Annotated in this window: 105 protein-coding genes and 1 tRNA gene (1 of these 106 running past the window's edge); 73 read left to right on the plus strand and 33 right to left on the minus strand. The window is 63.4% G+C overall.

Annotated elements, in window-relative coordinates; translation table 11 throughout:
- Nucleotides 1-89 precede the first annotated feature (89 nt).
- From AB4Y31_RS04730 to AB4Y31_RS04765, 8 genes are all read left to right on the plus strand, one after another.
- Complete coding sequence (locus AB4Y31_RS04730; RefSeq protein ID WP_368672909.1) at nt 90-425, plus strand: ArsR/SmtB family transcription factor; 336 nt, start codon at nt 90-92, stop codon at nt 423-425.
- On the plus strand, nt 422-901 hold the full coding sequence (locus AB4Y31_RS04735; RefSeq protein ID WP_368672910.1) for an ArsI/CadI family heavy metal resistance metalloenzyme: 480 nt from the start codon (nt 422-424) through the stop codon (nt 899-901). The genes AB4Y31_RS04730 and AB4Y31_RS04735 overlap by 4 nt, the downstream gene beginning before the upstream one ends.
- Before the next feature lie 20 nt (nt 902-921).
- Complete coding sequence (locus AB4Y31_RS04740) at nt 922-1,416, plus strand: arsenate reductase ArsC (RefSeq protein ID WP_368672911.1); 495 nt, start codon at nt 922-924, stop codon at nt 1,414-1,416.
- 67 nt (nt 1,417-1,483) lie between these two features.
- The gene (arsB, locus tag AB4Y31_RS04745; protein ID WP_368672912.1) at nt 1,484-2,554 is read left to right on the plus strand and encodes an ACR3 family arsenite efflux transporter; all 1,071 of its coding nucleotides are present in this window, start codon (nt 1,484-1,486) and stop codon (nt 2,552-2,554) included.
- A gap of 461 nt (nt 2,555-3,015) precedes the next feature.
- Nucleotides 3,016-3,198: a hypothetical protein gene (locus AB4Y31_RS04750; RefSeq protein WP_368672913.1), complete on the plus strand. Its 183-nt coding sequence runs from the start codon at nt 3,016-3,018 to the stop codon at nt 3,196-3,198.
- Between the two features lie 828 nt (nt 3,199-4,026).
- Nucleotides 4,027-4,575 (plus strand): DUF4142 domain-containing protein, encoded by a 549-nt coding sequence (locus tag AB4Y31_RS04755; RefSeq protein WP_368672914.1) that lies wholly within the window; start codon nt 4,027-4,029, stop codon nt 4,573-4,575.
- 4 nt (nt 4,576-4,579) lie between these two features.
- On the plus strand, nt 4,580-4,921 hold the full coding sequence (locus AB4Y31_RS04760; protein WP_368673449.1) for a cupredoxin family copper-binding protein: 342 nt from the start codon (nt 4,580-4,582) through the stop codon (nt 4,919-4,921).
- Nucleotides 4,918-5,622 (plus strand): RNA polymerase sigma factor, encoded by a 705-nt coding sequence (locus AB4Y31_RS04765; RefSeq protein WP_368672915.1) that lies wholly within the window; start codon nt 4,918-4,920, stop codon nt 5,620-5,622. Before AB4Y31_RS04760 ends, AB4Y31_RS04765 begins: the two co-directional genes overlap by 4 nt.
- A gap of 75 nt (nt 5,623-5,697) precedes the next feature.
- Here the strand turns inward: AB4Y31_RS04765 and AB4Y31_RS04770 are convergent, their stop codons facing one another.
- The 6 genes from AB4Y31_RS04770 to AB4Y31_RS04795 all read right to left on the minus strand — a co-directional run bounded on the left by AB4Y31_RS04770 (nt 5,698) and on the right by AB4Y31_RS04795 (nt 12,722).
- Entirely contained in the window at nt 5,698-6,378 is a 681-nt protein-coding gene (locus tag AB4Y31_RS04770) for a cytochrome c (RefSeq protein WP_368672916.1), read from the minus strand.
- A 137-nt stretch (nt 6,379-6,515) separates the two neighbouring features.
- Nucleotides 6,516-7,901, minus strand: coding sequence for a cytochrome C (locus tag AB4Y31_RS04775; protein WP_368672917.1), 1,386 nt, complete (start codon nt 7,899-7,901; stop codon nt 6,516-6,518).
- Between the two features lie 283 nt (nt 7,902-8,184).
- Complete coding sequence (locus tag AB4Y31_RS04780) at nt 8,185-9,225, minus strand: YncE family protein (protein WP_368672918.1); 1,041 nt, start codon at nt 9,223-9,225, stop codon at nt 8,185-8,187.
- 11 nt (nt 9,226-9,236) lie between these two features.
- Nucleotides 9,237-10,496, minus strand: a complete 1,260-nt coding sequence (locus AB4Y31_RS04785; RefSeq protein WP_368672919.1) for an MFS transporter — start codon at nt 10,494-10,496, stop codon at nt 9,237-9,239.
- A 64-nt stretch (nt 10,497-10,560) separates the two neighbouring features.
- Nucleotides 10,561-11,742: a chromate transporter gene (locus AB4Y31_RS04790; protein ID WP_368672920.1), complete on the minus strand. Its 1,182-nt coding sequence runs from the start codon at nt 11,740-11,742 to the stop codon at nt 10,561-10,563.
- A 2-nt stretch (nt 11,743-11,744) separates the two neighbouring features.
- Nucleotides 11,745-12,722 (minus strand): chromate resistance protein ChrB domain-containing protein, encoded by a 978-nt coding sequence (locus tag AB4Y31_RS04795; RefSeq protein WP_368672921.1) that lies wholly within the window; start codon nt 12,720-12,722, stop codon nt 11,745-11,747.
- A 357-nt stretch (nt 12,723-13,079) separates the two neighbouring features.
- Between AB4Y31_RS04795 and AB4Y31_RS04800 the strand changes: the two genes are divergently transcribed.
- Nucleotides 13,080-14,582, plus strand: a complete 1,503-nt coding sequence (locus AB4Y31_RS04800; protein WP_368672922.1) for a DHA2 family efflux MFS transporter permease subunit — start codon at nt 13,080-13,082, stop codon at nt 14,580-14,582.
- 100 nt (nt 14,583-14,682) lie between these two features.
- On the opposite strand, the gene AB4Y31_RS04805 is transcribed toward AB4Y31_RS04800, so the two are convergent.
- Complete coding sequence (locus AB4Y31_RS04805) at nt 14,683-15,504, minus strand: FkbM family methyltransferase (protein ID WP_368672923.1); 822 nt, start codon at nt 15,502-15,504, stop codon at nt 14,683-14,685.
- Between the two features lie 125 nt (nt 15,505-15,629).
- On the opposite strand from AB4Y31_RS04805, the gene AB4Y31_RS04810 reads away from it, so the two are divergent.
- Complete coding sequence (locus tag AB4Y31_RS04810) at nt 15,630-15,830, plus strand: DUF2905 domain-containing protein (protein ID WP_368672924.1); 201 nt, start codon at nt 15,630-15,632, stop codon at nt 15,828-15,830.
- 44 nt (nt 15,831-15,874) lie between these two features.
- Here AB4Y31_RS04810 and AB4Y31_RS04815 read toward each other — a convergent pair whose 3' ends face one another.
- Both AB4Y31_RS04815 and AB4Y31_RS04820 read right to left on the minus strand, forming a co-directional pair.
- Nucleotides 15,875-16,249, minus strand: coding sequence for an SgcJ/EcaC family oxidoreductase (locus AB4Y31_RS04815; RefSeq protein ID WP_368672925.1), 375 nt, complete (start codon nt 16,247-16,249; stop codon nt 15,875-15,877).
- 89 nt (nt 16,250-16,338) lie between these two features.
- Nucleotides 16,339-17,250 (minus strand): LysR family transcriptional regulator, encoded by a 912-nt coding sequence (locus AB4Y31_RS04820; RefSeq protein ID WP_368672926.1) that lies wholly within the window; start codon nt 17,248-17,250, stop codon nt 16,339-16,341.
- Nucleotides 17,251-17,368: 118 nt separating this feature from the next.
- Between AB4Y31_RS04820 and AB4Y31_RS04825 the strand changes: the two genes are divergently transcribed.
- The 6 genes from AB4Y31_RS04825 (at nt 17,369) to AB4Y31_RS04850 (ending at nt 22,786) form a co-directional block, all read left to right on the plus strand.
- Nucleotides 17,369-18,574, plus strand: coding sequence for a M20 aminoacylase family protein (locus tag AB4Y31_RS04825; RefSeq protein ID WP_368672927.1), 1,206 nt, complete (start codon nt 17,369-17,371; stop codon nt 18,572-18,574).
- Nucleotides 18,575-18,624: 50 nt separating this feature from the next.
- Nucleotides 18,625-19,962 carry an MFS transporter gene (locus tag AB4Y31_RS04830; protein WP_368672928.1) on the plus strand — a complete coding sequence of 446 codons (1,338 nt, stop codon included), beginning with the start codon at nt 18,625-18,627 and terminating at the stop codon, nt 19,960-19,962.
- Nucleotides 19,963-20,129: 167 nt separating this feature from the next.
- A complete protein-coding gene (locus AB4Y31_RS04835) occupies nt 20,130-20,570 on the plus strand; it encodes a DUF2946 domain-containing protein (RefSeq protein WP_368672929.1) in 441 nt (146 codons plus the stop codon).
- Between the two features lie 107 nt (nt 20,571-20,677).
- Nucleotides 20,678-21,568, plus strand: a complete 891-nt coding sequence (locus tag AB4Y31_RS04840; protein ID WP_368672930.1) for a hypothetical protein — start codon at nt 20,678-20,680, stop codon at nt 21,566-21,568.
- 19 nt (nt 21,569-21,587) lie between these two features.
- Complete coding sequence (locus AB4Y31_RS04845) at nt 21,588-21,971, plus strand: copper resistance protein CopC (RefSeq protein WP_368672931.1); 384 nt, start codon at nt 21,588-21,590, stop codon at nt 21,969-21,971.
- A gap of 110 nt (nt 21,972-22,081) precedes the next feature.
- Complete coding sequence (locus AB4Y31_RS04850) at nt 22,082-22,786, plus strand: glutathione S-transferase N-terminal domain-containing protein (RefSeq protein WP_368672932.1); 705 nt, start codon at nt 22,082-22,084, stop codon at nt 22,784-22,786.
- A 30-nt stretch (nt 22,787-22,816) separates the two neighbouring features.
- Here AB4Y31_RS04850 and AB4Y31_RS04855 read toward each other — a convergent pair whose 3' ends face one another.
- Nucleotides 22,817-23,998: a fumarylacetoacetate hydrolase family protein gene (locus tag AB4Y31_RS04855; protein WP_368672933.1), complete on the minus strand. Its 1,182-nt coding sequence runs from the start codon at nt 23,996-23,998 to the stop codon at nt 22,817-22,819.
- A 127-nt stretch (nt 23,999-24,125) separates the two neighbouring features.
- Here AB4Y31_RS04855 and AB4Y31_RS04860 point away from each other — a divergent pair, with 127 nt between their 5' ends.
- Nucleotides 24,126-24,881 (plus strand): IclR family transcriptional regulator, encoded by a 756-nt coding sequence (locus AB4Y31_RS04860; RefSeq protein WP_368672934.1) that lies wholly within the window; start codon nt 24,126-24,128, stop codon nt 24,879-24,881.
- A gap of 41 nt (nt 24,882-24,922) precedes the next feature.
- Here the strand turns inward: AB4Y31_RS04860 and AB4Y31_RS04865 are convergent, their stop codons facing one another.
- The 4 genes from AB4Y31_RS04865 to AB4Y31_RS04880 all read right to left on the minus strand — a co-directional run bounded on the left by AB4Y31_RS04865 (nt 24,923) and on the right by AB4Y31_RS04880 (nt 29,055).
- Nucleotides 24,923-25,885, minus strand: a complete 963-nt coding sequence (locus tag AB4Y31_RS04865) for an ABC transporter substrate-binding protein (RefSeq protein WP_368672935.1) — start codon at nt 25,883-25,885, stop codon at nt 24,923-24,925.
- 34 nt (nt 25,886-25,919) lie between these two features.
- Nucleotides 25,920-26,927 carry an ABC transporter permease gene (locus tag AB4Y31_RS04870; RefSeq protein ID WP_223258717.1) on the minus strand — a complete coding sequence of 336 codons (1,008 nt, stop codon included), beginning with the start codon at nt 26,925-26,927 and terminating at the stop codon, nt 25,920-25,922.
- Nucleotides 26,928-26,985: 58 nt separating this feature from the next.
- The gene (locus AB4Y31_RS04875; RefSeq protein WP_368672936.1) at nt 26,986-28,545 is read right to left on the minus strand and encodes a sugar ABC transporter ATP-binding protein; all 1,560 of its coding nucleotides are present in this window, start codon (nt 28,543-28,545) and stop codon (nt 26,986-26,988) included.
- Between the two features lie 201 nt (nt 28,546-28,746).
- Nucleotides 28,747-29,055 carry a hypothetical protein gene (locus tag AB4Y31_RS04880; RefSeq protein ID WP_368673480.1) on the minus strand — a complete coding sequence of 103 codons (309 nt, stop codon included), beginning with the start codon at nt 29,053-29,055 and terminating at the stop codon, nt 28,747-28,749.
- Nucleotides 29,056-29,343: 288 nt separating this feature from the next.
- Here AB4Y31_RS04880 and AB4Y31_RS04885 point away from each other — a divergent pair, with 288 nt between their 5' ends.
- From AB4Y31_RS04885 to AB4Y31_RS04920, 8 genes are all read left to right on the plus strand, one after another.
- On the plus strand, nt 29,344-30,357 hold the full coding sequence (locus AB4Y31_RS04885) for an ABC transporter substrate-binding protein (protein ID WP_368672937.1): 1,014 nt from the start codon (nt 29,344-29,346) through the stop codon (nt 30,355-30,357).
- Between the two features lie 85 nt (nt 30,358-30,442).
- Complete coding sequence (locus tag AB4Y31_RS04890; protein WP_018440280.1) at nt 30,443-31,237, plus strand: ABC transporter ATP-binding protein; 795 nt, start codon at nt 30,443-30,445, stop codon at nt 31,235-31,237.
- A gap of 29 nt (nt 31,238-31,266) precedes the next feature.
- On the plus strand, nt 31,267-32,124 hold the full coding sequence (locus tag AB4Y31_RS04895) for an ABC transporter permease (RefSeq protein WP_368672938.1): 858 nt from the start codon (nt 31,267-31,269) through the stop codon (nt 32,122-32,124).
- A 106-nt stretch (nt 32,125-32,230) separates the two neighbouring features.
- Complete coding sequence (locus AB4Y31_RS04900) at nt 32,231-33,631, plus strand: sensor histidine kinase N-terminal domain-containing protein (protein ID WP_368672939.1); 1,401 nt, start codon at nt 32,231-32,233, stop codon at nt 33,629-33,631.
- Nucleotides 33,628-34,302 (plus strand): response regulator, encoded by a 675-nt coding sequence (locus AB4Y31_RS04905; protein ID WP_026229600.1) that lies wholly within the window; start codon nt 33,628-33,630, stop codon nt 34,300-34,302. The genes AB4Y31_RS04900 and AB4Y31_RS04905 overlap by 4 nt, the downstream gene beginning before the upstream one ends.
- Before the next feature lie 171 nt (nt 34,303-34,473).
- Nucleotides 34,474-35,628 carry a porin gene (locus AB4Y31_RS04910; protein ID WP_368672940.1) on the plus strand — a complete coding sequence of 385 codons (1,155 nt, stop codon included), beginning with the start codon at nt 34,474-34,476 and terminating at the stop codon, nt 35,626-35,628.
- 94 nt (nt 35,629-35,722) lie between these two features.
- A complete protein-coding gene (locus AB4Y31_RS04915) occupies nt 35,723-37,348 on the plus strand; it encodes a methyl-accepting chemotaxis protein (RefSeq protein WP_368672941.1) in 1,626 nt (541 codons plus the stop codon).
- A 2-nt stretch (nt 37,349-37,350) separates the two neighbouring features.
- Nucleotides 37,351-37,743: a DUF3579 domain-containing protein gene (locus AB4Y31_RS04920; protein ID WP_368673450.1), complete on the plus strand. Its 393-nt coding sequence runs from the start codon at nt 37,351-37,353 to the stop codon at nt 37,741-37,743.
- Here the strand turns inward: AB4Y31_RS04920 and AB4Y31_RS04925 are convergent.
- Nucleotides 37,707-38,069: a hypothetical protein gene (locus AB4Y31_RS04925; RefSeq protein ID WP_368672942.1), complete on the minus strand. Its 363-nt coding sequence runs from the start codon at nt 38,067-38,069 to the stop codon at nt 37,707-37,709. The two genes, AB4Y31_RS04920 and AB4Y31_RS04925, sit on opposite strands and share 37 nt — an antisense overlap.
- Before the next feature lie 192 nt (nt 38,070-38,261).
- Between AB4Y31_RS04925 and AB4Y31_RS04930 the strand changes: the two genes are divergently transcribed.
- Together AB4Y31_RS04930 and AB4Y31_RS04935 are read left to right on the plus strand one after the other, a co-directional pair.
- Nucleotides 38,262-38,882 (plus strand): glutathione S-transferase family protein, encoded by a 621-nt coding sequence (locus tag AB4Y31_RS04930; RefSeq protein WP_368672943.1) that lies wholly within the window; start codon nt 38,262-38,264, stop codon nt 38,880-38,882.
- Between the two features lie 62 nt (nt 38,883-38,944).
- The gene (locus AB4Y31_RS04935; protein WP_368672944.1) at nt 38,945-39,424 is read left to right on the plus strand and encodes a metallophosphoesterase family protein; all 480 of its coding nucleotides are present in this window, start codon (nt 38,945-38,947) and stop codon (nt 39,422-39,424) included.
- Nucleotides 39,425-39,508: 84 nt separating this feature from the next.
- Here the strand turns inward: AB4Y31_RS04935 and AB4Y31_RS04940 are convergent, their stop codons facing one another.
- Entirely contained in the window at nt 39,509-39,784 is a 276-nt protein-coding gene (locus AB4Y31_RS04940; RefSeq protein ID WP_026229597.1) for an oxidative damage protection protein, read from the minus strand.
- Nucleotides 39,785-39,834: 50 nt separating this feature from the next.
- Nucleotides 39,835-41,226 (minus strand): amino-acid N-acetyltransferase, encoded by a 1,392-nt coding sequence (argA, locus tag AB4Y31_RS04945; RefSeq protein ID WP_026229596.1) that lies wholly within the window; start codon nt 41,224-41,226, stop codon nt 39,835-39,837.
- Nucleotides 41,227-41,248: 22 nt separating this feature from the next.
- Here argA and hrpA point away from each other — a divergent pair, with 22 nt between their 5' ends.
- The 5 genes from hrpA to AB4Y31_RS04970 all read left to right on the plus strand — a co-directional run bounded on the left by hrpA (nt 41,249) and on the right by AB4Y31_RS04970 (nt 49,401).
- The gene (hrpA, locus tag AB4Y31_RS04950; protein WP_368672945.1) at nt 41,249-45,373 is read left to right on the plus strand and encodes an ATP-dependent RNA helicase HrpA; all 4,125 of its coding nucleotides are present in this window, start codon (nt 41,249-41,251) and stop codon (nt 45,371-45,373) included.
- 135 nt (nt 45,374-45,508) lie between these two features.
- Nucleotides 45,509-46,534: a beta-propeller fold lactonase family protein gene (locus tag AB4Y31_RS04955; RefSeq protein ID WP_368672946.1), complete on the plus strand. Its 1,026-nt coding sequence runs from the start codon at nt 45,509-45,511 to the stop codon at nt 46,532-46,534.
- An 88-nt stretch (nt 46,535-46,622) separates the two neighbouring features.
- Nucleotides 46,623-47,612, plus strand: coding sequence for a sterol desaturase family protein (locus tag AB4Y31_RS04960; RefSeq protein ID WP_368672947.1), 990 nt, complete (start codon nt 46,623-46,625; stop codon nt 47,610-47,612).
- A gap of 78 nt (nt 47,613-47,690) precedes the next feature.
- Entirely contained in the window at nt 47,691-48,566 is an 876-nt protein-coding gene (locus AB4Y31_RS04965) for an EI24 domain-containing protein (RefSeq protein WP_368672948.1), read from the plus strand.
- A gap of 10 nt (nt 48,567-48,576) precedes the next feature.
- Complete coding sequence (locus AB4Y31_RS04970; RefSeq protein ID WP_368672949.1) at nt 48,577-49,401, plus strand: competence/damage-inducible protein A; 825 nt, start codon at nt 48,577-48,579, stop codon at nt 49,399-49,401.
- Nucleotides 49,402-49,421: 20 nt separating this feature from the next.
- On the opposite strand, the gene AB4Y31_RS04975 is transcribed toward AB4Y31_RS04970, so the two are convergent.
- Entirely contained in the window at nt 49,422-49,886 is a 465-nt protein-coding gene (locus AB4Y31_RS04975) for a rhodanese-like domain-containing protein (RefSeq protein WP_018440263.1), read from the minus strand.
- A 422-nt stretch (nt 49,887-50,308) separates the two neighbouring features.
- Here AB4Y31_RS04975 and glnA point away from each other — a divergent pair, with 422 nt between their 5' ends.
- The 3 genes from glnA to ntrC all read left to right on the plus strand — a co-directional run bounded on the left by glnA (nt 50,309) and on the right by ntrC (nt 54,562).
- Nucleotides 50,309-51,724 carry a type I glutamate--ammonia ligase gene (gene glnA / locus AB4Y31_RS04980; RefSeq protein WP_018440261.1) on the plus strand — a complete coding sequence of 472 codons (1,416 nt, stop codon included), beginning with the start codon at nt 50,309-50,311 and terminating at the stop codon, nt 51,722-51,724.
- Nucleotides 51,725-51,875: 151 nt separating this feature from the next.
- Complete coding sequence (gene glnL / locus AB4Y31_RS04985) at nt 51,876-53,018, plus strand: nitrogen regulation protein NR(II) (protein WP_107151489.1); 1,143 nt, start codon at nt 51,876-51,878, stop codon at nt 53,016-53,018.
- A 14-nt stretch (nt 53,019-53,032) separates the two neighbouring features.
- On the plus strand, nt 53,033-54,562 hold the full coding sequence (gene ntrC / locus AB4Y31_RS04990; protein WP_368672950.1) for a nitrogen regulation protein NR(I): 1,530 nt from the start codon (nt 53,033-53,035) through the stop codon (nt 54,560-54,562).
- Nucleotides 54,563-54,640: 78 nt separating this feature from the next.
- Here the strand turns inward: ntrC and xth are convergent, their stop codons facing one another.
- Nucleotides 54,641-55,417, minus strand: coding sequence for an exodeoxyribonuclease III (gene xth, locus AB4Y31_RS04995; RefSeq protein ID WP_368672951.1), 777 nt, complete (start codon nt 55,415-55,417; stop codon nt 54,641-54,643).
- Nucleotides 55,418-55,703: 286 nt separating this feature from the next.
- On the opposite strand from xth, the gene AB4Y31_RS05000 reads away from it, so the two are divergent.
- The 9 genes from AB4Y31_RS05000 to AB4Y31_RS05040 all read left to right on the plus strand — a co-directional run bounded on the left by AB4Y31_RS05000 (nt 55,704) and on the right by AB4Y31_RS05040 (nt 63,092).
- A complete protein-coding gene (locus tag AB4Y31_RS05000) occupies nt 55,704-56,234 on the plus strand; it encodes an SUF system Fe-S cluster assembly regulator (protein ID WP_368672952.1) in 531 nt (176 codons plus the stop codon).
- 17 nt (nt 56,235-56,251) lie between these two features.
- A complete protein-coding gene (gene sufB, locus AB4Y31_RS05005) occupies nt 56,252-57,712 on the plus strand; it encodes a Fe-S cluster assembly protein SufB (RefSeq protein ID WP_368672953.1) in 1,461 nt (486 codons plus the stop codon).
- A gap of 29 nt (nt 57,713-57,741) precedes the next feature.
- Nucleotides 57,742-58,497, plus strand: coding sequence for a Fe-S cluster assembly ATPase SufC (gene sufC, locus AB4Y31_RS05010; RefSeq protein ID WP_368673451.1), 756 nt, complete (start codon nt 57,742-57,744; stop codon nt 58,495-58,497).
- The gene (gene sufD, locus AB4Y31_RS05015; protein WP_368672954.1) at nt 58,494-59,819 is read left to right on the plus strand and encodes a Fe-S cluster assembly protein SufD; all 1,326 of its coding nucleotides are present in this window, start codon (nt 58,494-58,496) and stop codon (nt 59,817-59,819) included. The genes sufC and sufD overlap by 4 nt, the downstream gene beginning before the upstream one ends.
- The gene (locus AB4Y31_RS05020) at nt 59,816-61,072 is read left to right on the plus strand and encodes a SufS family cysteine desulfurase (RefSeq protein ID WP_368672955.1); all 1,257 of its coding nucleotides are present in this window, start codon (nt 59,816-59,818) and stop codon (nt 61,070-61,072) included. Before sufD ends, AB4Y31_RS05020 begins: the two co-directional genes overlap by 4 nt.
- Entirely contained in the window at nt 61,069-61,524 is a 456-nt protein-coding gene (gene sufU / locus AB4Y31_RS05025; protein ID WP_368672956.1) for a Fe-S cluster assembly sulfur transfer protein SufU, read from the plus strand. The genes AB4Y31_RS05020 and sufU overlap by 4 nt, the downstream gene beginning before the upstream one ends.
- A 12-nt stretch (nt 61,525-61,536) precedes the next feature.
- A complete protein-coding gene (locus AB4Y31_RS05030; protein WP_368672957.1) occupies nt 61,537-61,896 on the plus strand; it encodes an SUF system Fe-S cluster assembly protein in 360 nt (119 codons plus the stop codon).
- Nucleotides 61,897-61,906: 10 nt separating this feature from the next.
- On the plus strand, nt 61,907-62,227 hold the full coding sequence (locus AB4Y31_RS05035; RefSeq protein WP_368672958.1) for a non-heme iron oxygenase ferredoxin subunit: 321 nt from the start codon (nt 61,907-61,909) through the stop codon (nt 62,225-62,227).
- A gap of 139 nt (nt 62,228-62,366) precedes the next feature.
- Entirely contained in the window at nt 62,367-63,092 is a 726-nt protein-coding gene (locus AB4Y31_RS05040) for a ferredoxin--NADP reductase (RefSeq protein WP_368672959.1), read from the plus strand.
- Between the two features lie 12 nt (nt 63,093-63,104).
- On the opposite strand, the gene AB4Y31_RS05045 is transcribed toward AB4Y31_RS05040, so the two are convergent.
- Both AB4Y31_RS05045 and AB4Y31_RS05050 read right to left on the minus strand, forming a co-directional pair.
- Nucleotides 63,105-64,187, minus strand: coding sequence for an aldose epimerase family protein (locus AB4Y31_RS05045; RefSeq protein WP_368672960.1), 1,083 nt, complete (start codon nt 64,185-64,187; stop codon nt 63,105-63,107).
- Nucleotides 64,188-64,250: 63 nt separating this feature from the next.
- Nucleotides 64,251-65,471: a XylR family transcriptional regulator gene (locus AB4Y31_RS05050; RefSeq protein ID WP_368672961.1), complete on the minus strand. Its 1,221-nt coding sequence runs from the start codon at nt 65,469-65,471 to the stop codon at nt 64,251-64,253.
- 371 nt (nt 65,472-65,842) lie between these two features.
- Between AB4Y31_RS05050 and xylF the strand changes: the two genes are divergently transcribed.
- The 6 genes from xylF (at nt 65,843) to AB4Y31_RS05080 (ending at nt 72,769) form a co-directional block, all read left to right on the plus strand.
- Nucleotides 65,843-66,871, plus strand: a complete 1,029-nt coding sequence (xylF, locus tag AB4Y31_RS05055; protein WP_018440246.1) for a D-xylose ABC transporter substrate-binding protein — start codon at nt 65,843-65,845, stop codon at nt 66,869-66,871.
- A gap of 107 nt (nt 66,872-66,978) precedes the next feature.
- Nucleotides 66,979-68,535, plus strand: a complete 1,557-nt coding sequence (gene xylG, locus AB4Y31_RS05060) for a D-xylose ABC transporter ATP-binding protein (RefSeq protein ID WP_368672962.1) — start codon at nt 66,979-66,981, stop codon at nt 68,533-68,535.
- Nucleotides 68,532-69,731, plus strand: coding sequence for a sugar ABC transporter permease (locus AB4Y31_RS05065; RefSeq protein WP_368672963.1), 1,200 nt, complete (start codon nt 68,532-68,534; stop codon nt 69,729-69,731). The genes xylG and AB4Y31_RS05065 overlap by 4 nt, the downstream gene beginning before the upstream one ends.
- A 132-nt stretch (nt 69,732-69,863) precedes the next feature.
- On the plus strand, nt 69,864-70,634 hold the full coding sequence (locus AB4Y31_RS05070; protein WP_368672964.1) for an SDR family NAD(P)-dependent oxidoreductase: 771 nt from the start codon (nt 69,864-69,866) through the stop codon (nt 70,632-70,634).
- 117 nt (nt 70,635-70,751) lie between these two features.
- On the plus strand, nt 70,752-72,536 hold the full coding sequence (locus AB4Y31_RS05075) for an IlvD/Edd family dehydratase (RefSeq protein ID WP_368672965.1): 1,785 nt from the start codon (nt 70,752-70,754) through the stop codon (nt 72,534-72,536).
- A 156-nt stretch (nt 72,537-72,692) separates the two neighbouring features.
- Nucleotides 72,693-72,769, plus strand: a tRNA-Met gene (locus AB4Y31_RS05080).
- Nucleotides 72,770-72,857: 88 nt separating this feature from the next.
- On the opposite strand, the gene AB4Y31_RS05085 is transcribed toward AB4Y31_RS05080, so the two are convergent.
- Complete coding sequence (locus AB4Y31_RS05085) at nt 72,858-73,439, minus strand: GNAT family N-acetyltransferase (RefSeq protein ID WP_368672966.1); 582 nt, start codon at nt 73,437-73,439, stop codon at nt 72,858-72,860.
- Nucleotides 73,440-73,740: 301 nt separating this feature from the next.
- On the opposite strand from AB4Y31_RS05085, the gene AB4Y31_RS05090 reads away from it, so the two are divergent.
- The 3 genes from AB4Y31_RS05090 to AB4Y31_RS05100 all read left to right on the plus strand — a co-directional run bounded on the left by AB4Y31_RS05090 (nt 73,741) and on the right by AB4Y31_RS05100 (nt 76,911).
- Nucleotides 73,741-74,346, plus strand: a complete 606-nt coding sequence (locus AB4Y31_RS05090; protein WP_368672967.1) for a hypothetical protein — start codon at nt 73,741-73,743, stop codon at nt 74,344-74,346.
- A 30-nt stretch (nt 74,347-74,376) separates the two neighbouring features.
- Nucleotides 74,377-75,555 (plus strand): DNA polymerase IV, encoded by a 1,179-nt coding sequence (gene dinB / locus AB4Y31_RS05095; RefSeq protein WP_368672968.1) that lies wholly within the window; start codon nt 74,377-74,379, stop codon nt 75,553-75,555.
- Nucleotides 75,556-75,624: 69 nt separating this feature from the next.
- Nucleotides 75,625-76,911 carry an amidohydrolase family protein gene (locus AB4Y31_RS05100; RefSeq protein WP_368673452.1) on the plus strand — a complete coding sequence of 429 codons (1,287 nt, stop codon included), beginning with the start codon at nt 75,625-75,627 and terminating at the stop codon, nt 76,909-76,911.
- Nucleotides 76,912-76,990: 79 nt separating this feature from the next.
- Here the strand turns inward: AB4Y31_RS05100 and AB4Y31_RS05105 are convergent, their stop codons facing one another.
- The 4 genes from AB4Y31_RS05105 to fixL all read right to left on the minus strand — a co-directional run bounded on the left by AB4Y31_RS05105 (nt 76,991) and on the right by fixL (nt 83,426).
- Nucleotides 76,991-79,153 (minus strand): M3 family metallopeptidase, encoded by a 2,163-nt coding sequence (locus tag AB4Y31_RS05105; protein ID WP_368672969.1) that lies wholly within the window; start codon nt 79,151-79,153, stop codon nt 76,991-76,993.
- A 109-nt stretch (nt 79,154-79,262) separates the two neighbouring features.
- Nucleotides 79,263-80,135: a bifunctional methylenetetrahydrofolate dehydrogenase/methenyltetrahydrofolate cyclohydrolase FolD gene (gene folD, locus AB4Y31_RS05110; protein WP_368672970.1), complete on the minus strand. Its 873-nt coding sequence runs from the start codon at nt 80,133-80,135 to the stop codon at nt 79,263-79,265.
- Nucleotides 80,136-80,271: 136 nt separating this feature from the next.
- Complete coding sequence (gene fixJ / locus AB4Y31_RS05115) at nt 80,272-80,913, minus strand: oxygen response regulator transcription factor FixJ (RefSeq protein WP_368672971.1); 642 nt, start codon at nt 80,911-80,913, stop codon at nt 80,272-80,274.
- Nucleotides 80,910-83,426, minus strand: a complete 2,517-nt coding sequence (gene fixL, locus AB4Y31_RS05120) for an oxygen sensor histidine kinase FixL (RefSeq protein WP_018440236.1) — start codon at nt 83,424-83,426, stop codon at nt 80,910-80,912. The genes fixJ and fixL overlap by 4 nt, the downstream gene beginning before the upstream one ends.
- A gap of 294 nt (nt 83,427-83,720) precedes the next feature.
- Between fixL and aceE the strand changes: the two genes are divergently transcribed.
- From aceE to lpdA, 3 genes are all read left to right on the plus strand, one after another.
- Entirely contained in the window at nt 83,721-86,420 is a 2,700-nt protein-coding gene (gene aceE, locus AB4Y31_RS05125; RefSeq protein ID WP_368672972.1) for a pyruvate dehydrogenase (acetyl-transferring), homodimeric type, read from the plus strand.
- 83 nt (nt 86,421-86,503) lie between these two features.
- Nucleotides 86,504-88,177 carry a dihydrolipoyllysine-residue acetyltransferase gene (gene aceF, locus AB4Y31_RS05130; RefSeq protein WP_368672973.1) on the plus strand — a complete coding sequence of 558 codons (1,674 nt, stop codon included), beginning with the start codon at nt 86,504-86,506 and terminating at the stop codon, nt 88,175-88,177.
- A 29-nt stretch (nt 88,178-88,206) separates the two neighbouring features.
- On the plus strand, nt 88,207-89,991 hold the full coding sequence (gene lpdA, locus AB4Y31_RS05135; protein ID WP_368672974.1) for a dihydrolipoyl dehydrogenase: 1,785 nt from the start codon (nt 88,207-88,209) through the stop codon (nt 89,989-89,991).
- A 186-nt stretch (nt 89,992-90,177) separates the two neighbouring features.
- On the opposite strand, the gene AB4Y31_RS05140 is transcribed toward lpdA, so the two are convergent.
- Nucleotides 90,178-90,753, minus strand: a complete 576-nt coding sequence (locus tag AB4Y31_RS05140; RefSeq protein WP_018440232.1) for a phasin family protein — start codon at nt 90,751-90,753, stop codon at nt 90,178-90,180.
- A gap of 684 nt (nt 90,754-91,437) precedes the next feature.
- On the opposite strand from AB4Y31_RS05140, the gene pbpG reads away from it, so the two are divergent.
- Nucleotides 91,438-92,595: a D-alanyl-D-alanine endopeptidase gene (pbpG, locus tag AB4Y31_RS05145; RefSeq protein WP_368672975.1), complete on the plus strand. Its 1,158-nt coding sequence runs from the start codon at nt 91,438-91,440 to the stop codon at nt 92,593-92,595.
- Nucleotides 92,596-92,683: 88 nt separating this feature from the next.
- Here the strand turns inward: pbpG and AB4Y31_RS05150 are convergent, their stop codons facing one another.
- A complete protein-coding gene (locus AB4Y31_RS05150) occupies nt 92,684-93,511 on the minus strand; it encodes an IclR family transcriptional regulator (protein ID WP_018440229.1) in 828 nt (275 codons plus the stop codon).
- 159 nt (nt 93,512-93,670) lie between these two features.
- Between AB4Y31_RS05150 and AB4Y31_RS05155 the strand changes: the two genes are divergently transcribed.
- The 12 genes from AB4Y31_RS05155 to iscX all read left to right on the plus strand — a co-directional run bounded on the left by AB4Y31_RS05155 (nt 93,671) and on the right by iscX (nt 102,803).
- Nucleotides 93,671-94,393, plus strand: a complete 723-nt coding sequence (locus tag AB4Y31_RS05155; RefSeq protein WP_368672976.1) for a (Fe-S)-binding protein — start codon at nt 93,671-93,673, stop codon at nt 94,391-94,393.
- Between the two features lie 38 nt (nt 94,394-94,431).
- Complete coding sequence (locus AB4Y31_RS05160) at nt 94,432-95,871, plus strand: lactate utilization protein B (RefSeq protein ID WP_368672977.1); 1,440 nt, start codon at nt 94,432-94,434, stop codon at nt 95,869-95,871.
- Nucleotides 95,872-96,000: 129 nt separating this feature from the next.
- Nucleotides 96,001-96,234 (plus strand): hypothetical protein, encoded by a 234-nt coding sequence (locus AB4Y31_RS05165; RefSeq protein WP_368672978.1) that lies wholly within the window; start codon nt 96,001-96,003, stop codon nt 96,232-96,234.
- A gap of 42 nt (nt 96,235-96,276) precedes the next feature.
- Complete coding sequence (locus tag AB4Y31_RS05170) at nt 96,277-96,765, plus strand: low molecular weight protein-tyrosine-phosphatase (protein ID WP_368673453.1); 489 nt, start codon at nt 96,277-96,279, stop codon at nt 96,763-96,765.
- Nucleotides 96,766-96,858: 93 nt separating this feature from the next.
- Nucleotides 96,859-97,389 carry a Fe-S cluster assembly transcriptional regulator IscR gene (gene iscR, locus AB4Y31_RS05175; protein ID WP_018440224.1) on the plus strand — a complete coding sequence of 177 codons (531 nt, stop codon included), beginning with the start codon at nt 96,859-96,861 and terminating at the stop codon, nt 97,387-97,389.
- A 110-nt stretch (nt 97,390-97,499) separates the two neighbouring features.
- Entirely contained in the window at nt 97,500-98,723 is a 1,224-nt protein-coding gene (locus AB4Y31_RS05180) for an IscS subfamily cysteine desulfurase (protein ID WP_368672979.1), read from the plus strand.
- Nucleotides 98,724-98,778: 55 nt separating this feature from the next.
- Nucleotides 98,779-99,216: a Fe-S cluster assembly scaffold IscU gene (gene iscU / locus AB4Y31_RS05185; RefSeq protein ID WP_368672980.1), complete on the plus strand. Its 438-nt coding sequence runs from the start codon at nt 98,779-98,781 to the stop codon at nt 99,214-99,216.
- Nucleotides 99,217-99,223: 7 nt separating this feature from the next.
- Nucleotides 99,224-99,547, plus strand: coding sequence for an iron-sulfur cluster assembly protein IscA (iscA, locus tag AB4Y31_RS05190; RefSeq protein ID WP_368672981.1), 324 nt, complete (start codon nt 99,224-99,226; stop codon nt 99,545-99,547).
- A gap of 187 nt (nt 99,548-99,734) precedes the next feature.
- Nucleotides 99,735-100,262, plus strand: a complete 528-nt coding sequence (hscB, locus tag AB4Y31_RS05195) for a Fe-S protein assembly co-chaperone HscB (protein WP_368672982.1) — start codon at nt 99,735-99,737, stop codon at nt 100,260-100,262.
- A 78-nt stretch (nt 100,263-100,340) separates the two neighbouring features.
- Nucleotides 100,341-102,206, plus strand: a complete 1,866-nt coding sequence (gene hscA, locus AB4Y31_RS05200; RefSeq protein ID WP_368672983.1) for a Fe-S protein assembly chaperone HscA — start codon at nt 100,341-100,343, stop codon at nt 102,204-102,206.
- A 38-nt stretch (nt 102,207-102,244) separates the two neighbouring features.
- Complete coding sequence (gene fdx / locus AB4Y31_RS05205; RefSeq protein ID WP_368672984.1) at nt 102,245-102,586, plus strand: ISC system 2Fe-2S type ferredoxin; 342 nt, start codon at nt 102,245-102,247, stop codon at nt 102,584-102,586.
- Between the two features lie 19 nt (nt 102,587-102,605).
- Entirely contained in the window at nt 102,606-102,803 is a 198-nt protein-coding gene (gene iscX, locus AB4Y31_RS05210) for a Fe-S cluster assembly protein IscX (RefSeq protein ID WP_018440217.1), read from the plus strand.
- A 139-nt stretch (nt 102,804-102,942) separates the two neighbouring features.
- Here the strand turns inward: iscX and AB4Y31_RS05215 are convergent, their stop codons facing one another.
- The 5 genes from AB4Y31_RS05215 to AB4Y31_RS05235 all read right to left on the minus strand — a co-directional run bounded on the left by AB4Y31_RS05215 (nt 102,943) and on the right by AB4Y31_RS05235 (nt 109,622).
- Complete coding sequence (locus AB4Y31_RS05215) at nt 102,943-103,722, minus strand: glycine zipper 2TM domain-containing protein (RefSeq protein ID WP_368672985.1); 780 nt, start codon at nt 103,720-103,722, stop codon at nt 102,943-102,945.
- A gap of 370 nt (nt 103,723-104,092) precedes the next feature.
- The gene (gene lysS / locus AB4Y31_RS05220; RefSeq protein ID WP_368672986.1) at nt 104,093-105,625 is read right to left on the minus strand and encodes a lysine--tRNA ligase; all 1,533 of its coding nucleotides are present in this window, start codon (nt 105,623-105,625) and stop codon (nt 104,093-104,095) included.
- 9 nt (nt 105,626-105,634) lie between these two features.
- A protein-coding gene (gene prfB / locus AB4Y31_RS05225) for a peptide chain release factor 2 (RefSeq protein ID WP_368672987.1) occupies nt 105,635-106,739 on the minus strand; the annotation gives its coding sequence in 2 pieces (ribosomal slippage) (nt 105,635-106,657 and nt 106,659-106,739; 1,104 coding nt in all).
- 65 nt (nt 106,740-106,804) lie between these two features.
- Nucleotides 106,805-108,523, minus strand: a complete 1,719-nt coding sequence (gene recJ, locus AB4Y31_RS05230) for a single-stranded-DNA-specific exonuclease RecJ (protein WP_368672988.1) — start codon at nt 108,521-108,523, stop codon at nt 106,805-106,807.
- Between the two features lie 16 nt (nt 108,524-108,539).
- Complete coding sequence (locus AB4Y31_RS05235; RefSeq protein ID WP_368672989.1) at nt 108,540-109,622, minus strand: regulator; 1,083 nt, start codon at nt 109,620-109,622, stop codon at nt 108,540-108,542.
- Between the two features lie 96 nt (nt 109,623-109,718).
- Here AB4Y31_RS05235 and AB4Y31_RS05240 point away from each other — a divergent pair, with 96 nt between their 5' ends.
- The 4 genes from AB4Y31_RS05240 to AB4Y31_RS05255 form a co-directional block, all read left to right on the plus strand.
- Entirely contained in the window at nt 109,719-110,972 is a 1,254-nt protein-coding gene (locus tag AB4Y31_RS05240; protein WP_368672990.1) for a lipoprotein-releasing ABC transporter permease subunit, read from the plus strand.
- A gap of 4 nt (nt 110,973-110,976) precedes the next feature.
- A complete protein-coding gene (locus AB4Y31_RS05245) occupies nt 110,977-111,717 on the plus strand; it encodes an ABC transporter ATP-binding protein (protein ID WP_368673454.1) in 741 nt (246 codons plus the stop codon).
- A gap of 35 nt (nt 111,718-111,752) precedes the next feature.
- Nucleotides 111,753-112,541 carry a TatD family hydrolase gene (locus AB4Y31_RS05250; protein WP_018440209.1) on the plus strand — a complete coding sequence of 263 codons (789 nt, stop codon included), beginning with the start codon at nt 111,753-111,755 and terminating at the stop codon, nt 112,539-112,541.
- A gap of 69 nt (nt 112,542-112,610) precedes the next feature.
- Nucleotides 112,611-113,378, plus strand: partial view of a DNA internalization-related competence protein ComEC/Rec2 gene (locus AB4Y31_RS05255; protein ID WP_368672991.1) — the 5' portion only. Its footprint extends 1,830 nt past the window's final position; the window shows 768 of its 2,598 coding nt (coding positions 1-768); its start codon is at nt 112,611-112,613; its stop codon lies off the right edge, out of view.

Below are 113,378 nucleotides of genomic sequence, written 5' to 3' on the forward strand. Positions count from 1 at the left end.
TCTCGGCATTGCGCGTTGCGAAACGTTGCGCGTTTTCGCTGCGCAAGATGTTAGCTTGCTTTATTTGATACTTCGACTATTATGGAAACATGGAAGCGAACCAAACCGTTGTCGCACTTGCGGCACTCGCCCACGAATCCCGGCTCGCCGTTTTCCGCGCTTTGGTGCAGGCGGGACCGCAGGGCTTGCCTGCCGGCCAGATCGCCGCGCTGCTGGACGTGCCCCCGTCGTCACTCTCGTTCCATTTGAAGGAGCTGGCCCACGCGCAGCTAGTGACCAGTCGCCAGGAAGGCCGTTTCATCTTTTACTGCGCAAACTTCCCAACGATGAACGGCCTGCTCGCTTACCTCACGGAGAACTGCTGTGGTGGCAACCCCTGCTCGCCGACAGCTTCCTGTTCAACGTCCAAGGAGCGTCGATCATGAAACGCTTTCACGTTCACGTTAGCGTCGCCAATCTGTCGGACAGCATTCGCTTTTATTCGGCGTTGTTTGCCGCCGAGCCGAACGTAGTCAAGGCCGACTACGCTAAGTGGATGCTCGAGGACCCGCGCATCAATTTCGCGATCTCGCAGCGCGGCGCGAGCCCAGGGCTCGATCATCTCGGCGTGCAGGTCGAGAGTGAAACAGAGCTTGCGGAGATGCATGAGCGCCTGAATGTCGCTGCCTTGCCCGTCGATGCACAAGTCGGAACGGCGTGCTGCTATGCGCGCTCCGACAAATACTGGACGATCGATCCGCAAGGCATTGCTTGGGAGACGTATCAAACGCTGGGCGAGATCCCGACCTTCGGGGAATCCCGTGATGCGGCCCCGATCGAGCGGAATGCCGAGGTTTCTGCTTCCTGTGCGCCCACGTGCGGCAAAGCGATTGGCGTGCCGGTGAAATCCACCTGTTGCTGACGCAAACCTGGGGCATCCGCATGAGCACTAACGTATTGATCCTCTGCACCCACAACTCGGCGCGTAGCGTGCTGGTGGAAGGAATGCTCAATCATTGGGCCGCAAAGCTCGGCAAGGACGTGCGCGCGTACAGCGCCGGTAGCGCGCCGAGCGGCCGGCTCAATCCTTTCGCGCTGGAAGCGTTGATGGGTGCGGGCGTGGATGTCAGCGGGTATCGCAGCAAAAGCTGGGACGAGTTCGTCGGCGACGACGCGCCGGAAATGCGGATCGTCATCACCGTCTGCGATAGCGCGGCGTCGGAGGCATGCCCGCACTGGCCTGGCAGTCCGGTGAAAGTTCATTGGGGCTACGCCGATCCGTCGAACGCATTGGGCGGCGAGGACGGCAAGCGACTCGCGTTCGAACTCACGCGCCAGGCGATCGGCTATCGGATGCTTCAATTGCTGGCGCTTCCGCTTGGTAGCTACGACAACGCTGAGCTTCAGAGGGCGCTGACAGAGATCTCTCGCAGCTGATCGTACGATCGAAGCCTCCCTCGGGAATTCAGGCGCCGTCAACGTCGACAACACCAATACCGCTCCAATGAACACGTCCAACTTTGCCCCACCGCGAAAAGTCGTCGCGAAGCCTGCCATCAGCTTTTTCGAGCGCTACTTGAGCGTCTGGGTGGCGTTATGCATCGTCGCGGGCATTGCATTCGGGCAGGCGCTGCCCCTAGTGTTCGAACAGATCGCCCGGATCGAATACGCAAAGGTCAATCTCCCCGTCGGGCTCTTGATCTGGGTGATGATCATCCCGATGCTCGTCAAGGTCGACTTCGGTGCGTTGCACGAAGTCCGTCAGCATGTGAAAGGCATCGGCGTCACGCTCTTCGTCAACTGGCTCGTCAAGCCATTCTCGATGGCATTTCTTGGCTGGCTGTTCATCAAGCACGCGTTCGCGCCGATGCTGCCCGCTGCACAGCTCGACAGCTACATCGCCGGCCTCATCCTGTTGGCCGCTGCGCCATGCACAGCGATGGTATTCGTATGGAGCCGCCTAACGGGCGGCGATCCACTGTTCACGCTTTCGCAGGTCGCGCTCAACGACAGCATCATGGTGGTCGCATTCGCGCCGCTGGTCGGACTGCTACTTGGCATTTCCGCGATCACGGTGCCGTGGGCGACGCTGCTTACGTCGGTGGTGCTCTACATCGTCATCCCTGTCATCCTCGCGCAGATATGGCGCAAGCGGCTGCTGTCGAAGGGGCAGGTGGCGTTCGACGTTGCAATGGCGAAGATCGGCCCGTGGTCCATCGCCGCACTGTTGGCGACGCTCGTGCTGCTGTTTGCCTTCCAGGGTGAAGCGATCCTCAAGCAACCGGTGGTGATCGCATTGCTCGCGGTGCCGATCTTAATTCAGGTGTTCTTCAACTCGGCGCTCGCTTACTGGCTTAATCGCGCGGTCGGCGAAAAGCACAACGTCGCATGTCCGTCGGCACTCATCGGCGCATCGAACTTCTTCGAACTGGCGGTTGCAGCGGCAATCAGCCTGTTTGGCTTCGATTCTGGCGCGGCGTTGGCAACCGTCGTGGGCGTGCTGATTGAAGTGCCGGTCATGCTGCTGGTTGTACGCATCGTCAAGCAGTCGAAAGACTGGTACGAGCGAGCCTGAGCATAGGCGCTTTCACGCGTTTCTGATTTGGATCGATGCCCTTATGCAGGCCGCATGGATCAGTGCCCGTGCATGGCACCGCCAACGCCTCTTCCCATGGAGTGACCGCCTGCCCCACCCGAGACATGTCCGCCTTCGCCGACCCCGCCAAATCCGCCGGTCCCCATATGCCCCGCTTGCGCGGGAACAGTCGGCCGCATCACTGCCATACGCGGCGCTTGAACAGGGACGCTCGGCCGCATCACTGCCATGTGCGGCGCTTGAACGGGGGGACTTGGCCGGACCACGGCCATATGCGGCGTTTGAATAGGGGCGCTCGGACGCATCACTGCCACGTGCGGCGCTTGAGCGCGGACGCTTGGCGGCACCACCACCACGTGCCGCGCTTCAGCGGCGGCAGGCGGCACGGCTACGTTATGCGCCCGCCGAGGAGGCGGCACGCTGGACGGCATGGCTGCGATGTGATTGCGACGGTGGTCGAATCGATCACGGTCAAAGGCGTGGTCGAATTGGGGGCCGAACCGATCACGGTCGAAGTCATGGTCGAAATGGTGGCCGAAGCGATCGTGATCGAAGTCGTGGTCGAAGTCGTGATCGAAACGATGGTGATGGTGGTGGCGGTGAAAATCGAAGAAGACGACTGATCCACCGAACAACACCGGCGGCCCAAAGTACCAGGGCCCGTAATAGTCCGGCCCATAATGGTACGCGTAGTCGGCGGACGCGTAGTCCGGCATCAGCCAAGACTGGCCGTCGCTGTTCACGAATACCCAGGTGCCGTCAGGCTGCTGGCAAGCTCGCCCGGTGTACGGCTGCATGACGCCGTCTATTTCCGCCTGGCCTGACACGTCGCGGCACATGAAAGTGTCGATCGGCTGTCCTTCATAAGTCTGAGCGATCACGGTGGCGGCGCACACGAGGCCGGTAAGTAGCGCAGAGCCGAGTCGAACTGTGTTGCACATAATGTCACCTGCAGGAGCATGCGCCGGGCGCGGTATAACCGCTTCAGCGGGACGCTCCAGTGTTGTCCTGCTCTCTTATGCGCTCTACTACAGAGAAACGCGTGGAATGTCGCGTTTATTCCGCCCAACCGGCCGCGCGACCGCGCGCTGACTCTCTGATACCAATTTCGTAATAGATAACGTTCCGCCCCAAGATAATCCATTCGCCGGTGGACGAATCGCTGATGGGAACTGCCCGGGGCTGCGCGCCGCACTGAGCACGTCCAGGCCAACGCTCTTGCACAACGCATGCCCACTAGTCAATGAACGCGCCGCTAATGACATAGCGGTGATCCCGGCAGGTCGGCGTGTGGTCCGGCTTCCATCGGTGCGCGCACCCGCATGCTTCGAAAAAACGGTTCTCGGGGTCGTCGCGGCGGAACGCCGCGATCGGTCGTGACATCTATCGCCTCAGATCCGCCCATCGTCAACTGACGAGTGCGGCCGTTGAACTCGAACAGGAGAAAACTTATGTCCTTGTTAAACAGACTGGGGCTGGTGGCATTGCTTTCGACGTTGCCGCTAGTGGCGTACGCCCAGGACGCGCAGGTGACCGATCCGCAGATTGCCGCGATCGTCGTCACGGCGAATCAGGTCGACATCGATGCCGGGAAGCTCGCACAAAGCAAGGCTCACGCGAAGCAGGTCAAAGAGTTCGCACAACTGATGATTACGGACCATACGAATCTCAACAAGTCAGCCGCCGCTCTCGCGAACAAGCTGAATCTCAAGCCTGAGGAAAACCCAACGAGCGAGGCGTTGAGGAAGGGCGGTGACGACAACTTGGCCACGCTCAAGACGCTCAAAGGCCGTGACTTTGACAAGGCCTACGTTGAGCACGAGGTTGCCTATCACCAGCAGGTGCTGGATGCGATCGACAAGACGCTGATTCCTTCGGCAAAGAACGAGGAATTGAAGGGATTGCTCGTCAAGGCGCGCCCGGTCATCGTTGCACACCTCGAACACGCTCGTGGACTCGAGTCGAAACTGGGTGCTGATCGTGGCAAGAAAGCCGATTGATCCAATGCGATCATCCTCATGGCGGCGCATGGCGTGCCGGACCGTCTTTGTTGCCGCGGTCGCCGGAATGGGCTGCGCCGCTGCCGCCACAACGACGCACACCGTCATCATCGAGGGGATGCGCTTCAACCCGGATAGCTTGACGGTGGAGCGGGGCGATAAGATTGTCTGGGTGAACAAGGATCTGGTGGCGCACACGGCTACGGCTACGCATGCGTTCGATTCGCACGAGATCGCGCCACAGGCGTCGTGGACGTACGTCGCGCGTAAGCCCGGCCGCTATACCTACGTCTGCACGCTTCACCCAACCATGGAAGCGACACTCATTGTCAAAGGGAAGCGATGATGCAGGCAACGACTGACCGGCGATCGACCGACGTCAACCTGTCGGACGTTGGGGATGTTGCACTTGCCAAGCTCATCGCGGCGGGGGATCGTGCGGCGTTCGAGCATCTGATGCGTCGCTACAATCGGCGTCTGTACCGGCTTGCGCGAGCCACGTTGCGTGACGACGCCGAAGCGGAGGATGCGCTCCAAGATGCCTACGTCGCGGCGTTCCGTGCCATTGCGCAATTTCGTGGCGAGGCATCGCTCGCGACTTGGCTCTCGCGTCTCGTGCTCAATGAATGTTTCGCGCGTCAGCGTCGGGGCGCTCGGCGTCACAACATCGCCCCGATGGTTAGTACGTCCGTCATGACTGATTTCGAGCGGGATACCATGGACGCAGCTAAGAGCCCATCGCCGGATCAGGCGCTCATGCGCACTGAGCTGCGCGCGTTGCTCGAGCGCAAGCTCGATGCGTTACCGGAGGCGTTCCGGGTCGTCTTCGTCTTGCGGTGTGTCGAGGAGTTGAGCGTGGAGGAGACGGCACAGTGTTTGGGCATACCAGAGGCTACCGTGCGCTCGCGTCATTTCCGAGCAAGGAGCATTTTGCGCGAATTGCTAGCGCAGGAAATCGATCTCGCCGAGCGCGACGTATTCTCGTTCGGTGGCGAGCATTGCAATCGCATCGTCGCGGAAGTGCTGGCGAGGCTTGATAACGGTTGAGCTTCTGCTCGCACACCAGCAGCAGGCGCGCAGTTGCTGAGAAGCCGGGGGCAGCTCAGAGATGGCTGCGCGGGTTCAGGGGGATAGACGCGCGGTGCTGTGGCCGTCGGTCGACGCACTGGGGGCTGGGAGAGCCTGCAAGAAGGCGGCGACCGAGCGCATATCCTCCGCAGACATGTTATCGGACACCGGCTTCATGGGATCGCCGCGGGGCCTTTGACCGCTGTGACGAAAGACCATGAGCTGCTTCACGATGTAGTCCGCATGTTGGCCGGCGAGTCGTGGCGTCTCGCCCAATCCCTCGCCGTTTGCGCCATGACAGGCACTGCAAGCCGCGACGCTTCTGTTCGGTATGCCCGTCATATAAATGGCGCGGCCGACGTCGACGACCGGAGAATTGCCCAACGTAGCGCGGGGAGGAGGACGGCTCGAAAAATACGTGGCGAGCTGCTCGATTTGCGCCTCGCTCAGGTGCCTGAAGCCCCACATGAATTTTTGTGCATTCGGATCAGCGCGTCGATGAGCCCTGAAGTCCGTCAGTTGCGCGACCAGGTACTCCCGTGGCTGGGCTGCCAGCTTCGGAAACATAGGCGAGACCGAGACTCCATTGACGCCATGGCAGTTCGAACAGACCTGCAGCGCGATCGTTCTTCCGGCAACAGCCGGATCGTCGACCGATCGGGATCGTTCGAGATTGTGGCAACCAGTCTCGCCCAGCAGCGTGACAATAACGATCAATCGCGGCGTTTGCTTCATTTCACGGGTCTCCATGCGGCGTGTTTGATGACGCGGAGGAAAAGATTGGCTTCCCTCCACGACGTTTCCGGTAATCGCCGGTGACTGAAAGAAGCGGAGAGATGCGGCCTTACGCTCGAGGAATCAGTAAGTGGCCTTCACCAATATGCTGCCCAGACGTAAAGAAGTAGCGTGTCGTTGTCGCTGGCGTTGCGTCCCTGACCGTCGTAGTTGGTACGTGCACCCAGGTATTTGGTGAAGTGCGTGTATTGCAAGCCGATCCGGATGTTTTGCACCGGAACCCAGAATATCTCCGGCGTCCACCCTTGCGTCGCGGGCGAAAAGCTCGCGCTACCCGAATACGCGGTGCTGTCGCGACTGCCGGTAACATTGAAGAATGAAAAGCTCACCCCGTATTTCGCCTGGTAGATGTAGGAAAGCTTCACCCTGAGGGAATTCAGATTGGCTGACTTGCTATCTCCAAAGACCAAATTATTTGGGTCGCTGATGTTCTCGCGGATGTAGCGGATCTGCGCGGTGACGGTATTGGGCTCGAGCAGGTACTGATACTGTGCGTCAAAGCCGATATCGCGATAGCGCGTCACGCCTTGTGTGAATATCGGAAAAGCGCTGGCGCTGTTGGGATAGATATTGACGCTCATCCCGAACGTTCCCACCATGACGTTATGCGGCCCCCACTCATGAGTCAGAGCGAGGCGCCAGTAGGGGTTCTGCCCACGCAGGTAGATCTGCGGATGCTCGAGGTCTCCGGGTTTGTCGCCCTTGCTCATGAACGACCAGATGCCGTCGGCCGTGCTATAGAGCGAAAGTTCGGCATAAATTGTCCGGTTCCAATAGACGTAGCCACCCGCGCCGACAACCTGTTGGCCCAAAGCTCCTTCGATGATCGGCAGGAATTGGGGCATACCCACCTTGCTCGTCGGCGAAGAGACATACGGATAGCCCCATGCCGGCGTGCTATTCCAGGGGTCTTGTACAGTCGGATTGTTGTTCAGTGTCGCCCCAAGAATCAGGTCGTTGGTGTCCCCGATGATTCTGTCGACATAGCGGAAATCCATGTTGTCCGAGTGCCAGTGGCCTACCCACCGGCCATTGCTGTCTTGATGATCGTAGTTCGTATAGGTGAATTGAGTGAACGCACCAATCTTGTCGGTTATCTTCCCGGCAAAAAAGATGCTGGCCGCATCGAATATCGGCAGGCTGTCCTTCGGCGAAATGACATTGCCGTTGGCATCGTGATTGCGCCTGGTGCTACTCAGGTCGAGCGTTCCCATGACAGCGATCGGCACGGTCCGTTCGCCGAGTGTGTAGCCGTTGAGTTTGAACATCCGCCCGTAGGGGGTGAGCTCCGGAAACTGTCCGCCTGCATGGCATGCCACGCAGCTCTGTCCCGTTTGCCGCGCGAACACAGGAAGAGCCCACGCCGTGGACGACTGAACGAGGCACAGCGTTGCGATCGCCAGTATCCAGCCATAGCGAAGAAGATGTCGATGCGACCGAGGAATCATCGCAGCTCTTGACATGCTCTTGCTCCTGCCACATGTCTCGCATCCATGTTTCTTGTTGCATGCAAGAGCACGTGCGCACCCCTCCCGCCACCATCTGCTGCGCGATTACCTCTGCGCTGTTGCGGGATCGCATCAATCACATGCGAACCTAAACGAAGGCGATGCGAGCTTTATTCCGCGGCTACAAGGTTGTGGCTGCCGGGGCTGCAGTGACGAAGCGCTTCTTCAACGACACGCTTTATGTTGGGTCGAAAGCACTTCCATGAGGTTGTGATGGCCTGCACCGACGAGTCATCGCTCAGCGTGCCTCCATGACGCGCAATACCGGTTGCCCGCCGACGTTCCTGAGGGGGAAATAAGATCGGTGCGTGCGCGCATCCACCGCGACGATATGTGCATTCGGTCCGATGCGGCCTTCACCAATTTTTCGGGCATCGCCACTTTTCATGCTGAACATCGAAACGATGCCGGCTTCTCCCGCCACATATAGCGTCTTTGATGCGGTATCGAACGCCAGCACGTCCGGGCCGCTCCCCAGTCCGAACGATCGGACGACGCGCTTCGAGCCCATATCGAGCACCAGCAATTTGTCATTTCCCTCGCAAGCGATAAACGCGACATGATCGTCCGGATCGATCAGTAGCCCGTGATTGTGCCTTGCGCCCGGCAAGGCAAAACGGCCAACGACGCGATCGAGCGCGGGATCGATTTCGACGAGCTCGTTGCGCGTCTGCACGTTGACGAAGACGTGGCGCGATAGAGGGTCGTACTGCGTATTGCCGACTTCGCCGCCGAGTGCAATGGTTGCTATTCGCTGATTGCTCCGCACGTCAATGACCGTCTCCGTCTCTCCCGTTTCGTCCGAAACGTATAGCTTATGCGACTCGGGAGCGTAGGCCATGCCGTCCGGGTAGCGGCCGCCCGGCATGCGCGCGACGATCTTGAGCGTCGTTTCGTCGATTGCCACGACCTCGTCCGTTCCGGTGGCGGAAGCGTAGACGCGAGACAGTTCGGGAACGGCGAGCACGCCGTGTACCGATGAGACGCCGGCGATGCGGCCAACGATACTCGATGAACCGGTGTCGAAGACGATCACTTCGCTATCGCCGAGGTGCGCGACAAAAAGCAAGTGGCGATCGGGGTCATAGCTTTCGTAATCGAGGCGAGTGGTGCGGCCGGGTAGTGGCACGTCCGCTACGTGCGTGAGTGGCAGATCGCCCAATGAGAGGGCATCCGCGCCGACCGAGATGTTCGTAATGAACAGACCGGCGCCGCTCAGTATTACGCATAGGGCAAGGAACAACGGCAGAAGCACGCGCCGGTTTCGAAGGTGATTCATGATAGTTCGACTCAGCTTTCCAGTTTGACGTGCCGGAAGGCGAGAAGCAGAGAAAGATCGTAGGCAATCTTGAGCGCGCCGCAGGCCACGAGCGGCGCACCGAGCCAGCCCATCGCGATAAGACCGCCTGCCAGCGACGGTCCGAGCGATGCCGCGAGGCTACGCGGCACCGAGGTGAAGCTCGCGGCAGCGGGCCGCTCCGGCGGCGTCACGACCGCCATGACGTACGCGGTACGTGTGGGCACATCCATCTGCGACAAAGCGCTACGCATGAGTAGCAGTGCCAAAGTCACCGGCAGCGAAGACGTGAAAGCGGCAGCGATCAGGCACAGGCTCGACGGGATGTGCGTGAACACCATTGTATTGAGCAGTCCGATCCTGCTGGCGAGGGGCGCGGCCACGAGTTGAGACGCCGCGCTGAGGAGCCCGGCCCAGAAGAAGAACTGACCGGCCCCGCCGACGGACACGCCGAACCGTTGCATCAGCCAGAGCGTGAGCAGTGAATTGACGAGCAACCCGCCGGCAAACGCGTCGACGCTGAACAGCAGCGCAAGGCGTGTAACGACACGCCGGGATTCGAGGAGCGGCGCGCGCCTGCGCTCGGTTTGCGCAGCAGTCGGGGGCGGCAAGCGACGATAGATGTGCCAGATGACAACGCCCGTCACCGCGTACAGCAGAAACATGATGCGCATGGCCGGCAATTCCGAGACTTGGGTATGTGCCGTTACCCATGCGGGCACGCCTGCTGCGAGCGAGCCGATTGCCGCCGACACGGCACCGATCAAGCTGTAGCGGGCAAACACGGCTGTTCGCTGATTGCCGGTCGCCGCTTCGGCGAGACGTGATTGTTCGAGCGGCAGGAAGAGGCTGACATCCCCCGAGCTTGGATTGAGCGTGCCGATGAACGCTACGACGAGGAGCGGCCAGAGCGACGTCAATCCGCCAAATCCGAGGCCGGTCGCAACCATCAATGCGGCCGCGAAGATGAACATCCGGCGCGCCGAAAGACGATGAGCGAGCGCACCGACCGCGATCGTCGCTACCGCCGAGCCAACCAGCGTCGTCGTGCCGATCAGCCCGACGTCCATTTTCCCGAGCCCAAGCGCGAGCAGATAGGCCGGTAGCAAGACGGCCACGAAGCCGTCGCAGAATCCGCGCAGGCCGCGGCTGATCAGGAGCAGTCGTGCCGTCCTGTCGACGCCTGGCGGTAACGCCCAGCGCCAAAGTCGCTTGGCCAACGAGCCGGCGCCCACTGACTCACGCGTGTTCATCACTCATCGAAGTTGCGCAAAAGGCCGATCGATCTGTTTCGTTTCGGGGTTCATGAATACTTCCTCAGATCGTGTGCGAATGGACAAGCGGATAAACCACCAAGCCCAGGAGCGCGGCCGCGGTGACGATGACCGGTTCCTGAAGTTTCTTGAAGCGCCAGAGCAGGGCGATCGTCACGAGGCCGATGACCAGGGTCGGCACATCGATGATCGAACGCTTGGCGATCACGATCACCGAACCGGTAATCGCGCCAACTGCGGCAGCGGTAATGCCATCGACGAACGCCTTGACGCCCGGCAGGCGACCGTACTTCTTGAAGTAAGGTGCGGGAATCACGGTAAAGAGGTAGCACGGCAGGAAAGTGCCGAGCGCCGCGACGAGCGCCCCCGGAAAACCCGCTACGAGGTAGCCGATGAAGCCGACCGTGATGACGACCGGTCCGGGCGTGATCATCGCAACAGCGACCGCATCGACGAACTGCTTGTCGTTGAGCCAGTGGTGCTCGGTCACGACGCCGCCGTATAGGAACGGCACGATTGCAAGCCCGGATCCGAACACGAACGCGCCGGCCTTCATGAAAAAGGCCCCGATCTGCGTGAGCAGCGGCCAATCGATACCTGAAACGATCCCGCTCGCCGCCGGCAGATTCGCGGCGGCAATGGCGTTGATGCCCCCCTTACGCAGCCATTTCGGCGGCGCGCGCCACAGCCATCCAATCAGGCCGCCGGCGATGAACAGCCAAGCAATCTCGGATTCCGTTACGAACGTGACTACTGCAAGCGTCAGATAGATCGCCCATAGCAGCTTGTCTGTGCGGACCGTTTTGATCGTGAGCTTGTACGCGCTCATGGCGATGATGCCGACCACCGCCGCGCCGACACCGTAGAAGACTGCCTGCATCCATGAAAGACCGCCGAAGTGCGCATAGGCCCAGCCAAGCGCGACCACCATCAGAAACGAGGGGAGGACAAAGGCGAAACCCACGAGGGTGGCGCCGACAATCCGATAATGAACATAGCCCAGGTATATAGCCAGTTGCGCCGCGAGCGGGCCCGGTGCGAGTTGCGCGAGTGCGAGCCCTTCCTTGTAGTCCGACTCGGAAATCCATCCTCGCTGTTCGACGAGATCACGCTGCATGTAACCGGCGAGCGCGACCGGCCCGCCAAAGCCGAATGTGCCAAGACGCAACATGTACCGGACGAGTTGACTCAATGAGTAAGAAGCGTGTGCTGCTGAGGTCACCATGCTCAAGAGCGTCTCCCCGTCTCTTCCGTTGCACTTGCGGCGAAATGCGTATAGAGCGCGTCCAATACCGGACTCATCTGCGCCAGCAATTCATCATCGTTATCGACGCGCCGTCGCGTGCCGGCCATCACGGCTTCGAAGCCGACCGCCTCGGGCGCGGCCGGCCCGCCCACGTCGAGCGCATGCACGATCTCGCCAAGCCGCAGCAGTGCCAGATCGCTATCGAGGCCAAAGCTTGCGAGCAGCACCTCGAAGGTCACCCGCTCATCCACATGGGTAAAAGCGGCGCCGTCGAAGTCGAAACCCAGTGCATCGGCCGGGCATGCATCGGGCGACGCCAGCCACAGGAATTGCGCATCGGAATCGATGAAACGCCGGATGAGCCAAGCGCTGGCCACGCGATCGACCCACATTCGTTGGCGGGTGGCCCACTTGCGGCCCTGATACTCGTCGCGCGATAGCAGACGGATGGTGCGTTCGGCAGGATGCGGCTCGCCGGGCGAGAGCACCGTATCGACGAGCGCGATGAAGTCCTGCCAAGCCACCTCTGCGCGCGTGGCGGCATCGTCCGGGAAGTAATCGATTGCCTGGATGGCCTCGTAATCCTTGCGCAGGCGCTTCAGCAGCCGGGTCAATTCGGCGGCCGACTGCCCGGCGATCGTCTTGCGGGCCTCGGCCAGTGAGCGAATGAAAGCGTCATAGTCACTTTCCCGATCGAACAGCGTTCGGAATTCGTCTTCCTGCGACGCATCGAGGCTCGGCGCGCGCAGGAGGTGCGCGGTACCGCCGCTTTCGGCAATGGCACCGGCGAGTTCCCGCAGCATGTGCTCGTGCGCCTCGCTGTACGGCAACAGATAGATGCCGTCGCGCAAGACCGCGCAGCCTTTTGCTTTGAGGGCCCGATAAAAACGCATGCGGGCTGTCGCGTTCTCGGTTGGAAGCGTCAAGACCAGCAAGGACCATGTCGACAGTGCTTTCATGTAGAGTATCCTACATTCGTGTCGCGATTGATACAAGTCAACGTTCGGATTCGTGTGCGGTGCGGAACTTGCGTTTGAGCGGGGGCTCGGGGCGTCCGCTGAGCGCGTAATTTGCTGCGCTGATCGCCCAAATCGGCTACTACCCAGAACCAGCGATTGCCTCAGCTCGCTTTGCCGATGTGAGCGCACAATCAGCCTGTCGCTAGTGAGCCTACGTTTGCAGGTTGCTCGCGCCGCTGCATGCCGAAGGCATTACCATCATCGGGTTGCCGACTGAGGAGTTCCGATTTTCCGCCGGGCGGCAGGCACGTCGGCGCGTTCCTGCGCCCGTTTGAGGAAGACTCATTGAGGACCGCCATGACTCATGCCATCCACGGCAACAAACGCTGGCTCGCGCTGATGGTGCTGTGCCTTGGCGTACTAATGATCGTTCTCGACACGACGATCGTGAACGTGGCATTGCCGTCGATCGCCGCGGACCTTGGCTTTACGGAAACCTCGCTGGTGTGGGTGGTCAACGCCTACATGCTTACGTTCGGCGGCTGCCTGCTGCTTGGCGGGCGTCTGGGCGACCTTTACGGACACCGCAAACTGTTCCTCGGCGGCATCACGCTGTTCACACTGGCGTCGCTCGCGTGCGGCATGGCGAATTCACAAATCGTTCTCGTATGCGCGCGTGCCGTACAGGGTCTGGGTGGCGCAGTCGTGTCCGCTGTTTCGCTGTCGCTGATCATGAACCTGTTCACCGAGGCCGGCGAGCGAGCCAAAGCGATGGGCGTCTACGGCTTCGTTTGCGCGGGGGGCGGCAGCATCGGCGTGTTGCTCGGCGGTTTGCTGACCAATTTGCTGAGCTGGCATTGGATCTTTCTCGTCAACTTGCCCATCGGCATTGCCGTCTATGCACTATGCGTGGCCCTCTTGCCGTCAGCGCCAGGTCATGCACATGGCGAACGGCTCGACGTGGCCGGCGCGGTGACGGTGACGGCTTCGCTGATGCTCGCCGTGTACGCGGTCGTCAATGGGAATGAAGCGGGCTGGACCTCGGCGCAGACGCTGGGCCTGCTGTTGGCGGCAGTGGTGCTGTGGGGTGTGTTTCTAACGATCGAAGCACGCGCGCCGCATCCGTTGATGCCGCTCGGTCTCTTTCGCATGCGCAATGTCGCCACCGCCAATGTGGTCGGCGTGCTTTGGGCGGCGGCGATGTTCGCCTGGTTCTTCATTTCGGCGTTGTATTTACAGCGCGTACTCGGCTACCGGCCATTGCAGGTCGGTCTCGCATTTTTGCCGGCTAATCTGATCATGGGGTTCTTTTCGCTAGGCTTGTCGGCTCGCGTGGTGATGCGTTACGGTCTGCGACTTCCGATTGCCGTTGGCCTTCTCCTCGCGGCTTGTGGTCTGGTGCTTTTCGCAAGAGCGCCGGTGAGCGGCAACTTTATATTCGATGTGCTGCCCGGCATGACCCTGCTCGGTATCGGCGCGGGCATCGCATTCAATCCCGTGCTGTTGGCGGCCATGAGCGATGTCGATCCAAGCGATTCGGGCCTCGCTTCCGGTATCGTCAATACGTCCTTCATGATGGGTGGTGCACTCGGGCTCGCGGTGCTTGCAAGTCTCGCTGCGGCGCGCACCGACGCGATGCAGACGCTTGGAAGCGCCGCGGCGCTCAATAGCGGTTATCACATCGCGTTTCTTTTCGGGGCGATCTTTGCGGCGCTGGCGAGTGTGCTGGGAGGCTTCTTGTTGCGCCGTGGGCAGCCGGGCGGCGTCGGGGCGCATACGGCGGCCGGCGGTGAGGGCGTGACGACAGCGCAACCAGATCCCACGGGCGGCAACACGGCTGCGGCGGAGCGCCTACTTTGATAGCACAGCGCCATGTCGGACATCGCCTTTTCCTGCCGGGTGACGACAGGTTCTTTCTCTTCTCATCGGCGGCGACAGCCGATGCCTGCGTACGGCGATCCTACCTGCCAATGAACGGGTGAGCGCTCGAATCCTTGATTTCGTCGCCGCCGATCACGTCCATGCCTGATTCGCGCGGAAAGCAGATCATGTTGAACGACGATATGCCGGGATACCGGTTATCGGCGTTGCCGCGAAAATTCTCGGGGTTGAATAGCGGCGTGACATGCCACCAGACGCGATAGTCGAGTTCCCACAGATGCTCGATGAGCGCGGACGAATTGCCGACGCGATCGTTTTCGACATATATCGTCGGCCTGCTTCGGAGGATCGTTTCGCGAGCGCCGGCCAGCACCTGCAATTCGAAACCCTCGACGTCGATTTTGATGAGCTGAACGTCTTTCTTGTTGAGAATGTCATCAAGGCGGATGCACGGAACTTCGATGTCGGCCGCCGAGACGTCCGCCTGCATCGATACGGAGCCGAAATTGCCGGGCTGATGATAGTCGGGGCGGGAGAATCCGAGCACACCGGGCTGCGCGCCGCACGCCATCGGCCATGCAAACACGTTGGGAACGGCATTCAGCGCCAGATTCGCGCACAAGTTCTGGAATAGGAACGGTTGTGGCTCGAGCGCGATCAGGTCGGCGCCGGCCGCTCGTGCCGCCGCCGCTAACGGAACGGTCTGACTGCCGATGTTCGCGCCGACCTCTACAACCGTCCGCGTGTCTTTGATCAGTTGAACAAGGAGCCGCGTCTCGAGTTCGGAGTATTCGCCATAGTCGATCAATGCGCCGCCGATATAAATGTCATGCCGGTTGACGAGCATAGGGCCGTGGCGCGTTTCGACGAGCAGATAAGGTTCGGCGAGTTGAATGATCATGTTGGTGGTTTGGTCGGTTGGCGCGGAGTGCTGCAAATTACAAAACGGGTGACCGGCACGTGCTCGTGCAAACGCGCTACGCTGACAAGGTGTTTGGCCGTCAGCGGGCAGTCGGGGTTTTTGCCATGCAGCGCATTCTTTTGGTCAGCGGATTGATCCTTATCGCGGCCGGCGTCGGATGGCGCTGGCTCGCGCGTATTCCCTTCGGACATCTGCCAGGCGACATCCACATCGTTCGGCAGGGGTTCAGCTTTCACTTTCCGATCGTCACGTGCATCGTGATATCGATCGCACTATCGATTCTCATCTGGCTGCTTCGGCCGTAGGCGATGAGCGAATGCCCACCGCGCTCAGCCCTCGCTCTCCGACTTCAGGCCACCAGATTCGCGTCGCGCGCCAGTTGCCAACGGCCGTCCTCGTTCTTGCGGACGACGGTAAGCGTATAGCCTGCACGCCGTATCGGCGCCGCACCAGGAGGCGTCACCGTCACATCCACATAGTTGCGCATGAACGCCCAATCTCCCAGCACCTGAATCTCGATGATCTTGCTCGTCCCCTCGATCTGCATGCCTTGCTGCCTCGTGGACATCTCTGCGAATTGCGCTTTGCCGAACGGTTCGTGGCCGGGAAGCATGAACACTACGTCGTCGGTCACCAAACTAAGTACTGTTTCCGTATCGCCGGCCTTGCTCGCGGTCATCCAGGCGTCCACCAGATCGCGAATTGCGCGTTCATCGTCGGTCATAACGGGCTCCTTGTCGTCGCTGCCTTAACGGATCGATTGTAGCAACGGCATGACGCTCGCCGCAGTCGCTATGGCCTGCGCGCAGCCGCTCATGTCCCCGTCATCGCCTGTGCCAACTGCTTCCAGAGATGATCGGCGGCCGGCGACAACCGTCGCGTACTGCGCGTCATGAGCTGACTGCGGAAATTCCGCGCGATGGGGTGATCGAGCGGCACGGCAACGAGCTGAGCCTGCTCGATGCGCCGGCGCGCAGCCGCGGCGGACATGAATGCCACCCCCAGTCCAGCCGCAGCCAAGGCCTGCGCGGCTGAGAAGAGGTCGCAGCGATACGCGGGCACAAGCGTCAATCCCTCGGCGTCGAGCATCGTCTGCATATGCTCCTGCACCGTGAAGTGACTTGCCATGAAGATGAGGCGGTATTGCGCCAATGCGGCGAGCGGCACCTTGCTCAACGCAGCGATCGGGTGGTCCGGAGTGGCGACTGCGCATAGTGGACCCAAAGCGAATGTGCGGATCTTGCAACCTGGTTCGCGACCGGCGTCCACGCAAAGCCCGATATCGACTTCGTCGTTGCGCAGCATCGCGACGATCGCCGGTGTGGTGCCCGACCGGATATCGATCGTGATATGCGGATGCTTGACGCTGAATCGACGCAACGCGCCCGTGATGAATCCTTCGACGAACCCTTCGCCGACGCCGACGGCGATGCGCCCACGCTCCAGGTTGCGGTACTCGTCGAGTTGCACGCGCAATTGGCGAATGCGCCGCGCGTGCTCGCGATGAAATTCGACGAGCATGCGGCCGACCTCGGTCACATTCACCGAGCGGCCTTGTCGGGCGAGCAATGGCATTCGCAACGTTCGTTCGAGCATCGCAATCTGCCGGCTGACGACTGATGCATTGACGCCGAGCGCGTCCGCCGCGGCGCGCACGCCGCCATGGGTCGCCACCTCATGCAGATAAGCGACCGCCCGGGAGTCCAAGGGGTCCTTGATGATCATGGATTTCGCCGCTCTTTCGTTGACTGCAAGTCAACATTCTTGCACGAGCAGATGCATTTCAGCGGAAATTTGGTGGTGCAATACTCGGCCCCATTGCGTCAAAACGGATACCCATACGATGGACCATCAAGCCGAGCCTTCTCGCGTCGCCGAACTTGAACTCGAAGCTTTCGGCGAAGAGCTGAAAGCAATTCGCCATCACATTCATCAGCACCCCGAACTTTCGTTCGAGGAGGCCGACACTGCCGCATTTGTTGCCGCTAAGCTGGAAGAGTGGGGCTATGCAGTAAGCAGAAATATCGGCGGCCACGGGCTGGTAGGCACGTTGAAAGAGGGTGCCAGTCATCGATCGATCGGCATCCGTGCCGATATGGACGCGCTGCCGATTCGTGAGCTTACGGGCCTGCCCTACGCAAGCAAGCACGATGGAAAGATGCATGCGTGCGGCCACGACGGTCATACCACGGTGCTGCTCGGCGCGGCCCGCCAGCTCGCCCGTACGCGCCGATTCGACGGCACGGTCCATCTCATCTTCCAACCGGCCGAAGAGGCCGGCTCGAACAGTGGCGCGGAACGCATGATTGCCGACGGTCTCTTCGAGCGATTCGACTGCGACGCGATCTTCGGCCTTCACAACCATCCAGGCGTGCCGACGGGCACGTTTCTTTTTCGCCCAGGCCCATTCATGGCCGCTTGCGATACCGTGAAGATCACGATTCACGGCAAAGGCGGTCACGCGGCGCGCCCCCATCTCAGCGTCGATCCGATCGTGATCGCGAGCAGCCTCGTGATGGCGCTGCAAACAGTCGTCTCGCGCAATATCGACCCCACCGAAACGGCCGTGGTCACCGTCGGGTCGATGCATGCAGGGCACGTCGCGAACGTCATTCCCGAGCGGGCGACGCTCGAGTTGAGCGTGCGTTCGTTCAACGACGAAGTGAGGCAAAAGCTCGAAACACGTATCCGGACATTGGCCCAAGGGCATGTCGCGGCCTACGGCGGGAACGTGGAAATCGACGTGCTGCGCGGCTATCCCGTTCTCGTCAACAGCGACGCGGAAACTGAGTTCGCGCGTCAGGTCGCGGTCGAGCTCGTGGGAGAGCGCAATGTCGTTTCGCCTTTCCCCGCGATCGCGGGCAGCGAAGATTTCGCCTACTTCCTGCAGAAGAAGCCGGGCTGCTTTTTGCGCATTGGTAATGGCGCCCACGCGCCGATGCTGCATAACGCGCACTACGACTTCGCCGATGACAATCTGACGATCGGCGCTGCCTTCTGGACTCGACTCGTGGAGCGCTACCTTCCGGTGAAGGGAGCTGCCGACTAACGGCGGCATCGATCGACAAAGCCGCTCTAACAATAAGCAGGGAGATCAACGTGAAACCATATGCTCACGAACTATCGCAGGAATATGACGCGCAGACGCGCACGGCCGGCTTCGTCGAACCATCGGATAGCGGACGTTCACGAGCGGCTTCGGCGCCCAAAATTGTCGTGGCCGCCGTTATCGGCAATTTGCTCGAATTCTTCGATTTCACCGTCTACAGCTACTTTGCACTGACGATCGGTAAGCTGTTTTTCCCTGCGCAAAACTCGGTCACTTCGACGCTGCTTTCGTTCGCGGTATTTGCGGTGGGCTTTCTGATGCGACCGTTGGGCGGGATCGTCATCGGTCGCTATGCCGACCGCGCCGGCCGGCGCCCGGCGCTGACGTTGACGATCGCGTTGATGGCACTCGGCGCGGCCATCATCGGCTGCGCGCCGACGTACGCGCAGATCGGCATCGCGGCGCCGGTGCTCATCGTCGTCGCTCGTTTGACACAGGGCTTCGCGCAAGGCGGCGAATTCGGCGCGGCGACGGCCACGCTGCTCGAAACCGGCGACGATCGGAGCCGCGGGTTTCGCGCGAGTTGGCAGCTCGCCAGCCAAGGCGCGGCCGCGCTCTTGGGCTCGGGTACCGCCGCGCTGCTTTCCTTTTTGCTCGACGACGCCCAATTGCATAGCTGGGGTTGGCGCATCCCGTTCCTGATGGGTACATTGATCGCCCCGGTCGGCATCTATCTCCGGCGGCACATCGCGGAGGAACCCTCGGCAGCCGACGCAGGTGTGCGCCATTGGCGGGCGGTCGATGTTCGCAACTGGTTCCTCGTGATCTTCGCCATCATGGGGATGTCGGTGGCGTCCTACTTGCTGATGTACTACCTGCCGACCTATTGCATTCAGTACCTGAAGCTTCCCGCCAAATTGTCGATGCTGGTCGGCGTCGGCGCGAGCCTCACGTCGCTTGTCATGTGTCCGCTCTATGGCGCATGGTCGGATCGTCTCGGCCGGCGCAAGCCGCTCACCGTGATCGGCCGTATCGCGCTGCTCGTGCTCATCTATCCGGCGTTCTGGGGCATGAATCATTTCACGACGCTGCCCGCAGTGCTCGCGATGATGTTCGTGCTGATGCTCTGCTATACGATGGGCTCGGCCCCGGCTTATGCACTGATGCCGGAGAGCTTTCCAAAAGCGATTCGCGCGGGCTTCATGTCGAGCGCGTATGCGATCTCCGTTTCGCTCTTCGGCGGAACATCGCAGCTCGTGGCGGGTTGGCTGATCCGCGTTTCCGGCAACGTCATGGCGCCCGCCTGGTACATGATGGTCTGCGTCGTTATTTCGCTGATAGCCGTGTCGCTATTCGAAGAAACGGGCGGCAAGGCGCTGAAAGGGTAGGGCGGCCAGCCGCGGCCGGCGTCGCGCCTGCGGTGTCGCCGCCGCGCTGCCGGCTTAGTGCAGGCGGCAACATTCCCGCGCAAAATGCTCGTTCGTTAGGTGAACTGACCATTGGGGCCATGTCATAATTGGCGCCATTGTCCGCGGTTCACTCCTGCGCTCTGTTCATGTTCGCGCGCGCTCATTCGAAAATCGGCAGTGTCATCGGATTGTTTGCAATCCTGATGGCGACGCTCGCGCCGACGATCTCGCATATCGTCGCAGCGAGCCGCCGCGCGGATACCGTTTGCGCCGTGCATTCGATGCATATGCAGTCGATGGGGCCGATGCACGATATGGCCAGGATGCACATGGCGCATATGATGCACATGATGCACGAGAGCAACGTTTGCACGAACGATTCGACGCCACATTCGGCAACGACTCATGGCGACGACTGCGGCTACTGCAGCCTTTTCGCGCATACGCCCGCGGTTCCGACGATAGCCATTCCTTTCTCCGCCATCGCGTGGGCCATCGAGCACTGCAAGGCGATGCGCTTCGAAAGCATTCGCCGACATGAGCCGCTCACGTCTTCGCAACCGCGCGCACCTCCTGTTTCGTCCTGATTCCAGTCGTTAATCGATACCTGCCTGCGTCTGACGCAAGGCAGAGGCAATCTCGCGTCCAATGCGGACGCGAGATGGCATTGGCACGACTCAACAAGGACACAACCATGACAAGCATTGCAAGACGCGGCGCTAAACCGCCGCTGAGTGCACTTGCCCTCTCCGCGGCGATTCTCTCGTTTGTCACGCCTTCCGCGGCAACAGCGCACGCCGTCGCGGGCGATCGCATCTTCCCCTCGACGATGGCGGTGGACGATCCGGGCGTCGGCGACGAGGCCAACCTCGAGTATGGTCACGTACGCGTTCCGGGCGACAACGGCGATCAAAGCATCAACACGTTCAGCTTCGAGTACGACAAGTTGATCACTTCGAGGCTTGCCGTTTCCGTCGACGGCGCCTACGTCATGCAGAACAATCCGACGGCGCGTGGCTGGGACAACTTCGGCGTCGGCGTGAAATATTTGCTATACGTCAACGAGCGCCACGAGTTCATGACGTCGGTGGGAGTACATGCTGAACTCGGAGGTACGGGCAGCAAAGCGATCGCCAGCAGTTTCTCGACGATTTCCCCGACGATCTATATGGGCAAGGGTCTGGGCGACTTGCCTGATTCGCTGGCCTACCTGCGCCCGATCGCCGTGACGGCCGAGGCCGCGCCCGCATTGACGACAGGGGCGGGGCAGCCCAACGCTTTCAACTACGGCTTCACCTTGCAATACAGCTTGCCGTACTTGCAGCAGCATGTGCGCGACATCGGATTGCGCGGGCCGTTTGCGAACCTGGTCCCGATTGTCGAGGTACCGCTTTCGCGCAGTCAGGGGCAGACCACGGGCACGATCAATCCGGGCGTCATCTGGATCAACCGGTATGGGCAATTCGGCGTCGAAGCGCAGATACCCGTCAACAGCGCCAGCGGTTCGCGTGTCGGCATTCTCGTGCAAGCGCACATCTTCTTCGACGACTTGTTGCCGAATTCTCTCGGCAAGCCGGTCTTTTAGGAATTGGAGGTAATCTGAAATGAAACTGATAAACGTTGGCCGGTGCCGCATTATCCGAAACTCGTTCGCTATCGTCGTCGCCGCGCTGGTTTCGGGGGCGGCCGTTGCGCATGTCTTTCCGAAGACGCAGGAGCCTGGTGCCGGTACGACTGTGATGTCACCGCCTCAAGTGCGCATCACTTTCGATGGTCCTCTCGAGCCGTCATTTTCGTCGCTCACGGTCACGGACGCGGCGGGCAAGCAGGTCAATGTCGAAAAGGCCAAGGTGGACGGCGAGCACCCGGCAGTGATCACTGTCGCGTTGCCTGCCCTGGCGGTCGGGCACTACACGGTGCACTGGTCTGCGGTGGCCGCCGATGGCCATCGTACGCACGGCGACTACTCGTTCAATGTGAAGCAGTAGTGACCGGCCGCGGCTCACGCGGTAGCTATCGTGGCACGCGGTGACGCTTTACCTCCGCACCACAATGTTGCACGATGTAGCCTTTCGAATTGCGGTGAACCGAGTCAACAATGAGTGATCTGTCCGATTTCCCCATTACGCGCAAATGGCCTGCGCAGCACCCTGACCGTATTCAGCTTTATTCATTGCCCACGCCGAACGGTGTCAAAGTTTCGGCCATGCTGGAGGAAACGGGATTGCAGTATGAGCCGCACCTGGTCAGCTTCGACACTAACGATCAGATGTCGCCCGAGTTTCTTTCGCTCAATCCGAACAATAAGATCCCCGCGATCATCGATCCGAACGGTCCCGGAGGCAAGCCGCTCGCGTTGTTCGAATCGGGTGCCATTCTGCTGTATCTCGCCGACAAGACCGGGCAGTTCATTCCGAGGGACGACGCGGGCCGTTACGAGACCATTCAATGGCTGATGTTCCAAATGGGCGGTATCGGCCCGATGTTCGGGCAAGTGGGCTTTTTCCATAAGTTCGCCGGCAGGGAGTATGAGGACAAGCGTCCGCGTGATCGGTACATCGCCGAGTCGCGCCGTTTGCTCAACGTGCTGGAAGGTAGGCTCGAGGGGCGCGCGTGGATCATGGGCGATCAATACACGATCGCCGATATGGCGACCTTTCCGTGGGTGCGGAATCTCGTCGGTTTTTACGGGGCGGGCGATCTCGTCGGCATCGCCAATTTCCCGAACGTCACGCGCGCGCTGAATGAATTCGTCGCACGGCCCGCCGTGACGAGGGGCATCGACATTCCCAAGCGTGGTTGACTCGCGATACTCATCACGCGCGGCGAGACATCAACTACGCAGCAGCCCCCGTTGCGCGAGGTTCCGATACAGCGCTCTCACACCGAAGTCCCAATGCGGGATCTCGGTCGAGCGCTGGACGGTGTTGACGAGTGCGCCGAGCGTCGGTGTCGAAATCGTCACGACGTCGCCGAGATGATGCGTGAAACCCGCGCCGTGCGCGTCGCGATCTTTGATTGGCGAAAACATCGTGCCGAGAAATAGCATGAAGCCGTCGGGGTACTGATGGTGAGGGCCGCAGGTCTGCGCGACGAGGTCGGCCGGGTCGCGGCTGATCTCGGTCATATGGCTCACGCCTTCCAGCACGAAACCGTCATCCTCGCCCTCAATGCGCAGCGATAGGCTCGCATGGCGCACGGTATCGAGCGTAAACCGCTCGTCGAAGAGGCGAACGAACGGGCCGATGGCGCACGAACCGTTGTTGTCCTTCGCTTTGCCGAGCAGTAGTGCGGAGCGACCCTCGATGTCTCTCAGGTTCACGTCGTTGCCGAGCGTCGCGCCGACAATTTCGCCCGCGCTGTTGACGGCCAGAACGATCTCGGGCTCTGGGTTGTTCCACACGGATGTCGGATAAAGCCCCACCGCCGCGCCGAGTCCGACGGACGACATCGGCTGCGATTTCGAAAATACTTCGGCATCCGGGCCGATCCCGACCTCCATGTATTGCGACCATGCGTCACGCCGTTCGAGCTCGGCCTTGAGCTTCATGGCCGAGTCGGAACCGGGCTTGATTTTCGCCAGATCGGTGCCGATCAGTTCGACGAGCAGCCGTCGAACCTCTTCGGCCTTGGCCGGATCGCCGCCGGCCTGCTCCTCGATCACGCGCTCGAGCAGACTGACGGCGAACGTCACGCCGCACGCCTTGATCGCTTGCACGTCGCAGGGCGCAAGCAGACGCAGGCCTTCCTGCTTCTCGCCAGCGGCGAAGCTCGCGTTGACCCAGTCGGTCACCGGGCCAAGCGCTTCTCCCGGTGCGTTACGCGCGATATCGAGCGCGTCATCGCGATCGAAGAGATCGGCGGTGGTCGGCGCAACGGCCGTGATGTCGAAAACTTCGCCGGCGCGGACGACCACGACGGAAGGACCATCGACAGGGGAGGGGCGCCAGGCGCGCCCCACCAAAATCGCTTGGTCGAGGTCGTCGGGCAGGCATGAAAGAGGTGCGGGTTGCATGGCGTCGGCAATCGAAATGAAGAAGATTCGAAGATCCTAGCCAGGCCAATGCACGGTGTCCATGATATTGATGAGTTATCCAATATGCTGGACACTAACGCAATCAAGAGGCCTGCGAGAGCAAACGATGACGACCACGAATACCTATGATGTCCCGGCGCTGCGGCGCGCGCACGATGTGCTGATGGTGCTCGCGCAGGCGTCCAAACCGGTGCGTGCCTCGACGCTCGTGCAGGCGACGGGTTTGTCGCGCAGCACGCTCTACTTGCTGCTCGATTCGCTCGAGAGCCGTCATTGGGTCGAAAAGCGTGGCGACGGCTACATCGTCGGCGTGAAGCTATTCGAGCTCGGCAGCGCCTATGTACGGCACGACGGGCTGCAGGCCGCGTTCAGAGACGAGGCGAGCGCCTATGTCGCGGCCCATAACGAGGTCGTCCAACTTGCCGTGCTCGATGGCGCCGAAGTGGTCTATATCGCGCGCGAAGACGCGCAGCGGCCGGTGCGGCTCGTCTCCGATCTAGGCTCGCGGCTGCCCGCACATTGCTGCGCGCTCGGCAAGGCGTTGCTCTCGAGTCTGCCGGATCAGGAAGTGTCTTCACTGCTGCCGGATCGCCTCGCGGCGATGACGCCGAACACGACGACTCGCCGCGGCGCATTACTGCGCGAGCTCGCGGGTATCCGCGCATGCGGGCTTGCAACGGAACGCGAAGAGGTCAGCCTCGGCCTCGCGTGCTTCGCGGCCTATGTCGGCGTGACGCCGCTCGGGAAGCGGGTCGCGGTCAGCACGAGCGTGCCGCTCGAACGGCTCGATGCACGCCGTGAAAAGCAAATCGCCACGGCGATAGCGCGCGTGGCGAGTCGGATTGCCTCGACGTTGCAGTGAAAAGGACAGGGCGGTTGTGGTGAGCCGCCGCCGCCCGTCAATCACTTGTAGAGAACGGCCGCGATCTTCGGATCGTCGATGTTGGACTTGTCGTACCAGTAGAAGCCCGTATCGATCTTCTTCGGCAGCTTTTCCCCCTTCAGCGCCTCGACGGCCGCCTTCACGGTTTCATACCCGATGCCGATCGGATTTTGCGTGATGGCGCCGGCTTCGACGCCGTCCTTGATGGCATCGATTTGCTGCTGGCCGGAGTCGTAGCCGATCACGACGACCTTGCCTTTCATGTTCATTTCGGTCACGCCCTTGACGACGCCGATGGCCGACCCTTCGTTCGTGCCGAAGATGCCCTTGAGATGCGGATGCGACGCGAGGATCGACTTCGTCAGGTCGTCCGATTTCAACTGATCGCCGCCGCCGTACTGGATGGTGACGATCTTGATCTTCGGATACTTCGCCTTGATCTCATCGACGAAGCCATCACGACGGTCGATGCCGGTGCGGCTCGTCTGGTCGTGCGCGACGACGGCGACCTCGCCCTCGTTGCCGATCAACGCAGCCATCTTATCCGCGGCCAATGCGGCGGCTGCCTTGTTGTCCGTGGCGGCGGTGGTCAGCGGAATATTGCTGTCGACACCCGAGTCGAATGCGATTACCGGAATTTTCTGCGCTTGCGCCTTCTTCAAAAGCGGAATGGCAGCTTGGCTGTCGAGCGCGGCAAAGCCGATCGCGTTCGGCTTGCGCGCAAGGGCGGCAGACAACATATCGATCTGCTTGTCGACCATTGCCTCAGTTTCGGGGCCTTCGAAGCTCACTTTGACGTGGTATTCCTGCCCGGCCTTTTCGGCGCCTTGCTTTACGGCTTGCCAGAACTGGTGCTGAAATCCTTTCGAGACCAACGCGACATAGGGCTCCGATCCCCCGGCCGTTTGCGCCCACGCGCCGCTCGTCATGCTAAGCGCGAGCGCCACGCTGACCGCCGCGCCAATGAGTGTTCGCTTCTTCATCTTCATGTCTCCTCTGGTTAAAACGAAATTCGCTTTACCGCTGCTTGCGCCGGCGCAGCATGTCCATATAGACGGCCGCGATGATGATGGCACCGGTTACGACGATTTGCCATTCCTGCGCGACCGACATTACGCGCAAACCGTTGACGAGCACGCTCATGATGAACGCGCCGATCATCGTCCCCGTGATCGTGCCCGTGCCGCCCGAAAGCGAGGTGCCACCGATCACCACGGCCGCGATCGCGTCGAGCTCGTAGCCCTGTCCGAGCGCGGGCTGCGCCGAGTTCAGCCGCGACGCGATGAGCAGGCCCGCGACGCCGCAAATGCAGCCGCCGACGCCGTAGACGGCGATCTTCCACCCGTCGACGTTGACGCCAGATAGTCGCACCGCTTCTTCGTTGCTGCCGAGCGCAAAGGTGTAGCGGCCGAACAGCGTCTTGTTGAGGACGACGGACGCGGCGATCGCAAGCAGAAACAGAATGAGCACGGAGTTCGGGATCGGCACCGAGGGGATCAGCATGCCGATCAGCGAATCCTGCGAGATGCTCGTGAACCCGGGCGTGTCGTTGAAGTAAATGGGCCGCGTTCCCGAGATGACGAGCGCGAGGCCCTTCGTCAGCATCATCATGCCGAGCGTCGCGATGAAGGGGGGAATCTTCAGCTTCGCGACGAGAAAGCCCGACGTCGAGCCGACGAGCGCACCGAAGAACAGCGCGGCGAGCACGCCGAGGTACAACGGCATGCCCCAATTGGTCAGAACGACGCCCGTCATGACGGCGCAAAACGTCATCAGCGTGCCGACGGACAAGTCGATGCCGCCGGTGATGATGATGAACGTCGAAGCGATCGCGAGCACGCCGTTGACGGCGGTTGCCTGCAAAATGCTGACGAGGTTGTCTGTTTGCAGAAAGTCGGGCGACGCTATGCCGAAGAAGACCATCAGCAAGACGAGGCTCGCGAATGCGAGCAACTTTTGCCGCGCGCCTGCATGGAAGAGTTTGCCGGCGATTGCCGTGACGCTTCGCCCGCGGCCGATCGGCATGGTTTGATCGGCGGGGGGCAGCGGATTTGGTGTGTTTCCCATGTTCGATACCGTCGAGTTACTCGGTGACTAATGATTCGCGTTGGGTGGCGAGCTGCATGATCTTTTCCTGCGTCGCCTCGCCGGCCGCAAGCTCGCCCGTGATGCGGCCTTCGCACATGACGAGCACGCGGTGGCTCATGCGGAGGATTTCGGGCAGTTCCGACGAAATCATCACAATGGCCTTCCCTTCCGCCGCCAGGGCGTCGATGAGCTTGTAGATTTCGCTTTTCGCGCCGACGTCGATGCCGCGCGTCGGCTCGTCGAAAAAGAGAATGTCGCAGTCGCGCAGCAGCCACTTCGCAATGACGATCTTCTGCTGATTGCCGCCTGAGAGGAGCCGCACCTGCTGATGAATCGAAGGCGTCTTGATGCGCAACTGGCTGACGTATCGCTCGGCCGCTTGCTGAATCGCCCGCTGATCGAGGAACATGCCGAGCGAGACGAACTCGTTCATGCTCGATAACGCAACGTTGGCCTTCACGTCCATGCCCGTCGCGAGGCCGAATTGCTTGCGGTCCTCGGAAAGGTAGCCGATGCCGTGACGGACGGCGTCCTTGGGCGAGCCGATCGAGACTTTGCGGCCGCGCACGTAAATATCGCCGCTGTCCCTTGGGTCGGCGCCGAACACCGCGCGCGCAAGCTCGGTGCGGCCCGCTCCCATCAAGCCGGCGAGCCCGAGGATTTCTCCGCGGTGCAAGCGGAAGCTTGCGTCCCTCAGTGTCGTGCCGCGCGTAATCCCCTTGACCTCGAGCAAAATCGCATCGTCGGACTTTTCCGCGACATGGCTTGGATGCCTCGGCGCGGTATCGAGCTGGCGTCCGACCATCATGCTGATGATCGTTTCGACAGGCGTGCTTTCGGCGGGCACGGTTGCCACGTACTGACCGTCGCGCATGACGGTGACGCGGTCCGAGATCCGCTTGAGCTCGTCCATCTTGTGGGAGATGTAGATGACGCCGACGCCTTCGGACTTGAGTTGGCGGATGATCCGAAAGAGGTCTTCGATTTCGGCATCGTTCAGCGCGGCGGTGGGCTCGTCCATGATCAGCACGCGCGAGTGGAACGAGAGCGCCTTGGCGATCTCGACCATCTGCTGCTTCGCCACCGTCAGATCCCCGACGAGCGTGCGCGGATCCAACTTCAGCCGCATGCGCTCGAAAATTTCGGTGGCTTTGCGATTGAGCTCGCGCTCGTCGATGAAGAGACCGAGGCGTCCCCTGGGCTCGCGGCCGATAAAGATATTCTGCGCGGCCGACAGATGGTTCATCAGGTTCAATTCCTGATGAACGATGCCGATGCCGAGCGCCTGCGCGCTGCGCGGATCAGGGATGTCGACGGGTTTGCCGTCGACGAGAATCTCGCCTTCGTCTTTTTGATAGACGCCGGCGAGCACTTTCATCAGCGTCGATTTGCCGGCGCCGTTTTCGCCCATCAGCGCATGGACCTCGCCGGAACGCAGCTCGAACTGGCAGTTGTCGAGCGCACGCACGCCCGGAAACGACTTGCTCAGGTTGCGGATCGACACCAGCGGGTGACGAGAGCGATCGCCCTCGCGGTTTACTGCCTCCTCAGTCATCTCTCTCTTCCTGTTCGGGATCGTATTCAGTGTGATCCGAGAGTTTGGATGAAACGTTTCAACGAACGTTCCGGCGTGAGACTAGATGGCGGGCTTGTCGATGTCAACGTTCCACGACTTAGGATTACCACTAGTGTTGTGCCCCACGAAGACTTGGCGTTGGCGACCACCGACCCCGTGTTACGGCGTTAGGTCGTTGGTTCAAATATAAACAAAATATTTATAGATGAAGCATCGGGTGTCAAGCGCGACGACGTCCGGGTTTTCCCGGCAAGCGGTTCGAACGCAAGGAAGTGGCGTGCCAACTAAAGTCGCATTGCGCGCTTCGCCGATTCGCTCGTTTTCGCTGCAGGCGCTGATAGAGAAGGGCGCATGCGCCGATCGCCAATGGCCAAGAGAAGGAACCAGCCAGTGGCGCCACGCCGAGATAAAGAATGCTGAGGACGAGCACGTGCCGGCGGCAAGCGGCAAGTCGCGCGCGGGGTGACGGGACTGAGCCGCCAGATGCATGATCGCCTCCCAGCCCGCGAAGCGCCAGAAGGATAGTCGTTATACTCCGCGGCTGCTGACGAGGTGGTGTCAGCAATGTCAGGAGACGAGGCTGGAGCGGCGTGCTGGGCCGAATGGCGCGCTCGGTCCCTGATCGGAAGCACGTCGCCTCGCGCGGGCGTCAAGTCATGGAAATCCCGGATGACGAGGCGCTTCGTGTGAAAGCCTGAAGAAGGATTCGGCTCTCTAGAATCCAGCCATCAATCACCGGCCGCACGCTCAAGGCCTCGATAACAAAGGAGACGTTAGATGTATCCGACCTTCAAGAAAATGCGCACCCTCGCTCTCGCCTCGATGGTCGTCGCCGGCCTTGCGTCGCAGCACGCCGCCGCGTCCGACGATGGCAAGGTCACGATCATGGTCGGCGGCATTACGAAGCTCATCTATTTGCCGGCGAAGCTGACCGAGCAACTGGGCTACTTCAAGGACGAGGGGCTCAATGTCGAACTGCTTTCTCAGCCGGCCGGCGTCGATGCCGAGAACGAACTGCTGGCGGGCGCCGTCCAGGGCGTCGTCGGCTTCTACGACCACACCATCGACCTGCAGACGAAGGGCAAGGACGTCGAGGCGATCGTCGTGTTCGGCCAGGTGCCGGGCGAAGTCGAAATGGTCTCGACGAAGTCCGCTGATTCGATCAAGTCGATGGCCGACGTCAAAGGCAAGACGCTCGGCGTGACGGGCCTCGGCTCCTCGACGAGCTTCCTCACGCAGTACCTCGCGCACAAGAACGGCATCGAGTCCTCGCAATACACGATGCTGCCGGTGGGCGCCGACGCGAGCTTCATCGCGGCCGTCAAGCAAGGGCGCATCGATGCGGGCATGACAACGGAGCCGACCGTGTCGAAGCTCGAGAAGACGGGCGACGCGAAGGTGCTCGTCGACATGCGCAGCGTCGACGGCACGAAAGCGGCGCTCGGCGGTACGTATCCCGCGTCGAGCCTTTACGTGCAGTCTGACTGGGTGAAGAAGCACCCCGACGACGCGAAGAAGCTCGCTCATGCGTTCGTCAAGACGATGCAGTTCATCCATTCGCACAGCGCGGAGGAAATCGCCGCGAAGATGCCGGCCGACTATCAGAAGGACAAGGACCTTTACGTTGGCGCATTGAAGGCTTCGCTGCCGATGTACACCGCCGACGGCAAGATGCCTGCCGACGGCCCCGAGACGGTGCTGAAGGTGCTGTCGGCTTTCAATCCGTCGGTGAAGGGCAAGCATATCGACCTCGCGCGTACGTACACGAACGAGTTCGTGAGCGCGAAGTGACGTAACAGGGTGGCGCGGGCGTCCCGCCCGCGTCGCCGCCGCGGTGCCGCGTTTGGCGGCACTCTTATTTCGCTGGGTTTTCTATATGAACCACGTTACCAAAGACGCACCGGTCATCGAGTTCCGCTCGGTCTCGTGCCGGTTCATCTCGCCCGACGGCAAAGCGACGATCGCGCTGCGCGATTTCAGCATGTCCGTCGCCAAGGGTGAATTCATTGCCATCGTCGGCCCCACGGGCTGCGGCAAGTCCACGACGCTCAGCATGATCACGGGCTTGCTCAAGCCTACCTCCGGCGAGGTGCGCGTCATGGGCTCGCCCGTCAACGGCATCGACCCGCGCATCGGTTTCGTGTTTCAAGCCGACGCCGTGTTTCCGTGGCGCTCGGTGCTCGACAACGTCGCGGCGGGTCCGCTCTTTCGCGGGCGTTCCAAGGCCGCCGCGTATGACGAGGCGCGCGATTGGTTGCGCCGCGTCGGTCTCGAGAAGTTCGAGCGCCACTATCCGCACCAGCTGTCGGGCGGCATGAGAAAGCGCGTCGCACTCGCCCAGACTTTCATCAACAAGCCCGAAATCCTGCTGATGGACGAGCCTTTCTCGGCGCTCGACATGCAAACGCGCACGCTGATGCAGGACGAACTGCTGCAACTCTGGTCGGCCAACGCCGGCTCGGTCGTCTTCGTCACGCACGATCTCGAGGAAGCGATCGCGCTCGCCGACCGCGTTTTCGTGCTGACCGCGCGCCCCGCGACGCTCAAGAAGGTCTACGAGATCGATCTGCCGCGTCCGCGCGTGACCTCGGAGATCCGCTACGATCCGCGCTTCATCGAAATCTCGCGCGACATCTGGCACGATCTGCGTGAAGAGGTGCAGATCGCATGACCCGACTCGACTCAACTGGAACACTGAAGATGGCAACCCTTGATCATGCTCGGCCGGCAAAGAACGATGCATCGCTCGCCGAAGTGGAACGCATCGCGCAACGCAAGCTCAAGCAACGGCATGCGCTCGTGATCGCGCTGCGATTTCTCGTGCTCGTCGTCGTGCTCGGCGGCTGGGAACTCGGTGGGCGCTTCAAGTGGATCGACCCGTTCTTTTTCTCGATGCCCTCGCTGATCTTCGCGCAGATCGTCGACTGGTTCGTCAACGGCACCTCGCAGGGGCCCTTGCTGCTGCAAGTCTGGGTCACGCTCGAAGAGACGATGCTGGGCTTTTTGATCGGCGCGGTGGGTGGTATCGTCTGCGGCGTCGTGCTCGGCCGCAATCAGCTGCTCTCCGACGTATTTAGCATTTACATCAAGATCGCCAACTCGATTCCGCGCGTCGTGCTCGGATCCGTGTTCGTGATCGCGCTCGGCCTCGGCATGGCCTCGAAGGTGGCGCTCGCCGTCGTCATGGTGTTCTTCGTCGTGTTCGGCAACGCCTTCCAGGGCGTCCGCGAAGCGGACCGCTACATGATCGCGAATGCGCAGATTCTCGGTGCTTCGAAGCGGCAGCTCACGACGTCGGTCGTCATCCCCTCGGCACTGTCCTGGATTCTCGCGAGCCTGCACGTGAGCTTCGGCTTCGCGCTCGTCGGTGCCGTCGTCGGCGAGTTCCTCGGCTCGAAGCAGGGTATCGGCCTCTTGATCTCGACGGCGCAGGGCGCGTTCAACGCGAGCGGCGTCTTCGCGGCGATGATCGTGCTTGCCGTCGTCGCACTTTCGACCGACTATCTGTTGACCGCACTGGAGAAGCGCCTGCTGAAATGGAGACCCGCCGCCTTCTGAGTTTGTCCGGCGACGCTCACAAAACGATCGGCCCGCGCGCGATGGCATCACGGCAACCCGCCGGCCACGCGCGCGGCCGTTTGCGTATGCGCGCGAGGAGGGCACGATGATGCCGAGCCTGCGCGCGCGCCTGCTGTTATGGGTGTTGCTGCCGCTTGCCGCGTTCGTTTTCTTGACGGCGTCGCAGGCGTATGAAGCGGCGCGCGAAACCGCGAGCCTCGTTCAGGACAATGCGTTGCTCGCCTCCGCCCGGACGATCGGCGAAGACGTCGGCTGGCAGGACGGGGTGCTGGTCTCCGACATGCCGCCCGCGGCGCTCGAGATGTTCGAATCACCCTATGGCGATCGGGTCTTCTATAAAGTGGCCACGGTCGACCGGCTGCTCGGCGGCTCGCCCGATTTGCCGCTGCCGCAGCGCGCGACAGGCTTCCCGGTGTTTTACGACACGACGATAGACGGTGAGCCGATTCGCGCGGTGGCCTACCAGAGGCATCTTTACGACTCGGGGAGGGCGTACCCGGTGACGGTTGTCGTCGGCAAGACGGAGGCCTCGCGCGAAGCCATGGTGCGAACGCTCTGGCGTCCGCAATTGATCCGCCAGGCGACGATGCTCGCCCTCGCCGTCGCGTTGGTGCTCATCGGCCTGACGAAGGAACTGCGACCGCTGATGAAATTGAAGGACGATGTCGCGGACCGCGAACCGATGGAATTGGAGCCGATCCGCGTCGCTCATCTGCATTCGGAGTTGCGGCCGATCGTCGATGCCATCAATCGATGCATCGCGCGGCTGAAGCTGCATGCGACGCGGCAGCGCCAGTTCATCGCCGATGCGGCGCACCAATTGCGCACGCCGTTGACGCTGCTCGAAACGCAAGTGCAGTACGCATGTCAGCGCGAACCCGTCGATCCTGCCGTCGCCGAAGCCCTCTCGGGCATTCGCCGCACGAGCCGCAATATGATCGATATGACCAACCAGCTGTTGCTGCTGGCGCAAGTGGAGTCCGATGCGCCTGCTGCGGCGCAGCAGCCTGTCGATATGGCCGCCGTCGTTTCCGCGGTGCTCGAGGAGCTCTTGGCGGCCGCGCTGCGGCGCGGCATCGATCTCGGCGCCGAGCTCGGCGAGGGGCTGCTCGTCGCCGGCAACGAAAATTTGCTCGGGGCGCTCGTCGCGAATCTTGTCGACAATGCGGTTCGCTATACGCAAGAGGGCGGTCGCGTGACGGCGGCCTGCCGACGTGAGGACGATACGGTGATACTGGAAGTGATCGACAATGGCCCCGGCATTCCGGCGGAGAACCGCGAGCATGTCTTCGAGCGTTTTTATCGCGGGCGGACCGATGTGGAAGGCACGGGGCTCGGGCTCGCGATCGTGCGGCACATCGCGCAATCGCATAGGGGCACGGTGACGCTCGCGCCGGGACCGGCACGTGTCGGACTCGTCGCGACGGTCCGCTTGCCGGCCTGGCGCGAGGCGGATGCCGCGGCGATTGCGGAGGGATCGGCTTGAGACTTTTACTCGTGGAAGACAGCGCCGAGCTTGCGCACTGGATCGTCAACCTGCTGCGCAGCGAAAACTTCGCGGTCGATTGCGCGCCCGACGGCGAAACGGCCGACGCAATCCTCTCGACTCAGCGTTACGACGTCGTGCTGCTCGATATGCGCTTGCCGCGCATGAGCGGCAAGGACGTGCTCGCTCGTTTGCGGCGACGCGGCGACAATGCGCCGGTGTTGATGCTGACGGCGCACGGCTCGATCGACGACAAGGTCGATTGCTTCAGCGCGGGAGCCGACGACTACGTCGTCAAGCCGTTCGACGCGCGCGAGCTCGTCGCGCGCATCAAAGCGTTGATCCGCAGGCAGTCGGGCGGCAAATCGAAGGCGCTCGTCTGCGGCGATCTTCACTACAACACCGATACGCGCGAATTCAGCCACCACGACGTACCGCTCGTGCTGCGCCGCCGCGAACACGCGATCCTCGAGACGCTGATGCTGCGCCACGGCAAGACCGTGTCGAAGTCCGATCTGATGGAAAGCGTGTACAGCCTCGAGGACGAGGCGAGCGCCGACGCGATCGATATCTACATCCATCGGCTGCGCAAGCACCTGGCGTCGTCGTCCGCGCAGATCATGACGCTGCGCGGGCTGGGCTACATCCTGCGCGCGAAGGAAGACGCGTAGTCGAACGTCGCCGTTGGCGACATCAGTGATATCACTTAGTTGTACTAACGATCCGCGAAAGCGGCGTGAAGGATTCACCCCCGTAGCATCGTCTCCGTTCCGTTCCTAGCCGGGACCGGCGGTCACTCGAAGCTCAGTGCCGCCGCTCAAACAAACAGAAGTTTCCATCGAATGGTTGAGGAGACGAAGGTGAAGAAGACCTATCGTACTTTGGCGGTCGCAGCGGGTGCGTTGGCGGCGGCAGGTGCCGCTCACGCGCAGTCGAGCGTGCAGTTGTATGGGCTCATCGATATGAGCTTCCCCACTTATCAGTCGCACGCGGATGCAAAGGGCAATCACGTTGTCGGCATGGGAATCGGCGGTGAGCCGTGGTTCAGCGGCAGCCGGTGGGGCTTGAGGGGTGCCGAGGATATTGGCGGCGGCTCGAAGATCATCTTTACCCTCGAGAGCGAATACGTCGTCGCGAACGGGGAGGGAGAGGACCTCGACAAGGCCCAGCTGTTCGACCGCGACGCGTGGGTGGGTATCGAAAATCCGACGATCGGTAAGCTGACGGCCGGCTTCCAGAATACGATCGCGCGCGACGCCGCGGCGATTTATGGCGATCCTTACGGCTCCGCTGCTTTGCGGTACGAAGAGGGCGGCTGGACGAATGCGAACAACTTCAAGCAGATGATCTTCTACGCGGCGGGGCCCACCGGCACTCGCACGAGCAATAGCATCGCGTGGAAGAAGTTGTTCAACAACGGCATTTTTGCGAGCGCGGACTACCAATTCAGCAACTCGACGCAGTTTGCCAACGGTTCGGCTTATCAGGTTGCACTGGGTTACAACGGCGGCCCTTTCAACGTGTCGGGCTTCTATAACCACGTCAATCACCTCGGGTTCACGAATCAGACCTGGTCGATCGGCGGCAACTATACGTTCGGCATCTTCCGGTTCAACACGGGCTACTTCCACTACCTCGGAGAGCAAGGCGCGCTCGCCGACCGGCACGACGACGCCTGGACCGTTTCGTTCAAGATTGCACCGAAGGGTGCGCTCGACTACGAGCTCGGCTACCAGCAGATGCGCGTGCATGACGCCGCTTACACCAGCGACGGCTTCATCCCGAACGCGAACATGGGCACGCCCGATCTGACCACGGGCCTCCATAACGGCTTCAAGGAAACGCTTTACGGTTCGATCTTCTATCACCTTTCGAAGCGCACCGAGCTCTATCTCGCCGGCGACTACATGAGGCTGCACGGCGGCTATACGGTCAGCTCGACGAACGGCGCGACGAATCAGGTCGAGCTCACGACGGGTATCCGTACACGGTTCTAACCGGCCAGGCAGACTTCGAGACGAGCCGTCGCAAGACGGCAATGACGGGCGGCGGCGAACCTATTCGCCCGCCGCCTTTTTTTCGGGGAGCGGCATGATGGGCAACATCAGCATTCGGAGCGCATTGGCCTCGACGATCGCGGGCTACACGGGCGCGCTCGTGCTCGTGATCGCGGCGTCCGTCACCGTGTTGAACGAGTCCAACAGCGCGCTCGAAAAGATCTACAGCGACGAGACGGCCGCGCTCACCCATCTCGGTGACAGCAACGAGGCGCTGCTGCAGGCGCGCGTGGACCTCGGCGCTTACGAGACGCTCGTCGCGCAGGGCAAGCCGACGGACGCCGTCCTCGCGCGAATCCATGGCTTGATTGCCGGCAGCGACCGGGAATACGCGGCATATGGCTCGCGGCCGATCTCGGGCGATGCCGAGGCCTCGCTCGCAAAGGCGCTTGCCGCCGTGCGCGAGCAGTGGATCAGGCAGGTGCTGAAGCCGGAGGTCGCCGCGCTCGATCAGGATGACTTCGCCTCGTTCCGGTCAGTCGAACGCGCGGAACCGGAGGCGCTCTTCGCCGACTACAAGAAGGCAGTGCACGAGATGCAGGCGTTTCAGGTGCATGAGCAGCGCGTGCATTTCGAAGATGCGCAGCGGCGCTTCGGCGCGTTGCTGTGGCTCTTCGCCGCGGTCGGCGCCGCATCGATCGCTATCGGCTGCGTCGCGTTGCGCCTTTTGAGCCGCTCCGTCATCAAACCGATCGACGGGGCCATTCTTCATTTCGAGCGAATCGCGTCAGGCGATCTGTCGTCGACGGTGGAGACCTCGCGATTCGGCGAGACCGGCCGGCTGCTCGCCGCGCTTGCGCGCATGCAGGCAAGCCTCGTCGCGACGGTCAAGCGAGTCCGCGAGGGCACGGCGGAGATTCGGCACGGCGTACACGATATCGCGAGCGGCAACGCGGATCTCTCCGCACGCACCGAGCAGCAGGCGGCCACGCTCGAGGAGACCGCGGCAAGCCTCGAAGAGTTGACGAGCACGGTGCGACAGAACGCGGAGCATGCCCATCATGCGAGCGCGCTCGCCGATACGGCATCGGCAACGGCGGCGCGGGGCGGCGAGGTGGTCGGCGAAGTCGTCGAAGCGATCGCCGAGATGGCCGCCGAATCCGAGCACATCGTCGACATCATCGGGGCCATCGAAGCCATCGCGTTTCAGACTAACATCCTCGCGCTCAACGCGGCGGTCGAAGCTGCGCGCGCGGGTGAGGAGGGGCGCGGCTTCGCCGTCGTCGCGGGCGAGGTCCGCGCACTGGCGCAGCGCTCGGCGGCCGCCGCGAAGGAGATTCGCTCGCTGATCGGCAACTCCGTCTCGAAGGTGCAAAACGGCACCGAGCTCGCGGCGCGCGCACGCGTCACGATGGACGAGATCGTGCAAGCCGCTCGCGAGGTGACGGCCATCATCGGCGAAATCAGCGCCGCTTCCGAACATCAATCGAGAGGCATCGAGGAAATCAATCGCGCCGTCGCGCAAATGGATCGCGCGACTCAGCAAAATGCCGCGCTCGTCGAGCAAGCGGCTGCGGCGGCTCAATCGCTCGAAGAGCAAGCTCGTCTGCTCGACGAAACGGTGGCCGTTTTTCGCTTGCGCGCCGAGGGCGGCGAGGGGACTAGCGGCCATCCGGCAGAAGAGCGGCTCACGATCGCGCCCTCGGCGGCGCACGCATGAACATGAGGATGGGCGTGAGCGCGAGCACGAGCACGAGCATGATCGATGGCCGAGCCGCTTTGCACCTGATACGCGGCGTGACCAATGGCGGCAAGGTGTTCCGCCCCAGCGATTGGCCGGAGCGTCTCGCCGGTGTGATTGCGCTCTTCGTCCGTGAGAAGAAGCCCGCCGTCGGGCTTGCGGCCTATTCGTTCGCCGTGCCGCTCGTTGAGGAGGGCGTCAGATGCTTGAGCGTGGCCCCGGAGCTGGCGTCGGTCTGCCCGGAAGCGTTCGATTTCGTCATTCGATTCGCCGCCGACAACGCATTGCCTGTGCAAACGCGTTATCGGGCGGGCAGCAGCAGCGCTGGCAAGACTAATCAGGCCGCTGCGCAGACCACGTGCGGCGCCGTGTAAGAGGTCGGATAACCGGATGTCGGGCCGCTCAGAAGGCGCAGAGGCTGCGTGGCCAGAACGTCGGCTTGGCGTTGCTCGGTCGTGCTGAGCGCGGCAGCGGCGACGCCTTCGGGCAGCGGCTCGTTGACGGCGCAAGAGAGAGTCTTGCCGTCGGGGAGCTGAACCGTCGTCGTATAGACAGAATCGGGCGCCGGTCCGGTGAAGGCGAAGTTCGGGTCCGTTGCGGTATAGGTCCAAGCGGGGGGCGTCTCAGCGAACGCGAAGTTCGCGTCAACGCAGACGAAAGCGGCAGCGGCGGCGAAGAAAGTCAAGGATCGAGTTGACATGATGCGTCCTCCTGATGGTGGATACGCATCGGTTAGACCCGGGGCGCCAAGCCCGATTGCGCCGCGCTGAGAAAGACTGCTTTGTGAGATGCGGCGTTGCGCCACTGATCGCTCGGCGCAAAAAATGCGTTTCACAAGTCGCCGATCCGCTGCTAGAGTCGATATCCCTTTTTCTTCCGACGAGAGGTATCGATGCAGCTGATTGGCATGCTGGATTCCCCCTACGTGCGCCGCGTGGCGATTTCGTTGGCGTTGCTCGGCATCGAGTTCGAGCATCGATCCGTGTCGGTATTCCGGCACTTCGATGAATTCGCGGCGGTGAATCCTGTCGTCAAGGCGCCGACGTTGATCGAGGACAGCGGTCCGTTGCTCATCGACTCGAGCCTGATCCTCGACCATCTCGATCACAAGGTCGCGCCCGAAAAGCGGCTGATGCCGCAGGAGGCGGCTGAACGCCAGCGCGCCCTGCATCTGATCGGATTCGCGCTTGCCGCCGCCGAAAAGACCGTCCAAATCGTCTACGAGAAGGAGCTGCGGCCCGCCGACAAGCAGCACCAGCCGTGGCTCGACCGCGTGAATCTCCAGCTTGCCGCCGCTTACGACACGCTCGAGCGCGAAGTGGCTGCCGGCGGCGCGACGGAGTGGTTGATGGGAGAACGGATCATGCAGCCGGACGTGACGGTGGCCGTCGTCTGGCGCTTTACGCAGTTCATTCTGCCCGGCAAAGTCGATCCTGCCCGCTATCCGGCGCTGGCCCGCCTTTCCGGGCGCGCCGAGGCGCTGCCGGCGTTCGTCGCCACGCCGCTCGAGTGATTCGATGCGTCGTTGATCGATCGACATGTACTCCGTGGCAACGGCGGCGCCATAATGATGGCATGAACCCCGCTCGCGCCACGGTCCGGATCGGCCTCATCTCGGACACGCACAACCTCTTGCGGCCGGAAGCCCTGGAATGGCTTGCCGGTTGCGAGGCGATCGTGCATGCCGGCGATGTCTGCGCGCCCCACGTTCTGCAGGCGCTGACTTCCATCGCGCCTGTGACGGCCGTGCGCGGCAACAACGACATCGGCTCCTGGGCGGATGTCCTGCCCGGCGAAACGACCCTCGCTGTCGCCGGAATCGCGATCCATATCGTTCACGACCTCGCCGATCTCAGCGTCGATCCGCGCGCGGAAGGGATCGACGTCGTCGTGACCGGGCATTCCCACAAGCCGTGCGTCGAGATGCGCGACGGCGTTCTCTTCGTCAATCCGGGCAGTGCCGGCCCGCGCCGCTTCAAGCTGCCGATATCGGCCGGGATGCTGCTCGTCGAAAGCGGGCGGCCGCGCGCCGAGCTGCGAACGCTCGTCGGGTAAACGCCAAAAAGCAAAGCCGGCGCGCGGAGTCTCCGCGAACCGGCTTACGTTCGATCCGATGCGTTTCGGATGGATGCTTGCCTGTCAGCCTTGCGTCGGCGGCACGTAACCCGATGCCTGGTCGGCGCCTTCGCCGAAGAAAAACTTTTCGGTCTGCTTCATCAGATACTGTCGCGCGCGAGGATCGGCCATGTTCAGCCGGTTTTCGTTGATGAGCATCGTCTGATGCTTGAGCCAGGCCTGCCACGCTTCTTTCGAGACGTTCTCGTAGATGCGCTTGCCGAGTTCGCCCGGAAGCGGCGGAAAATCGAGGCCTTCGGCTTCCTTGCCGAGCTTTGCGCATTGAACCATGCGGGTCATCGTCAGTTTCTCCTGATCCTGATAGTCGATTGTGGGGCGGGCGCAGCGTGTCAGAGCTGTTTCATCAGCACGAGCGACTTGCGCTGCCAGTTGTAGAGGCGCCGGCGATCCTCGGGCAGATCGTCCACGCTGGCCTTCATGAAGCCGCGCTTCAGGAACCAGTGTTCCGTGCGCGTCGTCAGCACGAAAATGCGCGTCAAGCCGCGTGCCCGCGCGCGTTGCTCGATGCGCTTGAGCAATCGCTCGCCGTCGCCCTGGCCCTGCGCATCGGGCGCGATCGTCAGGCACGCCATCTCGCCGATGCGCTCCTGCGGATAGGGATAGAGCGCCGCACAGCCGAACAGCACACCGTCGTGCTCGATGACCGAGAAGTGGTCGATATCGCGCTCGATCTGGTGACGGCCGCGCTTGACGAGCGTGCCGTCGGACTCGAGCGGCTCGATCAGCGTCAAGATGCCGCCGACGTCGTCCGGTGTCGCTTCGCGCAGGCTCTCGAGGTTCTCGTACGAGATCATCGTGCCGACGCCGTCGTGCAGGAAGAGCTCGAGCAGCAAGCTGCCGTCGAGCGAGTAGGGGATCAGATGCGCGCGCGGGACGCCGCCGCGGCATGCACGCACGGCATGCTTCAGATAGAACGCCGCATCGCCTTTGATTTCGCCGCTGTCGTTCAGGCGGTACGCCTCATCGAGCGACATCTCGCGCACAAGGTCGCCGCTTTCGTCGAGAATGCCGGCCGTTTCGGTTAGGAAGATGATCTTGTCGGCGCGCAACGCGATCGCGGCGGCCGACGCGACGTCTTCCATCGACAGATTGAACGCTTCACCCGTCGGCGAGAATCCGAGCGGCGAAAGCAGAACGATCTTGCGGCTCGCGAGCGAGTGCCGGATCGATTCGGCATCGATCTTGCGAACGAGGCCCGTATGAGCGAAATCGACGCCGTCGAGAATGCCGACGGGCCGTGCCGTGACGAAGTTGCCCGACACGACGCTGATATGCGCGTGAGCCATCGGGGTGTTCGGCAGCCCCTGGCTGATCGCCGCCTCGATGTCGAGCCGCACTTCGCCCGCGGCTTCCTTCGCCGATTCGAGCGCGCGCGCATCCGTGATGCGCATGCCGTGCGAGAACTCCGAGTTCACGCCGTGCAGGCTCATCTGCTCTTCGACCTGCGGACGCGATCCGTGCACGAGCACGATCTGGATGCCCATCGCCTGCAGCAGGGCGACATCGGACACGAGCGCGTTCAAGAGACCCTGATGAACGACCTCGCCGCCAAAACCGACGACAAACGTCTTGTTACGGAACGCGTGAATGTATGGCGCGACGGAGCGCATCCAGTCGACGAACTGCGCGTGGTCGGAATCGGGCTGCGCCGCCGCGGGCCGGTTGGCGAGGGGCTCCTGCGGCGCGTCCTGTGGGGAGACGAGGTCGGTTTGAGCATTCATGCCGGGATTATAATGCGCCCCCATGTCGAACGTACCCAATAGTCCGGCCGCCGCCGACGGGAAACCGCCGCGCGCTTCGCAGCGTTCGCGTCCGGACCGCGCACCCGGCCCGCGCGCCGCGCAGATTCCGCCCAACCCCGTTCCGCCGATCGAGTTTCCCGCCGAGCTGCCTGTGTCCGCGCGGCGCGACGAAATCGCGCGCGCGATCCGCGACAATCAGGTCGTGATCGTGTCCGGCGAGACGGGGTCGGGCAAAACGACGCAACTGCCCAAGATCTGTCTCGCGCTCGGGCGCGGACGCGGCGCGGGCGGCGCCGGTCTGATCGGGCACACGCAGCCGCGCCGCATCGCGGCGTCCGCGACGGCGAGGCGTATTGCGGAAGAGCTCGGCACGCCGTTCGGCGAGGTGGTCGGCTACAAGGTCCGCTTCACCGACAATCTGGCGCCGGGCGCCTCCGTCAAGCTGATGACCGACGGCATTCTGCTCGCCGAGACGCAGGCCGACCCGCTGTTGCGGGCATACGACACGATCATCATCGACGAGGCCCACGAGCGCAGTCTCAACATCGATTTCCTGCTCGGCTATCTGAGGGAGATTCTGCCGAAGCGGCCCGAGCTCAAGCTGATCGTCACTTCGGCCACGATCGACGCCGAACGTTTCGCGCGCCACTTCGGCGCGGGCGACCGGTCCGCCCCCATCATCGAGGTGAGCGGGCGCCTTTACCCGGTCGAGATTCGCTACCGTCCGATCGACGATGGCTCGGCATCGACAAAAACGGCCGATGCCGGCTCGCCGCGCGCGGCCAAGGCAGCGGCGGAGGGCGCGAAGAGCGAGCGTGCGGCGGCTCGCGAAGCCCAGCGCGAGGCGACGGAAGCCATCGTCGACGCCGTCGACGAGCTCACTCGCGAGGGAGGGGGCGACGTGCTCGTCTTCCTGCCGGGCGAGCGCGAGATTCGCGATACGGCCGAGGCGCTGAGGAAGCACCATCCGCCGCATACGGAGATTTTGCCGCTCTTCGCGCGGCTGTCGGCCGCCGAGCAGGCGCGCGTGTTCAAGCCGTCGAACGTGCGCCGCATCGTGCTGGCGACGAACGTCGCCGAAACGTCGCTGACGGTACCGGGCATCCGTTACGTCGTCGATACAGGTCTCGCGCGCGTGAAGCGCTATTCGTACCGGAACAAGGTGGAGCAGCTCCAGGTCGAGCCCATTTCCCAAGCGGCCGCGAACCAGCGCGCGGGGCGCTGCGGCCGCGTGGCCGACGGCATCTGCATTCGCCTTTACGACGAAACCGATTTTCAGGCGCGCCCGCGCTTCACGGATCCCGAGATTTTGCGCTCGTCGCTCGCATCGGTGATTCTGCGCATGAAGTCGCTGCACCTGACGGCGATTGAGACGTTCCCTTTCATCGAGCCTCCGCCGGGACGCGCCATCGCCGACGGTTATCAGCTCCTCAACGAGCTCGGCGCCGTCGACGACGAAAATGCGCTGACGCCGCTCGGCAAGGAACTCGCGCGGCTGCCGCTCGATCCGCGCGTCGGCCGCATGATCCTCGCCGCGCGCGATCTCGGCTCCCTGGGCGAGGTGCTCGTGATCGCGAGCGCGCTGTCGGTGCAAGATCCGCGCGAACGCCCCGTCGACGCGCAGGAGCAGGCGGACCAGGCCCACAAGCGCTTTGCCGACGAGCGCTCCGAGTTTTTGCAATGGCTCAAGATCTGGCGCTGGTTCGGCGAAGCCGTCGAGCACAAGAAGTCGAACCGCCAGCTCGCGGACGCCTGCCGCGAGCATTTCCTCTCGCACGTGCGGCTGCGCGAGTGGCGTGATGTCCACTCGCAACTGCTGACGGTTGTGCGCGAGCACGGTTGGCGCATCGGTGACAGCGAAGCGACATACGAGCAAGTGCACCTCGCGCTGATGACGGGGCTCTTCGGCAACCTGGGCTTGAAAGCGGACGACGAGCCGCATTATCTCGGCGCGCGCGGCATCAAGTTTTTCCTCTGGCCCGGCTCGACGCTCGCGAAGAAGGCGGGGCGCTGGGTCATGGCGGCCGAGCTCGTCGAGACGAGCCGTCTTTACGCGCGCTGCCTCGCGAAGGTCGAGCCGGAATGGATCGAAAAAGTCGGCGCGCACCTGCTGAAGAAGTCGCTCTCGGAGCCGCATTGGGAAAAGCGCGCCGCTCAGGTGACCGCGTTCGAGCGGGCGACTCTGTATGGGTTGCCTGTCTACCAGCGCCGGCGTGTCGCGTTCGGTGCGCAGGATCCGGCCCGCGCGCGCGAACTCTTCATTCGCGGGGCGCTCGTCGAAGGCGAGTTCGACACGAAGCTGGCTTTCTTCGCGCACAATCGCAAGCTGCTCGCCGACATCGAGCAGCTCGAGCACAAATCGCGTCGCCAGGACGTCCTCGTCGACGACGAGCTCATCTTCGCCTTCTATGACGAGGTGCTTCCGGCCGGCATCTATACCGGCGCGGCATTCGAGCGGTGGTATCGCAACGAGGTCAAGAAGAGCGGGCAGCCCGAGGACAAGCTGCGCTTGCTGTATCTGTCCCGCGACGACCTGATGCGGCATGAAGCGGCCGGTATCACGACCGACCTCTTTCCGAAGCGCCTCGCGATGGCGGGCATCGAGATGGGCGTTTCCTATCATTTCGAGCCAGGCTCCCCCCGCGACGGGGTGACGCTCGCCGTGCCGCTTTACGCACTGAATCAAGTCGACGCGCGGCGGACCGAATGGCTCGTGCCGGGTATGGTGAAGGAGAAAGTGCAGCTGCTCTTGAAGTCGCTGCCGCAGAAGCTGCGCCGGCATTGCGTGCCGCTGCCCGAGTACGCGGCGGGTTTCGTCGAGCGCAATGAGACTCGTTTCGGAGCGACTGGTCTCGTCGATGCGCTCATCGCCGACGTAAGAGAGACGACGCAAGTTGCGCTGAAAGCGACCGACTTCAAGCTCGAGACGTTGCCCGCGCATCTTTTCATGAACTTCAAGGTCGTCGACGAGCATGGGAGGCAGCTCGCGATGGGGCGCAATCTTGCGCAACTGCGCGGCGAGCTCGGCGGCGAGGCGCAGCGGCAGTTCCAGAAGCTCGCGGCGCGAGCCTCGGTCGTGGGCGGGGCAGATGTAGCGGCCCCGCAGCCAGGCGCACGCGCGGAACCCGGCGGGACGGCGGCAGCCATTCAAGGGGGCGGCGGCACCGCGCGCCCGCCAGGCGCCGCAGCGGACGCAGCGCCGGCCCGCTTGGCACCCGGAGCGCAGCCGACGCGAGTCGGCGAAGGCGGCGAGGGCGGAGGCACTGCGACCGCGCTTTACGAGAACCTGACGACCTGGAACTTCGGCAAGCTGCCCGAGCTGCTCGAGATCCGGCGCGGCGGCCAGACGCTTTTCGGCTATCCGGCCCTGGTCGACCGGACGACGCACTGCGACGTCGAAGTGTTCGACTCGCCCGAGGAGGCGGCGCGCATTCATCGCGCCGGTCTGCGGCGGCTCTTCGCGCTGCAGTTGCGCGAGCCGATCAAGTATCTGGAGAAGAACCTGCCCGGCCTGCGTGAAATGGCGTTGCAGTTCATGCCGCTCGGCACGCAGGAGATGCTGCGCGATCAATTGATCGAGACCGCGCTCGATCGCGCGTGCCTGCGGGAGCCGCTACCCGACGACGATACGAGCTTTCACGCGCGCCGCGACGAGGGCAAAAGCCGGCTGTCGCTGCTTGCGCAGGAGATCGCGCGTCTCGTCGGGCAGATCCTCGCCGAGTATTCGGCGGCGACGAAAAAGCTCGCCCAAGCGAAGTCTCAAGCCGCGGCGCACGCCGATATGCAGCAGCAGCTTCAGGCCCTCATCGGCAAGCGTTTCGTCGTCGACACGCCCTACGCGCAGCTCGCGCACTTCCCGCGCTACCTGAAGGGCATTGCGCTGCGCATCGACAAGCTGAAGGCGGACCCGGCCCGCGACGCACGCCAGCTCGCGGAGTTGCAGCCGTTGCTTACGCAATATCAAAGAGCGCAGTCGGCGCGTGGCGGCGTGGCCGACGCGCGGCTCGCGGAATTTCGCTGGCTGCTCGAGGAATTGCGTATTTCGCTGTTCGCGCAGGAACTGCGGACACCGATGCCGGTCTCCATCAAACGTCTGCACAAAGTCTGGGAGTCGATGCAGCGTTGATATGGGTCATATCGGCGCTTGATTTTGCGTTTATGATTCGCCGTTGCCCGCGCCAGCGTTTTTCTCGCGCGGCGGTCAACCGCCCGGACTACGCAAGCGTTCTAGCATGAGCGTCGGCCTTCTCATCGAGTTCACATGCACCAGAATTTCCTCTCCCGCGCGAAGGGCGCGAGCGGCGTGCTCGCCGCGGCGCTTTTTGCCTCGCTCGCCGTCGGTTTTTCTCCGGCCGCACGCGCCGATAATGTCATCGTGCTCAATTCGGCCGAAGCGACGCTCTCGCTCGTGAACGAAGCGACGCACCAGGTGATCGGCACGATTCCGACGGGCAAGGAGCCGCACCATCTCATGGCGACGCCCGACAACAAGTTGCTGATCGTCGCGGATTCCGTCTCGAACGACCTGATGTTCCTCGATCCGAAGACGGGCAAAGTGCAAAGCAGGCTGGAAGGAATCGAGGATCCCTATCAGCTCGGTTTCTCGCCCGACGGCAACTGGTTCGTCACGACGGGGCTGCGGCTCGATCGGCTCGACGTCTATCACCGCGACCCGCGCACGAACGCGCTGACGCTCGCGAAGCGCCTGCCGCTCGCGACGATGCCGAGCCACATGGCGTTCAGCAACGACAGCCGGACCGTCTTCGTCACGCTTCAGATTTCGGGCGAGGTGGCCGCCGTCGATCTGCCGACGCAGACCGTGCTTTGGAAAATGCACGTCGGCAAGACGCCCGCGGGACTCTGGATGACGCCCGCCGACAAATATCTGCTCGTCGGCATGACGGGCGAGGACGATGTCGCCGTCCTCGACTGGCGTCACCAGACCGTCGTCAAGCGCATCCATACGGGTGCCGGCGCGCACAACTTCCGCTCGCTCGACGACGGCCGCCACATTGCCGTGACGAACCGCGTCGCGAGTACCATCAGCATCCTCGACGAAGACACGCTGACGAACGTCGGCGACATTACGGGCCTGTTGCCCGGTCCGGACGACATGGAGCTTTCGGCCGACAAGCGCTATCTCTGGGTCACGTTCCGCTTCGCGAAACACGTCGGGATCATCGACCTGACGACGAAAAAGCTCGTGCAGACGATCGCGGTCGGGCGCTCGCCGCACGGAATCTATTTCTTCGATCGCGCACCGGTGACGGCACCCAACGGCGCGTAGCGTCGAGACGGTCAAAGTCGAAGGTCGAAAGTTTGCAAGATCGAAAGACGAACGACGAGAGAAAAACGGATAAGAGGCGCACGATTCCATGCTTCATCTGATCACGGCTCCGCTCGATACGCTGGTCTCGACGCTGCAGACCTGGGTCTACATTCACGCGGTGCAGCCACTTCTTTTCAAGTTCGGCTGGATGGACTACGACGAGGATTCCTACGATGCGCTCTATCCCGTCATCGTCGGTTTCCTGACCATCGTCGCGATGTACTTGCTGCTGAGGCCGCTCGAGGCGCTACGGCCCGTCGAGCGTTGGCAAACCCGCAGGGCCGTGCGTGTCGACATCTTCTATACGTGGATCAGCAAGCTTGGCCTCTTCAATCTGTTTTTCTTTCTGGCGTTCCAGCCCCTTTTCGACAATCTGCAGGTTTGGCTGCGCTACCGCAACATCGACAACCTTAACTTCGACAATCTGTGGCCGGGCGTGACCTCGCAGCCGCTTGTCGCGTTTGCAATCTACTTCGTCGTGCTCGACTTTGCCGGCTACTGGTATCACCGCTGGCAGCATCGATTCGGCGTCTGGTGGGAACTGCATGCCGTGCATCACAGCCAACGCCAGATGTCGCTCTGGTGCGACGATCGCAATCACCTGCTCGACGATGTGATCCAGGCCGGCTTTTTCGCCGCGATCGCGCTCGCGATCGGCGTGGCGCCGACGCAGTTCGTCGTGCTGTCGGCCGTCACGAATTTCCTGCAGAGCATTCAGCACGTCAACGCGCGGCTCGAGTACGGGTGGCTGCTCGAACGCTTCATCGTGAGCCCGACGTTCCATCGGCGCCACCATGCCGTAGGCTACGGGCATGAGGGCACCGCGTACGGCTGCAACTTCGGCGTCGTCTTCCCGTGGTGGGATATGCTGTTCAAGACGGCCTCGTGGAATCGCACACCGGAGCCGACGGGTATTCGCCAGCAGATCGAAGGTGAATCGTATGGAGAGGGTTTTCTATCGCAGCATTGGCTTGCTTTCGTGCGGATCGCCCGGCGGCTTTCGTCCGCGCGCAGCGGCGACGCGGCGGCGCTTTGAGAGCGGCTTTGAGAGCCGCCTTGAGAACCGCTTCGAGAACTCGTTGACGGCCCCCGGGCCGGCCAGCCGGAAACGCCGATGAACGACCTGCTGCGCGCATTCGTTCGGGCCGTCGCGAGCATGCTCCATCCCCGCATGCTCTGGCTCACCTTCATGCCGTTTTTCGTCGCGGCGCTCGGGTGGGGCGTCGTCTTCTGGTTCACGTGGCAGGACCTGGTTGGGACGGTGCGCGCCTGGCTCGCCGGCTCGACGTTCGGCACGACGCTCTTTCACGCGTTCGATTGGGTGGGATTCACGGCGCTTCATGCGGCGATCGCGCCGTTCATCGTCATCGCCATGGCGATTCCGCTGATCGTCGTGACCGTGCTGCTTCTCATCGCGACGATCTCGATGCCGCTCGTGGTGCGCCAGTTGTCGGCGCGTCGTTTCGCCTCGCTCGAGCAGCGCCGGGGCGGCACTTGGTACGGCAGCCTCGTCTACGCGCTCGCGACGACTTTCATCTGCCTCACGCTGACGATTGTCACGCTGCCGCTCTGGCTGATACCGCCGTTGTTCGCCTTCATTCCTCCGCTGCTCTGGGGATGGCTCACCTACCGGGTGATGACCTACGACGCCCTCGCGCTGCATGCGAGCCGCGCGGAGCGCATCGCGTTGATGCGCCGCCACCGGTGGCCGCTCCTTGCGATCGGCGTCGCGAGCGGATTGATGAGCACGTTGCCGACACTGATTTGGGCCTGGTCGCTCTGGCTCATTGTGCTCTTTCCCGTGATCGCGGCGGCGACGATCTGGATCTATGCGGCGATCCTCGTTTTTTCGGCACTCTGGTTCGGACACTATTGCCTGCACGCGCTGCAGGTCATGCGCGACGAAGCCGGTCAGGGCATGTCCGGCCCCACGAGGCACTTGCCGTCGTCACAATCATCGACGACCATGGACGATCTTCATTCCTCTTGAGGCGGCGGCCATGGCATTTGGCGTCATCATCATCGGCGACGAGATCCTGTCCGGCAGGCGGAGCGACAAGCATCTGCCGAAGGTCATCGAGCTCTTGAACGCTCGCGGGCTTGCGCTGGCCTGGGCCGAGTATGTCGGTGACGACCCCGAACGGATTACGGCCACGCTCGCACGCACGTTCGCTTCGGGCGACATCGTCTTTTCGACGGGAGGCATCGGCGCGACGCCGGACGACCACACGCGCCAATGCGCGGCGAAGGCGCTTTCCGTGCCGCTCGAGCTTCATCCGGAGGCGGCGGAGCTCATTCGCCAACGGATTCTCGAGATGCATGCGGCGGCGGGAACGCCCGTCGATCTCGAGGCGCCCGACAACAAACACCGATTCAACATGGGCGTGTTTCCGCGCGGGGCGTCGATCATTCCGAACGGCTACAACAAGATCCCGGGGTTTTCGGTCGGCGATCACCACTTCGTGCCGGGTTTTCCGGTGATGGCCTGGCCGATGATCGAATGGGTGCTCGATACGAAGTACGCGCACCTGCATCATCAGGTGCCGCGCGCCGAGCGTTCGCTGCTCGTCTTCGAGCTGATGGAATCGACGCTCACGCCGTTGATGGAGAAGATCGAGACGGACTTTCCGGGCGTGCGCGTGTTCAGCTTGCCGAGCGTCGGCGACGCCGAGCGCGGCGGCGTGTTTGCGCGCAGGCACATCGATCTCGGCGTGAAAGGCGAGCCGGAGGCCGTGGCGGCCGCCTACGTCAAGCTACGCGAGGGCGTCCATCTGCTCGGCGGCGATATCGTCGAGCCGGAAACGCCGCGTCTCGAAGGGCAATAACCCGGCAAGGCGGCGCGCCGTCAGGCGCCGATCCACGGCAGGCCGCGGTAGCACCATCCTTCGAACGTCTTGCGATGACCGCTCCCGTCCTTGCCGCCTTCGAATCCTTCGAGGATGTCGAATGCTTTCGTGAATCCAGCATGATGCGCCGCAACGGCGGCTAGTTTCGAGCGGGCCGCGCTGCGGCACAAGAAGAGTACGGGAGCATCGGCTGATGCGAAGCCTCGCAGTTGCTCGATGAACTCGGGATTCGGGATACCGCCGGGGTAGCGCGTCCATTCGACGTGAACGTATTGGCCGTCGCCGACGATGGGCCTGCCTACCCAGTCGAGTTCCGCGCGCGTGCGTACGTCGACGAGGCGCGCCGCCGGATCGAGTTGCATGAGCTCGAACGCTTCGGCGGGCGAGAGCGCCCCCGCGTAGGGCAACTGGCTTTCGGTGCGGCGCTTGTCGGCCTGCGCCAGGATTTGTTCGAGCGTGCTCATCCTACGGGTTCCTCCACAAGAAAGACACATTCTAGCGCCACCCTTTCAAGGCGGACCGTCGGCACGAGCGGGATGCATGAAATCGCGCCGGCGTCCCAAAACGGTGCAAAATGTCTTGCGGTGCACCGTTTCGGCTCGCCGTCAGTCGACTCGCAGCTGGCGTGCACCATTTATGTGCATCTCGCGTGAAAGCGGCGGAGCCGGTATGCCTGGCGGTGCACGGCCGCGTTCCACTGAGGGGCGCGCGCTCGCCGACGCTCGAGAGTGCCCGCTACCCCGAACGCGGGGGGTTGAGCAACTGGCATGAAAGATGCTCTAATCGCCCGCGTTTCGCTCGAACGCCGGCTTGCGGCATCGGCAGTCAGTCGAAGCGGGCACGAAGAAGCGAAGAACCGCCGAACCTATCAAATGGAGAAGAGGATATGAGTAAAACCGTGGCCGACGTCATGCAGCTCGTCAAGGACGAGGACGTCAAGTTTGTGGACTTTCGCTTCACCGATACGCGCGGCAAGGAGCAGCACGTCTCCGTTCCCCTGTCGGCGTTCGAAGAAGACAAGTTCGAAAGCGGCCATGCGTTCGACGGTTCCTCGATTGCCGGCTGGAAGGGCATCGAAGCCTCGGACATGTTGCTCCTGCCGGATCCCAACACGGCATTCATCGATCCGTTCTACGAAGAGCCCACGCTGGTTCTGACCTGCGACGTCATCGAGCCGTCCGACGGCAAGGGCTACGAACGCGATCCGCGCTCGCTCGCGAAGCGCGCCGAAGCGTATCTGAAGAGCACGGGCCTCGGTGACACGGCCTTCTTCGGTCCGGAGCCCGAGTTCTTCATTTTCGACTCGGTCCAGTGGAGCGCCGACATGTCGGGCTGCTTCGTGAAGATCGGCTCGGACGAGGCCTCGTGGTCGTCGGGCAAGGAGTTCGAAGGCGGCAATCCGGGTCACCGTCCGTCCGTGAAGGGCGGCTACTTCCCCGTCGCTCCGGTCGATTCGTTCCAGGACATGCGCTCGGAAATGTGTCTGCTGCTCGAGCAGATCGGCATTCCCGTCGAAGTCCATCACCATGAAGTGGCCGGCGCCGGCCAGAACGAAATCGGCACGAAGTTCTCGACGCTCGTGCAGCGCGCCGACTGGACGCAGCAGCTCAAGTACATCGTCCAGAACGTCGCGCACACGTACGGCAAGACGGCGACGTTCATGCCGAAGCCCGTCGTGGGCGACAACGGCTCGGGCATGCACGTGCACCAGTCGATCTGGAAGGACGGCCAGAACCTGTTCGCGGGCAACGGCTACGCAGGCCTCTCCGAGTTCGCGCTGTTCTACATCGGCGGCATCATCAAGCATGCTCGCGCGCTCAACGCGATCACGAACCCGGGCACGAACTCGTACAAGCGTCTCGTGCCGCACTTCGAAGCGCCCGTGAAGCTCGCTTACTCGGCGCGTAACCGTTCGGCTTCGATCCGCATTCCGCACGTCTCGAATCCGAAGGGTCGCCGTATCGAAACGCGCTTCCCGGATCCGCTCGCGAATCCGTACCTCGCGTTCTCGGCGCTGATGATGGCCGGCCTCGACGGCGTGCAAAACAAGATCCATCCGGGCGAAGCTGCCGACAAGAATCTGTACGACCTGCCGCCGGAAGAAGACGCGAAGATCCCGACCGTCTGCGCAAGCCTCGATCAGGCGCTCGACGCACTCGACAAGGATCGCGAGTTCCTCACGCGTGGTGGCGTGTTCACGGACGGCATGATCGACGCTTACCTGGAACTCAAGGAAGGCGAACTGCAGCGATTCCGCATGACGACGCACCCGGTCGAGTTCGACATGTACTACTCGCTCTAAGCCGTGCGATGCGCTTCGCCTTCGATAGTCGGCGGAGCGGATACGCCGCTTACGAACGGTAGTCTCGAAGGGACGGCGGCGCCGTCCCTTTTTTGTGCATCCCGCTCATTGCTCTTCATTGCAGCCCCTGCCCGATAGGCCGGACTCCACGATGGTTCTCAAGAATCTGATCAAGCCGAAGAAGGGGCATGCCGAACCCCTCACCGACGATGCGGCGCTCGCGTCATCGGGGCTGTTGCCTGGGCTGGAGGCGCTGCCGACGGTTGCGCTCGTGCTGGAGAAGCGCACGTTGCGCGTGGCGTTCGCGAACCCTTCGGCCGAGTCGATGCTCGACTTGTCGCGGCGTCAGCTGATGCAGATGTCGTGGCCCGACATCTTCGCGAACGGCGACGAGCTCGTCGAAACGATCGCGGCCATCGCCGAGCAGCGTTTTCACGCGACGCATCTCGATGCCGTGCTAGAGCGGCCGGGACGCGAGGCACTGCACGTGCATGTCGTCGTCGGATTTCTCGAGAGCGCGTCGGATTACGTCCTGCTCGAGCTGTTCGAGAACGAGCGCCACTTGCGCACCGATCGCGAGGAGCGCATTCACGACCTGGCGACCGCGAACAAGCAACTGATTCGCAACCTCGCGCACGAGATCAAGAACCCGCTCGGCGGCATTCGCGGCGCCGCGCAACTGCTCGAGCTCGAGCTCGGTGCGCGCGAGCGTCATGAGCTGCGCGAGTACACGCAGGTCATCGTGAAAGAATCGGACCGCCTGCAAACGCTCGTCGATCGTCTGCTCGAGCCGCACCGGCATCCGCATATCGTCGGCGACGTCAACATTCATGAAGTCTGCGAGCGAGTGCGCGCCGTCATCATGGCCGAGTTTCCGCGCGGGCTCACGATCGAGCGCGACTACGACGTGAGCGTGCCCGAGCTGCGCGGCGACAAGGAGCAGTTGATCCAGGCGCTGCTCAACATCGTGCGCAACGCGGCGCAAGCCCTGCGTGCACGCATCAGCGAAGGCGATGCGCGCATCGCGCTGCGTACGCGCGTGGCCCGCAAGGTCACCATCGCGAAACGACTTTGCAAACTGGCATTGGACTTGCGTGTGATCGACAACGGTCCGGGGATTCCCGAAGAGATTCGCGATCGCATCTTCTATCCGCTCGTGTCCGGGCGCGAGGACGGTAGCGGGTTGGGTCTCACGCTCGCGCAGACTTTCGTGCAGCAGCACGACGGGATGATCGAGGTGGAAAGCCGGCCCGGACACACGGAGTTTCAGATTTTATTGCCGCTCGACAATTGACTAACGACCACTCTATGAAGCCGATCTGGATAGTAGACGACGATCAATCGATCCGCTGGGTGCTCGAGAAAGCCCTCGCGCGCGAGAGTCTCGCTACACGCAGTTTCGCCAATGTGCGCGAGGCGCTTGGCGCACTCGAACACGAGACGCCTCAGGTGCTCGTGTCGGACATCCGCATGCCGGGCGCCTCCGGGCTCGAGTTGCTGCAGTCGATTCGCGAGCGGTTGCCCGAGTTGCCCGTCATCATCATGACCGCCTACTCCGATCTCGACAGCGCTGTCGCCGCCTTTCAGGGCGGCGCGTTCGAATATCTCGCGAAGCCTTTCGATATCGATCGGGCCGTCGAGCTCATTCATCGCGCCGTCGACGAAAGCCTGCGCGGCGCGCATGCGGCCGAGGTATTGCTGGCCGATGCGCCCGAGATGCTCGGCCAGGCGCCGGCGATGCAGGACATGTTTCGCGCGATCGGCCGTCTCTCGCATTCGTCGGCGACGGTTCTCATCACGGGCGAGTCGGGAACGGGCAAGGAACTCGTTGCCCGGGCGCTGCATCGACATAGCCCGCGCGCAAACGGCCCGTTCATCGCGCTCAATACGGCCGCGATTCCGAAGGATCTTCTGGAGTCCGAACTATTCGGCCATGAGCGCGGTGCCTTCACGGGCGCGCAGGCGATGCGGCAGGGCCGCTTCGAGCAGGCCGAGAACGGGACGCTCTTTCTCGATGAAATCGGCGACATGCCGTTCGATCTGCAAACGCGGCTGCTGCGCGTGCTGTCGGATGGACAGTTCTATCGCGTCGGCGGACACAACCCGTTGCGCGCGAACGTGCGCGTGATCGCGGCCACGCACCAGAACCTCGAGTCGCGCGTGCGGCAAGGGCTTTTTCGCGAGGACCTCTATCACCGGCTCAACGTCATCCGCCTGCGCCTGCCGCCGCTGCGCGAGCGCAAAGAGGACATTCCGCTGCTCGCGCGGCACTTTCTGCAAAAGAGCGCGCGCGATCTCGGCGTCGAGCCCAAGCGCGTCTCAGAGGCGACGCTCGCCTACCTCGCTTCGCTGCCGTTTCCGGGCAACGTGCGCCAGCTCGAGAACCTCGCGAACTGGCTGACCGTTATGGCGCCCGCGCAGACGATCGAGATCAAGGACCTGCCGCCCGATCTCGTGCCGCCCGCGGGAGAGGGGGCCGGCGAGATCGTCGCGGGACCTGCCGCCGTGCCGCAGGCTGCGGCGGGCGTCATGTCGTTCGATGGCGGCGGCAGCAACGGTGTCGCCATCGCGGCGCCTCCACCGGCCGGCGCCTTGGGCGGCGTATCGACCGCAGTGCCCGTGAGCGTCTGGGAAAGCGGCTTGCGCGCCGAGGTCGCGCGGATGTTGCGCGAAAACACCGCAGAGGTGATGGACGAGCTGGCGCGGCGATTCGAGGCCGCGGTCATTCGCGAAGCCCTCGATTTCACACGCGGCCGCAAGGTCGAGGCGGCCGAGAGGCTCGGCATCGGGCGCAATACGATCACGCGCAAGATCCAGGAGCTGCACCTCGAGCCGTGAGGCATCGTTGATTCTACCGGAGCTACGTTTGCGCGCGCGTTGCTCCGGTCCAGCCGCTCGTTATTTCCCCTGCGTTAGTTAGCCGATCTGCGCGATCACGGGGGCGTGGTCCGACGGCTGGTCCCACTTGCGCGGCGTCTTGTCGACTTCGCAGTGGGTGCAGGTGGCGGCGAGCGCTGGAGACAGCAGGATATGATCGATGCGCAGGCCCGCGTTGCGTCTGAACGCGAGCATTCGATAGTCCCACCACGTGAACGTCTTCTCGGGTTGCTCGAATTGTCGAAACGAGTCGACGAAGCCGAGCTCGATCAACTTCGCGAATGCCGCGCGCTCGTCCGGCGAGACCAGATTCTGCCCCTGCCATGCTTGCGGATCGTGGACGTCGCGATCTTCGGGTGCGATGTTGTAGTCCCCCAGTAGCGCGAGCGACGAGTAACGCGTGAGTTCGCCGGCGAGCCAGCCGGCCAGCGCCTCCAGCCAGCGCAATTTGTAGGCGAATTTCTCGGTGCCGGGTGCCTGGCCGTTCGGGAAATAGGCCGACACGATCCGCTTGCCGCCGACGGTGGCGGCGATGACCCGTTGCTGCGGATCATCGAAGCCCGGAATGTTGCGCACGATGTCGGTTTCGTCGACTTCGATTCCTTCGCGCACGAGAATACCTACGCCGTTATAAGTCTTCTGTCCGGCACACCAGCTGCGATATCCCTTGGCCGCGAATTCCGCATGCGGGAATTTGTCGTCGGGCAGTTTCAGCTCTTGCAGACAGAGCACGTCGGTATGGCTCAACTCGAGCCAATCGATGACATGCTGCTGGCGCACTTTCAAGGAATTGACATTCCAAGTTGCGATTTTCATATTTCGGGTGATGCGGTCGGTCTTGTCGGCGAGCCGCGACGGGTCGTATTTTCGCGAGAAGCGTATCACAGTCCCTTGAGCCAACAAGGTTTTGAAGTCGGGACTACAATGGGTTCGTGACGCCGATGTCGAGCGAATTGGGGCGACGAGCACGAGATTCAAAGGCTGCATTGCCGCCCGAAAGACGCTGAAGTCCGCAATGCGATCCCTGTGGATTTTGTTTTTGGGTGCGGATCGTCGGCAGCTCAATCAGGACCTTGTGGGTACTGATTAGGAGTACTACGTAATGCTGCGAATGAGCAAGCTTGCCGATTACGGCACGGTGATCCTGGTCGCGATGGCGCGCGACGCCGAGGCCGTGCAAAGCGCCGGCAGCCTCGCGGGCGCGACGGGCATCCCACTGCCGACTGTCGCCAAAGTTATGAAGATTCTCACGCGCGGCGGCCTGACGAAAGCGCTGCGGGGCGCGAGCGGCGGCTATCTGCTTCAGCTCGCGCCGCGGAGCATTACGCTCGCCGACGTCATCACCGCGATGGACGGCCCGTTCGGCATGACCGAATGCAGCGCAGCGCCGGGCCTCTGCATGCAGGAGGCGATGTGCGGTGCACGCGCGAATTGGCAAAAGGTCAATCGTGTCGTGCTGGAAGCGTTGAGGCAGGTATCGCTTGCCGACATGGCCGGCCCGGTGCTGTCAGAGGCCGACCTCGGCGCCATTCGTACACGGGCTCCTCGCAACGAAGGCGTTCAGCTTGTCGCGCAGCCCGCGCGCAACGCGAAGTCCACACGAGACGCACGCTCGACGTCGCGCGCTCGTTGACATAGCGGAGGTCACGCATGAGTTCACCGACGACTTCACCCTCGACCAGCATCGATCAATTGATTCGTCGCGAATATCGGCACGGGTTCGTCAGCGACATCCTGTCCGATACGCTGCCGCGCGGACTATCGGAAGACGTGGTCCGGCTCATCTCGGCGAAGAAGAACGAGCCCGAGTTCATGCTCGAGTGGCGGCTCGCGGCCTACCGACACTGGCTGACGATGAAGGAGCCCGCCTGGGCCACCGTTCGCCACCCGCCGATCGACTATCAGGACATCGCCTACTATTCTTCGCCGCTCTCGGGCAAAGAGCGCCCGAAGAGCCTCGACGAAGTCGATCCGGAGTTGCTGCGCACGTACGAAAAACTCGGCGTGCCGCTCGCGGAGCGCGAAATGCTTGCCGGCGTGGCAGTCGACGCTGTGTTCGACAGCGTATCGGTCGCGACGACATTTCGAGAAAAACTCGGCGAGCTCGGCATTATTTTCTGTTCGTTTTCCGAAGCGGTCGAGCGGCATCCCGATCTGGTGCGCCGGTATTTGGGTTCTGTCGTTCCGCACACGGACAACTTCTTTGCCGCGCTGAATTCGGCCGTCTTCAGCGACGGCTCGTTTTGCTACATCCCGCCCGGCGTGCGCTGCCCGATGGAGCTGTCGACGTACTTCCGCATCAACGCGCGCAACACCGGCCAGTTCGAGCGCACGCTGATCATCGCGGACAAAGGTTCGTACGTCAGCTACCTCGAAGGCTGTACGGCGCCGATGCGCGACGAAAATCAGCTGCACGCGGCGGTGGTGGAGCTCGTCGCACTCGAGGACGCACAGATCCGTTACTCGACCGTGCAGAACTGGTATCCGGGCGACGAAGAGGGCCGTGGCGGCATCTATAACTTCGTGACGAAGCGCGGCGACTGCCGTGAGGCCAACGCAAAGATCTCTTGGACGCAGGTCGAGACTGGTTCTGCCATCACATGGAAGTACCCGAGCGTCATCTTGCGCGGGGACAACTCGATTGGCGAGTTCTACTCCGTCGCGCTGACGAACCATCATCAGCAGGCCGATACCGGCACGAAAATGGTGCATCTCGGACGCAATACGCGCAGCACGATTATCTCGAAGGGGATCTCCGCCGGGCGCGGCAAGAATGCGTACCGGGGCCTCGTCAGAATGGGACGCGGCGCCGAGGGCGCGCGCAATTATACGCAGTGCGATTCGCTGCTGCTGGGCGAGCGTTGCAGCGCACATACGTTTCCGTACATCGAGGTCAAGAATCCGACTGCCAACGTGGAGCACGAAGCATCGACTTCACGCATCGGCGAAGACCAACTGTTCTACTGCAGACAGCGCGGCCTTTCCGAGGAAGACGCCGTGTCGATGATCGTCAACGGCTTTTGCAAGCAAGTGTTCAAAGAGTTGCCGATGGAATTCGCCGTCGAGGCGCAGAAGCTGCTTGGCGTGAGCCTCGAAGGCAGCGTTGGGTGAGATGGAACGTGGCTGAAAGGACGACAATGATGCTCGAGATCAGCAACCTGAACGTCGAAGTCGAAGGCAAACCGATCCTGCGCGGCCTGGACCTCAGCGTCGGCGCAGGCGAAGTGCACGCGATCATGGGCCCGAACGGGTCGGGCAAGAGCACGCTCGCGCATGTCTTGGCGGGGCGTGATCATTACGTCGTGACGGGCGGAACGATTCGTTATCGCGATCGTGATCTGCTCACGCTCGCGCCCGAAGAGCGTGCGAAAGAGGGGCTCTTTCTCGCATTTCAGTATCCCGTCGAAATACCGGGTGTCAGCAACGTCTATCTGCTGAAGGCCGCGCTCAACGCGCAGCGCCGGCATCGCGGCGAGCCCGAGCTCGACGCGATGGAATTCCTGCAGATCGTCAAGGAGAAGATGGCGCTGATGCAGATGGACGAGAGTCTGCTCTATCGTGCCGTCAACGAAGGATTCTCGGGCGGAGAGAAAAAGCGCAACGAAATTCTTCAACTTGCCGTGCTCGAGCCGAAGCTTGCGATCCTCGACGAAGCGGACTCGGGTCTCGATATCGACGCGCTGCAGACGGTTGCGAACGGCGTGAACCGGATGCGCAGTCCGGAGCGCGCGATCGTGATCGTTACGCACTATCAACGGCTGCTCGACTATGTCGTGCCCGATCGTGTCCATGTGCTTTCGCAGGGCCGCATCGTCAAATCCGGTACGCGCGAGCTTGCGCTCGAGTTGGAGAGCAAGGGCTATGGCTGGGTGACGGAAGAAGAGGCATCGCAATGACCGACTCGACCCTCGACCTCTATCGCCACGCGTTCCGCACGCTCGCGAAGACGCTTCCGGGCGCGGAACTCGGGTGGCTGCGCAGCGCGCGGCGCCACGCGTTCGAACGGTTCGAGGCGCTGCGCTTTCCGACCACGCACGCCGAGGAATGGAAGTACACGAACGTCGCACCGATCGAGCAGCACGCGTGGCATTTCGCATCTCCGCGCGGCGACAATGTCGACGTATCGCCGATCGTCGACGATCTGGTCTTGGATAAATCAGCGGTACGCCTCGTGTTCGTCAACGGACGGCACGCGCCCAAGCTTTCGCAATTGCAAGGCTTGCCCGAAGGCGCTTTCGTCGGCAGCCTCACGCGCGCGCTCCGCGAATTCCCCGAGCGCATGGAGCCGCTGATCGCGCGCGTCATGCCGCATGACGGATTCGCCGCGCTCAATACCGCGTTTCTCAGCGATGGCTATGTCGTCGCGTTGCCGCCGGACTGCCGGATCGAGCGACCGATGCAGATGCTGTTCATCGCCGACGAAGCGGGTCTCGCCACGCATCCCTTCAATGTCGTTCTCGCCGCGCGAGGCTCGCGCTGTTCCATCGTGGAGCAGTTCGTCGGCATCGCGGACGACAGCTATCTGACGAACGCGGTGACGCATATCGAGGCGGCCGCCGGTGCCGACGTCGAGCACTGCCGTGTCCAGGAAGAGGCGCGCCGCGCCTTTCACGTCGCTCGCGTCGACATCGCCGAGGAGCGCGCAAGCCACGTCGCATCGCATTCTTTCGCATTCGGCGGCACGCTCTCTCGAATCGAGATCGATGTCCGCTTTCGCGGAACCGACGCGCGCACGGACTTGACGGGGCTCTACTTCGCCGGTTCGCGCCAGCACCTCGATCATCACACGCGCATCGACCACGAGTTGCCGCGCTGCACGAGCCGCGAGCACTACCGGGGCGTACTCGACGGCGCATCGCACGGCGTGTTCGATGGACGCGTGATCGTCCATCAGGGCGCCCAGCAGACCGATGCGCATCTCGAGAATCAAAACCTGCTGCTTTCGCGCGATGCCGAGATCGATACCAAGCCGCAGCTCGAAATCTATGCCGACGACGTGAAGTGCACGCACGGCGCGACGGTTGGCCGGCTCGACGATAACCAGCTCTTTTATCTGCGGGCGCGCGGAATCGACGAGCCTGTCGCACGCGCAACGCTAGTCTGGGCGTTTGCGCGCGATGTCATTGATCGCGTCGGCGCCGATTCGGTGCGCGCGCGGCTCGCGAAGCTGCTGCTGGCCCGCACGCCAGAAGCCGAACGTATCCGCGAATTGACATGAAGCTGATCGAACCCGTGACGACGATTCCAGACCGCGACGCGGTGGCGCGCTGGCGTGAAGATTTCCCGATCCTGCGCGAACGCGTGCACGGTAAGCCGCTCGTCTACCTCGACAACGGTGCAACGACGCATAAGCCCGCGACCGTCATCGAAGCGGAGCGCCGCTACTACGAGCATACGAATTCGAATGTCCATCGCGGCGTGCACCTGCTCTCGCAGCGGGCAACGGAGGCCTACGAGGCGGCGCGCGCGCGCATTGCGCGCTTTATCAACGCGGCGCGGCCGGAAGAGATCGTCTACGTGCGCGGTACCACCGAGGCCATCAATCTCGTCGCCCAAAGCGACGTTCGGCCGCGCGTCGCACCCGGCGACGAGATTCTGATCAGCGCGATGGAGCATCATTCGAACATCGTGCCGTGGCAGATCGTCTGCGAGCAAACCGGTGCCCGGCTCGTCGTCGTGCCGATCGACGACCGGGGCGCGCTCGACATCGCCGCATACGAGCGAATGATCGGCGAGCGTACGCGTATCGTCGCTCTGACCCATGTGTCAAACGCGCTCGGCACGATCAACCCAGTCGCGCGGCTCATCGAAATCGCGCACGCCCGCGGCGTGCCGGTGCTGCTCGACGGCGCGCAGGCCATCGCGCATCTGCCGGTGGACGTCAGGGCGCTGGACTGCGATTTCTACGCGTTTTCGGGGCATAAGGTTTACGGTCCCACGGGCATCGGCGTGCTGTACGCCAAAGCGGACCGGCTTGAAGCGATGCCGCCGTGGCAAGGCGGCGGCGACATGATTCGCTCGGTGACGTTCGAGCGGACGACATACAACGCGATCCCATGGAAATTCGAGGCGGGCACGCCGAATATCGCCGGCGCGATCGCGCTCGCGGCGGCGCTCGATTATGTCGACGCGATCGGCGTCGATGTCATCGGTGCGCACGAGGCCGCGCTGCTCGCTTATGCGACGGACGCGATGCGTGCGTTGCCGCGCGTTCGGCTGATCGGCACGGCCGACCACAAGGCCGGGATTGTGTCGTTCGTTCACGAGGACGTTCACGCGCACGACGTGGGGACGATTCTCGATCACCACGGCGTCGCGGCGCGCGCGGGGCATCATTGCGCGATGCCGGTCATGCAGCGTTTCGGGGTGCCGGCCACGGTGCGTGCCTCGTTCGCGCTTTACAACATACGCGAGGACATCGACGCGCTGGTCGCGGCAATGACGCAGGTGGAGGAGGTCTTCGGGCGATGAGCGATTTGCGCGACCTTTATCAAGAAGTGATCTTCGACCACTACAGGCAGCCGAGGAATCGCGGCGTGCTGGCTCACGCGAACCACAAGGCCGACGGCTACAACCCGCTTTGCGGCGACCGCATCACGCTTTATCTGCTCGTCGAAGAGGGCATCGTGAAGGATGCGCGGTTCGAAGGCGCCGGGTGTGCCATCGCGACGGCCTCGGCGTCGCTGATGACAGAAGCGCTCAAGGGGCGGACCGAGGCCGAGGCTGAAGCGTTGTTCGGGCGTTTCCACGAGATGGTGACGACGCCTCCCGGCCAGCCTCTCGCCGACGAGGCGGCGCTCGGCAAGCTCGCGACGCTCTCGGGCGTCCGTGAGTTTCCGGCGCGCGTGAAATGCGCGACGCTGGCTTGGCATACGCTCCATGCGGCGTTGCGCGACGAAACAGGAACGGTCTCCACGGAATGATGGGCGAATGCGATGAAGGCGATGGATTGGTTGCGGCGTGGCAACAAGGCCGATGATGACGGTTATGGCGATCTGCAGACGCGTGTGATCGAGGCGTTGCGGACCGTGTTCGATCCCGAGATTCCCGTCAACATTTACGATCTCGGGCTCGTCTATGAGCTCGCCGTCGATGAAGGCGAGGGCCGCGTCGGCGTGCGCATGACGCTAACCGCGCCCGGTTGCCCCGTTGCGCAGACGTTTCCCTCGATCGTCGAGGACGCGGTGCGCTCGGTGGATGGCGTCAACGATGCGGTGGTCGAGCTCGTTTGGGATCCGCCCTGGTCAAGGGAGCGGATGTCGGAAGCCGCTCGCCTGCAATTGGGGCTCGTTTGAAAATTACCTCATGTCCGACTGGCTCAACGTAGCGAAGCTCGATGAATTTGCGCCGGGGTCCGTGCGCAGCGTCAACATCGACGGCACGCAAGTCGCCGTGTTCAATGTCGGCGGCGAGTATTTTGCGATTGAGGATCTCTGCACGCACGATGGCGGCGTCCTGACGGGTGGGACGTTCGACGGCGATGTCGTAGTTTGCCCGAGACACGGCGCGCGCTTTTGCGTGAAAACCGGAAAAGCGCTCAGCCCGCCAGCCTATGAGGACGTTGTGGTCTTTCCGGTTCGCGTCGAGGCCGGTGTCGTCCAGGTGCGCGATGCGCGTTGGGATTGAGCGGCGATGGTTGCCGTGCGGCGACCAGGCGCGACGCAACCCGGCATGATCGATGCAGGGGTGCGGCGTTGGCGGCCCCCTGGACGAATCCGCCACATTGCAGGATGATGCGATTGTCGTTATTGGCCTGGGGGTTGCCATGAGCACCTATGAGACCAAGCTGATCGCGCGCGACATCGTCGCCGCCGATACGATGATCTTCGAGTTCGAGCGGCCCCAGGGCTTCGATTTCAAAGCCGGGCAAGCGATCGACTTGATTCTCGTTGAGACGGAGGTTGCCGAGGCGAAAGGCGCCCGTCATACGTTTTCGATCGTCAGCGCGCCGTTCGAAAATAAGCTCGCCATCGCCACGCGCATGCGTGCCGCGAGCACGTTCAAGCTGGCGCTCAAGCGGCTCATGGTCGGCACGCCGGTGCGCATCGAAGGGCCATATGGCTCGCTGACGCTGCACGACAACTCGCGGCGCGCCGCCGTGATCATCGCGGGCGGCATCGGCATCACCCCGTTCCTCAGCATGGCGCGCCAGGCCGCGAACGACCAATCCCCTCAGTACCTGATGCTCGTTTATTCGAACCGCCGGCCGGAAGACGCACCGTTTCTTTCCGAACTGACGCAACTCGAACGGGTCAATGTTAACTTCCGCCTCGTCGCAACGATGACGCAAGCGAGCAAATCCAATATCCATTGGAACGGCAAGACGGGGCCTGTCGACGAAAGTCTCTTGCAGCAGGCGGCGGGCCATTTCCCCGAGCCTGTCTACTATGTCGCCGGCCCTCCGATGTTCGTCGAGGCGATGTGCGCGACGCTTGCCGACATGGGCATCGCAGAGAGCTCGATACACAGCGAGGACTTCTTCGGATACTGAGCCGTTGAGCCCTTACTCGGCCACGCTGAGCCGGTACTTCGTTAGTTGCCGGTATGGCTTGCCGGGACGCACGATCAGGTGATCGCGGCTCGCCATATTGATTTCGTTCGGAAACGCCCCCGCTTCGAGGCAGAACCCGGCGTGACGCGCGTAGCGATGCCCGTTGCGGCCGCGCACGCCGTCGAGATAATTGCCCGTATAGAACTGCAGGCCGCGCTGATCGGTCGATACGGTCAGCTCCCGGCCGCTGCCGGGATCGTACGCCCGCGCGACCGGTCGAGCGGTACCCGCCGTGCCACTCGTTTCGCCGTTGTTTTGCCCAAACGACAGCACGTAGCAATGGTCGAAGCCGCCCGCAAGCGAAAGCTGCCCATGCGGCCATTCGAGCCGCGCGCCGATCGGCGCGCTCTGGCGGAAGTCGAAAGCATTTCCCGCGACGGGACTTTCGCGCAACGGGATCAGCGAGGCGTCGACTTCGAGAAAGCGGTCGGCGTCGATCGTCATCAAATGCCCGCGAATATCGGCGTTCGGTTCGGCCGTCAGATTGAAATAGGCATGGTTCGTCAGGTTCAGCGGTGTCGGCGAATCCGTGTATGCCTCGTAGTCGATCGTCAGCTCCCCATCGTCGTCGAGCGCATAACGGACCGACACGGTCACGTTGCCGGGAAAGCCGGCCTCTCCTTCGTCCGAGTTCAAGCGCAGAACGAGCGCGCCGTCATCTTCCTCGGCATCCCAGAGCGCTCGATGAAAACCGGCGCCGCCGCCGTGCAGCAGATTGTCGCCCTCATTGCGATCGAGGGTGTATTCGATGCCGTCAAGCTCGAAGCGCGCACCGGCGATTCGGTTCGCCCAGCGACCGACGATCGCGCCCATGTAGGCCGTCGATTCCAGGTAGTCGGCGGGCGAGTCATGCCCGAGCAGTACGTCGCCGAGCCGGCCCGCGCGATCGGGCGCATGCCATGAGACGAGTGTTGCGCCGAGGTCGCTGATGGCAATTCTGATGCCCTGAGCGTTACGAAGCGTGAAGAGGCGGGCGAGGTCGCCGCCGGGGAGGGTGCCCCAGGGCTCGGAAGACAATCTTGCGGTGCTCATCATCGAGGAATTCGAAAGAAAGGGCGGGAGGTCAGGCCACGAAACAGAAAGCCGCCGGCGCGCGGATCATTGGACCGCCATTTTCGCGCGGTCCTGAAATTCGCGCGGCGTACAGCCCAGCTCACGGCGAAAGACGGCATACATATATTGCAACGAAGTGAAGCCGCAGCGAATCGCGACGTCGGCGCTCGGCGTATCGCCCTTCGCGAGCAGCGCCTTGGCCGCATCGAGCTTTTGCCGCAGGATTTCCTGGTGGATCGTGCACTGGAGCTCCCGGCGGAAATGCTCTTCGAGCGACGAGCGCGACACGCCCACGTAGTCGGCGACCTGCTCCGTCCGGATCCCCCGGCAGGCGTATTGCCGGATGAAATGCCGGGCACGCGCGACATACGGGCTTGCAACGGGCCTGTGCTTGGTCGATTCGAGCACGTTGATGCCGACGGGCGGCACGAGGATGCGCCGCCCGGGGAAGCGTGCGCCGCGCAACATCTGATGCAGCACATGCGCGGCCGTGCGTCCCATTTCCTCGGTGCCTTGCGCCACGGACGAAAGCGGGATGCGCGTCAGTGTGCGCGCGAGCGGATCGTTGTCGATGCCGATGATCGCGACGTCCTCGGGCACCGGAATGCCGGCGATCAGGCAGGCCTGCAACAGATGCCGCGCACGCGCGTCCGTCACCGCGATGATACCGACGGGCTTCGGCAATGCATGGAGCCACTGCGTCAACTGATCGATTGCCTGATTCCAGGTCGGCGCGCTCGTGGAAAGGCCGCGATAAATCTCCGCGTCGATGGCTTCGGGCGCGCGGCCGTCGGCGGCCCGCAAGCGAGCGAACGCCAACTCGCGCTGGTGCGACCAGCGGTTGTTCTGTGAGAGCGGCAGGCTGTAGAGCGCGAAGTTCGTGAGCCCGGCGCCGATCAGATGGGTATAGGCAAGCGAGACGAGCTTCGTGTTGTCCGTCGCAATATATGGGACGTCCGCCGGATAGTCCGATGCGTCTTCGTACGAAGAGCCGACCGCGACGACGGGCAGCGGGCAGTCGCTGAGCGCCTCGCAGACGGCCGGATCGTCGAAGTCGGCGATGATGCCGTCGCCGTCGAAACGCTCGATGCCCCCGAGACGACAGCGGAAGTCCTCTTCGAGAAAGACGTCCCAGCCGATCCGGGTGGAGAGCAGATAGTGGCCGACGCCCGTAATGATCTCGCGGTCGTAGACCTTGTTTGCGTTGAAAAGCAGAGCGATGCGGTGGGCCTTTTGCGCGCGCTGCGGAGCGTCGCGCTTCGTCATCGGCGCCCTCGTCCCAGGGCCATGTGCGGCAGCGCACGTCCGGCGTCATGCATGCTCGTCTCCTTGTCTGGCGCGGGCGCGCTCCGATGCCTGATCGGCGGCCCGTTCGGCGTTGGTAGCGATTCTATGCGGGAAGTCCGATGCACGCGAGCCAAGTGCCGCGCACCGGCAAGAAACATTATCGGCGCTGCGCAATTTCGCAATTGTCGCTCGACGGTGTGCGCGGCAGTATGGCCGGCGTCCCCCAAGGGGACATCCTTCGGGAGTCTCCGAACGGCTCTCTCTCCAGGGCGCCCCCGGGTGACTTCGTTCGGGAGCCCCAACAAGCCGCTTCTTCGGGGCCGCCAATACCAACAAGCAAGGAGTGAGACATGAAATTGACTGCACGCCGTTCGTTCCTGGGTTCGCTCGTCAGTGCAGCGATACTCGCGGGCCTGACCTTTGCCGCGCCGCTCGCGCACGCGAGCAAGGACCATCCCGAGATCGGCTTTTGCATCGACGATCTGCGCGTCGAGCGCTGGTCGAAAGATCGCGATTATTTCGTGGCCGCGGCGAAACAGCTCGGTGCGACCGTGTCGGTTCAGTCGGCCGATGCGAGCGAGGAACGTCAGATATCGCAAATCGAAAACCTGATTTCCCGCGGCGTCGATGTCATCGTCATCGTGCCTTTCAATTCGAAAACGCTCGGCAATGTCGTTGCCGAGGCCAAGAAGGCTGGCATCAAGGTCATCTCGTATGACCGGCTGATTCTGGACGCCGATGTCGACGCTTATATCTCCTTCGACAACGAGAAGGTCGGCGAGCTGCAGGCGAAGGGCGTCTACGATGCAAAGCCGAAAGGCAACTACTTCCTGCTGGGCGGCGCGCCTACCGACAACAACGCGAAAATGCTGCGTGAAGGTCAGCTGAAGGTGCTCCAACCCGCGATCGATCGCGGCGAGATCAAGGTCGTCGGTCAGCAATGGGTGCCCGAGTGGAGTGCTTCGACGGCGATGCGGATCGTCGAGGACGCATTGACGGCCAATGGCAACAAGATCGACGCGATCGTGGCATCGAACGACGGCACGGCCGGCGGAGCGATCCAGGCGCTCGCGGCCCAGCATCTCGCGGGCAAGGTGCCGATCTCCGGGCAGGACGCCGATCTCGCGGCGGTCAAGCGTGTGATGGCGGGCACGCAGACGATGACGGTGTACAAGCCGATCAAGACCATCGCAAGCGAAGCGGCCAAGCTGGCCGTCGAGCTCGCGAAGGGCGAGAAGCCGGCTTATAACGCGCAGTACGACAATGGCAAGAAGAAGGTCGACACCATCTTGCTGCAGCCGATCCTCTTGACCAAGAAAAACGCCGACGTCGTCGTGAAGGACGGTTTCTACACGCAGGCTCAGCTCGCGAGCCAGTGAGCCCCGGCAACGCGGGAGGCTGATACTGCGCGCGGCGTCGCCCGGCGTCCTGGTCCTGACGGATCGGGGCGCGCGCACGCCCCGCGCATTGGAGCGAGACAGATCGAATGACGCAACCTCTGCTGACGATGAAGGGCATCGTCAAAGCATTCTCCGGCGTGAAGGCGCTCGACGGCATCGACCTGAGCGTCTCCCCCGGTGAATGCGTCGGCCTGTGCGGCGAGAACGGCGCGGGCAAATCGACGCTGATGAAAGTGCTCTCGGGCGTTTATCCGCATGGCACGTGGGAAGGCACGATCCTCTGGGAAGGGGAGGAGCTGAAGGCGGCGAGCGTGCGCGATACCGAGCGGGCGGGTATCGTCATCATCCATCAGGAATTGATGCTCGTGCCCGAGCTTTCGGTGGCGGAGAACATTTTTCTCGGCAACGAAATCACGCTGCCCGGCGGGCGGATGAACTATGCCGCGATGTATCGTCGTGCCGACGAGCTGCTGCACGGACTCGGCATTCATGGCATCAATGCCGCGCAGCCTGTGATGAACTATGGCGGCGGCCATCAGCAGTTGATCGAGATCGCCAAGGCGCTCAACAAGAAAGCGCGCCTCTTGATCCTCGACGAACCTTCGTCATCGCTGACGGCCTCGGAAACGAAGATTCTTCTCGACATCGTCCGCGACCTGAAGCGGCGCGGCGTGGCGTGCGTTTACATCTCGCACAAGCTCGATGAAGTCGAAGCCGTCTGCGACACGATCACCGTCATCCGCGACGGCCGGCACGTGGCGACGGAGCCGATGCGCGCGCTTTCGACGGATCGAATCATCTCGTTGATGGTGGGCCGCGAGATCAAGAATCTCTTTCCGCGCGAACCGCATGAGATTGGCGAGGTTGTCTTCGAAGCGCGCAACGTTACTTGCTTCGACGTGACGAATCCGCGGCGCAAACGCGTCGACGACGTGTCGTTCAGCGTGCGCCGCGGCGAAATCGTCGGTGTGGCCGGGCTCGTCGGGTCGGGGCGGACCGAGTTGATGTCCGCGATCTTCGGTGCCTATCCCGGGGCGAGTTCCGCCGCCGTCGTGCTCGAGGGCAAGCCTCTGACGATCCGCTCACCCTCCGATGCCATACGCGCGGGCATCGCGATGGTGCCGGAGGATCGCAAGCGCCACGGCATCGTGCCCCAGCTGGGCGTGGGGCACAACATCACGCTCGCCGTGCTGAAGCGGTTCGCCAGGCGCGGCGCGATCGACGCGGCCGCCGAGCTCGATACGATCCGCAAGGAGATGCAGCGGCTATCGGTTCGGGCGGCGCACCCGATGCTCTCGATCGCGAGCCTTTCCGGCGGCAATCAGCAAAAGGCCGTTCTCACGCGCATGCTGCTGACCGAGCCGAAGGTACTGATACTCGACGAGCCGACGCGCGGCGTCGATGTCGGCGCGAAGTACGAGATCTACAAATTGATTTTCCAACTCGCCAAGGCCGGCATGGCGATCGTGATGGTGTCGTCGGAGCTCCCCGAAGTGCTCGGCATCAGCGATCGCGTGCTCGTGATCGGCGAAGGCCAGCTGCGTGGCGATTTCATCAACGACGGTCTCACGCAGGAACAGATACTCACGGCCGCGATTCAGCCCGTCGGGGACGCCGTGGACTTGAACGAGGCGCATGCATGACACCCGATACGATTTCTTCGCGCTCAAGGGGCGGCGCATCGCACGCGGGCCTCGCCGGCACGCAGCGCGTTCAGCAACTTTTTGCACGCTACAAGATCCTCGCGCTGCTTTTTGCCGTCGCGGCCATCTGGCTTTTCTTTTCCATCCTCACGCATGGGGCGTTCGCGACACCGCGCAATCTCTCCAATCTGCTGCGGCAAATGTCGATCAGCGGCATGCTCGCCTGCGGCATGGTCTTCGTGATCATCGCGGGCGAGATCGATTTGTCCGTGGGCTCGCTGCTCGGTCTGGCGGGCGGCATCGCGGCGATCCTGGACGTGAACCGGCAATGGCCGATCGCGCTGACGGTGCCGATCGCGCTCGCGCTCGGCGTGCTGGCCGGCATGTTCAACGGATGGCTCTCGACGTATCGGCGCGTGCCTTCGTTCATCGTCGGGCTCGGCGGCATGCTCGCATACCGTGGCGTATTGCTCGGCCTGACCGGCGGCTCGACGATCGCACCGGTGTCGGACCGTTTCGTCTTCATCGGGCAGGGCTACTTGCCCCGCTTCGCGGGCGACGCCCTCGCCGTCGTTTTGTTCGTACTCCTTGCGATTCTGACGGTCCGGCAGCGTAGCAACCGGCGCCGCTACGAGCTGCCGGTGCTGCCGATGTGGCAGGACGGCATGAAGATCGTGGGCGCGGGCGTCATTTTGGCCGTCTTCGTGGCCGTGCTCGACAGCTACGGCGGCATCCCGGTGCCGGTGTTGCTCGTGCTGGCACTGCTCGGCATCTTCACATGGATCGCGACGCAGACGGTGTTCGGGCGCCGCATCTATTCGGTCGGCTCCAATCTGGAAGCCACGCGTCTTTCGGGCGTCGATACGAATCGGGTCAAGCTTGCCGTCTTTGCGTTGATGGGCCTCATGTGCGCGATCGCCGGCATCGTCAACACCGCACGGCTCGCGGCGGGATCGCCGTCGGCGGGCACGATGGGCGAGCTCGATGCGATCGCCGCGTGCTTCATTGGCGGCACGTCGATGCGCGGCGGATCGGGCACGGTCTACGGCGCGCTGATCGGCGCGCTCGTCATGGCCAGTCTCGACAACGGGATGTCGATGCTCGATGTCGACGCTTACTGGCAAATGATCGTGAAGGGCGGGATCCTCGTGCTCGCCGTGTGGATCGATGTCGTATCTGGATCGAATAAGCGCTGAAGCGGGATGTCCCTAAAGGGACTGCCTCCGAGGGCACCCCCCTCCGGTCGCCCCGCGCGCCGATAGCGCCGTAGGCAGGGCGCCCGGTGCGGCGTAACATCAAGCAGTACTAACGAACTGATCGGAACTCGCATGTCGTATGCAATTTACCCCAGCTTGAGCGGGAAGACCGTCGTCGTCACGGGGGGAGGGAGCGGTATCGGCGCGGCGATCGTCGAAGCGTTCGCGCAGCAGGGCGCCCGCGTCTTCTTCGCCGATGTGGCCGAAGCCGATTCAGTCGCGCTCGAACGAAAGCTTGCCGATTGCACGCATCCGCCGCGTTTCTACCGTTGCGATTTGCGCGATGTGGCGGCGATAGCGCGCTTGTTCTCCGAAGTCGAGGCTCACGCGGGTACGATCGACGTTCTCGTCAACAACGCGGCGAACGACGATCGGCACGAGTTCGCGACCGTCACCGCCGAGTACTGGGACGAGCGCATCGCGGTCAACCTGCGGCATCAGTTCTTTTGCGCGCAGCATGCGGCTGCCGTGATGAAAAAGGCGGGCAACGGCGCCATTTTAAATCTCGGCTCTATCTCATGGCACCTTGCTTTGCCCAGCTTGTCGATCTACATGACAGCGAAGGCAGGCATCGAAGGCCTGACGCGTGGGCTCGCCCGCGATCTCGGCGGCTTTGGCATCCGCGTCAACGCGATCATTCCCGGCGCCGTGAAGACCCCAAGGCAAATGAAGCTCTGGCAGTCGCCCGAAAGCGAGGCAAAGCTCGTCGCCGATCAGTGTTTGCCGCAGCGCATCGAGCCTCACCATGTCGCGCGCATGGCGCTCTTTCTCGCATCGGACGATGCCGAGCGCTGCTCGGGACGAGAGTACTTTGTCGATGCGGGGTGGTACGGCGGCCTCTGACACCGAACGCGCTGGTCTGCGATCAAAGCCGGGTTGCGACGATCGCATTTCCGTGCAAACAATCGCAACAGTGCTTAACCTGGATTCCCCGGCAAAGGCTCGGCAAAGGAATACGACATGTCATCGACGACGACACGAAGACTGCGAAGCCAGAAATGGTTCGACGACCCGGCCCACGCGGACATGACCGCGCTGTACGTCGAACGCTTCATGAATTACGGCCTGACGCGCGAGGAATTGCAGTCGGGCCGCCCCATCATCGGCATCGCGCAGACGGGCAACGACCTCACGCCTTGTAATCGACACCATATCGAACTCGCGCAACGCACGAAGGCCGGGATTCGAGACGCGGGCGGCATTCCGATGGAGTTTCCCGTCCATCCGCTTGCCGAGCAGAGCCGCCGGCCGACCGCGGCGCTGGATCGCAATCTCGCTTATCTGGGCCTCGTCGAGGTGCTGCACGGCTATCCGCTCGACGGCGTCGTGCTGACGACGGGCTGCGACAAGACGACACCGGCCTGCCTGATGGCGGCCGCGACGGTCGACCTGCCTGCGATCGTGCTCTCGGGCGGGCCGATGCTCGATGGCTGGTACCAAGGCAAACGCGTGGGGTCCGGTACCGTCATTTGGCATGCGCGCAACTTGCTCGCGGCCGGCGAGATCGACTATGAAGGGTTCATGGAGCTCACCGTCGCGGCATCGCCTTCGATCGGTCATTGCAATACGATGGGCACGGCGCTTTCGATGAACAGCCTGGCCGAAGCGCTCGGCATGTCGCTGCCCGGGTGCGCTTCCATCCCGGCGGCTTATCGCGAGCGCGGGCAGATGGCTTATGCGACGGGCAAGCGTATCGTCGAACTCGTGCGCGAGGACGTGCGTCCATCGAAGATTCTCACTCGCGAAGCATTCGAAAACGCGATCGTCGTCGCTTCCGCGCTCGGCGCTTCGACGAATTGTCCGCCGCATTTGATTGCCATCGCGCGCCATATGGGAATCGAGTTGAGCCTAGAGGATTGGCAGCGCCTCGGTGAAGACGTGCCGCTGCTCGCGAACTGCATGCCCGCGGGCGAGTATCTCGGCGAGGGATTCCATCGCGCGGGCGGCGTGCCCGCGGTCCTGCGCCAATTGCACACGGCCGGTTCGGTGCATGGGGAGTGCGTCACGGTGTCGGGTCGTACGATCGCTGAGATCGCCAGCGCGGCGCCTGATGCGGACGGGGATGTCATTCGCCGATTCGACGAGCCGCTGAAGCAGCGTGCCGGCTTCATCGTGCTGACGGGCAATTTCTTCGACAGCGCGATCATGAAGATGTCGGTCGTGGGCGACGCGTTCCGCAAGACGTATCTCAGCGAGCCCGGCGCGGAGAATACGTTCGAGGCCCGTGCGATCGTGTTCGACGGCCCGGAGGACTACCACGCGCGGATCAACGATCCGTCGCTCGCAATCGACGAGCACTGCATACTCGTCATTCGCGGCTGTGGCACTGTCGGCTATCCCGGCAGCGCCGAGGTCGTGAACATGGCGCCGCCCGCGGCGCTCGTGAAGCGGGGCATCGACTCGCTGCCATGTATGGGCGATGGGCGGCAAAGCGGTACGTCGGCGAGCCCCTCGATCCTGAATATGTCGCCGGAAGCGGCCGTGGGCGGCGGCCTCGCATTGCTGCGCACAGGCGACCGCGTGCGGGTGGACCTCAATGCGCGGCGTGTCGACGTACTCGTCGACGAAGCGGAGTTAGCGCGCCGCCGCGGTGAGGCGACGCTGCAGGTTCCGCCATCGCAGACGCCGTGGCAGGAAATCTACCGGCAATTCGTGGGGCAACTTTCGACAGGCGGATGTCTCGAGCCTGCGACGCTCTATCTGAAGGTGGTCGAAACGCATGGCGATCCGCGTCATTCGCATTGAGGTGTCGCCCGAATCGTTTCGTCCGATCGTAGGGGCGGGCGACCGGGTCCGCTACATGCGACGGAGAGGATGACGGTGCGCGGCGCGCGCCGATAAGAGCAAAGTATCGAAGGTTTGACGGCACATGAAATTCGCGCTATAGTTTCACTTCTCTGACGCGGGGTGGAGCAGTCTGGCAGCTCGTCGGGCTCATAACCCGAAGGTCGTAGGTTCAAATCCTACCCCCGCAACCAATCGAAAAACCCGCCTACGTATTGGCGGGTTTTGTCTTTGTGCGCTCCCGATCCGGGCGTGCATCCCCCCTCTGCCACAACGCTGTTGCTAGGCGACACGCTCGCGAATCGTTGCGTAGACGCGGGTGTGGCGCAAGGTACCGTCGGGGTCGACGCGTTCATTGCGCAGCAGGCCTTCAAACGTCATCCCCGCGCGTTCGCACACACGAGCACTTTTTTCGTTGAGGTCATCGACGAACGCGGCCACGCGATGCACGGGAAGCTGTGCGAACGCAAACTTGATCAGTCCTGTGACGGCTTCGCTGACGTAGCCGCTTCCGAGATAAGCAGTCCGGCCCCACCAGCCCACTTCGATGGTGGGTACCTTCCAATTCGGACGATGCAGCCCACAGCATCCGACGAGCGTATCCGAACCGCGAAGCAGAACCAGGAACCGAAAGTCCCGCCGAGCGATGAATTTTGCGAATCCTTCCCGGCAATAAATTTCGGAGGCTTCGAGCGACGGTTCTTCGAGAGCCCAGGGCAGCGAGGCAGGGAATTGGCGCAACGAGTCGATCGACTCGCGTAAAGCCTCATAGACCTTGGCGCCGTCGCCCGGCTTGACGCACCTGATGTGCAGGCGGTCGGTTTCGAATTCGTCTGGAAGGTCAAGCAGGAATGGTTGGATCATGTGGACTCCAATGCTGTCGCCTATGGCGCGTCTGCCCGATGGCGCTCGTCGACATGCGCGCAGCTGTTCTTCAATCAGTCCGGTTTTTGCGCTTATTGCGCCCAACTTGCGACGCCAGTTCGTAAGATCCGAAAAAACAAAAGCCCACCTTTCGGTGGGCTTTTGAACTTTCGTGTGTCCTCGGGGGGAGGCTTTCGCCCGCAAGTCCCGTGGCTAGCCAACGTAGTATAAAGCCCAGTCAACTATGTCGTCAACGTCAGAAACTGTCCAGGCCATCAAGCGGGCGCTGTCGGCGCCCAGAATGAGCACCTACGAAGGAGCGGCCGGCGCCCACGGTAGCGACACGGCGGTACTCGCTCTTTACGCCTGGAACGCGCAGGTCTCCGCGGCACTGCTCGTGCCCTTACACGTTTGCGAGGTTGTTATGCGCAACGCCGTGGCCGATGCACTCGAGAGCACCTACGGTGAGCGCTGGGCTTGGTCGCAAACCTTCGAACATGCGCTGCCTGCTCCGGCAGTTGGCTACAACGCTCGTTATGACCTGCAATGTGCGCGACGCCGAGCGGCGACCACCGGGAAGGTCATTCCTGAACTGAACTTCGTCTTCTGGCAGAAAATGTTCACGGGACGTTTCGACGTGCGAATCTGGAATCCGCAGATGCGACATGTGCTGCCGTACCTTGACTCAGAGCAGCCCGTCGACAAACTAAGGCAACGCATTTACGCCAGCCTCGAACAGGTCCGAAAATTACGCAATCGGATAGCGCACCATGAACCGATTTTTTCACGCGATCTGCAACGCGATTTCGAGCGCATAGTGGAATTGATCCGGTTTCGGTGCGGGGTGACGGCTAACTGGATGTTAGAGAATCAGCAGGCCATCGGACTCATAAAGAACCGGCCCTAGCGCCTCGGCGAACTGCTTGAAACCTGAACTGTGTTTTTGTACAGTATCGCCACCTTGAGCACGCGCGACCGGTCCCCCACATCTGCCGTCGATCCCGAGTCTGCGCCCCCGGGCGCCCAGGCGGCACTCGCTCGTGCCGACTTTTCACGCAAGATCATCCATTGCGATTGCGACTGCTTCTATGCGTCCGTCGAGATGCGCGACGACCCCAGCCTGCGCGGTCGGCCGCTTGCCGTCGGTGGCCGGCCCGAGCAGCGCGGCGTCATCGCCACTTGCAACTACGAAGCGCGGCGCTTCGGCATTCACTCCGCCATGTCGTCCGCACTCGCTGTACGAAAGTGCCCCGAACTGCTGATCTTGCCGCCGGCGATGGAAAAGTATCGAACCGCCTCGCGCCAGATCATGGCCATCTATCGCGATTACACGGCCGACGTCGAACCACTGTCACTCGACGAAGCCTATCTCGACGTCACTCGTGCTACGCACTGCAAGGGAAGCGCCACGCTGATGGCGGCCGAGATCCGCCAACGGGTGCGCGAGACCGTCGGCGTAACTGTCTCGGCCGGCGTGGGACCGAACAAGTTCGTCGCGAAGATCGCATCGGACTGGAACAAGCCCGATGGGCTTTTCGTGGTGCGGCCGGAGGAGGTCGATGCATTCGTCGCGGCGTTGCCCGTGCGCAAGATTTTTGGCGTCGGTAAGGTGACGGCGGCAAAGCTCGAAAAACTCGGCATCGTGACATGTGCCGATTTGCGGCAATGGTCGGTCGTCGATTTGCATCGCCGCTTCGGGAAATTCGGCAGGCGCCTCTACGAGCTCTCGCGCGGGATCGATCATCGTCCCGTCGAAGCCGACCAGGAGCGCAAGTCGATCAGCGTCGAGACGACCTACGTGACGGATCTGCGCACGCTCGAAGAGTGCACGAGCGAAATCCGGCGTCTCGCCGAGCAGCTCGATACGCGCATCGGCCGGGCGAGCGCCGCTGCCGCGGTGCGCAAGCTCTTCGTCAAGATCCGCTTCGCCGATTTTCAGCGGACGACGGTCGAATGCGTGGCCGAAGCGACGGACCTGCCGACGATACTATCGCTGCTCGAGAAGGGCTTCGCGCGACGCAACAAGCCCGTCCGGCTCCTCGGTGTGGGCGTGCGTCTGGAAGAGGAAGACGATGCCGCGAAAAACGGGCAGTTTCCACTGTTCGACGTCGATTGAACGTGCGGCGGCTCTACAATCGACGGCGAGCCCATCGCCCATCAATCAACGAGCGAGGAGTCGCTGATGCTGGACCTGATCATTCGTCGCGCTGCATTGCCTTCACACGTCGCGGGACGGGACACGCTGGTCGACATCGGCATAGCGGGCGGGGGCATCGCGGCTATCGAACGCCACCTCGCCGTGTCGGCCCGTGACGAGATCGATGCCGCGGGCTCGCTCGTCACGCCGCCGTTCGTCGACGCGCATTTCCACATGGACGCGACGCTCTCGTACGGTCTGCCGCGCGCGAACCAATCGGGAACCCTGCTCGAAGGCATTGCGTTGTGGGGTGAGCTGAAGCCGCACCTGACGCAGGAAGCCCTGATCGAACGGGCGCTCGAGTATTGCGATTGGGCCGTCGCTCGAGGATTGCTCGCGATCCGCTCGCATGTCGATGTCTGCGACGAGCGCCTCCTGGCAGTCGAAGCGTTGCTCGAAGTCAAGCGCCGTGTCGCGCCCTACCTCGACTTACAACTCGTCGCATTCCCGCAAGACGGGCTGCTGCGTAGCGCAGGCGCCTTTGAAAACCTCAAGCGTGCGATTGCCATGGGTGTGGATGTAGTGGGCGGCATCCCGCACTTCGAGCGCACCATGGCCGATGGCGCGCAATCGGTGCGCATGCTGTGCGAGTTCGCCGCCGACAAAGGCCTGCCGGTCGACATGCACTGCGACGAATCGGACGATCCGCTATCGCGCCACATCGAGACGCTATGCGCCGAGACAGTCCGGCTCGGACTTCACGGTCGCGTGACCGGCTCGCATCTCACGTCGATGCATTCGATGGATAACTACTACGTGAGCAAGCTGCTGCCGCTGATGCGCGAATCGGGCGTGGCCGCCATTGCGAATCCGCTCATCAACATTACGCTTCAAGGCCGCGCCGACACATATCCGAAGCGACGCGGCATGACACGCGTGCCGGAAATGATGGCGGCCGGTATCGACGTGGCGTTCGGCCACGATTGCGTGATGGACCCTTGGTACAGCCTCGGGTCGGGCGACATGCTCGAAGTGGCCCACATGGGCTTGCACGTCGCGCAGATGACGGGACAAGCGGCGATGCGTGCCGCGTTCGATGCCGTCACGGTGAACCCTGCGCGCATTCTCGGCTTACAGGACTATGGGATCGCGGTGGGTTGTCGGGCCGACTGCGTGCTGCTCGACGCTCGCGATCCGGTCGAGGCGATCAGGTTGCGCGCGGCGAGGCTCGCCGTCATTCGGCGTGGCCGCGTGATCGCGCGCGCGCCTGCCGCTCGCGCCTCGCTATCGATCGAAGGGCGGCCAGCCGAAGTCGACTTCAAGCTGCATCGCTGAGGCCATGCGAACTTGCCGCGAGGCGCGCGCCGGCGGCGCCGTGCGCGCGCCGACACTGTGCGCCGGCGCCGCGCCGCCATCAATGCGCCGACGGCGCGCCGGCCATGCCGTTGTGCCGCAGGAGCGCGTCGATCGTCGGCGCGCGGCCGCGGAACGCCTTGAACGACTCCATTGCCGGCCGGCTACCGCCTACTTCGAGGATCTCGCGACGATAGCGGCGGCCCGTGTCCGAATCGAGCACGCTGCCATTCGCCGCGCGCGCGGCATCTTCGAACGCGGCATAAGCATCGGCGGAAAGCACTTCCGCCCACTTGTAGCTGTAATAGCCGGCCGCGTAGCCGCCCGCGAAAATGTGACTGAACGTGTTCGGCCACCGCGAGAACGGTGCCTGCGGAATCACGTGGTAGCGTTCGTTGATCTCGCGTGCGAGATCGTTCGCGCTGCGCGCGGCGGCCGCGCCTGAGCCGGTCGCACCTGAGCCGGCCGCATCGAAGTCCGTATGCAGGCGCATATCGAAGATCGAAAACACGATCTGCCGCAACATGCCGAGCCCGCTCTGGAAGTTCTTGGCTGCGAGCATTTTGTCGAAAAGCTCGCGGGGCAGGGCGGCGCCGGAATCGACGTGAGACGTCATGCCCGTGAGCACATCCCACTCCCAACAGAAGTTCTCCATGAATTGCGATGGCAGTTCGACCGCATCCCATTCGACGCCGTTGATGCCCGACACCGCGAGTTCTTCGACGCGCGTCAGCATGTGATGCAGCCCGTGCCCGAACTCATGGAAGAGCGTGATGACTTCATCGTGCGTGAAGCACGCAGGCTTGCCGCCCACGGGCGCCGAAAAATTGCAGGTGAGGTAGGCGACGGGCGTTTGTACGCCGTGCTCGGTCCTGTGACGCGAGCGCGCGTCGTCCATCCAGGCGCCGCCGCGCTTGCCTTCGCGCGCATAGAGATCGAGATAGAACTGGGCGACGAGCGAGCCGTCGCGATTCTCGACACGGAAGAAGCGGACGTCAGAGTGCCAGACAGGCGCTTCGTCACGGCGGATCGAGACGCCAAAAAGCGACTCCGCCACCCGGAAGAGACCGTTCAGCACGACGGGCTCGGGGAAGTATTGCTTGACCTCGTTTTCGGAGAATGCGTAGCGCTTCTCGCGCAGGCGCTCGCTCGCGAACGCGACGTCCCACGGTTCGAGCTGCGCCAAGCCCAGCTCGCTCGCGGCGAATTCGCGCAGCTCGCGCCAATCCTCTTCGGCGTACGGGCGTGCGCGTTGCGCGAGATCGTCGAGGAATGCCACCACCTGATCGGGCGAATCGGCCATCTTCGGCACGAGTGAGACTTCGGCGAAGTTGCGGTAGCCGAGCATCTGAGCCTCTTCGCGGCGCAGCTTCAGCAGCTCGGCCATGATCTCGGTGTTGTCCCATTCGGACTTGCCCGCGCCGTATGCGCCGCCGAGCTCCGACGCCCGCGTGACATAGGCCCGGTACATCGCCTCGCGCATCGGGCGGTGAGCGGCGTACTGCATCACGGGGAAGTACGACGGGAAATGCAGCGTGAACTTCCAGCCCTCGGCGCCTGCCGCCTGCGCGGCCTGGCGCGCGGCTTCGACGACGTCTTCGGGCAGTCCGGCGAGCTCGGCCTCGGACTTGGCGATATAGGCGTAGGCGTTCGTCGAGTCCAGCACATGATCGGAGAACGCCTTCGCGAGCGCGGCCTGCCGCTCCTGCAACTCGCTGAAGCGCGGCTTGCTTTCCTCGGGCAGCTCGGCGCCCGACAGCCGGAAATCACGCAGCGCGTTTTCGAGAATCTTCTTGCGCTCGACGTTGAGCGTCGCGTACTCGGCGCTCGCCGCGATCGCCTTGTACTTCTCGAACAGCGCGAGGTTTTGGCCGACGCTCGACCAGAACTCGGTCACGCGCGGCAGGTTTTCGGAGTAGGTTGCGCGCAGCTCGGGCGTATCGGCGACGGCATTGAGGTGGCCGACCACGCTCCAGGCGCGCGAGAGCGGCTCGGTCGCGCGCTCGGTGGCGTCGATGACGTCGGACCAGCCGGCGGGCGTTTGCGGGTCGACCGCATGTTCAATGGCCGCTTTCGCATCGGCGAGCAGTACGTCGAGCGCGGGCGTGACGTGTTCGGGGCGGATTTCTCCGAAGCGCGGCAGGCCCGAGAAGTCGAGCAACGGGTTGCCCGACGCGTTCGACGGTTCCTGCGCTTCGGTCGGATGAGACGTTTGCTGGGCCATGGAGCTTCCTGTCTGTCGTGGATGGGATAACGGGCATCATGCACCCGAATCACCAGTTTGGGACGCCGCGCGAGATTTCCAGCGGCGCGCGCCGTTTTCGCTCGAAAGCCTAGACCCGTTTCGCTTCGGCCGACGCCGCCATGCGCTCGGCCGCTTCGATGGTATTGACGAGCAGCATCGTGATCGTCATCGGGCCGACGCCGCCGGGCACCGGCGTGATGAAGCCAGCTACATCGCGTACCGCCGCGAAATCGACGTCGCCGCATAGCTTGCCGGCCTCGTCGCGGTTCATCCCGACGTCGATGACGACGGCCCCGGGCTTCACCATATCGGCCGTCACGATATTCCGCCGACCCGTTGCCGCGACGATGACATCAGCTGCCCGCGTGTGCGCCGCGAGATCGCGCGTCTTGCTGTGACAGATGGTGACCGTCGCGCCGGCCTCGAGCAGCAGCAGCGCCATCGGTTTGCCGACGATGTTCGAGCGGCCGATCACGACGGCGTTTGCGCCTTTCAGCGCGATGCCGTTCGCTTCGAACATCTTCATGACGCCGTACGGCGTGCAGGGTCGAAAGAGGGGCTTGCCCGTCAGCAGCGCGCCGGCGTTCGCAATATGAAAGCCGTCCACGTCCTTTTCGGGAGCGATCGCCTCGATGACTTTATGGCTGTCGATGTGCGGCGGCAGCGGCAGTTGAACGAGGATCCCGTGGATTTGCGGATCGCGATTGAGCTCGTCGATGCGCGCAAGCAGCGCGGCCTCGGAAAGCGTCGCCGGATAGCGGTCGTACGACGAGTGGATGCCATTGTCTTCGCAGGCCTTCACCTTGTTGCGCACATAGACTTCGCTCGCGGGGTTGTCCCCGACGAGTACGACGGCAAGGCCCGGCTTGTGTCCGCGCGCCGCGAGCGCCGCGGCGCGCGTCGCGACTTCAGCGCGCAGAGTCTTGGAAAGGGCGATGCCGTCGATCAATTGGGCTGTCATGGATGGTCGGTCGGGACAAAGGAAAAATTATACCGCCGGGCTATTGGCCCGACTGGCAGTCCAACCGGCGAGGCAGCGAAGCTTGGAGGGGCGAGACGATGCAGCGAAACGCCGCGCGTGGCGTTTCGCCCGGCGCCTACTGTTGCTGCGGCTTGTTCGACAGCGCGAGTCGCAGCAGGTCGGCGACCGTGTTGACGTTGAGCTTTTCCATGATGTTCGCCCGGTGCGCCTCGACGGTCTTGATGCTGATCCCGAGGTCATCGGCGATCTGCTTGTTGAGGCGCCCGGCGATGATGCGCTCGAGCACCTGATGTTCGCGCGCCGTCAACTTCGAGAGCCGCTCGGCGGCCGCCCGCTGTTGCTGGACCGTGGTGCTCTCGCTGCGCGCCTTCTCGAGCATCCGCTCGACGAGCTTGCGGAGCTCGGCCTCGTCGAACGGCTTCTCGATGAAATCCATCGCGCCTTTTTTCATCGTCGAGACGGCCATCGGCACATCGCCGTGTCCGGTCACGAAGATGATCGGCAGCGAGGCGTTCTCGGTAATGAGCCGTTCCTGCAGCTCGAGGCCGCTCATGCCGGACATGCGCACGTCGAGAATCAGGCAGGCGATCTGGCCCGGGTGCTGAGCGGGCTGATAGGCGTCGAGGAACTGTTCGGCGCTCGTGAAGCACTGCACCCGATAGCCGTTCGCCTCCAGCAGCCAACGCAGCGAATCGCGCACGGCCTCGTCGTCGTCGACGACAAAGACGGTTTCCTGAGTGGTGACTGGGCTGCTCATAGTTCTCCCGTGACAGTTTGCGGTCTCTGTGCCTCGGACCCGCCTTGGTTATGATCGGCTGGTTCGCCGATCGGCAGACTAACGTGAAACGTGGCGCCTGTAACCTTTCCGTCGGCATCGATGTTGTTGACGACCCACAGGCGTCCGCGATGCGATTCGATGATCGATCGGCAGATGTTGAGCCCCATGCCCATGCCGTCCGACTTCGTGCTGAAAAACGGCTCGAAAAGGCGCTCGATGGCGGCTTCATCGACGCCCGGGCCCTGATCGATCACGCTGATGCAGACGAACCCGGCATCCAGCCGGACGACGATTCGGATTGCCGGATCGACGGCGTTCGGCCGCGCGCCGTGCATCGCTTCGGCGGCGTTCTTGAGCAGGTTGACGAGCACCTGCTCGATGAGGACCGGGTCGACATAGATGACCGGCAGCCGTGAGCGGATTTCCGTCACGATCCGAATTCGGCGCTTGCGGGTCTCGATTTCGGCGAGGCCCACCGCGTCGGCGACGATGTCGGAGACGCGAGCGGCCTGGCGCTTCGGCTCGCTGCGCTTCACGAACTCGCGGATTCGCTTGATGATCATGCCCGCGCGCACGGCCTGCTGCGCCGTCTTCTCGAGCACGGGCAAGAGGGTATCGGGCGTCGTGCGACCGGCCTTGACGAGCGCCACCGTGCCCGAGCAGTAGTTGTTGATCGCGGCGAGCGGCTGATTGAGCTCGTGCGCGAGCGAGGAAGCCATCTCGCCCATCGTCATGAGGCGGCTCGTGAACTGCAGCTTCTCTTCCTGTTGACGCGCGAGCTCCTGCGCCTGCTTGCGCGTCGTGATGTCGGTGGCGATCTGCATCTGCGCGAGATGGCCGTCGACCCACTGGATGTACTGGCGGCGCACCTCGAACCACTTCTGAATGCTCTGGACGTAGACTTCCTGCGCGTCGGCCGTGCCTTCGGTCAGCGCGGCGGCCGGCAGCCCGGCATAGGTATCGACCATATCGATCGAGTCCGAAGACGCCTGCGTCGAATCGAAGCCGCCGCCGCCCGCGAGCTCGAGGTGCCCGTCGGGCCGAATGCCGAAAAGGTGCCGGTAATAACGGTTCGCGAACAGCAGCTCGGCTTCGTCGGCGGCGAGCACCGAAACGGCGGCGTCGAGGCTTTCCAGCACGGTCGTGAACCGCTCGTGGGCCGCGGCGAGCTCTTCGCGCGCGCGCTTGGGCTCCGTGATGTCGGTCATCGACGACATCCAGCCGGTTTGCCGTCCCGAGCTGTCGATGAGCGGCGAGACGTAAAGCCGTGCATGGAAGATCGAGCCGTCCTTGCGGCGCACGCGCAATTCGAAACCCGAGGAGGGCGCCTTGCCGCGCAACGTCATGTCGATCTGACGCTGCATCTCGGGATAGGAGTCGCGCGGCCAGTAGGGAAACGGCGGCGTCTTGCCGACGAGGTCGCTCTCGTCCCAGCCCGTCATCCGGCAGAACGCGGGGTTCACGTGCGTAATCCGCCCGTGCATGTCGAGCACGCGCATGCCGATCAGCACCGAGTTCTCCATCGCGCGCCTGAAGAACGCCTCCGCATACAGCGCCTGCTGTGCCTCGAAGCGCTGGCGCGTGTGCTTCCAGAGACTCCAGAGACTCCAGAGCACGAAGCACGACAGCCCCGCCACGAGCCACACGAGCGTGTTGTTCGTGAAGTTCGTGATCTGCGGAAACGCGTAGACGCGCACGGTCAGCCCTTGGCCCGGCGGGTCGAGCGGCAGATCGTAGAAAATGTCGCGCGGCAGGCGCGGGCGCGTCGACGTCGTCGAGAGCTCCCGGTTGTCCGCGTCGAGCAGCGAAATCTTGTATTTCGCCGAAAGCTCGGGCGGAATGTCGTGCTTCAAAATCCCTTCGATCGAGAACACGGCGGCAATCGAGCCGAGAAACTCGCGATCGCGATAAACGGGCGTTTGCAGCGTCAGGTAGCCGTTGCCGAGATCGTCGTAGATGAGCGGCGAGTAGACCTGGCGCCGTGTGCTGCGGGCCTCGCCGAAAGCGGCGGTGACGGCCATGTCCATCTGCGCGTCCGTGAGCCGCGCGAAACGCTGCCCCGCGAGCGGCGGCGCCATGTCCGGCCAGTGCAGCGTCTTTCCGCTCGTGTACCAGTTCAGATAGACGATCTCGGGATGCGCCTGCATGATGTCGGCCGTCGACGTCTGAAACGAGCGTTCCTCCTCGTGACCGGCCGCGAGATCGCGTGCCACGCCCTGCAATTGTTCCTGCGCGCCCGTCATGGACAGGCGGATCTGCTGCTGGGCCCACGCCACGTTGCGAAAGAGCGTGTCCTCCTGCTGCTGCTGCTCGCGCCGGTTCAAGCTCCAGAGGATGAGGCTCATCACGACGAGGAACACCAGGATCGAGAGGAGCGGCGTCAGCAAATAGGAATTGGACCACCACGGTCCGTGGTGCCAGCGGGACGGCGCCGAGTCCGCCCGGGCACCGGACGGCCGCGCCGAGCGTGCGAAAAGCCGATCGGTCAACATGGCTCGAATTGTAGCGCAGCGCCGCAGGGCCAATTGGCGTAAAACAGCAAGCAACGACTGTCAATTCGATCGTCTTCCGATCGTGGGGCTACCTCGGGAAAGGTCCGATTTGCGGTTCATCTGCGTGCCGTTCGATGTGCGTTGCAACAATATTCCGCATTATGAGAAATGATCTCGTAATTCGAAAAATTCGTTGCGCGGTGGCGTCTGGGGTCATTACAATCGCCCACAACTGCCGCGGCCGAACCGGCTCGCGTCGTCTGTTCGAAGAGCATTTCCTACCAGGAGACGAGAATGTCCGCTGTGCCCGACGAAGTCATGAAGTATGTCGCCGCCGATAAAGACGACGATCCCCAGGAAACCGGCGAATGGCTCGAGGCACTGGAGGGCGTGATCTCCGCCGTCGGCCCGAACCGTGCGCACTACCTGATCGAAAAGCAGATCGAGTTTGCCCGCGTGCATGGCGAGCATCTGCCGTTCTCGGCCAACACCCCGTACATCAACACCATTCCGGTCCCGAATCAGGCGAAGATTCCCGGCGACCAGGACATCGAGCACCGCATCCGCTCCTACACGCGCTGGAACGCGATCGCCATGGTGCTGCGCGCGGGCAAGCACACGAACGTCGGCGGCCACATCGCTTCGTTCGCCTCGGCCGCGACGCTCTACGACGTCGGCTTCAATCATTTCTGGCACGCGCCGTCGGACAAGCACGGCGGCGACCTCGTGTTCGCGCAAGGCCACTCGTCGCCCGGCATCTATGCGCGCGCGTTCCTGCTCGGCCGGCTGACCGAAACGCAGCTCGACAACTTCCGCCAGGAGGTGGGCGGCGAGGGCATCTCGTCGTATCCGCACCCGTGGCTCATGCCCGACTTCTGGCAGTTCCCGACCGTCTCGATGGGCCTCGGCCCGATCATGGCGATCTACCAGGCGCGCTTCATGAAGTATCTGCAGGCGCGCGGCATCGTCAACGCGGAGGGCCGCAAGGTCTGGGCGTTCCTCGGCGACGGCGAGACCGACGAGCCCGAATCGCTCGGCGCGATCGGCATGGCGGGCCGTGAGCGGCTCGACAATCTCGTGTTCGTCGTCAACTGCAACTTGCAGCGCCTCGACGGCCCGGTGCGCGGCAACGGCAAGATCATTCAGGAGCTCGAGTCGGAATTCCGCGGCGCGGGCTGGAACGTCGTCAAGGTCATCTGGGGCAGCCGCTGGGACGCGCTCTTTGCGCGCGACAAGACGGGTGCCCTGATGCGCCGGATGATGGAAGTCGTCGACGGCGAGTATCAGACGTACAAGTCCGAGTCGGGCGCCTTCGTGCGCGAGCACTTCTTCAACACGCCGGAGTTGAAGGCGCTCGTCGCCGATTGGTCCGACGACGACATCTGGAACCTGAACCGCGGCGGCCACGATCCGCACAAGATCTATGCGGCGTTCCACGCGGCCACGCATCACAAGGGCCAGCCGACCGTCATCCTCGCGAAGACGATCAAGGGCTACGGCATGGGCGAGGCCGGCCAGGCAATGAACATCACCCACCAGCAGAAGAAGATGCAGGTGGATCAGCTCAAGGCATTCCGAGACCAGTTCCGGCTCCCGATCTCCGACGAGCAGATCGTCGACGTGCCGTACCTCAAGTTCGAGGAAGGCTCGAAGGAGCTCGAGTACATGCGCGCCCGGCGCGAGGAGCTCGGCGGCTATCTGCCGGCGCGCCGTCAAAAGGCGGCCGAGTCGCTGCCCGTGCCGCCGCTCTCGGCGTTCGAGCCGCTCCTGAAGGGCACGGGCGAAGGCCGCGAGATCTCGACGACGATGGCGTTCGTGCGGATCCTCAACATCCTGCTGAAGGACAAAGCGCTCGGCAAGCGCGTCGTGCCGATCGTGCCCGACGAGTCGCGCACGTTCGGCATGGAGGGTCTCTTCCGCCAAATCGGCATCTGGAACCAGGACGGCCAGAAGTATGTGCCCGAGGATTCCGATCAGCTGATGTTCTATAAGGAATCCGAGACCGGCCAGATCCTGCAGGAAGGGATCAACGAGGCGGGCGGGATGTGCGACTGGATCGCCGCGGCGACGTCGTATTCGACGCACGGCGAGATCATGGTGCCGTTCTACGTCTTCTACTCGATGTTCGGCTTCCAGCGCATCGGCGATCTGATCTGGGCGGCCGGCGACATGCGTTCGCGCGGCTTCCTGCTCGGCGGCACGTCGGGCCGCACGACGCTGAACGGCGAAGGCCTGCAGCACGAGGACGGCCATTCGCTGCTGTGGGCGTCGTCGGTGCCGAACTGCGTCAGCTACGATCCGACGTTCGGCTTCGAGCTCGCGGTCATCATGCAAGACGGCCTGCGCCGGATGGTTCAGGAGCAGGAGGACGTGTTCTACTACGTCACGGTGATGAACGAGAACTACGAGCACCCGGCGATTCCCGAGGGTGACGACGTGGCCGCTCACATCATCAAAGGCATGTACTCGCTCAAGAAGGCCGACGGCTCGGGCAAGGCGCCGCGCGTGCAACTCATGGGCGCGGGCACGATCCTCAACGAAGTGATCGCCGCGGCCGATTTGCTGAAGAACGACTGGGGCGTGGCCGCCGACATCTGGAGCGTGCCGAGCTTCACCGAGCTCGCGCGCGAGGGCCAGGAAGTGTCGCGCTGGAACCTGCTGCACCCGACGGAGCCGCGCAAGCTTTCGCACGTTGAAACGCTGCTGAACGATACGCAGGGCCCCATCGTCGCTTCGACGGACTACGTGCGGGCGCTGGCCGACCAGATCCGCGCTTATGTGCCGCGGCGCTTCGTCGTGCTCGGCACCGACGGCTTCGGCCGCTCCGACACGCGCGAGAAGCTGCGTCACTTCTTCGAAGTCGACCGTTACTGGGTCACCGTCGCCGCGCTGAACGCGCTGGCCGATGAAGGTACCATCGAGCGCAAGGTCGTGGCCGACGCGCTCGCGAAGTACCGCCTCGACCCCAACAAACCCAACCCGATGACCGTTTAAGGCATCGCCTTCGCGCGATCCGACGCGTGCGTGAGCCGCCCGAAAGGCGGCTTCACGCGCGTGTGCCCTGGAGACACCAACAAATGAGTCAAGCGATCGAAGTCAAGGTGCCGGACATCGGCGATTTCAAGGACGTACCCGTCATCGACATCCTCGTGAAACCGGGCGATACCGTCGAGCCGGAGCAGTCCCTCATCACGCTCGAGTCGGACAAGGCGACGATGGACGTGCCGAGCCCCGCGGCCGGCACCGTCAAGGAAATCCGAGTGAAGCAGGGCGACACCGTCTCGGAGGGCACGTTGATCGTGCTGCTCGAAGGCGGCGCGGCAGGGGCCGCCAAGCCCGCGCAAGGCAACGGCGCGGCCGCGCCTTCCCCCGCGCCGGCGGCGGCACCGGCCGCCGCGCCGGCTCCGGCGGCCGCCGCGCCGGCCGGCGGCGCGGTCCAGGAAGTCAAAGTGCCCGACATCGGCGACTTCAAGGACATCCCTGTCATCGAGATCGCCGTAAAAGTCGGCGATCGCGTGCAGAAGGAGCAATCGCTCATCACGCTCGAATCCGACAAGGCGACGATGGATGTACCAAGCCCGGCCGACGGCGTCGTCAAGGATCTGAAGGTGAAGGTGGGCGACACCGTCTCCGAAGGTTCCGTGATTCTGCTGCTCGAATCCGGAGGCGCGGGTGCCGAAGCGGCGCCGGCCCCGGCCGCCGCGCCCCAGAGGAAGGTGGAAGAGCCCTCCGATTCGCCGCGTCCCGACCTGGCGCACAAGGCGCCCACGCCGCCGTCCGCGCTCGCGCAGGCTCCGCTGATTCCGGCGGGAGAGGGCGGCGTGCGCCGGCCGAGCCATGCGTCGCCCTCGGTGCGCAAGTTCGCGCGCGATCTCGGCGTCGATGTGGCGCTCGTGCCGGGCACGGGCCCGAAAGGCCGCATTACTCAGGAAGACGTGACAGCGTTCGTGAAGGGCGTGATGACGGGACAGCGCGCGCCGGCCGGCGTACCCGCGGGCGCGCCGTCCGCGGGCGGCGACCTGAACCTGCTGCCCTGGCCGAAGATCGACTTCACGAAGTTCGGCCCGATCGAGGCCAAGCCGCTTTCGCGCATCAAGAAGATTTCGGGCGCGAACCTGCACCGCAACTGGGTGATGATTCCGCACGTCACGAACAACGACGAGGCCGACATCACCGAGCTCGAGGCGCTGCGCGTTCAGCTCAACAAGGAAAACGAGAAGGCGGGCGTCAAGGTCACGATGCTCGCGTTCGTGATCAAGGCCGTCGTGGCCGCGTTGAAGAAGTTCCCGACGTTCAACGCGAGCCTCGATGGCGACAATCTCGTCTACAAGCAGTACTACCACGTCGGCTTTGCGGCCGATACGCCGAACGGGCTCGTCGTTCCTGTGATCCGCGACGCGGACAAGAAGGGACTCATCGAGATCGCCAAGGAGATGGCCGAGCTCTCGAAGCTCGCGCGCGAAGGCAAGCTCAAGCCCGATCAGATGCAAGGCGGCTGCTTCTCGATTTCGTCGCTGGGCGGCATCGGCGGCACGCATTTCACGCCGATCATCAATGCGCCCGAAGTGGCGATCCTCGGTCTTTCGCGCGGCGCGATGAAGCCCGTCTGGGACGGCAAGCAGTTCGCCCCGCGGCTCACGCTGCCGCTTTCGCTGTCGTACGACCATCGTGTCATCGACGGCGCCGAGGCCGCGCGCTTCAACGCCTATCTCACCTCGCTGCTCGCCGATTTCCGGCGCGTGATCCTTTGATCGCCGGCGCTAACAAGAAGGGGACGTGAATGAGTCTCGTCGAAGTGAAAGTGCCGGATATCGGCGATTTCAAGGACGTCGATGTCATCGAGGTCAACATCAAGGCTGGCGACGTCATCGAAAAGGAGCAGTCGCTGCTGACGCTCGAGTCCGACAAGGCGTCGATGGAGGTGCCGAGCGATGCCGCCGGCACGGTGAAGGAAGTGAGAATCAAGGCCGGCGACAAGGTCTCGCAGGGCACCGTCATCGCGCTCGTCGAAGTAAGCGTTGGCGCCGGTGCGGCGAAGCCGGCGCCCGCGGCGCCATCGCCCGCGCCGGCCGCCGCCCCGGCTCCCACGCGTGCCGAACCGCCGCGCTCACAGCCGGCTGCGGCGCCTGCCGCAGGCAGCTACACGGGTAACGTCGACATCGAGTGCGACATGGTCGTGCTCGGCGCGGGGCCCGGTGGCTACTCGGCGGCCTTCCGCTCGGCCGATCTCGGCATGAAGACGGTACTCGTCGAGCGCTATCCGACGCTCGGCGGCGTGTGCCTGAACGTCGGCTGCATTCCGTCGAAGGCGCTGCTGCACACGGCGCTGATCATGGACGAAGTCGGCGAGCTCGCCGAGCACGGCATCATGTTCGGGGAGGCGAAGATCGACCTTCCGAAGCTGCGCTCGTTCAAGTCCGGCGTCGTCAAGAAGCTGACGACGGGCTTGGCGGGCATGGCGAAAGCGCGCAAGGTCGAGGTCGTGACCGGTGTCGGCTCGTTCGTCGACCCGCACCATATGGAAGTCCAGGGCGAAAGCGGCAAGAAGGTCGTCCGCTTCAAGCAGGCGATCGTCGCGGCCGGTTCGCAAGCCGTGAAGCTGCCGTTCATGCCCGACGACCCGCGCGTCATCGACTCGACGGGCGCGCTCGAGCTGCCGCAGATTCCGCAGCGGATGCTCGTCGTCGGCGGCGGCATCATCGGACTCGAAATGGCGACGGTCTATGCGACGCTCGGCGCCAAGATCGACGTCGTCGAGATGCTCGACGGCCTTATGCTGGGCGCCGATCGCGACCTCGTGAAGGTCTGGCAGAAGTACAGCGCCAGGCATTTCGCCAACGTCATGCTGAAGACCAAGACGACGTCGGCCGAAGCGAAGTCCGACGGCATCTACGTCAAGTTCGAAGGCGAGAGCGCGCCAGCGCAGGCGCAGCGCTACGACCTCGTACTCGTCGCGGTCGGACGCAGCCCGAACGGCAAGAAAATCGGTGCCGACAAGGCGGGGATCGCGGTGACCGATCGCGGCTTCATCGAGGTCGACAAGCAGATGCGTACCAACGTGCCGCACATCTTCGCGATCGGCGACATCGTCGGGCAGCCGATGCTCGCCCACAAGGCGGTGCACGAAGGGCACGTCGCGGCGGAAGCGGCGCATGGTGAAAAGGCTTATTTTGACGCGCTGCAGATCCCGTCCGTGGCCTATACCGACCCGGAGGTCGCTTGGGCCGGAAAGACCGAGGACCAGTGCAAGGCCGAGGGCATCAAATTCGGCAAGGCCGTCTTCCCCTGGGCCGCCTCGGGCCGGGCGATCGCGAACGGCCGGGACGAGGGCTTCACGAAGCTGATCTTCGACGAAGAGACGCATCGCGTCATCGGCGGCGGGATCGTCGGCCTCAACGCCGGCGATCTGATCAGCGAAGTGTGTCTTGCCATCGAGATGGGGGCGGATGCCACCGACATCGGCCGCACGATCCATCCGCACCCGACGCTCGGCGAATCGATCGGCATGGCCGCCGAGCTTTACGAAGGGGTCTGCACCGACCTGCCGCCGCAGCGCAAGAAGTGAAGCGGCGCGCGAAGGCTTGGCCGCCGCCCGATTGGGTCGTCAAGTTTTCGGCGCGACGGGCGCTCGGTGGATCGCGGCGCCCGCCGTAACGCATGCAAAAGCAAAAACGGCGCGCTTCCATTGGGAAGCGCGCCGTTTTTTCGTGCGGGGAGGGCCGGAGTTCAGCCCTCGGTTCCGTCACGACTCTCAGGCAACAGGCTTTTTCGCTGCCGCGCGCGAAGCCGAAGCGGCTTGTTGAGCGGCCTTTTGTGCAGCCGTGGCGGCCGCGTTGAAGTTGCTTTCGGCGATCTCGACGGCTTGCTTCGTCGCCTTGTGGACCGTTTCGTACGTGGTGTTGGCGGCCGTGATCGCGGACTTCATCACGGCAACAGCCGTTTCCGAGCCGGCGGGAGCGTTCTTGCCGATGTTGTCGACGAGCGCCTGCACCTTGCGGTTCTGCTCTTCGTACTGCGCTTCCGCGACGCGCGCGAATTCGGCTTGCGTGGCCGATGCGATCTCATAGAGATGACGGCCGTACGACAGGACCTTCTCAGCCGCGGGCTGCGCGATGCTCGCTTGCAGCGCGAGGAATTCCTGCGCATCCTTCACGGACAGCGCACGCTGCGCGTTTTCCTGGCCTTCCGCGATCGTCGACTTGACGACTTGCACGTTCAACTCGACCAGCTTCTCGATGCCTTCGAACGCCTTGTTCGTGAGGCCGAACAGCGCTTCGAGGTTGGCCTTCTGGGCTGCCGCGAATTGCTCAGGTGTCAGCAGAGTCATGTTTTCGCTCCTGATAGTCGGCCTGTCTGGCGCAGACCGGGGGGTGGAATGGCAAAACTTTGATCGCGTCGTCTAGCCGACGCGTTTTGTGCGTCGCAACAACGGATCCTATTTTAGGCTCACTTGCCCAAATGTCAAGCGCATTTTTGTGCATTGCACAATGTTAGGGTTTCCACGTAAAAACAACGGCATGACGGTAATTTTGGCCGAGCAAACGCTCGCTTTCCGGGAAAAAATGCGGCAGTGCTTCGCCCTCGTGCACCAGTCTCGTGATACGATCGCGCCCACGCTCCCGCCGCACTTTGTGCGCGCATCGACTCGACGTCAACGCAAGGTCGCCGCCGCGCGTTGAGTCGGCTCCGACGAGCAATGCAGTCCGAAGGGCGCATCGCGGCCGATCGCCGTCGTGGCGCCCGCCTCGCGGCGCCCGCGTCCGTGGCGGGCCGATGCTGTCATTTTTCGTTCAAGTTTGCGTGAAATGCGCCGTTATGTGGCTATCGCCCCATAGCGAACCCGCGTTTTGTCGCATGCTGAAATCGCGCGTGCGCGGCAGCCGATTCTGCCTGCCAGCACCTACAATTTGCTTCAAGGACCGCCGGTAAGTGCTTCAGATTGCTTATTTTTAATACCTTTACTACACTTGCCGGAACCTTCCGTCTCTCGCCACCCGTTTTAAGAACACCAATGAAAACCGCTCTGTTTTCGTCGCTCAAAGTGATGCAAGACGTGGCGCTTACCAGAGTCGTCTCGGTGACTGCTTCCCTGCTCGCCGCCGCGGTCTTCGCGGCCCCGACCGACGCGCTTGCCGCGCCCAGCTCGACCGACGCCGCTCAGACCAAGCCCTCCCTCGCGAAGAAAGCGCACAAGATCCGACACGCCGCGGCCAAAGAAGCCGCGAGTGCCGAAAAGCCCGCCGCCCTCGCGGACGAGAAAACACGCAAGAAGCGCGTTTCGTACACCCTGAGGGTGCACGGGCGTCACGGCGCGATGCGCCGGGTCGCCTTCGAATCGCGCCTGCCGGCGACCGGCCAGGCGTTCAAGCTGCAAGAGGGGCCGGAAGGACTCGCGCTGCGCTCGAACGTCGCTTACGTGATCGACCAGAACACGTCCGAAACGCTCTTCGACAAAAACTCGCGCTCCGTCGTGCCCATCGCGTCGATCACGAAGCTGATGACGGCGATGGTCGTCCTCGATTCCAAGATGCCGCTGACGGACGAGATCGAGGTGACGGACGAGGATCGCGACTACGAGAAGCATACCGGCTCGCGGCTCGCCGTCGGCTCGGTGCTGTCGCGCGAGGATATGCTGCACATCGCGCTGATGGCGTCGGAAAATCGCGCCGCGGCCGCGCTGTCGCGCTACTATCCGGGCGGCCGCGCGGCGTTCATCGCCGCGATGAACGCCAAGGCGAAGGCGCTCGGCATGACGGACACGCGTTTCGAGAACCCGACCGGCCTCACGAGCCATAACGTCTCGACGGCGCGCGATCTCGTGAAGATGGTCGACGCGGCCTATCAGTATCCGCTGATCCGCAAGTTCTCCACGGATCGCAGCTATACGGTCGATACGGGCCGGCGTGAGATCGCCTACAACAGCACCAACGCGCTCGTGCGCAATCCGTCGTGGGAGATCGGCCTGCAAAAGACCGGTTTCATCAACGAAGCGGGCGAGTGCCTCGTGATGCAGGCGACGATCCAGGGCCGGCCGCTGATCATGGTGCTGCTCGATTCGTCGGGCAAGTACTCGCGCTTCGCCGACGCCACGCGCCTGCGCACCTGGCTCGACAACGGCGGCGATCAGCGAATTACGAGCGCCGATGCAGGCCCGCGCGGAGGGACGTGACGAGGTGCTTCACCGTCGCGATCAGAAAAAAGCCCCGTTCGAGTGACGGGGCTTTTTTTCGGCCGGCTGACGTGGCTGAAGCGGTGGCTCAAGCGGTTTTCGCCGCTTTAGTGTCGTGGCCGTTGCCGGCCGTCGCGCTCACCGCTTCGGGGTGGTAGCCGAGCGATTCGGAGATGACGAGCGCGGTGCGGCTCAGGTGACCGAGCCACGCATCCTGCAGGCGGTCTGCCGGAGCCGACAGCGAGAGGCCGGCAACGAGCTTGCCCGTGTCGTCGTAGATTCCGGCGGCGATGCAGCGCACGCCGAGCTCGAGCTCTTCGTTGTCGCGGGCGCAAGCCTGCTGACGCACCTGCAGCAACTCTCGCTCGAGCCGTCCGAGGTCCGTGATGCTATTTTGAGTGTGCCCCGAAAGACCCGTGCGCGTGGCATAAGCACGCACGCGCGGGGCCTCGTCGGCCGCCAGGAAGAGCTTGCCGACCGATGTCAGGTGCAGCGGGGCCCGGCCGCCGATCGCGCGCACGACCTGCATGCCGGAACGCTCGGAGTAGGCACGTTCGATGTAGACGATTTCGTCGCCCTGGCGCACTGACAAGTTGACCGTCTGCCCAGTGAGACGATGCAGCTCGCGCATCGGCGCGAGCGCCGCATCGCGCACGGAGAGGCGGGCCTTGACTAGATTGCCGAGCTCGAGCAACCGCATGCCGAGCCGATAAGTGCCCGGATCCGAACGGTCGACCAGGCGGCAGGTGACCATGTCGTTGAGAATGCGGTGCGCGGTCGACGGGTGCAGCTCCGTGCGCAGTGCGAGCTCCTTGAGACTGACCGGATCGGTGTGACCGGCAAGGGCGTCCAGCAGGCGCATCATGCGTTCGATGACCTGGATCGACGTCTTGGTGTCCTGGTTCGTATCGCTCATCGTGGATCGAATGACGCAAAGCAAAAAGTCATTGTATCTCGTATTGTGAAAAAAGCGAACGCTGTTCGAACGCTGGTTCGGCACCGTTTTTTGGCGAGCTGCCCGCGCGAGCGGCCGCAATCGACGGATAATGGCAGCGATCGTCTCAACGGAGCCCTCATGCGCGTCGGATTGTTCGTCACTTGCCTCATCGACCTCATGCGCCCCGAAATCGGGTTTTCGGTCGTCAAGCTGATCGAGCAGGCGGGCTTCGAGGTGGTTGTGCCGCCCGCCCAGACCTGCTGCGGGCAGCCCGCCTACAACTCGGGCGAGCGGCGCATCGCGCGTGATCTGGCCGAGAAGATGCTGCGCGAGTTCGAGCAGTTCGACTATGTGGTTGTTCCGTCCGGGTCCTGCGGCGGCATGATCGCTGTCCACTACGCCGATCTTTTCGCCGACGATCCCGAGCTTATGGGACGTTATGGACGCCTTCGCGCCAAGGTTCATGAACTGACGGACTTTCTCGTGAACGTGGCGAAGGTCGAGCTGTCGCCCGGCCATTTCGTGGGCCCCGTCACCTATCACGACTCGTGCGCAGGGCTGCGCGAGCTCGGCGTCAAACTAGAGCCGCGGGCCTTGCTCGCGCAAAAGGGCGTCGAGATCAACGAGATGAAGGGCTGCGAGCACTGCTGCGGCTTCGGCGGCACCTTTGCGGTCAAGTACGGCAATATCTCGACGGCGATCGTCGACGAAAAGTGCGAAAACATCCGTGCGAGCGGCGCGGACACGGTCGTGCTCGGGGATCTCGGCTGTATCCTCAACATCGAAGGCCGTCTGCGGCGCACGGGCGATACAGTCACGCGCGTGCTTCACATCGCCCAGGTGCTTGCGGAAGACATCTGACGCGCCTCTGCCTTTTGTCTTTTCGATACGGTGCTTTCATGCAAGTCCAATCGATGCACTTCAAGGCGCGCGCGAAAGAGAGTCTCGCCAACGCGCGTTTGCAGCAGAACCTGACGAAGCTGTCGACCAAGTTCGTTTCGGCGCGCGCGGTGGCGATGGAGTCGATTGATTTTCCGGCGACGCGCGCGGAGCTCAAGGTGCGCCGCAACCGGGCGCTCGATGATCTCGACGTCTGGCTCGAGACGTTCGAGCGCGAGGCGACGCGTCGCGGGGTGACGGTGCTTTACGCCGAGACGACGCGCGACGCGGCGCAGCTCGTGGCCGAAATCGCGCGTCGCCACGACGTCAAGAAGGTCATCAAGACCAAATCGATGGTCTCGGAGGAGATGCGCCTGAACGCGGTTCTCGGTGAAATGGGCGTGCAATCGATCGAGACAGACCTCGGCGAGTACATCCTGCAGATCAACGACAACGAACCTCCCAGCCACATCATCGCGCCCGTGGTGCACAAGGATAAGGAGGAGATCGCCGATCTGTTCGCGCGAACGCACGCGCGTGCGCGCCTCACCGAAATTCCGCAGATGACGCGCGAGGCGCGCGACGTCCTGCGACCTCATTTCATGTCGGCCGACATGGGCGTGACCGGGGGCAATTTTCTGATCGCGGAAACCGGCTCCGTCGTGCTCGTCACGAACGAAGGCAACGAGGGCATGTGCACGGTCATGCCGCGCGTGCACGTGGCCGTGACCGGCATCGAAAAAGTGCTGCCGACGCTCGAGGACCTGGCGGTCGCGATGCGGCTTCTGCCGCGCTCGGCGACCGGGCAGTCCACGTCGAATTACTTTTCCCTGCTGACCGGGCATCGCGCCGAGGGCGATGGCGACGGCCCCGAGCATATGTACGTCCTGCTCGTCGATGGTGGCCGTACCGGTCTCATCGGCGGCGAATTTCAGGAGATGCTGCGCTGCATACGCTGCGGCGCCTGCATGAACCACTGTCCCGTCTATCAGAAGGTGGGCGGCCACGCTTATGGTTGGGTCTATCCGGGCCCGATGGGCTCCGTGCTCACGCCGAGCTATGTGGGGCTCGACAAGGCGGTCGACCTGCCGCAGGCGGCCACGCTTTGCGGCGAGTGCAACAGTGTCTGCCCGGTCGGGATACCGATTTCGGACCTCTTGCGCAAGTTGCGCGAAAAGCAAATGGACCGGCATTTACGGCCGCTCGCGGAACGGATAGGGCTTGCCGTCTGGGGATTCGTCGCCGTCCGGCCGGCGCTTTACGGGCTGGTCACCAAGCTTGCCGTTCGCGTGCTCGAAACGATGGGTGGGCGCAGCCGCTCGATCTCGCGGCTGCCGTTCGGGCAGGGGTGGACGGCGACGCGCGAGATGCCCGCTCCCGTCGGCCGTACGTTCCGCGAGCTCTATGCCGCGCAACGCAGTCATGGTGGCGACCGCGCGCCCCGCAGCGCCGGGTCGTAGCACGATTGTTTATCCTACCGCAACGCTGAATTCGCTATTCGCGGCTTTGTCTCAATAGACGATATCTATAGAATCCTCTCATATAACGCGGACGCGCATGTGCGCGCCCACAGCAACGAGGGGCGCAAGATGAAAACGAGAATATCGGTCTATTGGCCAGTGGCCGTGGCGGTGACGCTGGCCGCGCTGGCGGCGATGCAAGCGCACGGCGAGAAAGCGCGGCATGAGCCGCTGGCGGCGGAGCAAGTGAGCGCTGAGCTGGCTCGCACGATCTCTTATGGGCTCATCGACGGGACTGGAACCGAGAGCGCGGCCACCGTGGGGCAACGCGCCTCGAGCGCCGGGAAGCCACAAGCGTCGTAGGAGGGGCGCCTCTATAATGGCGCCTTTCTATCGCCGCCGATGATGAACACCGTCTCCGTCTGTTTCGTGTGTCTTGGAAACATCTGCCGTTCGCCCACGGCCGAGGCGGTCATGCGCGCGCAGATCGACGCGGCGGGGCTGCGGGATCGCATCCTGGTGGATTCCGCCGGCACCGGTGACTGGCATGTGGGGGAAGCGCCCGATGAACGTGCGCAGGCGGCCGCGCTGAGGCGCGGTTATGATCTGTCGGCGCTGAGAGCCAGGCAAGTCGCCCAAGAAGACTTCGACCGGTTCGATCTGCTGCTCGCGATGGACGGTGAAAACCTCCGTAATTTGCGCCGGCTTTGCCCGCCGCGGCATCAGCCGAAATTGCGGCTCTTGATGGAATTCGCCGCTCAGCCGGCGGTCAGCGAGGTGGCCGACCCTTACTTCGGCGGCGGTGAAGGCTTCGAGCAAGTGCTCGATCAATGCGAGGAGGCGTGCCGCGGACTGATCGCGCACCTGCGTGCTCGGGCGTCCTTCGTACCCTAATGACCTGTTCGGCGGCAGGGGATACTTGACTAAAAATGTCATGTATTTATACTTGACCGCAATTGTCAAGAATTGCGGTTTCCCCCCAATACCATGAGACTCACCACGAAAGGGCGTTTCGCCGTCACGGCGATGATCGACTTGGCGCTCCGGCAGGATCAGGGGCCGGTGACGCTCGCTGGAATCAGCCAGCGCCAGCGGATCTCGCTGTCCTATCTCGAACAGCTGTTCGGCAAGCTGCGTCGCCACGAGATCGTCGAGTCGGTGCGCGGCCCGGGCGGCGGTTACAACCTCGCCCGCAGGGCCAACGAAGTGACGGTCGCGGACATCATCATCGCAGTCGACGAGCCGCTCGATGCCACTCAGTGCGGTGGCAAGGGCTCATGCGAGGGCACGAAGCAAAGCGACGGCCATTGCATGACGCACGAGCTCTGGTCGACGCTGAACCAGAAGATGGTCGAGTACCTCGATTCGGTGTCGTTGCAAGATCTCGTCGATCAACAGCGCTCGCGCGAGGGCGTGCCGTCGGTCCTGCACGATCGGCGCACCGAGCCGGCTGCGCCCGAGGCGCCGCGTCCCACACCGAAAGGTCCGAACTCGGTATTCAACATCGCGAGTTCTTAGCTGATTTGATTTCAGTGCGCTGCCCGTCGAGCCGGCTCGAGCGATCGAGCCGAGCGTAACGGAACGAGGCGAGCGCCGTACCCAAAACAACGAGTCCCCCGGAGCGATTGATGATCAACGAAATGCCCCATCTGCCCATCTATATGGACTACAGCGCGACGACGCCCGTCGATCCGCGCGTGGTGGACAAGATGATTCCGTTTCTGCGCGAGCAGTTCGGCAACCCGGCGTCGCGCAGCCATTCGTATGGATGGGAAGCGGAGCGCGCCGTCGAAGAGGCGCGCGAGCATGTCGCCGCGCTGGTCAACGCCGATCCGCGCGAAATCATCTGGACGTCGGGCGCGACGGAGTCGGACAACCTCGCGATCAAGGGGGCCGCGCACTTCTACAAGAGCCGCGGCAAGCATGTCGTCACGGTGAAAACCGAACATAAGGCGGTGCTCGATACGGCCCGCGAGCTCGAGCGCGAAGGCTTCGAAGTCACGTACCTCGACGTTCAGGAGAACGGCCTCATCGATATCGAGGCGTTCAAGGCGGCTCTGCGTCCCGACACGATTCTCGTCTCTGTGATGTTCGTGAACAACGAGATTGGCGTGATTCAGGACATCGAAGCGATCGGCGAAATCTGCCGCTCGAAGAACATCATCTTCCATGTCGACGCCGCGCAGGCGACGGGCAAGGTCGAAATCGACCTCAATCGTCTGAAGGTCGATCTGATGTCGTTTTCCGCGCACAAGACCTACGGCCCGAAGGGCATCGGTGCGCTCTATGTGCGCCGCAAGCCGCGTGTGCGCATCGAGGCTCAGATGCACGGCGGCGGCCATGAGCGCGGCATGCGCTCGGGTACGCTCCCGACGCATCAGATCGTCGGGATGGGCGAGGCGTTTCGCATAGCCCGCGAGGAAATGGCGACCGAAAACGAGCGCGTGCGCATGCTGCGCGACCGGTTGCTCGCCGGCCTCACGGAAATCGAGGAGGTCTATGTCAACGGCGACATGGAACGGCGCATTCCGCACAACCTGAACCTGAGCTTCAACTTCGTCGAAGGCGAATCGCTGATCATGGCGATCAAGGAAGTGGCCGTTTCGTCGGGCTCCGCGTGCACGTCGGCCTCGCTCGAACCGTCGTATGTCCTGCGCGCGCTCGGCCGCAACGACGAGCTCGCGCATAGCTCGATCCGGTTCACCGTGGGCCGCTTCACGACGGAACAGGAGGTCGAATTCGTGGTCGATCTGTTGAAGAGGAAGATCGCTAAGCTGCGCGACCTGTCCCCGCTCTGGGAAATGCACCAGGACGGCATCGATCTTTCGACGATCAAGTGGGCCGCGCACTGAAGCGGCACCGGACGACAAACACCGGACGACACAGGAATCAAGGAGAGTTTTGACCATGTCTTACAGCAATAAAGTGTTGGATCACTACGAGAATCCGCGCAACGTCGGCTCGTTCGCCAAGGACGACGACGCGGTGGGCACCGGCATGGTCGGGGCGCCCGCTTGCGGCGATGTGATGAAGCTGCAGATCCGCGTGGGTGCGGACGGCGTCATCGAAGATGCGAAATTCAAGACGTACGGCTGCGGTTCGGCTATCGCGTCGAGCTCGCTCGTCACCGAATGGGTGAAGGGCAAGACGCTCGACGAGGCACTCACGATCAAGAACACGCAGATCGCCGAGGAGCTGGCGCTGCCGCCCGTGAAGATTCACTGTTCGATCTTGGCCGAGGACGCGATCAAGGCCGCGGTGGCCGATTACAAGCAACGCCATACGGGCGTGGCGGGCGACACGGCTGGAAAGACAGTGGAAGATGCAAACCAGCAAGCTGCTTGAATGAGCCATGGCAATTACATTGACTGACAAGGCCGCGCAGCAAGTCCAGAAGTATCTGGTGCGGCGCGGCAAGGGACTCGGTCTGCGGCTCGGCGTCCGGACGACGGGCTGCTCGGGCCTGGCGTACAAACTCGAATACGTCGATGAGCTCGAGCCCGAGGACCAGATCTTCGAGTCCAATGGCGTCAAAGTCATCGTCGACCCGAAGAGCCTCGCCTATATCGATGGCACGGAGCTCGACTTCGCGCGCGAAGGGTTGAACGAGGGATTCAAGTTCAACAACCCGAACGTGAAGGACGAGTGCGGCTGCGGGGAGTCATTCCGCGTCTGACGACGCTCGCCAGCGTTTCGTAGCGGTTCTCCTGCAAGCATCGACCGGAGAGAAGGGCGGCGCGAGCCGCCTTTTGTTCGCTCGCACGGCGCGGCGTCGCCGAGGGATGCGCGAGTCGCCCGTGCCGCCGCGCCGTTGCGCACAAGTGAACATCGCGGCCCCCGCGGCCTTCAACGACCACCGCCTCATGTCTTCGATCCAGCAAAATTACTTCGAGCTTTTCCATCTGCCCGCACGATTCGCACTCGATACCGATGCGCTCGATGCGGCCTACCGTACGGTGCAGGCGCAGGTTCACCCGGATCGTTTCGCCGCCGCCGGAGACGCGCAAAAGCGCATTGCGATGCAGTGGGCCGCACGCGCCAACGAGGCATACAGCACGCTTCGCGATCCGCTGAAGCGCGCCACTTATCTGCTTTCGCTGCGGGGGGCCGACGTCGAGGCCGAGAACAACACGGCGATGGAACCGGCGTTCTTGATGCACCAAATGGAATGGCGCGAGCGCGTGGAAGATGCCGCGGGCGCGAAGAATGTCGAAGCGCTCAATGCCTTGCTCGACGAGCTGCGCGATGAGGAGCGTGCGCGCTTCGCGAAACTCGCCGCATTGCTCGACGGCGGCGCTGATCAGCCGGCGGCCGAAGCGGTGCGGCAATTGATGTTCATCGAGCGCGTCGCGACCGAAATCGGCGCGCAGATCGAAAAGCTCGAGAATTAGCACGACGCCAAGCTGCGCGGCGAGCATCGCGCAGCCGACTCATAATAGCGGGGGCACGGATCCCCGAAGAAACCTCAGATGGCCTTATTGCAAATTTCCGAACCCGGCATGGCGCCCGCGCCGCACCAACGGCGCCTCGCCGTCGGTATCGATCTCGGCACGACGAATTCGCTGGTCGCCGCCGTGCGCAACGGCGTACCCGACGCGCTGCCCGATGAGCACGGGCGCGTACTGCTGCCGTCCGTCGTTCGCTATCTCGAGAAGGACGGGCGTCGGATCGGATATGCGGCAAAGGAAGAAGCCGCGATCGATCCGCGCAATACCATCGTCTCCGTGAAGCGCTTCATGGGGCGCGGCAAGGCGGAGGTCGAAGGCGCCGAGAATGCCCCGTACGACTTTGTCGACGCGCCCGGCATGGTGCAGATTCGCACAGCCGCAGGGGTCAAAAGCCCCGTCGAGGTGTCCGCCGAAATCCTCGCCACGCTGCGTCAACGCGCCGAAGATACGCTCGGCGATGAGCTCGTCGGCGCCGTGATTACCGTGCCCGCCTATTTCGACGAGGCGCAGCGGCAGGCGACGAAGGATGCCGCCCGTCTCGCTGGCCTCAATGTGCTGCGCCTGCTCAACGAACCGACGGCGGCGGCGATCGCCTACGGCCTCGATAACGGAGCGGAAGGGCTCTACGCGGTCTACGACCTCGGCGGCGGGACGTTCGATCTGTCGATCCTCAAGCTGACGAAGGGGGTCTTCGAGGTGTTGGCCGCGGGCGGCGATTCGGCGCTCGGCGGCGACGACTTCGACCACGTGCTGTTTCGCCACGTCTTGTCCGAGGCCGGCCTCGCGCCACAAAGCCTCGCGCCCGAGGACGTCCGGCTGCTGCTCGATCGGGTGCGCGCGGCCAAAGAGGCGTTGTCGAGCGCCAACGAGGTGCTGCTCGACGCGACGCTGTCCGATGGCACGAGCATCGCTCAGCCGATCACCGAAGCTCGATTCGCGGCGCTCGTCGAGCATCTGGTGCAGCGCACGCTCGGGCCGACGAAAAAGGCATTGCGCGACGCCAAAATCTCGCCGGCCGACGTCAAGGGCGTCGTGCTCGTCGGCGGCGCGACGCGCATGCCGGTGATTCGCCGCGCCGTCGAAGCGTTCTTCGGTCAGCCCCCGCTCACCAATCTTGACCCCGATCAGGTGGTCGCGCTGGGAGCCGCCGTTCAGGCCGACTTGCTTGCCGGCAACCGCGGCGGCGACGACTGGCTGCTGCTCGATGTGATTCCGCTCTCGCTCGGCGTGGAGACGATGGGTGGGCTCGTCGAAAAGATCATTCCGCGCAATTCGACGATCCCGGTCGCGCGTGCGCAGGAGTTCACGACGTTCAAGGATGGCCAGACCGCGATGGCGATCCACGTCGTGCAGGGAGAGCGCGAGCTCGTGTCCGACTGCCGTTCGCTCGCGCGCTTCGAGCTGCGCGGGATTCCGCCGATGGCGGCCGGCGCCGCGCGCATTCGAGTGACCTACCAAGTCGATGCCGACGGATTGCTTTCCGTCGTCGCACGGGAACAGCATTCGGGCGTCGAGGCGTCCGTCGTCGTGAAGCCTTCGTACGGGCTCGCCGACGATGACATCGCGCGCATGCTCGAAGATAGTTTCAAGTCGGCGGATCTCGACATGCGCGCGCGCGCGCTGCGCGAAGCGCAGGTCGAGGCCGAGCGGCTGATCGAAGCGACCGAGGCGGCGCTCGCGGCGGATGGCGAATTGCTCGACGCCGCCGAGCGCGCGCTCGTCGACGCCGCGCTCGTCGATTTGCGCGAAGCGGCACGTGGCAGCGATGCGGATGCGATCGAAGCCGCCACGAAAGCACTCGCCTCGGCGACGGACGAGTTTGCCGCGCGCCGCATGGACAAGAGCATTCGCGCGGCACTCAAGGGTCGCCGGCTCGACGAGGTCTGACAAGCAAGCCCACACTACACTGATTGAACGGAAACCGTATGTCGCAAATCGTTGTGCTGCCCCATGTGGAACTGTGCCCCGAGGGGGCGGTCATCGAGGCTGAGCCGGGTAAGAGCGTCTGTGCGACGCTGCTCCAGAACGGGATCGAGATCGAGCATGCTTGCGAAATGTCTTGCGCATGCACCACTTGCCATGTGATCGTACGCGAGGGCTTCGACGCGCTCGAGCCGTCCGAGGAGAACGAGGACGACCTGCTCGACAAGGCATGGGGACTCGAGCCCACTTCGAGGCTTTCGTGCCAGGCGGTCGTGCCCGCAGGCGAGGATCTCGTCATCGAGATTCCGCGCTACTCGATCAACCATGCGAAAGAAAATCATTGAACCGAGGAGGGAGCAAGCCATGAAGTGGACGGACGTACAAGAAATCGCAATGGCCCTCACCGATAAACACAGCGGCATCGATCCGCAATACGTGCGGTTCACGGACTTGCATCGGTGGGTGACGGAGCTCGAAGGGTTCGACGATGATCCGAACCGGTCGAGCGAAAAGATCCTCGAGGCCATCCAGCTAGCCTGGATCGAAGATGCGGCCGAATGAGCCGCGGTGGAGCGGACCGACGGACTGAACGGCCGGGCGGCCGCTGAGGCCGCCGAGTCGGCCGGGCCGGTTCGGCCGCAAAAAAGGCGATCCGTCGGCGGGATCGCCTTTTTTTATTCCCGAGCGCGCGGCGCGCGGCTCAGCGGGCGACGAGCGTACCGCGCTCGATCCTAACCGGCTCGCCTTGCTGGAACGGCGGTGCCTGGCGGTAGGTGAAATAACGGAGCCGGCCGTTCTCCATCCGCACGCGGACCTGGTAGTCCGTCGTGCTGCGCAGGTGTCTCTCGACCGCGTTGCCGGCAAAGCCGCCGCCCACTGCGCCGAGGACCGTCATCGCGGCGCGACCCGTACCGGCGCCGAACTGATTGCCGAGCAGACCACCCGCCACTGCGCCGCCCACGGCGCCGATGCCCGTGCCATGGCCCTGGTGGCGCACCGTTACGATCGATTCCACGGTGCCGCAGCTCGCGCACGCGGCTGCCTGCGGCTGCGGTTGTTGTTGCGGCGTGGAGTAGGGTTGCTGCCCGGAATACGGCTGCTGAGCGTATTGCTGCCCCGGCTGCGCATAGAGGTTCGGCGCGGGCTGAGTGGCGTACTGTCCTTGCTGGGCGGGTGGCGCCGCGTTTTGCTCGGGCGACGGTTCAGCCGATTGTTGCGCTTCAGCGGCTTGGCCAGGCGCCGTCGCTCGCGGTGCGGGCGCGACTGCCGCGACGGCCGGCGCGCGAGCCGACGAATCGACGACCGGTTGATTCGAGATCTGCGCGCTCTGCGTTTGATCGTTTTGCGCGCCCGTGCTCGAAGCCTTCGGAAAGAGACCGGTAATGGCGGCCGTGGCAGCCAAGCTGGCGACGATGACTGTGGCCGCCGCCGTGGCGACGAGCGGATGCATGCGGCGCGGCGACGCGGTAGGCTGATTCATGACGGACCTCGTGTCAGCGTTCCATCCCGAGTTTGCGCTTTGGCTGGCGACCAGAGCTTGTGCTTCAGCACTCATTGGGCGTCGTGCAAAGCGCTTGCCCGATCCCGTGCATAATCGGGACGTACATTGTTCCTACTTAGTTGGACACCAGTGTCTGCCAAACGCTGCAGGCCTGCGTTTCAATTTGTAACTGATTGCGGACGGTGAGAACCGTCCAGGATTCGTTTCGTTGGAAGAAAGCCTTCGGCGCACCGGCTTAGCGGGGTCCGGAACGAGCTCGCCGCCGCCGGGTCGCAGCTCGCGGCATCGCTTTTACCTGCGGTTACAAACTGTCGGGCTGGCGCAACGCCCGACAGTCGAGGTCCGGCGCTCAGTCCTCGCGGCGCAGGTGGGGGAAGAGAATCACGTCGCGGATGCTCGGGCTGTCGGTCAATAGCATCACGAGCCGGTCGATGCCGATGCCGCAGCCGCCCGTCGGCGGCATCGCGTATTCGAGCGCGCGAATGTAATCGGCGTCGTAATACATCGCCTCTTCGTCGCCGGCGTCTTTCTGCTCGACTTGTTTCTTGAAGCGAGCCGCCTGATCTTCCGGGTCGTTGAGCTCAGAGAAGCCGTTCGCAATCTCGCGGCCCGTGATGAAGAGCTCGAAGCGCTCGGTGATGCCTTCGACCTTATCCGACGCGCGCGCGAGCGGCGAGACTTCGACCGGATAATCGACGATGAACGTCGGCTCCCACAGTTGCGACTCGGCCGTTTCCTCGAAGAGCGCAAGCTGCAACGCGCCGATGCCGGCGTTCTTGAACGCCGGCTGCGCCGTATCCACGCCGAACCGCTTCAGCTCGGCGCGCAAAAACACCGCATCGGCAAGCTGCGCATCGGTGTAGTCGGGCGCGTACTTGCGGATCGCCTGCGTGATCGTCAGCCGATGAAAAGGCTTGGAAAAATCGAGCTCGCGTTCCTGGTACGTGAATGTCGCGGAGCCGAGCGCGTCGATGGCGGCTTGGCGGATCAGACGCTCGGTGAAGTCCATGAGCCACACGTAGTCCGTATAGGCCGCATAGAACTCCATCATCGTGAACTCGGGGTTGTGCCGCGGCGACACGCCCTCGTTGCGGAAATTGCGGTTGATTTCGAAGACGCGCTCGAAGCCGCCCACGACCAGGCGCTTCAAGTAGAGCTCCGGCGCAATGCGCAGGAACATCTGCATGTCGAGCGCGTTGTGATGCGTCACGAAAGGCTTTGCGGCCGCGCCACCCGGAATGGGGTGCAGCATCGGCGTTTCGACTTCCATGAAGTCGGCATCGGCCATGAACTTGCGGATCGAGGCGACGGCTTTCGTGCGAGCGACGAACGTCTTGCGTGCTTCGGGCGTGACGATGAGATCGACGTAGCGCTGCCGGTAACGCATTTCCTGATCGGCGAGCCCGTGGAACTTGTCGGGCAGGGGACGCAGCGCCTTCGCCAGCAGCCGCAGTTCGGTGCAACGAACCGACAGCTCGCCCTTGTTCGTGCGGAACAGCACGCCGCGCGCGGCGACGATGTCGCCGAGATCCCACTTCTTGAATGCTTCGTACGCTTGCTCGCCGACGTCGGCCGGCGTGACGAAAAACTGGATCTGGCCGGAGCCGTCTTGCACCGTGGCGAAGCTGGCCTTGCCCATGATTCGCTTCAGCATCATCCGGCCGGCGACGGCGACCGGAAGCGCCGTGGCTTCGAGTGCGTCCTTGTCGGCATCGGCATACGCCGTCTGCAGCTCGCCGGCGCGATGCGTCGGGCGGAAGTCGTTCGGGTAGGCGACGCCCGACTCCCGCAGCGCACGCAATTTCTCGCGGCGCTCGGCGATGATCTTGTTTTCGTCGGCGCTGTTGTCCAGGGTCGGACTCGTGAGGGTCGGTTCGGTCATGGTTTTGGCTTACACACCTTGCTTGAGGCTCGCGCTGATGAATTCGTCGAGGTCCCCGTCGAGCACGGCTTTCGTATTGCTGATTTCGACATTCGTCCGCAAGTCCTTGACGCGGCTCTGGTCGAGCACGTACGAGCGGATTTGATGGCCCCAGCCCACGTCGGTCTTGCTCGATTCCAGCTTGTCCTGTTCCGCCTGGCGCTTGCGCAGTTCCGCTTCATAAAGGCGCGACTTCAGCATCGCCATGGCTTCCGCGCGGTTGCGGTGCTGCGAGCGGTCGTTCTGGCACTGCACGACGATGCCCGAGGGCAGGTGCGTGATGCGGACGGCCGAATCGGTCTTGTTGATGTGCTGGCCGCCCGCGCCCGAAGCGCGGAACGTATCGATGCGCAGATCGGCCGGGTTGATGTCGACTTCGATCGAATCGTCGACTTCCGGGTAGACGAACACTGACGAGAACGACGTGTGGCGGCCGCCCGACGAGTCGAACGGCGATTTGCGCACGAGCCGGTGAATGCCCGTTTCCGTGCGCAGGAAGCCATAGGCATATTCGCCCTCGACCTTGATGGTCGCGCTCTTGATGCCGGCCACGTCGCCTTCGGACTCTTCGAGCACCTCGGCCTTGAAGCCCTTGCGCTCGCAGTAGCGCAGATACTGGCGCAACAGCATCGACGCCCAATCGCACGCCTCGGTGCCACCGGCGCCGGCCTGGATGTCGATGAATGCGTTGTTCGGATCGGCCGGATTCGCGAACATCCGGCGAAATTCCATGTCGGCGACGCGGTGTTCGAGCGATGCGGCATCGGCTTCGCACGCGACGAGCGTGTCGTCGTCGTTTTCGTCGCGCGCCATCTCGAACAGATCCTGCGCGTCGCGCAAATCGTTATCGAGTGCGGCGAGGGTGAGGACTACGGCCTCGAGCGACTTTTTTTCCCGGCCGAGGGCCTGGGCGTGCTTCGAGTCGTTCCAGACGTTCGGGTCTTCGAGTTCCTTGTTGACTTCGGCTAGACGCGCCGTTTTGGCGTCGTAGTCAAAGATACCCCCGTAGCTCGCCCGCGCGCCGGCGCAGGTCCGCGAGAGAGCCCTCGATCGCGTTCAGACGTTCCGCTTCCATGTCGATCAGCTTCGATTCGTAAAAAGGAGAAATTATAGCCGATCGGGCTCTTGGCCCCGGGGTTTCTATGGCATTGCCGCCACGGCATGCTCGACGATCAACTGCACGCGGGACACGCCGTTCCACGAATCGCAGGCGAGCCGATAAGCGATATGCGCGCGCGCGGGCAGCGGCTCCGTGCGATTGAACCAGATCGCCTGGAAACGTTGACGGCTGCGCATCAGTTGAAGCCTGAGATGCTTGTCTTTGACGAGCGCCTGCGACACCACGTCGAATTCGCCGGAAAACGTCGGCGCCGGAAAACCCTGGCCCCAGACGGCCGCTTCGAGCATCTCGACGATTTGCGGCGTGAAATACGCGTCTTCGAGCGCGCCGTCCGTCATGACCACGCGCGCAAGCGCATCTTCCGTCAGCCACTCCCGGCCTACGGCCTCGAAAGCGGCGGCAAACCGGGGCACGTCCGCCGCGGCGAGCGTGACGCCGGCCGCCATCGCATGCCCGCCGAATTTCGTCAGCAGGCCCGGCTCGCGCTTGGCGACGAGGTCGAGCGCGTCGCGCAAATGGAAACCGGCGATCGAGCGGCCCGAGCCCTTGACGACCGTACCCGTTGCGTCGGCAGGCGCCAATGTGAATGCAGGGCGGTGAAACTTTTCCTTGAGTCGGCTCGCAACGATTCCGATCACGCCCTGATGCCACTCGGGATTGAACAGCGTGATCGTGGCAGAGCCCGCCGGGTCGAGCGCGGCCAGATCGACGAGCGCCTGCTCCTGCATGCTGGCTTCGATCTGGCGGCGCTCACGGTTCATCGCATCGAGCTGTTGCGCGAGCTCCCAGGCCCGACCGGGATCGTCCGTGATCAGGCACTCGATGCCGAGCGACATGTCCGACAGCCGTCCCGCGGCGTTCAGACGCGGCCCGAGCGCAAACCCCAGGTCGAGACCGGAGGCGGTACGCGCGTCGCGGCCCGCTGCGCGGAAGAGAGCCGCGACGCCTGGCTGCATGCGGCCGCGGCGAATGCGCGCGACCCCTTGCGCGACGAGGACGCGATTGTTGTGATCGAGCTTGACGACGTCCGCGACGGTGCCGAGCGCGACGAGATCGAGCAGCCCGTCCAGGCGCGGCTCCGCGATGCCCCCCTCGGCGAACGCGCCGCGCTCGCGCAATTGCGCGCGCAAGGCGAGCAGCACGTAAAACATCACGCCGACGCCCGCGATGCACTTGCTCGGGAACGTGCATCCCGGCTGGTTCGGATTCACGATCGCCTGGGCGTCCGGCAATACGTCGCCGGGCAGGTGATGATCGGTGACCAGGACGTCGATGCCGTGCGAGCGCGCGGCGGCGACGCCATCGACGCTGGCGATGCCGTTGTCGACCGTGATCAGCAAGTCGGGCGGTCCCGCCGGGTGTCGCGCGGCCAGCTCGACGATCTCGGGCGTCAGGCCATAGCCGTACTCGAACCGGTTGGGGACGAGATAGTCGACTTGCGCGCCGAACATGCGCAGTCCACGGACCGCGACGGCGCAAGCGGTCGCGCCGTCGCAATCGTAGTCGGCCACGACGAGGATGCGCCGCTTCGACTCGAGCGCCCGCGCGAGCAGCGCGCCGGCCTCGGCGGCGCCCTTCAGCTCGAGCGGCGAGGCGAGTCGGGTCAGCGCCGTTTCGATTTCGTCCGGCAAGCGCACGCCGCGTGCGGCATACAGGCGGGCCAGGACAGGATGAAGGCCGTGGCGGATGAGCGCGGCTTCGTCGGCGGGCGACGGCGCGCGAGTCGCGATTCGGATCATGGGAGCGCCGCGAGCTTCATTCGAACAGCGACGCCAGCACGCGGCGGCGCCAGAACCGGCGCAAATCGCCGCGTGTCGCGGTGAGGGTCGCGGAGCTGGTATCGCCGCAAAGTGTCATCGTCAGCGCGCTCAGTCGGCCCGCTTCGAGCGCGGCGAGCGCTGGTGAGAACCACTCGCGCTCGAGCGCGGCAAGCGCGCCGCTCCAGGCCGGCCAGTCTTGTTGCACGAACGGCGTCGAGAAAGGCTCGAGCTCGACGAGGGTCGTGCCGCTTACTTCCGCGGCCGGCAATGCATCGAAAGCGGGCGGCGCGGCCGATGGCCCGACACCTGCCGCCAGTGCGAGCCCGCGCGTAGCGGCAGCGTTCGAGAAGACGCGCGCGAACGGGCTCTTGACCGGCTGAGCGGCGCCCTGCGCATGCAACCAGACCGAGTTCACGGCCGGCAGCCCGCGCGCTTCGCGCGCCTCGTTGACAGGGTGCTCGAACCAGGCCATCTGGACTTCGTTTTGCAGCTTCATCCAGGCACGCGAGCGCTGGCCGGTATGCGCGTCATGCGGGAGCCAGATTTCGACGCTGCGTCCGCTCGCGCGCAGCGGCGACGCGCTCGCGAGCATGCCGAGCGCATCGCCACTCAAATACCAGCGCGTAGCTGTCGGCGCCTCGATTCGTACGCCCAGCTCTTCGACGAGCGGCTTGGCGACGGCGAGCAGCGTTGCGGCCTCATCGGCGGCGAGCGCCAGCATGGCGGGGTCGACGAGCACCAGATGATCGTGGGCGATGCGCACGTGAACCGGCTCGACGCAGGCCCAGACGGTGTTGCCGGGCGTGCCGCCGTCGGCCAGCAGCATGTACGGCGCAAGCGGCGCCTCGTCGGCGGCATTCGAGGCAACCGCGCCGAATTGACGCGCGATCCAGCGCTCGTGTGGCAGCGTACGCTGGAAGTCTTCGCCGGCCACGCGCTCGAGGAGCGTGGCGCGGGCGAGAAGCTTGTCGAGGGCGGGGCTTTGCAGATTGTGCAGCGCGGTCGAGGCGTCGGCGGCCGTCGGGAGCGCGAACGGAAGCAGCAGATGAAGACGGTGGGCGTGCATGATGCTGCGCATTGTATGGCAAACTGCGCGCTTGATCGGCGGCAAAGCCGGCGGCGGCATGCATTGGACCGCGGCGGCGGCCGTCGCGTAACAAATTGAAGGATTCGCTTGAAGCTTCCGTACGAATGGCAAATCGGCTGGCGCTATACGCGCGCCGGCAAGCGCACGACCGGCAACGGTTTCATCTCGTTCATCGCGCTCGTTTCGATGTCGGGGATCGCGCTCGGCGTGGCGGCACTCATCGTCGTGCTGTCCGTGATGAACGGTTTTCAGAAGGAAGTGCGTGACCGCATGCTTTCCGTGCTCGCTCACGTCGAGATCTTTTCGCCGAGCGGCGCCATGCCTGACTGGCAGCTGACGGCCAAGGAGGCGCGGCGCAACCCGGAAGTCATCGGTGCGGCGCCCTACGTCGACGCGCAGGCACTGCTCACCCGGCAAGACGCCGTGAGCGGCGTGGCGTTGCGCGGCGTCGACCCGGCGCTCGAGCCGCAGGTCTCCGATATCGGCAAGGAAATGAAAGCCGGGCGCCTGACCGACCTCGTTCCGGGCCAGTTCAATATCGTGCTCGGTGCCGATCTGGCGGAGAACCTCGGCGTGACGGTAGGCGACAAGATCACGCTCGTCGCGCCGGAAGGCTCGATGACGCCCGCGGGCTTGATGCCGCGCTTGAAGCAATTCACGGTCGCGGGCATGTTTCAGTCCGGTCACTACGAGTACGACAGCTCGCTCGCGCTCGTGAACATTCGTGACGCCGAGGCTCTCTTTCGCGTACCCGCGCCGACCGGCGTGAGGCTGCGGCTCAAGGACATGCAGCAGGCGCCGCGCGTGGCGCACGAACTGGCGCGAACGCTGTCGGGCGACCTTTATATCCGCGATTGGACGCAGCAGAACAAGACTTGGTTTTCGGCCGTCAAGATCGAAAAGCGGATGATGTTCATCATCCTCACGCTCATCATCGCCGTGGCGGCGTTCAACCTCGTGTCGTCGCTCGTGATGACGGTGACCAACAAGCAAGCCGACATCGCGATTCTGCGAACGCTCGGCGCGCAGCCGGGATCGATCATGAAGATTTTCGTCGTACAGGGTATGACGATCGGTTTCGTCGGCACGGCCACGGGTGTCGCGCTCGGCACGCTCATCGCGTGGAGCATTCCGTGGCTCGTGCCGATGATCGAACATCTGCTCGGCGTGCAATTCCTGCCGCCCTCGGTGTATTTCATCAGCGAGCTGCCATCCGAACTCGTGCCCGGCGACGTCATCAGAATCGGTGTGATCGCGTTCGTTCTCTCGACGCTCGCCACGCTCTATCCGAGCTGGCGTGGGGCCAAGGTTCGTCCGGCGGAGGCGCTGCGCTATGAGTGAGCTCATGACTGGTCTATCGACGACGAGCGCTGCCACCGGGCGGCAGGGGCTCGACGAGTACGTGCTCGAAGCAACGGGTATTTCAAAGGCGTTCGTTCAGGGCGGCTTCAACGTTCCGGTTCTGTCCGGCGCGAATCTCGCCGTGCGCCGTGGCGAGAAAGTCGCCGTCGTCGGCGCGTCCGGCTCCGGCAAGAGCACGCTGCTGCATGTGCTGGGCGGGCTCGACGAGCCGAGCGCCGGGCGCGTGTCGCTGCTCGGGAAGCCCTTTACCGACCTCGCCGAGCGCGAGCGCAACGACTTGCGCAATCGCGCGCTCGGCTTCGTCTACCAGTTCCATCATCTGTTGCCCGAATTCAGCGCACTCGATAACGTCGCGATGCCCCTGCGCATCCGACGTCTCACAACCGACGAGGCGCGCCGTGAGGCGCTCGAGGTGCTCGCGCGCGTGGGCCTCGAGCACCGCGCGAAACATCGGCCCGGCGAATTGTCGGGCGGTGAGCGGCAGCGCGTCGCCATTGCGCGCGCGCTGGTCGCCAAGCCTGCCTGCGTGCTCGCCGACGAGCCTACGGGCAATCTCGACGGCGCCACGGCGGACACGGTTTTCAACCTGATGCTCGAACTTTCGGAGAGGCTCGAGACGAGTTTCGTCATCGTCACGCACGATCCCGATCTCGCCGCGCGCTGCGATCGCGTCCTGCGTCTGCGCGACGGCGTGCTGCGCGAGGAACCGCCGATACCGGTCTGAGGCCGGGCGCACGCGGCCATCGAGCGAGATTCGCCATGTGGATCGATACGCACTGCCACCTGGACGCCGCCGAGTTCGACGTCGACCGCGACGACGTCGCGCGGGCGGCCGAGCAAGCCGGCGTCGGACGGATCGTCATTCCCGCCATCGGGCGGGCGAACTTCGCGGCGGTGCGCGCGCTCGCTCATCGTGTGGCCGGTGGCGCGTACGCGCTCGGCATTCATCCGCTCTTTACACCGCAAGCCGAGGAATGCGATCTCGATGCGCTTTCCGCCGAGATCGAAGCGAGCCTCGACGATCCGCGCTTCGTCGGCATCGGCGAAATCGGCCTCGACTATTTCGTGCCCAACCTGGACGACGAACGGCAATGGTTCTTCTACGAAGGACAGTTGAAGCTCGCGCGCGAATTTGATTTACCGGTCATTTGCCATGTGCGCAAATCTCAGGACAAGGTGCTCAAGGGCCTGCGCCGCATCGGCGTGAAAAAGGGCATCGCGCATGCGTTCAACGGCAGCTTTCAGCAAGCGCATGCATTCATCGAGCAGGGCCTGCGGCTCGGCTTCGGCGGCAATGTCACGTTCGAGCGCGCCCGGCAGATTCGGCGGCTCGCCGTCGACCTGCCGCTGGAGGCGATCGTCGTCGAGACCGACGCGCCCGATATTGCCCCGTCCTGGCGCTATAAAGAGCGCAATACGCCCGATCAGACGGCGCGCATCGGCGCCGTGCTGGCCGAATTGCGCGGCATCGAAGTCGACCAATTGGCCCTAGGCACAACGGCTAACGCTCACGCCGCGCTGCCGCGGCTCGCGCTTTCCTCTTCATAATCGCCGGACCGACTGCGCGCCCGATCGACGGCATGCGGGGTTCGAATCGGAGGTGGCGATGGAGGATGGATGCGGCTCGTCCTGTGCGGGTTCGTGCTCGGTGTCGTGCTATTGCAGCAGCAACCGGCCTTGCCCGGTCCGCTCGGCTGGGGCTTCGGTGCGACGCTCTGGGTCGCGGCGATCGCGCTCGCGGCTGTGCTTGCCGCTCGTTGCCGGGCGAACCCGGCGGAACCGGGGAACGGGGCGGGCGCACCCATCGCGCGAATGGCAGGGGCAATGCGCCTTGGCGCGTGCTTTTTCGCGGCGGTGGTCGCCGGTTTCGGCTACGCGGCGGGCCGCGCAGATCTGCGACTGCGCGACGCGCTGCCGGCGCAGTGGGAGGGGCGCGATCTCGTGCTGTCGGGCCATATGCACGGGCTGCCCGTGCGCGACGCGCGGAGCATGCGCTTTCTGTTCTCCGTCGACACGGACGAGGTACGCCGCGATACCGGCATCGAGCGCTTTCCGCCTCTCGTTCAGTTGAGCTGGCTTCAGCGCGGCGGCGACCGCATGCCGACGCTGGTCCCCGGCGAGCGGTGGCGGCTGACGGTCCGCTTGAAGCGGCCGCATGGCCATGCCAATTTCGGCGGACACAATCTCGAAGGGACGCTTTTCGCGCGCGGCGTACGTGCGACCGGTTACGTTGCCGGCGCGGCGACGGCGCGGCGCCTACCCGGCAGCGCGGGCGGACTCGCATCGGCGATCGATCGGTGGCGCTTCGCGCTCGCCGCGCGCATCGGCGAGGCGCTTTCCGCCGCGCCGCATCGTGGCATCGTTCTCGCGCTCGCCATCGGCGCG

The organism is Trinickia sp. EG282A (assembly GCF_040965455.1).
GTDB lineage: Bacteria > Pseudomonadota > Gammaproteobacteria > Burkholderiales > Burkholderiaceae > Trinickia > Trinickia symbiotica.

Coding starts and splice junctions, on each gene's coding strand:
- AB4Y31_RS05065 (WP_368672963.1), top strand. CDS start 68,532: ATGACACCCGATACGATTTCTTCGCGCTCAAGGGGCGGCGCATCGCAC.
- AB4Y31_RS04735 (WP_368672910.1), top strand. CDS start 422: ATGAAACGCTTTCACGTTCACGTTAGCGTCGCCAATCTGTCGGACAGC.
- AB4Y31_RS04790 (WP_368672920.1), bottom strand. CDS start 11,742: ATGGTGACCTCAGCAGCACACGCTTCTTACTCATTGAGTCAACTCGTC.
- fdx (WP_368672984.1), top strand. CDS start 102,245: ATGTCGCAAATCGTTGTGCTGCCCCATGTGGAACTGTGCCCCGAGGGG.
- AB4Y31_RS04785 (WP_368672919.1), bottom strand. CDS start 10,496: ATGAACACGCGTGAGTCAGTGGGCGCCGGCTCGTTGGCCAAGCGACTT.
- glnA (WP_018440261.1), top strand. CDS start 50,309: ATGAGTAAAACCGTGGCCGACGTCATGCAGCTCGTCAAGGACGAGGAC.
- AB4Y31_RS05150 (WP_018440229.1), bottom strand. CDS start 93,511: ATGAGCGATACGAACCAGGACACCAAGACGTCGATCCAGGTCATCGAA.
- AB4Y31_RS04900 (WP_368672939.1), top strand. CDS start 32,231: ATGATGCCGAGCCTGCGCGCGCGCCTGCTGTTATGGGTGTTGCTGCCG.
- AB4Y31_RS04940 (WP_026229597.1), bottom strand. CDS start 39,784: ATGACCCGCATGGTTCAATGCGCAAAGCTCGGCAAGGAAGCCGAAGGC.
- AB4Y31_RS04805 (WP_368672923.1), bottom strand. CDS start 15,504: ATGATCATTCAACTCGCCGAACCTTATCTGCTCGTCGAAACGCGCCAC.
- AB4Y31_RS04795 (WP_368672921.1), bottom strand. CDS start 12,722: ATGAAAGCACTGTCGACATGGTCCTTGCTGGTCTTGACGCTTCCAACC.
- AB4Y31_RS05215 (WP_368672985.1), bottom strand. CDS start 103,722: ATGAATCAGCCTACCGCGTCGCCGCGCCGCATGCATCCGCTCGTCGCC.
- AB4Y31_RS04760 (WP_368673449.1), top strand. CDS start 4,580: ATGCGATCATCCTCATGGCGGCGCATGGCGTGCCGGACCGTCTTTGTT.
- AB4Y31_RS05245 (WP_368673454.1), top strand. CDS start 110,977: ATGACTGGTCTATCGACGACGAGCGCTGCCACCGGGCGGCAGGGGCTC.
- AB4Y31_RS05235 (WP_368672989.1), bottom strand. CDS start 109,622: ATGCGCAGCATCATGCACGCCCACCGTCTTCATCTGCTGCTTCCGTTC.
- AB4Y31_RS04975 (WP_018440263.1), bottom strand. CDS start 49,886: ATGAGCACGCTCGAACAAATCCTGGCGCAGGCCGACAAGCGCCGCACC.
- AB4Y31_RS04855 (WP_368672933.1), bottom strand. CDS start 23,998: ATGCAACCCGCACCTCTTTCATGCCTGCCCGACGACCTCGACCAAGCG.
- AB4Y31_RS04850 (WP_368672932.1), top strand. CDS start 22,082: ATGAGTGATCTGTCCGATTTCCCCATTACGCGCAAATGGCCTGCGCAG.
- AB4Y31_RS04840 (WP_368672930.1), top strand. CDS start 20,678: ATGACAAGCATTGCAAGACGCGGCGCTAAACCGCCGCTGAGTGCACTT.
- xylF (WP_018440246.1), top strand. CDS start 65,843: ATGAAATTGACTGCACGCCGTTCGTTCCTGGGTTCGCTCGTCAGTGCA.
- AB4Y31_RS04740 (WP_368672911.1), top strand. CDS start 922: ATGAGCACTAACGTATTGATCCTCTGCACCCACAACTCGGCGCGTAGC.
- AB4Y31_RS04820 (WP_368672926.1), bottom strand. CDS start 17,250: ATGATCATCAAGGACCCCTTGGACTCCCGGGCGGTCGCTTATCTGCAT.
- AB4Y31_RS05180 (WP_368672979.1), top strand. CDS start 97,500: ATGATCAACGAAATGCCCCATCTGCCCATCTATATGGACTACAGCGCG.
- AB4Y31_RS05035 (WP_368672958.1), top strand. CDS start 61,907: ATGTCCGACTGGCTCAACGTAGCGAAGCTCGATGAATTTGCGCCGGGG.
- AB4Y31_RS04925 (WP_368672942.1), bottom strand. CDS start 38,069: ATGTCAACTCGATCCTTGACTTTCTTCGCCGCCGCTGCCGCTTTCGTC.
- AB4Y31_RS04755 (WP_368672914.1), top strand. CDS start 4,027: ATGTCCTTGTTAAACAGACTGGGGCTGGTGGCATTGCTTTCGACGTTG.
- xylG (WP_368672962.1), top strand. CDS start 66,979: ATGACGCAACCTCTGCTGACGATGAAGGGCATCGTCAAAGCATTCTCC.
- argA (WP_026229596.1), bottom strand. CDS start 41,226: ATGAATGCTCAAACCGACCTCGTCTCCCCACAGGACGCGCCGCAGGAG.
- AB4Y31_RS04875 (WP_368672936.1), bottom strand. CDS start 28,545: ATGACTGAGGAGGCAGTAAACCGCGAGGGCGATCGCTCTCGTCACCCG.
- hscA (WP_368672983.1), top strand. CDS start 100,341: ATGGCCTTATTGCAAATTTCCGAACCCGGCATGGCGCCCGCGCCGCAC.
- recJ (WP_368672988.1), bottom strand. CDS start 108,523: ATGATCCGAATCGCGACTCGCGCGCCGTCGCCCGCCGACGAAGCCGCG.
- AB4Y31_RS05155 (WP_368672976.1), top strand. CDS start 93,671: ATGCGCGTCGGATTGTTCGTCACTTGCCTCATCGACCTCATGCGCCCC.
- iscR (WP_018440224.1), top strand. CDS start 96,859: ATGAGACTCACCACGAAAGGGCGTTTCGCCGTCACGGCGATGATCGAC.
- AB4Y31_RS04885 (WP_368672937.1), top strand. CDS start 29,344: ATGTATCCGACCTTCAAGAAAATGCGCACCCTCGCTCTCGCCTCGATG.
- AB4Y31_RS04810 (WP_368672924.1), top strand. CDS start 15,630: ATGCAGCGCATTCTTTTGGTCAGCGGATTGATCCTTATCGCGGCCGGC.
- AB4Y31_RS04730 (WP_368672909.1), top strand. CDS start 90: ATGGAAGCGAACCAAACCGTTGTCGCACTTGCGGCACTCGCCCACGAA.
- lysS (WP_368672986.1), bottom strand. CDS start 105,625: ATGACCGAACCGACCCTCACGAGTCCGACCCTGGACAACAGCGCCGAC.
- ntrC (WP_368672950.1), top strand. CDS start 53,033: ATGAAGCCGATCTGGATAGTAGACGACGATCAATCGATCCGCTGGGTG.
- AB4Y31_RS04860 (WP_368672934.1), top strand. CDS start 24,126: ATGACGACCACGAATACCTATGATGTCCCGGCGCTGCGGCGCGCGCAC.
- AB4Y31_RS04880 (WP_368673480.1), bottom strand. CDS start 29,055: ATGCATCTGGCGGCTCAGTCCCGTCACCCCGCGCGCGACTTGCCGCTT.
- AB4Y31_RS04845 (WP_368672931.1), top strand. CDS start 21,588: ATGAAACTGATAAACGTTGGCCGGTGCCGCATTATCCGAAACTCGTTC.
- AB4Y31_RS05160 (WP_368672977.1), top strand. CDS start 94,432: ATGCAAGTCCAATCGATGCACTTCAAGGCGCGCGCGAAAGAGAGTCTC.
- AB4Y31_RS04775 (WP_368672917.1), bottom strand. CDS start 7,901: ATGTCAAGAGCTGCGATGATTCCTCGGTCGCATCGACATCTTCTTCGC.
- AB4Y31_RS04895 (WP_368672938.1), top strand. CDS start 31,267: ATGGCAACCCTTGATCATGCTCGGCCGGCAAAGAACGATGCATCGCTC.
- AB4Y31_RS05250 (WP_018440209.1), top strand. CDS start 111,753: ATGTGGATCGATACGCACTGCCACCTGGACGCCGCCGAGTTCGACGTC.
- sufC (WP_368673451.1), top strand. CDS start 57,742: ATGCTCGAGATCAGCAACCTGAACGTCGAAGTCGAAGGCAAACCGATC.
- AB4Y31_RS04910 (WP_368672940.1), top strand. CDS start 34,474: ATGGTTGAGGAGACGAAGGTGAAGAAGACCTATCGTACTTTGGCGGTC.
- AB4Y31_RS04965 (WP_368672948.1), top strand. CDS start 47,691: ATGAACGACCTGCTGCGCGCATTCGTTCGGGCCGTCGCGAGCATGCTC.
- AB4Y31_RS04915 (WP_368672941.1), top strand. CDS start 35,723: ATGATGGGCAACATCAGCATTCGGAGCGCATTGGCCTCGACGATCGCG.
- iscA (WP_368672981.1), top strand. CDS start 99,224: ATGGCAATTACATTGACTGACAAGGCCGCGCAGCAAGTCCAGAAGTAT.
- AB4Y31_RS04870 (WP_223258717.1), bottom strand. CDS start 26,927: ATGCCGATCGGCCGCGGGCGAAGCGTCACGGCAATCGCCGGCAAACTC.
- fixJ (WP_368672971.1), bottom strand. CDS start 80,913: ATGAGCAGCCCAGTCACCACTCAGGAAACCGTCTTTGTCGTCGACGAC.
- hrpA (WP_368672945.1), top strand. CDS start 41,249: ATGTCGAACGTACCCAATAGTCCGGCCGCCGCCGACGGGAAACCGCCG.
- xth (WP_368672951.1), bottom strand. CDS start 55,417: ATGAAAATCGCAACTTGGAATGTCAATTCCTTGAAAGTGCGCCAGCAG.
- AB4Y31_RS04770 (WP_368672916.1), bottom strand. CDS start 6,378: ATGAAGCAAACGCCGCGATTGATCGTTATTGTCACGCTGCTGGGCGAG.
- AB4Y31_RS05045 (WP_368672960.1), bottom strand. CDS start 64,187: ATGATGAGCACCGCAAGATTGTCTTCCGAGCCCTGGGGCACCCTCCCC.
- AB4Y31_RS04835 (WP_368672929.1), top strand. CDS start 20,130: ATGTTCGCGCGCGCTCATTCGAAAATCGGCAGTGTCATCGGATTGTTT.
- AB4Y31_RS05075 (WP_368672965.1), top strand. CDS start 70,752: ATGTCATCGACGACGACACGAAGACTGCGAAGCCAGAAATGGTTCGAC.
- AB4Y31_RS04890 (WP_018440280.1), top strand. CDS start 30,443: ATGAACCACGTTACCAAAGACGCACCGGTCATCGAGTTCCGCTCGGTC.
- AB4Y31_RS04960 (WP_368672947.1), top strand. CDS start 46,623: ATGCTTCATCTGATCACGGCTCCGCTCGATACGCTGGTCTCGACGCTG.
- iscU (WP_368672980.1), top strand. CDS start 98,779: ATGTCTTACAGCAATAAAGTGTTGGATCACTACGAGAATCCGCGCAAC.
- AB4Y31_RS04955 (WP_368672946.1), top strand. CDS start 45,509: ATGCACCAGAATTTCCTCTCCCGCGCGAAGGGCGCGAGCGGCGTGCTC.
- aceE (WP_368672972.1), top strand. CDS start 83,721: ATGTCCGCTGTGCCCGACGAAGTCATGAAGTATGTCGCCGCCGATAAA.
- AB4Y31_RS04930 (WP_368672943.1), top strand. CDS start 38,262: ATGCAGCTGATTGGCATGCTGGATTCCCCCTACGTGCGCCGCGTGGCG.
- AB4Y31_RS04815 (WP_368672925.1), bottom strand. CDS start 16,249: ATGACCGACGATGAACGCGCAATTCGCGATCTGGTGGACGCCTGGATG.
- AB4Y31_RS04780 (WP_368672918.1), bottom strand. CDS start 9,225: ATGAATCACCTTCGAAACCGGCGCGTGCTTCTGCCGTTGTTCCTTGCC.
- AB4Y31_RS05020 (WP_368672955.1), top strand. CDS start 59,816: ATGAAGCTGATCGAACCCGTGACGACGATTCCAGACCGCGACGCGGTG.
- iscX (WP_018440217.1), top strand. CDS start 102,606: ATGAAGTGGACGGACGTACAAGAAATCGCAATGGCCCTCACCGATAAA.
- aceF (WP_368672973.1), top strand. CDS start 86,504: ATGAGTCAAGCGATCGAAGTCAAGGTGCCGGACATCGGCGATTTCAAG.
- lpdA (WP_368672974.1), top strand. CDS start 88,207: ATGAGTCTCGTCGAAGTGAAAGTGCCGGATATCGGCGATTTCAAGGAC.
- AB4Y31_RS04800 (WP_368672922.1), top strand. CDS start 13,080: ATGACTCATGCCATCCACGGCAACAAACGCTGGCTCGCGCTGATGGTG.
- pbpG (WP_368672975.1), top strand. CDS start 91,438: ATGAAAACCGCTCTGTTTTCGTCGCTCAAAGTGATGCAAGACGTGGCG.
- AB4Y31_RS05090 (WP_368672967.1), top strand. CDS start 73,741: ATGAGCACCTACGAAGGAGCGGCCGGCGCCCACGGTAGCGACACGGCG.
- AB4Y31_RS05170 (WP_368673453.1), top strand. CDS start 96,277: ATGAACACCGTCTCCGTCTGTTTCGTGTGTCTTGGAAACATCTGCCGT.
- sufD (WP_368672954.1), top strand. CDS start 58,494: ATGACCGACTCGACCCTCGACCTCTATCGCCACGCGTTCCGCACGCTC.
- folD (WP_368672970.1), bottom strand. CDS start 80,135: ATGACAGCCCAATTGATCGACGGCATCGCCCTTTCCAAGACTCTGCGC.
- AB4Y31_RS05105 (WP_368672969.1), bottom strand. CDS start 79,153: ATGGCCCAGCAAACGTCTCATCCGACCGAAGCGCAGGAACCGTCGAAC.
- AB4Y31_RS05070 (WP_368672964.1), top strand. CDS start 69,864: ATGTCGTATGCAATTTACCCCAGCTTGAGCGGGAAGACCGTCGTCGTC.
- fixL (WP_018440236.1), bottom strand. CDS start 83,426: ATGTTGACCGATCGGCTTTTCGCACGCTCGGCGCGGCCGTCCGGTGCC.
- AB4Y31_RS05140 (WP_018440232.1), bottom strand. CDS start 90,753: ATGACTCTGCTGACACCTGAGCAATTCGCGGCAGCCCAGAAGGCCAAC.
- AB4Y31_RS05050 (WP_368672961.1), bottom strand. CDS start 65,471: ATGACGAAGCGCGACGCTCCGCAGCGCGCGCAAAAGGCCCACCGCATC.
- AB4Y31_RS05030 (WP_368672957.1), top strand. CDS start 61,537: ATGAAGGCGATGGATTGGTTGCGGCGTGGCAACAAGGCCGATGATGAC.
- AB4Y31_RS05085 (WP_368672966.1), bottom strand. CDS start 73,439: ATGATCCAACCATTCCTGCTTGACCTTCCAGACGAATTCGAAACCGAC.
- AB4Y31_RS04935 (WP_368672944.1), top strand. CDS start 38,945: ATGAACCCCGCTCGCGCCACGGTCCGGATCGGCCTCATCTCGGACACG.
- AB4Y31_RS04765 (WP_368672915.1), top strand. CDS start 4,918: ATGATGCAGGCAACGACTGACCGGCGATCGACCGACGTCAACCTGTCG.
- glnL (WP_107151489.1), top strand. CDS start 51,876: ATGGTTCTCAAGAATCTGATCAAGCCGAAGAAGGGGCATGCCGAACCC.
- AB4Y31_RS05040 (WP_368672959.1), top strand. CDS start 62,367: ATGAGCACCTATGAGACCAAGCTGATCGCGCGCGACATCGTCGCCGCC.
- AB4Y31_RS04920 (WP_368673450.1), top strand. CDS start 37,351: ATGAGGATGGGCGTGAGCGCGAGCACGAGCACGAGCATGATCGATGGC.
- hscB (WP_368672982.1), top strand. CDS start 99,735: ATGTCTTCGATCCAGCAAAATTACTTCGAGCTTTTCCATCTGCCCGCA.
- sufU (WP_368672956.1), top strand. CDS start 61,069: ATGAGCGATTTGCGCGACCTTTATCAAGAAGTGATCTTCGACCACTAC.
- AB4Y31_RS04825 (WP_368672927.1), top strand. CDS start 17,369: ATGGACCATCAAGCCGAGCCTTCTCGCGTCGCCGAACTTGAACTCGAA.
- AB4Y31_RS04970 (WP_368672949.1), top strand. CDS start 48,577: ATGGCATTTGGCGTCATCATCATCGGCGACGAGATCCTGTCCGGCAGG.
- AB4Y31_RS04865 (WP_368672935.1), bottom strand. CDS start 25,885: ATGAAGAAGCGAACACTCATTGGCGCGGCGGTCAGCGTGGCGCTCGCG.
- AB4Y31_RS05000 (WP_368672952.1), top strand. CDS start 55,704: ATGCTGCGAATGAGCAAGCTTGCCGATTACGGCACGGTGATCCTGGTC.
- AB4Y31_RS05165 (WP_368672978.1), top strand. CDS start 96,001: ATGAAAACGAGAATATCGGTCTATTGGCCAGTGGCCGTGGCGGTGACG.
- sufB (WP_368672953.1), top strand. CDS start 56,252: ATGAGTTCACCGACGACTTCACCCTCGACCAGCATCGATCAATTGATT.
- arsB (WP_368672912.1), top strand. CDS start 1,484: ATGAACACGTCCAACTTTGCCCCACCGCGAAAAGTCGTCGCGAAGCCT.